The 83,300-nt window shown below is 72.3% G+C and carries 65 protein-coding genes, 10 tRNA genes, 1 other RNA gene, 1 pseudogene and 1 riboswitch; of the genes and pseudogenes, 38 read left to right on the forward strand and 39 right to left on the reverse strand.

Going from position 1 to position 83,300, the window contains the following annotated elements; genetic code table 11:
* Positions 1 to 67: 67 nt before the first annotated feature.
* Positions 68 to 364: a type II toxin-antitoxin system VapB family antitoxin gene (locus ACH4LD_RS21955; protein WP_004943146.1), complete on the reverse strand. Its 297-nt coding sequence runs from the start codon at positions 362 to 364 to the stop codon at positions 68 to 70.
* Between the two features lie 113 nt (positions 365 to 477).
* Between ACH4LD_RS21955 and ACH4LD_RS21960 the strand changes: the two genes are divergently transcribed.
* Positions 478 to 2,040: a helicase HerA-like domain-containing protein gene (locus tag ACH4LD_RS21960; RefSeq protein WP_132784966.1), complete on the forward strand. Its 1,563-nt coding sequence runs from the start codon at positions 478 to 480 to the stop codon at positions 2,038 to 2,040.
* A 21-nt stretch (positions 2,041 to 2,061) separates the two neighbouring features.
* Here the strand turns inward: ACH4LD_RS21960 and ACH4LD_RS21965 are convergent, their stop codons facing one another.
* The 4 genes from ACH4LD_RS21965 to ACH4LD_RS21980 all read right to left on the reverse strand — a co-directional run bounded on the left by ACH4LD_RS21965 (position 2,062) and on the right by ACH4LD_RS21980 (position 4,345).
* Positions 2,062 to 2,187 carry a hypothetical protein gene (locus tag ACH4LD_RS21965; protein ID WP_014673632.1) on the reverse strand — a complete coding sequence of 42 codons (126 nt, stop codon included), beginning with the start codon at positions 2,185 to 2,187 and terminating at the stop codon, positions 2,062 to 2,064.
* A 53-nt stretch (positions 2,188 to 2,240) separates the two neighbouring features.
* Entirely contained in the window at positions 2,241 to 2,561 is a 321-nt protein-coding gene (locus ACH4LD_RS21970; protein WP_132784967.1) for a hypothetical protein, read from the reverse strand.
* 216 nt (positions 2,562 to 2,777) lie between these two features.
* The gene (locus ACH4LD_RS21975) at positions 2,778 to 3,473 is read right to left on the reverse strand and encodes an HdeD family acid-resistance protein (RefSeq protein ID WP_132784968.1); all 696 of its coding nucleotides are present in this window, start codon (positions 3,471 to 3,473) and stop codon (positions 2,778 to 2,780) included.
* A 278-nt stretch (positions 3,474 to 3,751) separates the two neighbouring features.
* Positions 3,752 to 4,345: an HhH-GPD-type base excision DNA repair protein gene (locus ACH4LD_RS21980; RefSeq protein ID WP_132784969.1), complete on the reverse strand. Its 594-nt coding sequence runs from the start codon at positions 4,343 to 4,345 to the stop codon at positions 3,752 to 3,754.
* 262 nt (positions 4,346 to 4,607) lie between these two features.
* Here ACH4LD_RS21980 and ACH4LD_RS21985 point away from each other — a divergent pair, with 262 nt between their 5' ends.
* A complete protein-coding gene (locus tag ACH4LD_RS21985; protein WP_398054923.1) occupies positions 4,608 to 6,365 on the forward strand; it encodes a copper resistance protein CopC in 1,758 nt (585 codons plus the stop codon).
* A 19-nt stretch (positions 6,366 to 6,384) separates the two neighbouring features.
* Here ACH4LD_RS21985 and ACH4LD_RS21990 read toward each other — a convergent pair whose 3' ends face one another.
* The 4 genes from ACH4LD_RS21990 to ACH4LD_RS22005 all read right to left on the reverse strand — a co-directional run bounded on the left by ACH4LD_RS21990 (position 6,385) and on the right by ACH4LD_RS22005 (position 8,179).
* On the reverse strand, positions 6,385 to 6,852 hold the full coding sequence (locus ACH4LD_RS21990) for a hypothetical protein (RefSeq protein WP_398054924.1): 468 nt from the start codon (positions 6,850 to 6,852) through the stop codon (positions 6,385 to 6,387).
* 344 nt (positions 6,853 to 7,196) lie between these two features.
* Positions 7,197 to 7,622, reverse strand: coding sequence for a PIN domain-containing protein (locus tag ACH4LD_RS21995; RefSeq protein ID WP_398054925.1), 426 nt, complete (start codon positions 7,620 to 7,622; stop codon positions 7,197 to 7,199).
* Complete coding sequence (locus tag ACH4LD_RS22000; RefSeq protein WP_398054926.1) at positions 7,619 to 7,897, reverse strand: CopG family transcriptional regulator; 279 nt, start codon at positions 7,895 to 7,897, stop codon at positions 7,619 to 7,621. Before ACH4LD_RS22000 ends, ACH4LD_RS21995 begins: the two co-directional genes overlap by 4 nt.
* 126 nt (positions 7,898 to 8,023) lie before the next feature.
* Complete coding sequence (locus ACH4LD_RS22005; RefSeq protein WP_398054927.1) at positions 8,024 to 8,179, reverse strand: hypothetical protein; 156 nt, start codon at positions 8,177 to 8,179, stop codon at positions 8,024 to 8,026.
* A gap of 297 nt (positions 8,180 to 8,476) precedes the next feature.
* Between ACH4LD_RS22005 and ACH4LD_RS22010 the strand changes: the two genes are divergently transcribed.
* Together ACH4LD_RS22010 and ACH4LD_RS22015 are read left to right on the forward strand one after the other, a co-directional pair.
* Positions 8,477 to 8,851 (forward strand): hypothetical protein, encoded by a 375-nt coding sequence (locus ACH4LD_RS22010; protein WP_398054928.1) that lies wholly within the window; start codon positions 8,477 to 8,479, stop codon positions 8,849 to 8,851.
* A gap of 56 nt (positions 8,852 to 8,907) precedes the next feature.
* The gene (locus ACH4LD_RS22015) at positions 8,908 to 9,108 is read left to right on the forward strand and encodes a hypothetical protein (RefSeq protein ID WP_398054929.1); all 201 of its coding nucleotides are present in this window, start codon (positions 8,908 to 8,910) and stop codon (positions 9,106 to 9,108) included.
* A gap of 664 nt (positions 9,109 to 9,772) precedes the next feature.
* Here the strand turns inward: ACH4LD_RS22015 and ACH4LD_RS22020 are convergent.
* Positions 9,773 to 9,857: transfer RNA gene (locus tag ACH4LD_RS22020), tRNA-Ser, on the reverse strand.
* A 119-nt stretch (positions 9,858 to 9,976) separates the two neighbouring features.
* Between ACH4LD_RS22020 and ffs the strand changes: the two genes are divergently transcribed.
* The 6 genes from ffs (at position 9,977) to ACH4LD_RS22050 (ending at position 19,180) form a co-directional block, all read left to right on the forward strand.
* Positions 9,977 to 10,073: signal recognition particle sRNA small type (gene ffs, locus ACH4LD_RS22025), an RNA gene on the forward strand.
* Between the two features lie 68 nt (positions 10,074 to 10,141).
* Complete coding sequence (locus tag ACH4LD_RS22030) at positions 10,142 to 12,538, forward strand: DNA polymerase III subunit gamma and tau (RefSeq protein WP_398054930.1); 2,397 nt, start codon at positions 10,142 to 10,144, stop codon at positions 12,536 to 12,538.
* A gap of 113 nt (positions 12,539 to 12,651) precedes the next feature.
* Positions 12,652 to 13,917, forward strand: a complete 1,266-nt coding sequence (purD, locus tag ACH4LD_RS22035) for a phosphoribosylamine--glycine ligase (RefSeq protein ID WP_398054931.1) — start codon at positions 12,652 to 12,654, stop codon at positions 13,915 to 13,917.
* Between the two features lie 287 nt (positions 13,918 to 14,204).
* A complete protein-coding gene (locus ACH4LD_RS22040; RefSeq protein WP_398054932.1) occupies positions 14,205 to 16,433 on the forward strand; it encodes a hypothetical protein in 2,229 nt (742 codons plus the stop codon).
* Positions 16,434 to 16,666: 233 nt separating this feature from the next.
* Entirely contained in the window at positions 16,667 to 18,166 is a 1,500-nt protein-coding gene (locus tag ACH4LD_RS22045; protein WP_398054933.1) for a N,N-dimethylformamidase beta subunit family domain-containing protein, read from the forward strand.
* 114 nt (positions 18,167 to 18,280) lie between these two features.
* A complete protein-coding gene (locus ACH4LD_RS22050; RefSeq protein WP_132784979.1) occupies positions 18,281 to 19,180 on the forward strand; it encodes a phosphoribosylaminoimidazolesuccinocarboxamide synthase in 900 nt (299 codons plus the stop codon).
* A gap of 63 nt (positions 19,181 to 19,243) precedes the next feature.
* Here the strand turns inward: ACH4LD_RS22050 and ACH4LD_RS22055 are convergent.
* From ACH4LD_RS22055 to ACH4LD_RS22090, 8 genes and pseudogenes are all read right to left on the reverse strand, one after another.
* A tRNA-Gly gene (locus ACH4LD_RS22055) sits at positions 19,244 to 19,316 on the reverse strand.
* A 23-nt stretch (positions 19,317 to 19,339) separates the two neighbouring features.
* The gene (locus tag ACH4LD_RS22060) at positions 19,340 to 19,954 is read right to left on the reverse strand and encodes a response regulator (RefSeq protein ID WP_398054934.1); all 615 of its coding nucleotides are present in this window, start codon (positions 19,952 to 19,954) and stop codon (positions 19,340 to 19,342) included.
* A complete protein-coding gene (locus ACH4LD_RS22065) occupies positions 19,951 to 21,213 on the reverse strand; it encodes a sensor histidine kinase (protein ID WP_398054935.1) in 1,263 nt (420 codons plus the stop codon). Before ACH4LD_RS22065 ends, ACH4LD_RS22060 begins: the two co-directional genes overlap by 4 nt.
* A 15-nt stretch (positions 21,214 to 21,228) precedes the next feature.
* Positions 21,229 to 22,017 (reverse strand): ABC transporter permease, encoded by a 789-nt coding sequence (locus tag ACH4LD_RS22070; RefSeq protein ID WP_398054936.1) that lies wholly within the window; start codon positions 22,015 to 22,017, stop codon positions 21,229 to 21,231.
* Positions 22,014 to 22,954: pseudogene (locus tag ACH4LD_RS22075) on the reverse strand (ABC transporter ATP-binding protein). The gene ACH4LD_RS22070 and the pseudogene ACH4LD_RS22075 overlap by 4 nt, the downstream one beginning before the upstream one ends.
* A gap of 130 nt (positions 22,955 to 23,084) precedes the next feature.
* Positions 23,085 to 23,157: transfer RNA gene (locus ACH4LD_RS22080), tRNA-Gly, on the reverse strand.
* Between the two features lie 80 nt (positions 23,158 to 23,237).
* Positions 23,238 to 23,309, reverse strand: a tRNA-Gly gene (locus ACH4LD_RS22085).
* A 167-nt stretch (positions 23,310 to 23,476) separates the two neighbouring features.
* Positions 23,477 to 23,794 carry an Lsr2 family protein gene (locus ACH4LD_RS22090; RefSeq protein ID WP_014673610.1) on the reverse strand — a complete coding sequence of 106 codons (318 nt, stop codon included), beginning with the start codon at positions 23,792 to 23,794 and terminating at the stop codon, positions 23,477 to 23,479.
* Between the two features lie 311 nt (positions 23,795 to 24,105).
* On the opposite strand from ACH4LD_RS22090, the gene purS reads away from it, so the two are divergent.
* From purS to purM, 9 genes are all read left to right on the forward strand, one after another.
* Positions 24,106 to 24,369 (forward strand): phosphoribosylformylglycinamidine synthase subunit PurS, encoded by a 264-nt coding sequence (gene purS / locus ACH4LD_RS22095; RefSeq protein ID WP_014673609.1) that lies wholly within the window; start codon positions 24,106 to 24,108, stop codon positions 24,367 to 24,369.
* On the forward strand, positions 24,366 to 25,046 hold the full coding sequence (gene purQ / locus ACH4LD_RS22100) for a phosphoribosylformylglycinamidine synthase subunit PurQ (protein WP_132784984.1): 681 nt from the start codon (positions 24,366 to 24,368) through the stop codon (positions 25,044 to 25,046). Before purS ends, purQ begins: the two co-directional genes overlap by 4 nt.
* Positions 25,043 to 27,301, forward strand: a complete 2,259-nt coding sequence (gene purL / locus ACH4LD_RS22105) for a phosphoribosylformylglycinamidine synthase subunit PurL (RefSeq protein WP_398054937.1) — start codon at positions 25,043 to 25,045, stop codon at positions 27,299 to 27,301. Before purQ ends, purL begins: the two co-directional genes overlap by 4 nt.
* Before the next feature lie 401 nt (positions 27,302 to 27,702).
* Positions 27,703 to 28,053, forward strand: coding sequence for a hypothetical protein (locus tag ACH4LD_RS22110; RefSeq protein WP_398054938.1), 351 nt, complete (start codon positions 27,703 to 27,705; stop codon positions 28,051 to 28,053).
* A complete protein-coding gene (locus ACH4LD_RS22115; protein ID WP_398054939.1) occupies positions 28,050 to 30,092 on the forward strand; it encodes an esterase-like activity of phytase family protein in 2,043 nt (680 codons plus the stop codon). Before ACH4LD_RS22110 ends, ACH4LD_RS22115 begins: the two co-directional genes overlap by 4 nt.
* Positions 30,093 to 30,119: 27 nt before the next feature.
* Positions 30,120 to 30,917 carry a sterol carrier family protein gene (locus ACH4LD_RS22120; RefSeq protein ID WP_398054941.1) on the forward strand — a complete coding sequence of 266 codons (798 nt, stop codon included), beginning with the start codon at positions 30,120 to 30,122 and terminating at the stop codon, positions 30,915 to 30,917.
* Positions 30,918 to 30,974: 57 nt separating this feature from the next.
* Positions 30,975 to 31,409 carry an META domain-containing protein gene (locus ACH4LD_RS22125; RefSeq protein ID WP_398054942.1) on the forward strand — a complete coding sequence of 145 codons (435 nt, stop codon included), beginning with the start codon at positions 30,975 to 30,977 and terminating at the stop codon, positions 31,407 to 31,409.
* 201 nt (positions 31,410 to 31,610) lie between these two features.
* Positions 31,611 to 33,140 (forward strand): amidophosphoribosyltransferase, encoded by a 1,530-nt coding sequence (gene purF, locus ACH4LD_RS22130; protein ID WP_103817224.1) that lies wholly within the window; start codon positions 31,611 to 31,613, stop codon positions 33,138 to 33,140.
* A gap of 32 nt (positions 33,141 to 33,172) precedes the next feature.
* Positions 33,173 to 34,240 carry a phosphoribosylformylglycinamidine cyclo-ligase gene (gene purM / locus ACH4LD_RS22135; RefSeq protein WP_398054943.1) on the forward strand — a complete coding sequence of 356 codons (1,068 nt, stop codon included), beginning with the start codon at positions 33,173 to 33,175 and terminating at the stop codon, positions 34,238 to 34,240.
* A gap of 66 nt (positions 34,241 to 34,306) precedes the next feature.
* On the opposite strand, the gene ACH4LD_RS22140 is transcribed toward purM, so the two are convergent.
* Together ACH4LD_RS22140 and ACH4LD_RS22145 are read right to left on the reverse strand one after the other, a co-directional pair.
* Positions 34,307 to 34,558, reverse strand: coding sequence for a DUF3073 domain-containing protein (locus tag ACH4LD_RS22140; protein WP_030656912.1), 252 nt, complete (start codon positions 34,556 to 34,558; stop codon positions 34,307 to 34,309).
* 290 nt (positions 34,559 to 34,848) lie between these two features.
* Positions 34,849 to 35,955 carry a Glu/Leu/Phe/Val dehydrogenase dimerization domain-containing protein gene (locus tag ACH4LD_RS22145; protein ID WP_132784998.1) on the reverse strand — a complete coding sequence of 369 codons (1,107 nt, stop codon included), beginning with the start codon at positions 35,953 to 35,955 and terminating at the stop codon, positions 34,849 to 34,851.
* A 200-nt stretch (positions 35,956 to 36,155) separates the two neighbouring features.
* Between ACH4LD_RS22145 and ACH4LD_RS22150 the strand changes: the two genes are divergently transcribed.
* Together ACH4LD_RS22150 and bldC are read left to right on the forward strand one after the other, a co-directional pair.
* Positions 36,156 to 36,998, forward strand: a complete 843-nt coding sequence (locus tag ACH4LD_RS22150) for a hypothetical protein (protein WP_398054945.1) — start codon at positions 36,156 to 36,158, stop codon at positions 36,996 to 36,998.
* A gap of 519 nt (positions 36,999 to 37,517) precedes the next feature.
* Positions 37,518 to 37,724: a developmental transcriptional regulator BldC gene (gene bldC, locus ACH4LD_RS22155; protein ID WP_003949541.1), complete on the forward strand. Its 207-nt coding sequence runs from the start codon at positions 37,518 to 37,520 to the stop codon at positions 37,722 to 37,724.
* 476 nt (positions 37,725 to 38,200) lie between these two features.
* Here the strand turns inward: bldC and ACH4LD_RS22160 are convergent, their stop codons facing one another.
* The 3 genes from ACH4LD_RS22160 to hrpA form a co-directional block, all read right to left on the reverse strand.
* Positions 38,201 to 38,395 carry a DUF6274 family protein gene (locus ACH4LD_RS22160; protein WP_103817229.1) on the reverse strand — a complete coding sequence of 65 codons (195 nt, stop codon included), beginning with the start codon at positions 38,393 to 38,395 and terminating at the stop codon, positions 38,201 to 38,203.
* A gap of 438 nt (positions 38,396 to 38,833) precedes the next feature.
* Positions 38,834 to 38,908, reverse strand: a tRNA-Asp gene (locus tag ACH4LD_RS22165).
* Positions 38,909 to 39,003: 95 nt separating this feature from the next.
* Complete coding sequence (hrpA, locus tag ACH4LD_RS22170; protein ID WP_398054946.1) at positions 39,004 to 42,948, reverse strand: ATP-dependent RNA helicase HrpA; 3,945 nt, start codon at positions 42,946 to 42,948, stop codon at positions 39,004 to 39,006.
* Positions 42,949 to 43,035: 87 nt separating this feature from the next.
* On the opposite strand from hrpA, the gene ACH4LD_RS22175 reads away from it, so the two are divergent.
* A complete protein-coding gene (locus ACH4LD_RS22175; protein WP_398054947.1) occupies positions 43,036 to 44,094 on the forward strand; it encodes an ABC transporter permease in 1,059 nt (352 codons plus the stop codon).
* Here ACH4LD_RS22175 and ACH4LD_RS22180 read toward each other — a convergent pair.
* From ACH4LD_RS22180 to ACH4LD_RS22200, 5 genes are all read right to left on the reverse strand, one after another.
* The gene (locus ACH4LD_RS22180) at positions 44,091 to 44,411 is read right to left on the reverse strand and encodes a hypothetical protein (RefSeq protein ID WP_398054948.1); all 321 of its coding nucleotides are present in this window, start codon (positions 44,409 to 44,411) and stop codon (positions 44,091 to 44,093) included. The two genes, ACH4LD_RS22175 and ACH4LD_RS22180, sit on opposite strands and share 4 nt — an antisense overlap.
* Positions 44,412 to 44,560: 149 nt before the next feature.
* Positions 44,561 to 44,634 (reverse strand) — tRNA-Phe (locus ACH4LD_RS22185).
* Positions 44,635 to 44,658: 24 nt separating this feature from the next.
* Positions 44,659 to 44,733 (reverse strand) — tRNA-Asp (locus tag ACH4LD_RS22190).
* Between the two features lie 36 nt (positions 44,734 to 44,769).
* Positions 44,770 to 44,842 (reverse strand) — tRNA-Glu (locus ACH4LD_RS22195).
* Between the two features lie 80 nt (positions 44,843 to 44,922).
* Positions 44,923 to 46,485, reverse strand: coding sequence for a metallophosphoesterase (locus tag ACH4LD_RS22200; protein WP_398054950.1), 1,563 nt, complete (start codon positions 46,483 to 46,485; stop codon positions 44,923 to 44,925).
* Between the two features lie 60 nt (positions 46,486 to 46,545).
* Here ACH4LD_RS22200 and ACH4LD_RS22205 point away from each other — a divergent pair, with 60 nt between their 5' ends.
* The 5 genes from ACH4LD_RS22205 to ACH4LD_RS22225 all read left to right on the forward strand — a co-directional run bounded on the left by ACH4LD_RS22205 (position 46,546) and on the right by ACH4LD_RS22225 (position 52,107).
* On the forward strand, positions 46,546 to 46,896 hold the full coding sequence (locus tag ACH4LD_RS22205) for a metallopeptidase family protein (protein ID WP_030657012.1): 351 nt from the start codon (positions 46,546 to 46,548) through the stop codon (positions 46,894 to 46,896).
* Between the two features lie 352 nt (positions 46,897 to 47,248).
* Entirely contained in the window at positions 47,249 to 47,764 is a 516-nt protein-coding gene (locus ACH4LD_RS22210; protein ID WP_398054951.1) for a hypothetical protein, read from the forward strand.
* Positions 47,765 to 48,052: 288 nt separating this feature from the next.
* Complete coding sequence (locus ACH4LD_RS22215; RefSeq protein ID WP_398054952.1) at positions 48,053 to 50,257, forward strand: DEAD/DEAH box helicase; 2,205 nt, start codon at positions 48,053 to 48,055, stop codon at positions 50,255 to 50,257.
* Between the two features lie 172 nt (positions 50,258 to 50,429).
* Positions 50,430 to 51,935, forward strand: a complete 1,506-nt coding sequence (locus ACH4LD_RS22220; protein ID WP_398054953.1) for an amino acid permease — start codon at positions 50,430 to 50,432, stop codon at positions 51,933 to 51,935.
* Between the two features lie 99 nt (positions 51,936 to 52,034).
* Positions 52,035 to 52,107, forward strand: a tRNA-Lys gene (locus ACH4LD_RS22225).
* A gap of 130 nt (positions 52,108 to 52,237) precedes the next feature.
* On the opposite strand, the gene ACH4LD_RS22230 is transcribed toward ACH4LD_RS22225, so the two are convergent.
* Positions 52,238 to 52,894, reverse strand: coding sequence for an FxLYD domain-containing protein (locus ACH4LD_RS22230; protein ID WP_398054954.1), 657 nt, complete (start codon positions 52,892 to 52,894; stop codon positions 52,238 to 52,240).
* A 140-nt stretch (positions 52,895 to 53,034) separates the two neighbouring features.
* Between ACH4LD_RS22230 and ACH4LD_RS22235 the strand changes: the two genes are divergently transcribed.
* Positions 53,035 to 54,489, forward strand: a complete 1,455-nt coding sequence (locus ACH4LD_RS22235; RefSeq protein ID WP_398054955.1) for a basic amino acid/polyamine antiporter — start codon at positions 53,035 to 53,037, stop codon at positions 54,487 to 54,489.
* A gap of 52 nt (positions 54,490 to 54,541) precedes the next feature.
* Positions 54,542 to 55,804, forward strand: coding sequence for an arginine deiminase (locus ACH4LD_RS22240; protein ID WP_398054956.1), 1,263 nt, complete (start codon positions 54,542 to 54,544; stop codon positions 55,802 to 55,804).
* Between the two features lie 65 nt (positions 55,805 to 55,869).
* Here ACH4LD_RS22240 and ribA read toward each other — a convergent pair whose 3' ends face one another.
* Positions 55,870 to 56,514: a GTP cyclohydrolase II gene (ribA, locus tag ACH4LD_RS22245; RefSeq protein ID WP_398054957.1), complete on the reverse strand. Its 645-nt coding sequence runs from the start codon at positions 56,512 to 56,514 to the stop codon at positions 55,870 to 55,872.
* A 105-nt stretch (positions 56,515 to 56,619) separates the two neighbouring features.
* Positions 56,620 to 57,147 carry a MarR family winged helix-turn-helix transcriptional regulator gene (locus tag ACH4LD_RS22250; RefSeq protein WP_398054958.1) on the reverse strand — a complete coding sequence of 176 codons (528 nt, stop codon included), beginning with the start codon at positions 57,145 to 57,147 and terminating at the stop codon, positions 56,620 to 56,622.
* An 82-nt stretch (positions 57,148 to 57,229) separates the two neighbouring features.
* Between ACH4LD_RS22250 and ACH4LD_RS22255 the strand changes: the two genes are divergently transcribed.
* Positions 57,230 to 58,360: a dihydrofolate reductase family protein gene (locus ACH4LD_RS22255; protein ID WP_398054959.1), complete on the forward strand. Its 1,131-nt coding sequence runs from the start codon at positions 57,230 to 57,232 to the stop codon at positions 58,358 to 58,360.
* Positions 58,361 to 58,511: 151 nt separating this feature from the next.
* Here the strand turns inward: ACH4LD_RS22255 and ACH4LD_RS22260 are convergent.
* A tRNA-Met gene (locus ACH4LD_RS22260) sits at positions 58,512 to 58,585 on the reverse strand.
* A gap of 124 nt (positions 58,586 to 58,709) precedes the next feature.
* On the opposite strand from ACH4LD_RS22260, the gene ACH4LD_RS22265 reads away from it, so the two are divergent.
* The 3 genes from ACH4LD_RS22265 to ACH4LD_RS22275 all read left to right on the forward strand — a co-directional run bounded on the left by ACH4LD_RS22265 (position 58,710) and on the right by ACH4LD_RS22275 (position 62,389).
* Positions 58,710 to 59,891 (forward strand): PP2C family protein-serine/threonine phosphatase, encoded by a 1,182-nt coding sequence (locus tag ACH4LD_RS22265; protein WP_398054960.1) that lies wholly within the window; start codon positions 58,710 to 58,712, stop codon positions 59,889 to 59,891.
* A 242-nt stretch (positions 59,892 to 60,133) separates the two neighbouring features.
* A riboswitch (cyclic di-AMP (ydaO/yuaA leader) is annotated at positions 60,134 to 60,299 on the forward strand.
* A gap of 11 nt (positions 60,300 to 60,310) precedes the next feature.
* Complete coding sequence (locus ACH4LD_RS22270; protein WP_398054961.1) at positions 60,311 to 61,348, forward strand: M23 family metallopeptidase; 1,038 nt, start codon at positions 60,311 to 60,313, stop codon at positions 61,346 to 61,348.
* Between the two features lie 96 nt (positions 61,349 to 61,444).
* Positions 61,445 to 62,389, forward strand: a complete 945-nt coding sequence (locus ACH4LD_RS22275; RefSeq protein WP_398054962.1) for an aldo/keto reductase — start codon at positions 61,445 to 61,447, stop codon at positions 62,387 to 62,389.
* 60 nt (positions 62,390 to 62,449) lie between these two features.
* Here ACH4LD_RS22275 and ACH4LD_RS22280 read toward each other — a convergent pair whose 3' ends face one another.
* The 4 genes from ACH4LD_RS22280 to ACH4LD_RS22295 form a co-directional block, all read right to left on the reverse strand.
* Positions 62,450 to 63,745: a PrsW family intramembrane metalloprotease gene (locus ACH4LD_RS22280; protein WP_398054963.1), complete on the reverse strand. Its 1,296-nt coding sequence runs from the start codon at positions 63,743 to 63,745 to the stop codon at positions 62,450 to 62,452.
* A 42-nt stretch (positions 63,746 to 63,787) separates the two neighbouring features.
* Positions 63,788 to 64,621, reverse strand: coding sequence for a tRNA (guanosine(46)-N7)-methyltransferase TrmB (trmB, locus tag ACH4LD_RS22285; protein WP_132785032.1), 834 nt, complete (start codon positions 64,619 to 64,621; stop codon positions 63,788 to 63,790).
* Between the two features lie 33 nt (positions 64,622 to 64,654).
* The gene (gene lhgO / locus ACH4LD_RS22290; RefSeq protein WP_398054964.1) at positions 64,655 to 65,872 is read right to left on the reverse strand and encodes an L-2-hydroxyglutarate oxidase; all 1,218 of its coding nucleotides are present in this window, start codon (positions 65,870 to 65,872) and stop codon (positions 64,655 to 64,657) included.
* A gap of 155 nt (positions 65,873 to 66,027) precedes the next feature.
* Positions 66,028 to 67,452 carry an MFS transporter gene (locus ACH4LD_RS22295; RefSeq protein WP_132785036.1) on the reverse strand — a complete coding sequence of 475 codons (1,425 nt, stop codon included), beginning with the start codon at positions 67,450 to 67,452 and terminating at the stop codon, positions 66,028 to 66,030.
* Between the two features lie 747 nt (positions 67,453 to 68,199).
* Here ACH4LD_RS22295 and ACH4LD_RS22300 point away from each other — a divergent pair.
* Together ACH4LD_RS22300 and ACH4LD_RS22305 are read left to right on the forward strand one after the other, a co-directional pair.
* On the forward strand, positions 68,200 to 70,275 hold the full coding sequence (locus ACH4LD_RS22300) for an asparagine synthase-related protein (protein WP_398054965.1): 2,076 nt from the start codon (positions 68,200 to 68,202) through the stop codon (positions 70,273 to 70,275).
* A 244-nt stretch (positions 70,276 to 70,519) separates the two neighbouring features.
* Positions 70,520 to 73,861: an ATP-binding protein gene (locus ACH4LD_RS22305; protein WP_398054967.1), complete on the forward strand. Its 3,342-nt coding sequence runs from the start codon at positions 70,520 to 70,522 to the stop codon at positions 73,859 to 73,861.
* Here the strand turns inward: ACH4LD_RS22305 and ACH4LD_RS22310 are convergent.
* Positions 73,848 to 75,806 carry a sigma-70 family RNA polymerase sigma factor gene (locus tag ACH4LD_RS22310; protein WP_398054968.1) on the reverse strand — a complete coding sequence of 653 codons (1,959 nt, stop codon included), beginning with the start codon at positions 75,804 to 75,806 and terminating at the stop codon, positions 73,848 to 73,850. The genes ACH4LD_RS22305 and ACH4LD_RS22310 overlap by 14 nt on opposite strands.
* 419 nt (positions 75,807 to 76,225) lie before the next feature.
* A complete protein-coding gene (locus ACH4LD_RS22315; protein ID WP_398054969.1) occupies positions 76,226 to 77,002 on the reverse strand; it encodes a TetR/AcrR family transcriptional regulator in 777 nt (258 codons plus the stop codon).
* 376 nt (positions 77,003 to 77,378) lie between these two features.
* On the opposite strand from ACH4LD_RS22315, the gene ACH4LD_RS22320 reads away from it, so the two are divergent.
* Both ACH4LD_RS22320 and ACH4LD_RS22325 read left to right on the forward strand, forming a co-directional pair.
* On the forward strand, positions 77,379 to 78,758 hold the full coding sequence (locus tag ACH4LD_RS22320) for an NAD(P)/FAD-dependent oxidoreductase (protein WP_398054970.1): 1,380 nt from the start codon (positions 77,379 to 77,381) through the stop codon (positions 78,756 to 78,758).
* A 132-nt stretch (positions 78,759 to 78,890) separates the two neighbouring features.
* Positions 78,891 to 80,543: a SpoIIE family protein phosphatase gene (locus ACH4LD_RS22325; RefSeq protein ID WP_398054971.1), complete on the forward strand. Its 1,653-nt coding sequence runs from the start codon at positions 78,891 to 78,893 to the stop codon at positions 80,541 to 80,543.
* 351 nt (positions 80,544 to 80,894) lie between these two features.
* On the opposite strand, the gene ACH4LD_RS22330 is transcribed toward ACH4LD_RS22325, so the two are convergent.
* Positions 80,895 to 82,172: an MFS transporter gene (locus ACH4LD_RS22330; protein WP_398054988.1), complete on the reverse strand. Its 1,278-nt coding sequence runs from the start codon at positions 82,170 to 82,172 to the stop codon at positions 80,895 to 80,897.
* 122 nt (positions 82,173 to 82,294) lie between these two features.
* Between ACH4LD_RS22330 and ACH4LD_RS22335 the strand changes: the two genes are divergently transcribed.
* The gene (locus tag ACH4LD_RS22335; protein WP_103817250.1) at positions 82,295 to 82,843 is read left to right on the forward strand and encodes a MarR family winged helix-turn-helix transcriptional regulator; all 549 of its coding nucleotides are present in this window, start codon (positions 82,295 to 82,297) and stop codon (positions 82,841 to 82,843) included.
* Positions 82,844 to 83,300: the final 457 nt, after the last annotated feature.

Here is an 83,300-nt window from a genome sequence, read left to right on the forward strand (position 1 = left end):
GATCAGTCGATGCCGCTCGATGCCGCTCAGCGGAACCCGAAAGGGCCAACGGCCGTGTCGCGCCGGGTCAGTCGAGTTCGAGCACGCGCGCGTGCAGCACCTGGCGCTGCTGGAGGGCGGCGCGGACCGCGCGGTGCAGACCGTCCTCCAGGTAGAGGTCGCCCTGCCACTTCACGACGTGCGCGAAGAGGTCGCCGTAGAACGTCGAGTCCTCCGCCAGCAGGGTCTCCAGATCGAGCTGCTGCTTGGTGGTGACGAGCTGATCGAGGCGGACCGGGCGCGGCGCGACGTCCGCCCACTGCCGGGTGCTCTCCCGGCCGTGGTCGGGGTACGGCCGGCCGTTTCCGATGCGCTTGAAGATCACACGGAAAGCCTACCGGCCAAGACGTTCCGGGCGCAGCCATGGCGACGGAGTGCGAGGCTTGAAAAGATGGATCAAATCGGGCATATAGGTAACTACGGGGACAGGGGTCGGAGATGAGTGACAGCGAGACCGTGCCGCCCGCCGGCCCGCAGGGGACGCCCGCACTGCCCGCGGAGGCCCGGAAGATCACCTCCGGTTACGCCTTCACCGGCCCCGCGCTCGATCTCGGCGCCCTCCTGTGGGACGGGGCGTGTCGCGCCGACGCGCCGGTCCGCATCCCGCTGCCCGTGCTCAACCGGCACGGGCTGGTCGCGGGCGCCACCGGCACCGGCAAGACCAAGACCCTCCAGCTGATCGCGGAGCAGCTGTCGGCGCAGGGCGTGCCCGTGTTCCTCGCGGACATCAAGGGCGACCTGTCCGGCATCGCGCGGCCGGGGCAGCCGAACGAGCGGGTGCGCAAGCGGTCCGCCGACGTGGGCCAGGAGTGGACCCCGGCCGGCTTCCCGGCGGAGTTCTTCGCGCTCGGCGGCCTCGGCCACGGCATCCCCGTACGGGCCACCGTCACCAGCTTCGGCCCCGTGCTGCTGGCGAAGGTGCTCCGGCTGAACCAGACCCAGGAACAGTCCCTCGGCCTGATCTTCCACTACGCCGACACCAAGGGCCTGGAGCTGATCGACCTCAAGGACCTGCGCGCGGTCGTCGCCTTCCTCACCTCCGACGAGGGCAAGGCCGAACTCAGGGACATCGGCGGCCTGTCCAGCGCCACGGCCGGGGTGATCCTGCGCTCCCTCACGGCCTTCGAGGCGCAGGGCATGACGGACTTCTTCGGCGAGCCGGAGTTCGGCACGGCGGACTTCCTGCGCACGGCGGAGGACGGGCGGGGCGTCGTCTCGGTCCTGGAACTCGCGGCGGTGCAGGACAAACCGCTGCTCTTCTCGACGTTCCTGATGTGGCTGCTCGCCGACCTCTTCCACGACCTGCCCGAGATCGGCGACGCCGACAAGCCCAAGCTGGTCTTCTTCTTCGACGAGGCGCACCTGCTGTTCGACGACGCGTCCAGGGCGTTCCTGGAGTCGATCACCCAGACGGTCCGCCTGATCCGCTCCAAGGGCGTCGGCGTCTTCTTCGTCACCCAGACTCCCAAGGACGTCCCCGGCGACGTCCTCGGCCAGCTCGGCAACCGGGTGCAGCACGCCCTGCGCGCCTTCACCCCCGACGACCACAAGGCCCTGCGGGCGACCGTGCAGACCTTCCCGAGATCGGCGTACGACCTGGAGGAACTGCTCACCGGGCTGGGCACCGGGGAGGCCGTGGTGACCGTGCTCGGCGAGACCGGCGCGCCGACCCCGGTCGCGGCCACCCGGCTGCGTGCCCCGCGGTCCCTGATGGGTCCGCTGGACCCCGCCGAACTGGACCGGGCGGTCCGTGACTCCCCGCTCCACGACCGTTATGCACAGGCTGTGGACCGCGAGTCGGCGTACGAGAGGCTGAGCGCCGCCCGGCCGGCGGAACAGCCGCCGAAGCCTGCTGCCGGGCACGCTCCCCGGGAGGAGCCGTCGCTGGTCGAACAGGTCGTCAGCAGCGGGGTGTTCAAGTCGCTGGCCCGTTCGGTCGGCACCCAGCTCGGCCGCGAGATCACCCGTTCCCTCTTCGGCACCGCCCGGCGGAGGCGGTAGCCCGCCCCCGCCGGCGCCGGGTCAACGGTCCCGTTCCTCGGGCGACCGCTGGGGTTCCGGTGTCCGCTGGTCCGGCCGGGGGGCCGTACCGCGCCGGGCCTCCGCGCGCAGCAGGGCGCGCAGGACGGCGTAGGGATCCTTGGGCATGGCTGTGCTGCTCCTTGCGTCGAGCCGACTGACCTCGCGGTGACGCGGGTCCGTCAGCAGCGCAGGACCACCGTGCGCAGCAGGGGTGCGGTGTACGGCGCCCGGGGCGCGGCGGCACCCGGACGGGCCGCCACGACGGCGGGCGCCGGAGCGGGGAGCGGCGCGGGGCGCTCGGGCGTGTCGGCCCGGTGGAGCGCGCGGGCGGGAGGCCGCAGCGGGGTGTCGAGCACATCGTGCTCGGCCGTCTCGGCGGCCACGGCGAGATCCGGCACCGCCTGCGCGGGCACATGCGCGCCGGGCACCCACAGGGCGAGGAGCAGCACGAGGACGCGTAGCCAGGTACGGCCCCGGGGCGTGCTCCTGCTCCTGCTCACACCGGCTCTTTTCCCGCGGCACGCGGGAAGGGCAGCATGCCGGGGGCGAGATCCACCCGTCCGGAGTACATGGGGTGTGCGTGGTTCAGCGGCCATGGGGGCGGTCGCGGTTGTGCCGGGGTGGTGGTCCCGGTGCTGGAAGCGGGGCGGTGGCGGCGCGGGGAGTGGTCGCGGGGACGGCAGCGGTGGGGAGTACGGCGTGGGTCGCGGCGGTGGTCAGAGCGTCTGCGGTACACGGCGCGCCCGGCCGCGGATGCCGAACGCGGTCACGATCTCCACGATCCCCACCGCGACCAGCCAGATCCCGCCGACGAGGGTCAGCACCGCCACCGACTCGAACGGCGAGTCGATGAGCACGATCCCGGCGATGAAGGTCAGGATCCCGAGGAAGATCTGCCAGCCCCGGGCGGGCATCCGGGAGTCGTGCACGGCGGCCAGGGTCTGCGTGATGCCGCGGAACAGCCAGCCGATGCCGATCCACAGGGCGAGCAGCAGGATCGACTGCATGGGCCCGCGGAAGCAGAACAGGCCGAGCAGGATGGACAGCGCGCCGCTGATGAAGGCGAGGACGCGCAGGGAGGTCGCCCGGTGCGTGCCGAACGCGGACACCAGCTGGAGGACCCCGCTGTACAGCAGGTAGAGGCCGAACAGCACACCGGCGGCCAGCAGGGAGGCGCCCGGCCAGACCAGCACCAGGACGCCGAGCACCAGGGAACCGATGCCGGTGAGCAGGACGATCTGCCAGGCGGCCCGGGACAGGGCGTGCAGCGGGCCCTCGAACGGCGGCTCCGGTTCATGGTGGGTGCCGGGCGGCGCCGCGGCGGGGTGGCCGCCCGGTGATGCCCCCGCGTGAACGTGCCGGTCGTCGTACGCCCGGTCCCGCTCGGGACCGCTGCTCGGTACCTCGCTCATGCCCCATGCTGAGACCGGCCGGGCGGCGGGGGCGAGCGGGGTGGGCCGAGTGGGTGATGGGGCGGCGGGTCGGTGGTGAGGCGGGCGGCCGTCCCGTTCGGAGGGCAGCGTCCGGAGTCCTTCTCCAGCGTGTCGTGAGACCCGAGCGTCGTACCGGGCCCGGTGGCCACGGCCGCTCTCCGTCTCGTGGCGGAACTCGGCCGTCCAGAGCCGGGACCCCTCCCATGGCCGTCTCCGCCGGGCCCCTGCCAGCCACCGGCGGCAGCCCGCCGGCGGGCTTACCTCTTCGTCGCCTTGGCCGCCTTCGCCGCCGCCTTCATCTCCTGCTTGTGGGCGCGGACCTTGGCCAGGGACTCGGGGCCGGTGATGTCGGCGACGGACCGGAAGGACTCCGGTTCGCCGTAGGCACCCGCGGCCTCCCGCCAGCCGTCGGGCGCGACGCCGAGCCGCTTGCCGAGCAGGGCCAGGAAGATCTGGGCCTTCTGCTTGCCGAACCCCGGCAGGTCCTCCAGCCGTCGCAGCAGCTCGGCCCCGCTGTCCACGCTCCGCCAGACCGCCTCCGCGTCCCCGTCGTAGTGCTCGACGAGGTACTGGCACAGCTGCTGGATCCGCTTCGCCATCGAGCCCGGGTAGCGGTGCACCGCCGGCTTCTCGGAGAGCAGCGCGGCGAAGGCCTCGGGATCCATCGCCGCGATCTCGTGCGCGTCGAGGTCGTCCGCGCCGAGCCGGTCGGCGATGGTGCGGGGTCCCTTGAACGCCCACTCCATGGGGATCTGCTGGTCCAGCAGCATCCCGGTCAGCGCGGCGAGCGCGGAGCGCCCGAGCAGCGCGTCGGCCGCGGGGTCCTGGGCGAGGTGCAGGGTGACGTCCATGCGTCGATGATCCCGCGCGCGGGGTGGCTCCGCCCGCTGGGGCGGTGGAGTGACGACCCGTCCGGTCCGGTGAGCACGCGGCCGGTTCCCCCCGTACCTAGGGGGAGGCACGGGAGCACGGCGGGAACGGAGGCTGACGGTGCTGCGCGACGCGGACCACGACGGAGCCCACGGCGAAGACCGTGAGCGAGCCCGGGACGGCGACCGGCGACCGCGAGGACGACGAGGTCCGTCACGGCGTTCGGCAGGCACGTTCCTGCTCGTGCTCCTCCTCCCCGCCCTCCTCCCCGCTCTCCTCCTCGGCACGGCGACGCCCGCCTCGGCCCACGCCGTGCTGCGCGCGACGGACCCCGCCGACGGAACCGTCCTGCGCACCGCCCCCCGCCACGTCACCCTCACCTTCACCGAGTCGGTCGGCCTGCTGACCGACTCCTTCCGGGTCTACGACCCCGGGAACCGCCGCCTCCGCACCGGTCCCGCCGGGCACGCCGCCGGCCGCTCCGACACCGCGCGGGTCGCCCTCCCGGCCCGGCTCGCCACCGGGACGTACACGGTCGCCTGGCGGGTGGTGTCGGCCGACAGCCACCCGGTGTCCGGCGCGCTCACCTTCTCGGTGGGGAAACGCACGGCCGCCCCGGCGGCCCTGCCCCGGGACCGCGCGGAGAACGGGGCCACCACGGCCCTGCACACCATCGCGCGCTACCTCGCCTACCTCTCCCTGGCCCTCCTCCTGGGCACGGCCGCGTTCGTGGCGTACTGCCGCCCGCCGACGACGGCCCACCTGCGGGCCCCCGCCCTCGCCGCCGCGGTGACGCTGGTGGCCTCCACCCTCGCCGTGTACGTCCTGCGCGCCCCCTACGAGGAGGCCGCCTCCCCGACGACCGCCTTCTCCCCCTCCGCCCTCACCCACACGGCGACGACCCGCCCGGGCCGGCTCCTGCTCCTCCGCCTGGCGCTGCTGCTCCTGGCCGCGACCGCCGTCACCCTCCTCAGAACCCGCCGCGTCAGGCTTCCGCGCCGCGCCACCCTCGCGGCCGCCGCGGTCCTCGCCGTCGCCCTGGCCCTGACCTGGTCGGCGTCCGACCACGCCTCGGCGGGCATCCAGGTGCCGGCGGCGGTCGTCTCGTCCACCCTGCACCTGCTGGCGATGGCGGCCTGGCTGGGCGGCCTGGCCGCGCTCGTGTGGACACTGCGGCGCGCCCCGGACACGCCGGCCACCCTGCCGGCCTCGGTCCCGGCCCGCTTCTCCCGCCTGGCGTTCACCTCGGTGGTGGTCCTGGTCGTCACCGGCGTCTACCAGTCGTGGCGCGGCCTGGGCTCCTGGCAGGCGCTGACCGACACGACGTACGGCCGCACGCTCCTGGCGAAGCTGGCGGCGGTCACCGCGCTGCTCCTCGCTGCGGCCTGCTCCCGCACCTGGACGGCCCGCCTGGCCCGTCCGGCGGGGGCCGCCGTCCGCGCGCGTGTCCCCGAACCGGCCACCGGCCCCGCACTCCCCGAACTCCCCCCGGAACCACCCCCGGCCCCGCCCCTGCGCCTCCTGCGCCGCTCGGTCCTGCTGGAGGCGGTGGCCGCCGCGCTGGTCCTGGCCCTGACCACCCTCCTGACCAGCACGGTCCCCGGCCGCGCGGCGACGGAGTCCGCCTCGTCCACGCCCTCCGCGGCGACGGGCGTCCAGACGGCCTCGGTCACCACGATCCCCTTCGACACCGGCGCCCCCGGCGGCCACGGCAAGGTCCAGCTCACCCTGGACCCGGGCCGTGTCGGCACCAACTCGCTCCAGGCGGTGATCTACGGCCCCGACGGCGGCCTCTCCACGGTCCCCGAGCTCCGCGTCACCCTCTCGCTCCCGTCCCAGCGCCTCGGCCCCCTGGACACCAGGCTCACCGACCGCGGCGGCTACTGGTCCGCCCCCGCCTTCACCGTGCCCCTTCCCGGCACCTGGACGATGAAGGCGACGGTCCGCGTGTCGGACCTGGACCAGGTGACGGTGTCGGCACCGGTGCGGGTGACGCGGTAGGGGCGAGGGGCCGGCGGGATCAGACGGCGTGCAGGAAGAGCTGCGGCGACCAGCCGGTGCAGCTTCCGGGCCCCGCCTCGTCGACGGCGCCGGCGCATGCCCTGACCTTGACGTTCCAGTCGCCGCGCGCGGGCGCGTCGACCGTGGCGACCCGGTACTCGCCCATGCGGAGCTGCCAGCTGTACCAGCCGAGCCGTGACGGATACGTGTACCGGACCTCGTAGTAGGTGTAGCGGGGGCTGGAATAGCCGCCGTAGTACACCCTCAGCGTGTTGGCGCACCCGTCGAAGCGGGCACCGGCGTACGGGGTGTCCGCGTACCTGAACCGGTGGGGCGTCCCGCCCAGGTCGGTGCCGCCCCCCGGCGGATACGCGTCCTGGGACGCGCACCGGCCCGCCGGAACGGAGGCCGACCCCCGTGCCTGCGCCGCGGTCGCCGTACCGCCCACGGAGACGACGGGGACCAGCAGAGCCGCGGCAGCGGCCACAACAGGCAACGAACGCCCCAAGGCCCTCACCTCCAGCGAAAGACCCTTGGTCACCACAGTGCACTTCCGCCCCGGAAGTCGCATCCGCTGACCCGGACGCGGCTACGGAACCGGATACGCCAGAGGGCCGGACCAGTTGACGTGGTCCGGCCCTCCGGGCTGGCGGAGGATACGAGATTCGAACTCGTGAGGGGTTGCCCCCAACACGCTTTCCAACTGTTCGTCTAGGGGTTCGGGGAGAGACGGGAGCGTTCTGACCTGTGGTGGGGCGGGTGATGGCGGAGGCTTCGGACGACGCTGGACGGGGGTGAATGAGACCAGAACTGAGACCAGCGGGGGTCGGGTCAGACCTTCCTGACGACGATCGAGTTCGGGACCAGCTTCTCCAGGTCTTCCACGTCCGAGGTGAAGACGGTGACCTGCCCTTTCTGCTGCCGGGCGATGACGGCGAGCACCGCGTCGATCGCGTACTTGTGGCCGTGGAGCTTGGCGTCGGACAGGAGCCGACGGGCCTGGCGGGCCTCGTCCTTCCCGATGTCGGCGACTTTGAGTCGCGACAGCACCCAGTCCCAGCGCTGCTCGGTGGTTCTGCCGTCGTACGCCTCGACCAGCGTCATGGGGGACGTGACTACCTCGGCTTCACCCCGGGCCGCGAGGTCGAGCCAGGCGATCATCTTCCGGTCGCCGCGCACAGCGAGAGACAGAGCCTCACAGTCGAGTACGAAGACGCGCAGTGGCCGCTGCCCGTAATCACCGGCCCGCTTCTTCACGCAGCCTCTCCGGCGTTGTGTCCTCCGGCAGTACTGCGGCGCTCGTGCTCGGCGTCGAGATCGTCCAGTTCCGCGAGTGCTGCCGCGCGCTCATCCTCGGTGACTGGGCCGTGCTCTTCCTGCAACCAGTCGACCAGCTCCAGCAGACGGTCCCGGTCGCGCTTGAAGCGCAGTGCTTCGGCGACATACGCCGAAAGTCCCCGTTCAGCCGCCTCGGCGCGGATCTCGTCCAGGAGATCTTCGGGGATCGTCACCGTTACTTTCCTCGTTGCCATACAAGAGACCATACTCTTGGTGTAAGCGCCCTTACCAGTGGTAGCTGAATCAGTCAGGCGCAGGAGGCCAATGGTCAATCCACGAGTCTTCCCCGCGCATGACTGCTGGCATACCGCTTCACTCGGTCACCTCGTGCCGTTCACTTCCACCAGCGCATGCAGCGGTGGGCGCGGATAGTTGCCCTTCGCGGCGGTGAGCCTCCAGCCGTTGGCGGAACTATCAGGAGGAGAGTCCGTGTCCTTGGTGCCTTCGGCAGACGTCTTCAGGTCGATCGAGCTCAAGATTTCGCAGTTGCTCAGCGGACAGTTGGTCTGTCCACATGCGCCCGGGGAGAGATGTTCGGTGGGTGAGCACCTCACGCTCTCGGAGGCGAAGGAAGCGGCGGCGCGAGGTGCCGCTGACATTGCTCTGCGGGATGCACTGTGGCGGTGCGTGGACGAGATGCCCGTAGCGATGCGCCGAACTTGGCTCAGCGCAGCCAGTTGCTCGCGTTGTACTTCGTCATCCCCTACCTCCGGAAGTCCGCCGCGAGAGTGTCGAGGAGGCTCTGCGTCGACGTTGCCGAGGTGAGGTCAGCCATGGTGTTCGGCGCGTTGTACGGGCTGGCTCTGACCGTCGAAGGTGACGACGTCCGTGACGAGGTCGTCCGAGCCGCCAATGCCGCTGGCTGGGCGGTGGAGCGGGCTGATCCGGCCGAGCGCACGACGGATCCGCACAGCCTTGTCGACCGCGTGAGCCGACTTGATGACGGCTACTCGCCTGTCCGCAACGAGTCGGACATCCAGGCGGTCGGCGAAGTGGACCCATTGCTGTGGGAGCGCATCAGCTGCGAACGCATGGGTGCTACCTTGCATCGCCTCGGGGTCTTGGGCGCGTTCCTCGCCTCGGGTTCGGGACAGGTACCCGAGGGCGAGTCCGACGAACTCGACGGACCGCAGAAGGAAGCCGAGTGAGCCCAAGCGCAAGGCGACTGTCGCAGTGGCTGGTTGAGCCAATGCCCCTCCGCAAGGTGGCAGATCTCCTCGGGATCGGCGCATCGAAGGCGTGTGGACTGGTGAGGGCGGGCCGCTTCCCCTGCCGTGTCACGAAGGTGAAGGGAAGGTACGTAGCCTTTGTCGCCGATGTGATGGTGGCCATGGAGATCGATGATCCGATCGTGCGGACCGGCGATCTGCTGGCCGGAGCCGAGTTCGCGAGGCGATGGGACTGAGGACCGGTCGCCGACGGCCGAGTGCAACGTCGGAGGGGTGGGCCGCGCGAGCCCGGCACTCTGAGTTGGCGTGCGGCATGGAACGGGCTGGTAGGCCGGACGTAGATGGTCAGTGCGCTGCTGATTCGTCGAGTGACTCCTCGCCGGCGGCTGCGGTCGCACGGAAGCAGAAAGCCTCCGGCGGCACAGCGGGCGGCGTCCGACAGGACGTCTTGCCCGGGCGGTGGTGTCGGCGACCGTCCGAGGGCCCCACCCGACCGTGGATCTCGCAGCTGCTCCTGGGGGGCGTCCGGCGATGCGGTTGAGCGCCACCTGATGCTGATCTTGGCTGCCGGCTTCCAGCCCCGTCGCCTTCGCTCTTCGGGGTGCAGCAACACCGGATGAGGCGAGGCCACCCCCTGCTCCGACGCGGAACATGAGCCAGCGGTCGCCCGTGAAAGCGGTGGGAAGCGGCATGAAGAGCGTGGATGATCTCGATGGTGTGTGCAGGTCGGCGAACGAATGCTTGGATGGCGCCGCCACTGCCGCCGGAGGCGCTTCGTCGCGCCGGACAGAATGCCGCAGATGTCGGAAGTAAATGAGATCAAAACCGAGACCAGGGTACGCCGAGGACCCCGGCCGCTGAAGCGGTCCGGGGTCCTCGTTTCGCCTGGTCAGGCGGCTGCGGAGGATACGAGATTCGAACTCGTGAGGGGTTGCCCCCAACACGCTTTCCAAGCGTGCGCCCTAGGCCTCTAGGCGAATCCTCCGCCGGAAACATTACATGACCGAGGGGAGTGCTCGCGAACTCGTTCCCGCAGGCCGTCCCCGGGTGGGGTCGCGGGCCCGACCGGGTTCGGACCGCCGCCCGCCATCGGGTACTGTGGGGCACAGCCCCTCACGCGGCGCTATCTGACTGAACTCCCCCAGGGCCGGAAGGCAGCAAGGGTAGGTCGGCTCTGGCGGGTGCGTGGGGGGCCCTTGCGTTCCGGGGCCCGGGGGTGCGGATCCGGGGCGGGGCCGGTTGTCAGTGGGCGCCATTAACCTCGTATGCGTGTCGTCTCTCGCGCTGTACCGCCGCTATCGCCCGGAGACCTTTGCCGAGGTCATCGGGCAGGAGCATGTCACCGACCCGCTGCAGCAGGCGCTGCGGAACAACCGGGTCAATCACGCGTACCTGTTCAGCGGTCCGCGCGGATGCGGCAAGACGACCAGCGCGCGCATCCTGGCCCGCTGCCTGAACTGTGAGCAAGGTCCCACCCCGACGCCGTGCGGAGAGTGCCAGTCCTGCCGCGACCTGGCCCGGAACGGCCCGGGATCGATCGACGTCATCGAGATCGACGCGGCCTCCCACGGTGGTGTGGACGACGCCCGTGAGCTGCGCGAGAAGGCCTTCTTCGGACCCGCGAGCAGCCGGTACAAGATCTACATCATCGACGAGGCCCACATGGTCACGTCGGCCGGCTTCAACGCGCTGCTGAAGGTCGTCGAGGAGCCGCCCGAGCACCTGAAGTTCATCTTCGCGACCACCGAGCCCGAGAAGGTCATCGGGACCATCCGGTCGCGGACCCACCACTACCCGTTCCGGCTGGTGCCGCCCGGCACCCTGCGGGACTACCTGGCCGAGGTGTGCCAGAAGGAGGACATCCCGGTCGAGGACGGCGTACTGCCGCTCGTCGTGCGCGCGGGCGCCGGCTCCGTGCGTGACTCCATGTCCGTCATGGACCAGCTCCTCGCCGGCGCCGGGGCGGACGGTGTGACGTACGCCATGGCCACCTCCCTCCTCGGCTACACCGACGGCTCCCTGCTCGACTCCGTCGTGGAGGCCTTCGCCACCGGTGACGGGGCCGCCGCCTTCGAGGTGGTCGACCGGGTCATCGAGGGGGGCAACGACCCGCGCCGGTTCGTCGCCGACCTGCTGGAGCGGCTGCGGGACCTGGTGATCCTCGCGGCCGTGCCCGACGCCGTGGAGAAGGGGCTCCTCGACGCCCCGGCCGACGTCCTGGAGCGGATGCAGGCCCAGGCCGAGACCTTCGGCGCCGCCGAGCTGAGCCGCGCCGCCGATCTGGTCAACGAGGGCCTGACCGAGATGCGCGGCGCCACCTCGCCCCGCCTCCAGCTGGAACTGATCTGCGCCCGCGTCCTGCTCCCCGCCGCCTACGGCGACCAGCGGTCCGTGATGGCCCGGCTCGACCGCCTGGAGCGCGGCATCGGCTTCTCCGCCGGCGCCGGCGCGCCGGCCATGGGATACGTCCCGGGTCCCGAGGCCCACGGCGGCGCCCTCGCACCGGGTGCGGGCGCGGGTGCCGGCGCCGGTACCGGTCCGGGGGCCGGTGGCCCGTCCGTGCCGCCCGGTGGGGGGCCCGCGGCGGCTCGCGCGGCGGTCCGGGCCGCGGGGGGCCCGGCCGGACCCGGTACGCCGGCCGCGGTTCCGGTGGGTCCCGGAGGCCCCTCCGGTCCGGCGGGTCCGGGTGAGCCGGCTCCGGCCGCTCCCGTCGCCCCGGCCGCTGCGGTGCCCACGCCCCCTGCCCCCGCCCCTGCGACCACGCCCGCTCCCGCTCCCGCCGCCCAGGCTCCGGCCGCCCCCGCCGCCCCCGCTCCGGGTGCCTGGCCCACCGCCGCCCCCGCCGGCGGTGGCCGACGCCCCGGTGGCTGGCCCACGGCCACCACTCCGGGCGGCCGGCAGGGGGAGAGCCAGGGCGCGGGGGAGGGGCAGGGTCCCGGCCGCGCGGCCCCGGCCCAGCCCCAGCCGTCGTACCAGCCGGCCCGGTCCACGCCCCCGGCCGCCCCGGCCCCGGCGCCCCAGGCTTCCGTCCCGGCCGCCCCCGCCGGCGGCCTCGACCCCCGAGCGCTCTGGCCGAACATCCTGGAGGCCGTCAAGAACCGCCGCCGCTTCACCTGGATCCTGCTCAGCCAGAACGCCCAGGTGACCGGCTTCGACGGCACGACGCTCCAGCTCGGCTTCGTGAACGCCGGCGCGCGGGACAACTTCGCCGGCAGCGGCAGCGAGGACGTGCTGCGGCAGGCGCTGGCCGAGCAGTTCAACGTGCAGTGGAAGATCGAGGCGGTCGTCGACCCGTCGGGCGGCGGCTCCGCCCCACCGGCCGCAGGCGGCTACGGCGGAGGCGGCGGCTACGGCGGCTCTTCCGCCGGTGGCCCGGGCGGCGCCCCCGGCGGCGGTGGCTACGGCGCCCCGGCCGCACCCCGCCCCGGAGCCTCCCAGCCGTCCCCGCAGCCACCCGCCGCCCCGCAGAGCGGCACCCCAACCGCACCCGCCGCACCCGCCCCGGCCCCCCGGCCGGCCGCCGCGCCCGAGCCACCACCCGTCTCGCCCGAGGACGACATCCCGGAGGACGACGACCCGGACCTCGACGAGTCGGCGCTGTCCGGCCACGAACTGATCGTGCGGGAGCTGGGGGCGACGGTGGTGGAGGAGTTCTCCAACGAGTGAGGGGCCCCTGCGCGGGAAACCGGCCCCTGTGCGCGCGAAACGGGCCCTCTTTGGAGGAAAGTCCAACAAACCCGGCGCCCAGGCTTCGGCGACCTTGCCATTAGGCTGACCCCGTGAAGGTCCTCGTCATCGGCAGCGGCGCCCGCGAACACGCCCTGTGCCGCTCCCTGTCCCTCGACCCCGACGTCACCGCGCTGCACTGCGCCCCCGGCAACGCCGGCATCGCCGAGGTCGCCGAGCTGCACCAGGTCGACGCGCTCGACGGTGCCGCGGTGGCCGCGCTGGCCACCGGGCTCGGTGCCGACCTGGTCGTCGTCGGCCCGGAGGCCCCGCTGGTCGCCGGTGTCGCCGACGCCGTCCGCGCGGCGGGCATCCCGGTCTTCGGCCCCTCGGGGGAGGCCGCGCGGATCGAGGGGTCCAAGGCCTTCGCCAAGGACGTCATGGCGGCGGCCGGCGTGCCGACCGCCCGCTCCTACGTCTGCACCACCGCCGAGGAGGTCGCCGAGGCCCTCGACGCGTTCGGCGCCCCCTACGTCGTCAAGGACGACGGTCTCGCCGCCGGCAAGGGCGTCGTCGTCACCTCCGACGCCGAGGCCGCTCGTGCGCACGCCGCCGGGTGCGAGCGCGTGGTGATCGAGGAGTTCCTCGACGGTCCCGAGGTGTCCCTGTTCGCCATCACCGACGGCGAGACGGTCGTCCCGCTCCAGCCCGCCCAGGACTTCAAGCGCGCCCTGGACGGGGACGAGGGCCCGAACACGGGCGGCATGGGCGCGTACTCGCCGCTGCCGTGGGCCGACCCGAAGCTGGTCGACGAGGTGCTGGAGACGGTGCTCCAGCCGACCGTGGACGAGATGCGCCGCCGGGGCACGCCCTTCTCCGGGCTGCTCTACGCGGGTCTGGCGATCACCTCGCGCGGGGTCCGGGTCATCGAGTTCAACGCCCGCTTCGGCGACCCGGAGACCCAGGTCGTGCTGGCCCGGCTCCAGACCCCGCTGGCCGGTGTCCTGATGGCCGCCGCCACCGGCAACCTCGCCGACCTCGCGCCGCTGCGCTGGAGCGAGGACGCGGCCGTCACCGTCGTCGTCGCCTCGCACAACTACCCGGGCACCCCGCGCACCGGCGACCCGATCACCGGCCTGGACGAGGTGGCCGCCGAGGACGCCCCGCACGCGTACGTGCTGCACGCCGGCACCAAGCGGGACGGCGACGCCGTCGTCAGCGCGGGCGGACGTGTCCTGTCCGTGACGGCCACCGGCCGGGACCTGGCCGAGGCGCGCCAGCGGGCCTACCGGGCGGTGGGCCGGATCCGGCTCGACGGCTCGCAGCACCGCACCGACATCGCGGCGCGGGCGGCACAGGCGGCGCAGACGCAGGCGTGACCACGGCCGGTACGGCCCTCCCGCGCCGCGCCTCGCACCCCATCAGGCCCCGGAGACGATCCGGGGCCTGATCTTTGCTGTCCGTCACCCAGCTCTGACCAAAGCCATTCCATCGAGTGAGCAATCGCCCATATGGCTGACGGGGGCCGGGGCCCCAACTAGGGTGCCGCGCAAGCGTTCCGGCACTTGGCCCACCGGCATTGCGATGTCAGTGGCGGGTGCCACAGTGGGGGAGTGAGCAAGACCAGGGCAGCACGCGATCGCCAGGGAGGGGGCGAGATCGGCACGTGACCGGAATCGGTGTGGAGGCGGGCGCGCAGGCCGCGCGTTCCCGGGCCCTCGCCGTGCTGCGGGTGCGGGGCCGGGCGCTGGCCGTGGCGCTGCTGCCCGCGGGCACCGAGGTGATCCTGCTGACCGGCGCCTCCACCGGCCGTCTCGTCGGCCCGGGCTGGGACGCCGCCCGGTGGGTCGTCGGCGTGCTCGCGGTGCTGGTCCTGCTGGCCGCGGCCGGTATCGCGGTGGTCGTGGCCCGGGCCCGCCCCGCCATGAGTCCCACCGTGCCGGTCCCGGAGGGGGCCGCCCCCGACCTGTACCGGATGGTGCGCGACCTCGCCGACCGGCTGGACGTGCCGGCGCCCTCGGCCATAGCGCTCACCCCGGACTGCGACAGCTGGCTGGAGGACCGGGCCCATTCTGCCCACGGGCCGCCCCCGCGTCCGGCACCCGACGAGATAGCGGGCCCCGGCCGCCGCCGGACCCCCCTCGCACCGGTCCTCGTCATCGGCTCCCCGTTCCTGTGGTGGATGCGCGTCGGCGAGCTGCGCGCCGTCCTCGCCCCGGTCATCGCCGGTACGGGCCCCTCGGCGCACCCGGACATAGCCGCCGCCCGCCGCTTCGTGCGCGGGCTGGACGCGGCCGTGGCCGTCGCCTCGACCAGGGGCCGCTGTCCGCTGACCCGCGGGGTGTGCGCCGTCCTCGGCTGGGTGGCCCGGCTGCTGCTGCGCGGCTGCCGGGAGCACGCGACCCAGATGGAGCGCGGGGTCGCGGCGGCGGCCGCCGAGCGCGCCCAGGCGGTGGACTACGGCCTGCGGATCGTCGCCCAGGAGCAGGTCGGTCTCGCGTACGCCGGCTGGGACCGGCTGCTGACGAGAGTGGCGCTGCCCGCCTGGCGCATGGGGCGGTGGCCGTCCCGGCTCGACGCGGGGGTGGTGGCGGCGCTCACCGAGCTCTCCCGCCGGGACCGGCTCGCCGAGGGCTTCGCCTCCCGGCTCGGCGAGCGGCCCGCGTGTGACCTCCTGGAGGAGCCCGGCGTGGTCGACGAGGCCGCCTCCCTGCTCGCCGCCCGGCTCTTCCACGGCGGTCCCGCGGAGCCGGGCCCCGACTGGGCGCCGGTGGACTGGCAGGCGTATCCGGAGGAGGTCGTGGACCGCACCTGGCGTGCCGACGCGGCCCGCCTGCACCGCGTCCTGGACATCCTCGGCGTCCGCCCCTCCCTGGACCCCCGGGCCCCCGACCCCGGCGGCCCCACCCTGGCCCGAGTCCTGGACCACCTCACGGCCACCGCCGAGGACGGGGCCTGGGGGGCGATGGCCACCGACGCGGGCGCCGGTGCGGGTGTGATGGGCGACGACGCCGACGCCGGTGCGGACGCGATGGGCGCCGGTGCCGCCAGGGCTGCCGCTTCCGGAACCGACGACACCGCCCCGCGTACGACCGACGCCCCGGCCCACGGCCCTTCTGCCTTCCCGACAGACGGCACCACTCCCGGCGCGACAGGCACCATGGGCCCCGGGCCTTCTCACGTGGGAGCCGGTGAGGCCGCCGGCGGTACGGCAGGCACCAGGAGCCCCGGCCCTTCTGGCACCGAAGCCGGTGGCGCCGCTGCGGAGATGGCAGGCGCCTCGGTCACCGGTCCCTCCGACTTCCGGGCCGACGGCACCGATAGCAGCACCGAGGGCATCGACAGCGCCCGCACCAACGGCACCGCCCGCACCGATGAAGCCGACGAACCACCTCTCGTCGACACCCCCACCGACGTCCCCGACGCCGACAGCGCCCTCGACGCCCTGGAGCCCGGGTCCCAGCTCCCCTTCGGCGAGGAGGACCCCACCACCGAGCGCAGTGCCGCCCTCGCCGCCGGGCTGAGTGCCGAGCTCGCCCGGGAGGAGGCCGCGGGGGCGGACGGAGGCGCAGCGGGACGGCGGAGTGCCGAGAGCGCCCTGTGGGACGAGTTCGTCTGCGGGCTGCCCCCCTTCCCGCTGCAACCCCAGCGCACCGCCCGCGAGCTGCTCGCCGACCACGTCACCGCGATGGTGTGCTGTGCGGCCGTGGACACCGCCGGTGCCGTCCCCGCCCTGGACTGGCTGGACGGCCCCTCCCTGCTGCTCGGCGGTGAGCGGGCCGCCGACCTGGCTCCCAAGGTCCTCACTCTCATCGAGGAGGGAGACCCGGGTCCGCTGCGCGACTGGCTGGCCGCGTCCGGCATACGCCCCGAGAAGCCTGTCCGCCTCGTCTGACCGGACCGTGAGCCTGCCCGCCCGGGGCACACCCGTACCGGAAAAGCGACTTCCAGTTCAGGTCAATTCGCAACGACTAGTGACCGTCCCCGTGCGTTATGTGATGTGCTGGGACCGACCACGCCTTTGGCAAAGGCACGCGACATACGACAGTACGGCCGAGCACACCGAGCACAGCGAGAACAGCGAGCACCACCGAGACAGGCACGGGGGCCTGAGGGAGGGGAGCGACCATGGCCTCGGACCACATCCGCCGCTGGGAGTCCGGAGCACTCGCGCACGCCGTCACGGACCCCTTCGGACAGGGCCCGGTGCCCTGGCTGCGCGGCAGTGAGACGTACTTCGACGACACCGGCCACGTCGTGCCGTGGTACGTCGACCCCAGCCCGCAGCAGCTCACCGGCGGCGACCGCGCACGCGTCCCGGCGCCCCGCGCGTCCGGGCCCGGCCCCCGCTCGGCCGACGACGTGCACCGTCAGATCAAGGGCTTCACGTCCACCGGCGCGGTCGCGCCCGGCGAGGCGATCGACTTCCACGTCACGGTCGACCCGCCGCAGCAGTTCAGCGTGGACATCTACCGCATCGGCCACTACGGCGGCGACGGCGCGTCAAAGATCACCACCAGCCCCCGCCTGTCCGGCATCGTCCAGCCCCCGCCGCTGACCGCCGACCGCACGGTCTCCTGCCACCACTGGTGGCTCTCCTGGCGCCTCCAGGTGCCCTCCTACTGGAGCATCGGCGCCTATGTGGCCGTCCTGACCACCGCCGACGGCTACCGCTCCCACGTGCCGTTCACGGTCCGCGACGACCACCCCGCCGACCTCCTGCTGCTGCTGCCGGACATCACCTGGCAGGCGTACAACCTCTACCCGGAGGACGGCCACACCGGCGCCAGCCTCTACCACGCCTGGGACGAGAAGGGCCGGCTGCTGGGGGAGGCCGACGCCGCGACCACCGTCTCCTTCGACCGGCCGTACGCCGGCGCCGGCCTGCCCCTGCACGTCGGCCACGCCTACGACTTCATCCGCTGGGCCGAGCGCTACGGCTACGACCTCGCCTATGCGGAGGCCCGTGACCTGCACGCCGGCCGGATCGACCCCACCCGCTACCGGGGCCTGGTCTTCCCGGGCCACGACGAGTACTGGTCGGTGCCGATGCGCCGGGCCGTCGAGGACGCCCGTGACCGTGGCACCTCGCTGGTCTTCCTCTCCGCCAACACCATGTACTGGCAGGTGGAGCTGGGCCCGTCCCCGTCCGGCGTCCCGGACCGGCTGCTGACCTGCCGCAAACGCAAAGGCCCCGGTCGACCGGTGCTGTGGCGGGAGATCGACCGGCCCGAGCAGCAACTGGTCGGCATCCAGTACGCGGGCCGGGTGCCCGAGCCGCACCCGCTGATCGTCCGCAACGCCGGCCACTGGCTGTGGGAGTCGACCGGCGCCCATGAGGGCGACGAGATCGCGGGCCTGGTCGCCGGTGAGGCGGACCGTTACTTCCCGCGCACCCCACTGCCCGAGCACGACGAGCGCATCCTGCTCGCCCACTCCCCCTACACCGACAACGACGGCGTCCTGCGCCACCAGGAGACGTCGCTGTACCGCGCTCCCTCCGGAGCCTGGGTGTTCGCCTCCGGCACCTTCGCCTGGTCCCCGGCCCTGGACCGTCCGGGCCACGTGGACGCCCGTGTCCAGCGCGCCACGGCGAACCTGCTGGACCGCATCTGCAAACGCGACTGACACCCCGCGACCCACACCCGGCACCGGTCCCAGGTGTCGACCCAACCCCCGGGCGCGCCCTATCACCCCCATACGGGAGAATCGAGGCATTGGACAGAACCACGGGGAGGAACCGTGTCCGGATTCGTAGAAAAGCCTGAGCCGATCGAGGTTCCGGGCCTGGTGCACCTGCACACCGGAAAGGTGCGCGAGCTGTACCAGAACGAGGCGGGCGACCTCGTGATGGTCGCCAGCGACCGCATCTCCGCCTACGACTGGGTGCTGCCCACGGAGATCCCCGACAAGGGCCGCGTCCTCACCCAGCTCTCCCTGTGGTGGTTCGACCAGCTCCGCGACCTCGCGAAGAACCACGTCATCAGCACCGAGCTGCCCGAGGGCGCCCCGGCCGACTGGGCGGGCCGCACGCTGGTCTGCAAGTCCCTGAAGATGGTCCCGGTGGAGTGCGTGGCCCGTGGCTACCTCACCGGCTCCGGCCTCGCCGAGTACCAGGAGTCCCGTACGGTCTGCGGCCTCGCCCTCCCCGAGGGCCTCGTCGACGGCTCCGAGCTCCCCGCCCCGATCTTCACCCCGGCCACCAAGGCCGAGGTCGGCGAGCACGACGAGAACGTCTCCTACGAGGAGGTGGCCCGTCAGGTCGGCGCCGAGACCGCCGCCCAGCTGCGCCAGGCCACGCTCGCGGTGTACTCGCGCGCCCGGGACATCGCCCGGGACCGGGGGATCATCCTGGCCGACACCAAGTTCGAGTTCGGCTTCGACGGCGACACGCTCGTCCTCGCCGACGAGGTCCTCACCCCGGACTCCTCCCGCTTCTGGCCGGCCGACGAGTGGCAGCCGGGCCGCGCCCAGCCGTCGTACGACAAGCAGTTCGTGCGGGACTGGCTGACCTCGCCGGCGTCCGGCTGGGACCGCAAGAGCGAGCAGCCCCCGCCGGCGCTGCCGGAGGAGGTCGTGACGGCGACCCGGCAGAAGTACGTGGAGGCGTACGAGCGGCTGACGGGCACCCGCTGGTCCTAGGGCGTGAACCGGTCCTAGGGCACGAAAAAGACCCCGGTCCAGTGGACCGGGGTCTCATTCCCGAGCGGACGACGAGGCTCGAACTCGCGACCTCAACCTTGGCAAGGTTGCGCTCTACCAACTGAGCTACGTCCGCGTTGCGCCGTGGCGCGAGAGCAACTATACCCAACCTCGCTCGCGTGCGAGACGTACTGCCGCATGACGGTTCTCGGCACCGAGCTTGGTGACCGCCGAGGAGAGGTAGTTCCGCACGGTTCCCGGTGACAGTGCGGCCCGCTCGGCGATCTCCGTGACCGGCGCTCCGTCGGCGGCCAGCTCCAGCACCTCGGCCTCCCGCGCGGTCAGCGGGGAGTCCCCGGCGGAGATCGCGTCGGCGGCCAACTCGGGGTCCACGTAGCGGTTTCCGGCATGCACGGTGCGGATGATCTCGGCGAGCCGCTGGGCGCTGAGGGTCTTCGGGACGAACCCGCGCACACCGGCCGCGAGCGCCCGTTTCAGATGCCCGGGCCGTCCGTGCCCGGTGACGATCAGCACCTGGCAACCGGGCAGTTCGGCGCGCAGGGATGTGGCGACCTTCACACCGTCGGCACCCGGCATCTGGAGGTCCAGGACGGCCACGTCGGGCCGGTGTGCCCGGGCCATCGCCAGTGCCTCGGGCCCGCTCGCCGCCTCAGCGACGACCAGCAGGTCGTCCTCCAGGGACAGCAGGGCGGCCAGCGCACCCCGGATCAGGTGCTCGTCGTCGGCGAGCAGCAGCCGTACCGGTGCGCTCACGAGGTGACTCCTCTCACATCGGTCACGGATTCCGCCGTGCTCAGCGGCACTTCCGCCACCAGCCGGAACCGGTCCCGTTCGGCGCCGGCGAATCCGGCCTCCAGCGTCCCGCCCACGGCGGCCAGCCGTTCCCGCAGCCCGGTCAGCCCCGACCCGCCGTCACCGTTCGCGGCCACGGCGCCGTCGTTCTCCACCGTCAGCACCGCCAGCCCCTCGCGCACCGAGAGTCCCACCGCGCACCGGCCCGCGTCCCCGTGCCGCAGCACGTTGGTGGTGGCCTCGCGCACCACCCAGCCGAGCGCGGACTGCACCTCGGCGGGCAGTCCGCCGGTGTCCGCCCGGACCTCGCAGTCGATCCCGGCCGCCGTCAGCACACCCTGGGCACCGGCGAGTTCGACGCCGAGGTCGGCCTCGCGGTAGCCGCGTACGACGGCCCGCACCTCCCGCTGGGACTCCTGCGCGATGCGCTGCACCTCGATCATCTGCTCCACGGCCTCCGGCCGTCCCCGCCGGGCCAGTTGCACGGCCAGCTCGCTCTTGAGGGAGATCACGGACAGGTTCCGCCCCAGCACGTCGTGCAGGTCCCGTCCGAAGCGCAGCCGTTCCTCGGCGACGGCGAGCCGGGCCTCCGCCTCCCGGGCCCGTTCCGCCTCCCACAGCACGGCCAGGGTCCAGGCGCCGCAGCGGCAGGCGAGCAGCGAGAACACCGTCTGGAAGGCCACCATCAGGAAGGTCGCGAGCAGGCCCACCGTGTCGTGGTCGGCGAGCCACACGCCACCCGTCAGCACGGCCGTGAGCACGGCGGACCGGCGCAGGAACACCCGTACCGGGACCGTGAGTCCGTACAGGAGCCCGAACGGCAGCAGGGAGGCGCCGAGCGCCAGCCGGACCGTCATCGGGTCGGCCGCGTCCAGCGCCGAGAGGGACACGGTCAGCGCCAGGGCCAGGGCCAGCAGGACGGCCGGGGCGCGGTGGGCGTCGGCCGGCAGCCGGGCGCGCCCCAGGTAAGCGTCGAGCGCGGGCCGGGTGAGCCGGTTGGAGGCCACGCACTGCAAGGCCGCGACGAGCACGAGCAGGGCGCCCAGGACGACCGCCACGGGCCGGTGCCGTAGCCCGCCCACCAGGGGCAGCAGCAGCCAGCCGAGCGAGAAGAACCAGGTCGTGACGTACCAGGTGACGACCGTGTACAGCTCGACCCGTTCCGCCTTGCTGCGCTCCCGCCAGTGCCGCTGCTGCCACCGCCGTATCCGCCCCACCACGAGCGCCCCCGTTCCTCAGCGCCGGGGCTCCCACCGGAACCACCGCCCTACAGCAAACACCGCCGGCACGGTCCAGGCCAGCGCGGTCGCGAGCGCGCCGAGCACCTCGTACGCGCTCGACCCACCGGTCCAGCCCGCCCGGACGAGCCGGATCGCGGGGGACAGCGGGAGCAGCTCGCAGACGGAGGCGAGTCTCTCCGGCATGACCTCGGTGGGGAACATGATCCCGGAGCCGATCATCGACACGAACACCAGCGGCAGCGCGGTGACCTGGCCGCTCTCCACGGTCCGGGTGAAGGACGCGGTGAGGGCGGCGAGTGCTGCGCTCAGCACCAGTCCGGTCGCCAGTCCCAGCAGGGTCAGGTACGGCGCCCTGGGCACCCCGGCGTCCAGCAGGACCGCGCATCCGGCGCACAGCAGCAGCGCCTGTGCGAGGCCGAGGCCCAGGGCGGGCAGGGCGGTGCCGGTGAGGATCTCGGGGTCGGTGAGTTCGCCGGTCCGCAGCCGTTTGAGGACCAGTTCCTCGCGGCGGGCGACATAGGCGTTGACGAGCGAGGTGTAGACGGCGAAGAGGAGGGAGAAGCCGATCGCGGCCGTGAGCATGGCCGCGCCGATGCTGATGCCGTGCTGCCGGAGGTCCAGCTGGTCGAGGGCCGGGCGCACGCTGAACGGCAGCGCGAGCGGCACCACGAGCGCGGTGAAGACGACCCCGCGGTTGCGGCCGAGGAGGGCCAGCTCGGCCCGCGCCAGCGCCCGCAGCCGCCGTAGGGAGGGCGTGAGGGCGCGCGGAGCGAGGGTGCTCATGCCGCGGCCTCCTCTTCCCGGGCGATCCCGAGGAACGCCTCTTCCAGCGAGGCCGAGCGCACGTCGAGGCCGCGCAGTTCGACACCGGCTCGCTCGGCCCAGACGAGGACGGCGGTGGCGGTCCGCTGGAGTTCGCGGGTGCGCAGCCGGACGACCCGGCCGTCGCTCTCGTGGCCGCAGACGCCGAGGTCGGCCAGGGGCGGCAGGTCGCCGAGGAAGTAGCCGTCGGGCAGTTCGAAGGACATCCGGGAGGGGCGCCCGGCGGTGACCTCGGCCGGGGTGCCGGAGGCGGCAATGCGGCCCTCGTGCAGGATGGCGAGCCGGTCGGCGAGGCCCTCGGCCTCCTCCAGGTAGTGCGTGGTGAGCAGCACGGTGGTGCCGGCGTCCCGCAGCCGGCGCACCAGGGCCCAGGTGTCCCGGCGGCCCTCGGCGTCGAGCCCGGTCGTCGGCTCGTCGAGGAACAGCACCTCGGGGTCGCCGAGCAGGGCCAGTGCCAGGTCGAGGCGCCGCCGTTCGCCGCCGGACAGCTGCTTGACCCGTACGGCCCGCTTGCCCGCGAGTCCGACCAGCTCCAGCACCTCCGTCTCCGGCCGGGCGCCGGTCGTGCAGCCCGCCCACATCCGGGCGGTCTCCGCGACGGTCAACTCGGCGGGGAAGCCGCCCTCCTGGAGCATGACGCCGGTGCGGGGCCGAACGGCGGCCCGCTCGCGGTGGGGGTCGTGGCCGAGCACCCGGACCCGGCCGCGCCGGCCGGTGGGGCGAGTCCTTCCAGCAGTTCGACCGTGGAGGTCTTTCCGGCGCCGTTGGTGCCCAGCAGGGCGAAGATCTCCCCGCGTGCGACGGAGAAGGTGATTCCGCGTACGGCCTCGAACCCGCCCCCGTAGACACGCCTGAGGTCGGTGACCTCGATCACGTGCTCGTGTCCGTCGATGTCCATGACACCAGCGTCCCGGCGGGGTGCCCCGGCCGGCAGTGCGCGGTGTCATGGTTCGGCATGACAAATGTCAGAGGTGCCTTGCCGGGTGAACGAAAAGACCCCGGTCCAGTGGACCGGGGTCTCATTCCCGAGCGGACGACGAGGCTCGAACTCGCGACCTCAACCTTGGCAAGGTTGCGCTCTACCAACTGAGCTACGTCCGCACTGCTCCCGATCGGCTCCCACCGATCGGTGCGAACACCAGCCTACCTGATCCACAAGCGTGGTCGTGTCGGCGGTGCGGAGCGGGTGACAGGAATCGCACACTGCGCCTTCCCCCTGGAAGGGGGATGTTCTACTACTGAACTACACCCGCACGGTCCTCGGGATCCGGCCTGTCGGCCTCGCCCCTCGGCGTGTCCCAGACATTAGCTGATCAGCAGGGGGGTAGCGCAAGTCGGGTTCCCCCGAGGCCCCGTATGCCCCAAGTGCACGGCCCCCAGGGCCCTCTGACGGACCCTGGGGACTCGCCCCTTCGCGGGCTCACTGCGCGGCGCTGAACGCCTCGTAGACCTTCTTCGGGATGCGTCCCCGGGCGGGGACGTCCATCTTGTTGGCCTGGGCCCAGGCGCGGACGGCCGCCGGGTCGGGGGCGACCTCCGTCTGCTTGTACGCCTTGCCGGACCGCGACCGCTTGCGGCCGGCCTCGACGTAGGGCGCGAGCGCCTTGCGCAGTTTCTCGGCATTGCTTTCGTTCAGGTCGATCTCGTACGACTTGCCGTCGAGTCCGAAGGCGATCGTCTCCGCCGCTTCCGAGCCGTCGATGTCGTCAAAGAGAGTGACCACGACCTTTTGCGCCACGAATATCGGTCCCTCCGTGCAGCACGTCGTTACAGCTCAACGCCGACGACGTGCCGAGTATCGGCTATTGCCAATTCATTTGTACAGTGCCCGGCAATGCAAAGTGAAGCCCGACTAAATCCGTCCGCGTGTCCGGGCGCAATAGGTGTGGCGGAGCGGACTGTGGAACTTTCCCAGAACTTTTCACGGGCGCGCGGCTTCGACACCCGATCGTGATGCGGCTCACGTACTTTCCTCCAACTCTACTCGCGTAGAAATTTTGTGCGGGTAGTCTGAAGGGACCTGCTCAGCACCACACACCGGGAGTGCCAGTGGCACGCGTCGTAGTCGACGTCATGCTCAAGCCGGAGATCCTCGACCCCCAGGGCCAGGCGGTCCAGCGTGCGCTGCCGCGCCTGGGTTTCGAAGGGATCTCGGACGTACGTCAGGGAAAGCGTTTCGAACTGGAAGTTGACGGGCCGGTCGACGAGGCCGCGCTCGCCCGCATCCGCGATCTTGCGGAATCCTTCCTCGCCAACACCGTGATCGAGGACTTCACGGTCCGGGTCGATGAAGTCGCGGAGGCGGCCAAGTGACCGCTCGTATTGGCGTCGTCACTTTCCCGGGGAGCCTGGACGACCGGGACACCCAGCGCGCGATCCGTATCGCCGGGGCGGAACCGGTCGCCCTCTGGCACAAGGACAAGGACCTCAAGCAGGTCGACGCCGTCGTCCTGTGCGGCGGTTTCTCCTACGGCGACTACCTCCGGGCCGGCGCCATCGCCCGCTTCTCGCCGGTGATGGAGCCGCTCGTCGAGCAGGCGAAGTCCGGGCTGCCGGTCCTCGGTATCTGCAACGGCTTCCAGATCCTCACCGAGGCCCACCTGCTCCCGGGCGCGATGCTCGGCAACGACCACCTCCACTTCATCTGCCGCGACCAGAAGCTGCGGGTGGAGAACGCGGAGACCTCCTGGACCGCCGACTACCGCGCCGGCCAGGAGATCCACATCCCGCTGAAGAACATGGACGGCCGGTACGTCGCCGACGAGTACACGCTCGACAAGCTGGAGGCGGAGGGCCGCGTCGCCTTCCGCTACCTGGACTTCAACCCGAACGGCTCGCTGCGGGACATCGCCGGCATCACCAACGAGGCCGGGAACGTCGTCGGCCTCATGCCGCACCCCGAGCACGCCGTCGAGCCGCTGATCGGTACCGGCCGTACCGACGGGCTCCCGTTCTTCACCTCGATCCTCAAGAAGCTGGTCAACGCATGAGCCGGACGCCTCTGGACACGGTCGAGCACGCGGCCGCGACCCCCGACGTCGAGCTGCCCTGGGCCGAACTCGGTCTGAAGAAGGACGAGTACGAGCGGGTGGTGGAGATCCTCGGCCGCCGCCCCACCGGCGCCGAGCTCGCCATGTACTCGGTCATGTGGTCCGAGCACTGCTCGTACAAGTCCTCCAAGGTCCACCTGCGCCAGTTCGGCGAGAAGGCGCCGCAGAGCGACGCGCTGCTCGTCGGCATCGGCGAGAACGCCGGTGTGGTGGACGTCGGCCAGGGCTACGCCGTCACCTTCAAGGTCGAGTCGCACAACCACCCGTCGTACGTCGAGCCCTACCAGGGCGCGGCCACGGGCGTCGGCGGCATCGTCCGCGACATCATCGCGATGGGCGCCCGCCCGGTCGCGGTCGTGGACCCGCTCCGCTTCGGCGCGGCCGACCACCCCGACACCAAGCGCGTCCTGCCCGGCGTGGTCGCGGGCATCGGCGGCTACGGCAACTGCCTGGGCCTGCCCAACATCGGCGGCGAGGTCGTCTTCGACGCCTGCTACCAGGGCAACCCGCTGGTCAACGCCGGTGCCATCGGTGTGATGCGGCACGAGGACATCCACCTCGCGAAGGCCTCCGGCACGGGCAACAGGGTCATCCTGTACGGCGCTCGGACCGGCGGCGACGGCATCGGCGGCGCCTCCATCCTGGCCTCCGAGACCTTCGACGACGCCAAGCCCTCGAAGCGGCCCGCCGTGCAGGTCGGCGACCCCTTCCAGGAGAAGCTGCTCATCGAGTGCACCCTGGAGGCGTTCCGGGAGAAGCTGGTCGTCGGCATCCAGGACCTCGGCGCGGCCGGTCTGTCCTGCGCCACGTCCGAGCTGGCCTCCAACGGCTCCGGCGGCATGCGCGTCACCCTCGACGACGTCCCGCTGCGCGACTCCACGCTCTCGCCCGAGGAGATCCTCATGAGCGAGTCGCAGGAGCGCATGTGCGCGGTCGTGGAGCCGGACAAGGTCGACCGCTTCCTGGAGATCTGCGAGAAGTGGGACGTCATCGCCACCGTCATCGGTGAGGTCACCGACGGCGACCGGCTGGAGATCTTCTGGCACGGCGAGAAGATCGTCGACGTCGACCCGCGCACGGTCGCGCACGAGGGCCCGGTCTACGAGCGCCCCTACGCGCGCCCCGAGTGGCAGGACGCCCTCCAGGCCGACGACGCGAACAAGCTGCCCCGCCCCGAGACGGGCGAGGAGCTGAAGGCCCAGGTCCTGAAGCTGGTCGGTTCGCCGAACCAGGCCTCCAAGAAGTGGATCACCTCCCAGTACGACCACTTCGTGCAGGGCAACACCGTCCTCGCCCAGCCGGAGGACTCCGGCATGATCCGCGTGGACGAGGAGACCGGCCTCGGCGTCGCCATCGCGACGGACGGCAACGGCCGCTACGCCAAGCTGGACCCGTACACGGGCGCCCAGCTGGCGCTGGCGGAGGCCTACCGGAACGTGGCGACCACCGGTGCCAAGCCGCTCGCGGTCTCGGACTGCCTGAACTTCGGCTCGCCCGAGGACCCGGCGGTCATGTGGCAGTTCGCGGAGGCCGTGCGCGGTCTCGCCGACGGCTGTCAGCAGCTCGGCACCCCGGTGACCGGCGGCAACGTCTCGCTCTACAACCAGACCGGCGAGGCCGCCATCCACCCGACCCCGGTGGTGGCCGTGCTCGGCGTGATCGACGACGTCGCCCGCCGCACCCCGGTCGCCTTCCAGGAGGAGGGCCAGCTGATCTACCTCCTCGGCGACACCCGGGAGGAGTTCGGCGGCTCGGCCTGGTCCCAGGTGATCCACGACCACCTGGGCGGTCTGCCCCCGCAGGTGGACCTGGAGCGCGAGCGCCTGCTTGCCGAGATCCTGATCTCCGCCTCCCGCGACGGCATGATCGACTCCGCGCACGACCTGTCCGACGGCGGTCTGGTCCAGGCCGTGGTCGAGTCCGCGCTGCTCGGCGGCAAGGGTGCGCGTCTGGTGGTACCCGACGGCCTGGACGCCTTCACCTTCCTGTTCTCCGAGTCGGCCGGCCGGGCGATCGTCGCCGTGCCGCGCTCGGAGGAGGTTCGCTTCAACGACATGTGCGGTGCGCGCGGCCTGCCGGCCACCCGTATCGGTGTCGTCGACGGCGACGCGGTGGAGGTGCAGGGCGAGTTCACCCTCCCCCTCGCCGAGCTGCGCGAGGCCCACGAGGGCACGATCCCGGCGCTGCTGGCGTAGCGCGTCCAGGGACCACGGCGCGTACGGCACGCCGGAGCCCCCGCCCGGACCCAGGGTCCGGACGGGGGCTTCCCTGCTCACGGGAGGCGGTTCCCGGGGAGCCGCCGTCGGAGATCGGGTGGATGGCGCTGCCGGAGTTCCAGGGCCGTGGCCTCGGCAAGCTCGCCACCCGCGCCCTCCTCCGGCGGGCCCGTGACGAGAAGCCACTGCATGATCAGCCCGGCCGCCGACCTCGCCCCGTGACCGAGGCCCCGCAGGCGCGGTGAAGGTTCGGGAAGCCTCTTGGGCCGCAGGCGTGACCGCGTGCGGCGGGGGGAAGGAGGGGATTGCCAACTCACCTGTGCGCGTGGGGTGGTCGGGCAGTCGGCGACATCCGTGAGTGAGCCCGGGGGAGCGGCCGGATGGAGATCAGGTTCGAGGCGGCCGGAGCCGCACGCGAGGAAGAACTGCTGTCCCTGTACGACTGGCTGGCGGCCGACCGCGCCCTGCGCGGCCAGGTCCGGGTGACCCGGGTCGTCGAAGCCGGCTCGGGCACCGGGCGGATGGGCCCGGGGGTCGACCTGGTCCTCGCGGTGCTGTCCGCGGTCAGCGGCCTGGGGCAGCTCCAACTGTCCTACCTGGCCTGGCGGCAGAGTTTCCGGCCACAGGCCCGTGTCACCATCGACATCACCGGAGCCGACCCCGACCAGGTGGCCGAGCTGCTGCGCGGCTTCGGACAGGACGGCGACGACGCGGACGGGGAGCCGCGGTGACCGACGCCAAGGACCCCGGGACGGTCGAGAGTTTCGGCCGGATCGACCCGGAGCGCTCCGCCTGTGTCCTGATCGGCGTGGACGACTACGCGCACCTGGACCCGCTGCGCAGCGTCAGGCTCAACCTCACGGAACTCCAGGCCGTGCTCACGGACCCGGACATCTGGGGCATCCCCGACGACGGCCGGCGGATCCGTACGGTTTCCAACCCGACCTCACCGGCCGAGCTGGTCCGCCCGATCCGGGAGGCCGCCGCGCTCGCCGAGGACACCCTGATCGTCTACTACGCCGGTCATGGCCTGAAGGACCGCCACGAACAGCAACAACTGCTGCTCACCCTGCCCGACTCGGTCGAGGACCAACCGGACACCTGTGTCCGGTCCGGCGACGTCCGCCGCGCCATCCGCGACACCGGCTCCGCGCTGCGCCGGGTGCTGATCCTGGACTGCTGCTACAGCGGTCAGGTGCTGACCGAGATGACGGACGGCCACCGGCACGTCGTGGAGATGGCCGTGTCGACGCTGAAGGACGTCGAGGGCTCCTACGTCATGACGTCCGGGCCGCGCGACCGGCCCTCGCACGCCCCCGACCCCAAGCGCTGCACCCTGTTCACCGGCGCCCTGGTCGACGTCATGCGCGAGGGCCTTCCGGACGGCCCGGAGATGCTGGGTCTGCACGACCTCTTCGTGGAGGTCAAGAAGCGCATCCTCGCCCTCAAGCCCGAGGTGCCGCAGGAACCACAGGACCAGGACAGCAACGGCGTCGGCGCCCTCGGCTTCGTCCGCAACGCCGCCGTGCGGTCCCGCTGGCCCCGGCCTGTGCAGCAGCCCCCGCCCACTCGCTGGCAGCGCGTCCGCACCCCGGTCCTGTCGCTGACGGCGGGCGTCGTGGGCCTCGCCCTCGGCCTGGGCGTCCCGCCCCTCGTCGACTGGTGGCACGACATCCACCCGGCCCCCGCCGCCGGTCCCTGCGCGGTCCCCTCGCCGTCCGACCCGGCGGCCCCCCGCGCGGTGCTCCTCGACCACTCCGACGCCCTGAACAAGGAGAACGTCTACTACGAGAAGATAACGGGCCTGTCCGCCCTGGCCCTGGTCTCGCAGGGCAAGGACGTCAGGGCGCTGGCCCTCGCCGACAACTCCCCGGGCCGGGTCTGGCCGCTCGCCCTCGGATCGCCCTCGAAGCTGGACCCCGTCCCCGACAAGTCGGTGCCGCTCCGCCGCGCCGACGGCACCAAGTTCCCGATCGACGGCGACTGGTACGACGGCGAGGGCATGGTCATCGAGAAGGGCGGCAGAACCATGCTGATCGCCTCCGAGACCGGCCCGGCCATCCGCCGCTTCGACATCGCCTCCGGCCGGCAGATCGGCAAGGACTTACCCGTCCCGAAGGAACTGCGCTTCTGGCCCCAGGGCTCCGCGCAGACCGGCCGCAGCATCGAGTCACTGGCCGTCTCCCCGGACGGCCGCCATCTGTACGCCGGCTGGGAGGCACCCCTGGCGAAGGACGGCGACCAGCGCGGCCGGGGCATCATCCGCATCCAGCGCTACACGGGAAGGGCCGGCGGCGCCTACGCCCCGGACGGGCAGTACGCGTTCATGGCCGATGACGGCATGTACCTGTCCGAGCTGAACGCCATCGACGACGACGGCAACCTGCTCGCACTGGAACGCCAGTACACCGCCGGACTGGGCTCCGCGATACGGATCGTCCAGCTCTCCCTCGCCGAGGCCCAGAACGTCAGCGAACTGACCTCCCTGTGGCACCAGCCGCCGAAGATCTTCGCCGCCGACGAACTGGTCGTCGACCTGGCCACCTGCCCCGTGGGCGGCCGCGGTCAGGTCGCCGTCCCGGCCTCGTCCGCCCAGTACCCGCTCCTCGACAACGTCGAGGGCATGGCCCTGGGCGCCCCCTGGACATCCGGCCGCTACAAAGGCTGGCACCCGCTGTACCTGGTCTCCGACGACAACGACAGCGACGACCAGATCACCCGTCTGTACTCGCTCGCGGTGAAGTTGCGACCCCGAATCCCGCACCCTTGAACAGGGTCACCGAATAGGGTCACCGCCATGCCCACGGCCAAGAAGCGCACCAGGACCTACGACCCCGCCAAGACCCGTAGGGCGGTCCTCGCCCAGTTCACGAACGTGCGGGACGCCGTCCGCACCCTCGGCCCCGAGCAGCTGGAACTCCCCACCCGGCTCGGCGCCTGGACCGTGCGGGACCTGATCGCGCACATCGGCATGGCGATCACCGCCGTCGACCGGGCCCTGGAGCGGCCCGCCCCGCCCCGGCAGACGGTCACCGTGGTCGAGTGGCCGTTCTCCACCGGGTCACGCGCCGGCGCCATCGCCGAGTTCACCCGGGGCCTCACCGCCGCCCACCCGGACCTCGGCGCCTACCTCGCCGACGTCGACGAGAGCCTGCGCGCCCTGCTGGCCGAGCACCCCGGCGGCCGGCTGCTGGACACCAGCGCGGGCGCCCTGCCGCTGGACGACTACCTCGTCACCCGGGCCGTCGAACTCGTCGTCCACACCGACGACCTGAACGCGGCCGTCCCCGGCCTGGAGGTGCCGTACGACCGGCAGGCCCTGGCCGCCACCACCCGGCTGCTCGCCGACGCCCTCGCCGTGAAGGCGCCCGGCGGCTCCACCGAGGTGAGGGTGCCGCCGTACGCGGTCGTGCAGTGCGTCGAGGGCCCCCGGCACACCCGGGGCACCCCGCCCAACGTCGTGGAGACCGACCCGCTGACCTGGATCCGGCTCGCCACCGGCCGTACGGCCTGGGCGGACGCGCTGGCCGCCGCCAAGGTCAGCGCAAGCGGGGAGCGGGCGGACATCGGGGGGCTGCTGCCGGTCATGGCGTAGCCGGAACCCGCGCCCACCCGCGTACGTCGAATCAGCATGAACCGGTACAAGCAACGCGTGACCCTGGCAGTGGCCGCCGTGCTTCTCCCGTTCACGGTGGCCTGTGGCGGCGAGAAGGCGGACAGTGGAGCGGTGAGCGTCCAGCAACCGGTGACCGGCATCGACTGGCGGGTCGACGGCGTCACCGTCGGCTCCACCACCCGGCAGGCGCCCGCCACCGCCCGCCTCCGCATCGACGAGGACGGCAAGGCGGGCGGCAACCTGGGCTGCAACCACTTCAGCGCCCGCGCCACCGTGCGCGGGGACCGCATCACCATCGGTGACCTGCGCACGACCAGGATGGCCTGCGGCGAGGAGCGCATGGACTTCGAGCGCGCCCTCGCACGCGTCCTCACCACCGGCACGCTCACCGCCAGGGCCGACGCGGGCAAGGCGACGCTCACCGACGGCGACGGCGACCGCGTCCACCTCAGCCGGAGCACCCCCGGATGATGTGCGACACCTCACTCACGAATAAGGCGAAGACGCCCGTGACCGGCCCGTACGGCCCGTCCTGAGCCCCCGGCGGCCGATGAAGGATCGCCCTGACCAGCGGAAACGCCGAATCCCCCAAGGTGATCCAGACCGTCCGGCCCGTTACGGGCGCGTATCCCCAATTCGGACCAGTGGTCGACCTCGCCTACACTCGGTTGCGTGCCACGTGGTGACGGTCGACTCAATCACGATCTGCTTCCCGGCGAGAAGGGCCCCCAGGACGCTTGCGGCGTCTTCGGCGTCTGGGCTCCGGGTGAAGAGGTCGCAAAGCTCACGTACTTCGGGCTCTACGCCCTCCAGCACCGGGGTCAGGAATCCGCGGGAATCGCGGTCAGCAACGGCTCCCAGATCCTCGTCTTCAAGGACATGGGCCTGGTCTCCCAGGTCTTCGACGAGACCTCGCTCGGTTCGCTCCAGGGTCACATCGCGGTCGGACACGCCCGCTACTCGACCACCGGCGCCTCCGTGTGGGAGAACGCCCAGCCGACGTTCCGCGCCACCGCGCACGGTTCGATCGCGCTCGGCCACAACGGCAACCTGGTCAACACGGCGCAGCTCGCCGAGATGGTCGCCGACCTGCCGAACGACAACAACAGCCGCTCCACCCGGGTCGCGGCCACCAACGACACCGACCTGCTGACGGCCCTGCTGGCCGCCCAGGTCGACGAGAACGGCAAGCCGCTGACCATCGAGGAGGCCGCGCACGCGGTGCTCCCGAAGGTCAAGGGCGCCTTCTCCCTCGTCTTCATGGACGAGCACACCCTCTACGCCGCCCGAGACCCGCAGGGCATCCGCCCGCTGGTCCTCGGCCGGCTGGAGCGCGGCTGGGTGGTCGCCTCCGAGACCGCCGCGCTGGACATCACCGGCGCGAGCTTCGTCCGCGAGATCGAGCCGGGCGAGTTCGTCGCCATCGACGAGAACGGCCTGCGCAGCTCCCGATTCGCGGAAGCGAAGCCCAAGGGCTGTGTCTTCGAGTACGTGTACCTGGCCCGCCCGGACACCGACATCGCCGGCCGGAACGTCTACCTCTCCCGCGTGGAGATGGGCCGCCGACTGGCCAAGGAAGCCCCCGTAGAGGCCGATCTGGTCATAGCGACCCCGGAGTCCGGCACCCCGGCCGCCATCGGCTACGCGGAGGCCTCCGGCATCCCCTTCGGCGCGGGTCTCGTGAAGAACGCCTACGTCGGGCGTACGTTCATCCAGCCCTCGCAGACCATCCGCCAGCTGGGCATCCGGCTGAAGCTGAACCCGCTGAAGGAAGTCATCAAGGGCAAGCGCCTGGTCGTCGTCGACGACTCGATCGTGCGCGGCAACACCCAGCGGGCCCTGGTCCGCATGCTCCGCGAGGCCGGCGCCGCCGAGGTCCACATCCGGATCTCCTCGCCCCCCGTGAAGTGGCCCTGCTTCTTCGGCATCGACTTCGCCACCCGCGCGGAGCTGATCGCCAACGGCATGACCATCGAGGAGATCGGCACCAGCCTCGGCGCCGACTCGCTCGCCTACATCTCCATCGACGGCATGATCGAGGCGACCACGATCGCCAAGCCGAACCTGTGCCGCGCCTGCTTCGACGGCGAGTACCCGATGGAGCTGCCGGACCCGGAGCTGCTCGGCAAGCAGCTGCTGGAGACCGAGCTGGCGGCCGGTCCGGCCGCGACCGCGGCGACCGACGCGATCCGCCGCCCGTAAGTTCTGCCGTACGACACGAAAGTTCTCACCCCATGTCTGAGACGACTGGTGCCAGCTACGCAGCCGCGGGCGTCGACATCGAAGCGGGAGACCGCGCCGTTGAACTGATGAAGGAGTGGGTGAAGAAGACCCAGCGCCCCGAGGTCCTGGGCGGCCTCGGCGGCTTCGCCGGGCTCTTCGACGCCTCCGCCCTCAAGCGCTACGAGCGCCCGCTGCTCGCCTCCGCCACGGACGGCGTCGGCACGAAGGTCGACATCGCGCGCCGGATGGGCGTCTACGACACCATCGGCCACGACCTGGTCGCCATGGTCATGGACGACATCGTGGTGTGCGGTGCCGAGCCGCTGTTCATGACCGACTACATCTGCGTCGGCAAGGTGCACCCCGAGCGTGTCGCGGCCATCGTCAAGGGCATCGCGGAGGGCTGTGTGCTGGCCGGATGCGCCCTGGTGGGCGGTGAGACGGCCGAACACCCCGGCCTGCTGGGCGAGGACGACTTCGACGTCGCGGGCGCCGGTACGGGCGTTGTGGAGGCCGACCGGCTGCTCGGCGCGGATCGCATCCGCACGGGTGACACCGTGATCGCCATGGCATCCTCCGGGCTTCACTCGAACGGGTACTCCCTGGTCCGCCACGTCCTGCTGAACACGGCGGGCCTGGCCCTGGAGTCGGAGGTGGCCGAGCTGGGCCGCACCCTCGGCGAGGAGCTGCTGGAGCCCACGAAGATCTACTCGCTGGACTGCCTGGCCCTGACCCGCACGGCCGAGGTGCACGCCTTCAGCCACATCACCGGTGGCGGGCTCGCCGCGAACCTGGCCCGGGTGATCCCGGACGGGCTGCACGCCGTGGTCGACCGTTCCACCTGGACCCCGGGAGCGATCTTCGACCTGGTCGGGAAGACCGGGAACGTCGAGCGCCTGGAGCTGGAGAAGACCCTGAACATGGGTGTCGGCATGATCGCGATCGTCCCGGAGGAGTCCGCGGAGGTCGCCCTCGCCACGCTGGCCGACCGGGGTGTCGACGCCTGGGTCGCCGGTGAGATCACCGAGCGGGGCGACAGGACCACCGGCGCGGAGCTGGTGGGTGACTACGCGGTCTGACCTCGCGCACAGCACAGAAGCCGGTCGGTGGCTGTGCCACCGACCGGACTGGTGCTCAGTGCAAGGTCAAGCGCCTCGACGGTGCTGTGCGGGACCTTCGTCCTCATCCTCGTCGTCGTCCTCATAGAGGTCGGCGTAGCGAGAGTACAGGTCGTCGTCGTCATGCTCATCGTCCGTGAAGCGGTCGCCGTTCGGCGACTGGTTCGACGTCGATGCGCCCAGCTCCTCGGCCAGGCGTGACAGGTCCGTCCCGCCGCTGTTGTACTTCAGCTGGCGGGCGACCTTCGTCTGCTTGGCCTTGGCCCGGCCGCGCCCCATGGCTCGACCCCCTCAACGACGGGGCTCGACGGCCCCAGAGTCTGACACGCGTTCATGATCTGGAACGGACTCTCCATGGAGAGGCCGGTCCGTAGGGCTTCCACGGTACCTGAGCCCGCGCCCATACGGTACGTCGCCCGCAGCACGCGCGTGTGCCCAGGACCTTCGAGGCGCCCTGTCCTCGCTGGTCAGTGGCGATTTTAACCACTTATCGGGGAACGACCCGCCGGTGGAAGTGAGAGTTCTCTCCAAGTTCCCGCCGACGGGTACCGCTCATGTGTGCGATCGGCTCAGTGCGCGGCGCGGGTCGCGCGGGCGTCGGCCATCCGCTGCTCGGCGATCCGGTCGGCCGCCGCGGCCGGCGGAATGCCGTCGTCCTTCGCACGTGCGAATATGGCCAGCGTGGTGTCGAAGATCTTCGCCGCCTTGGCCTTGCACCGGTCGAAGTCGAACCCGTGCAGCTCGTCGGCCACCTGGATCACCCCGCCGGCGTTCACCACGTAGTCCGGCGCGTAGAGGATCCCGCGGTCGGCGAGGTCCTTCTCCACACCCGGGTGGGCCAGCTGGTTGTTGGCCGCGCCGCAGACCACCCTGGCGGTGAGCACCGGGACGCTGTCGTCGTTCAGGGCGCCGCCGAGGGCGCAGGGGGCGTAGATGTCGAGTCCGTCGACCCGGATCAGCTCCTCGGTGGTGGCGACGGCCGTCACCCCCGCGGGGTACTGCTCCAGGATCCGCTGGACGGCGTCCACGCGCACGTCCGTGATCACGACCTCCGCGCCCTCGTCCCGCAGGTGCTTCACCAGGTGGCGGCCGACCTTGCCGACGCCGGCGATGCCGACCTTGCGTCCGCGCAGCGAGGGGTCGCCCCACAGGTGCTGGGCGGAGGCGCGCATGCCCTGGTAGACGCCGAAGGCGGTGAGCACGGAGGAGTCGCCGGCGCCGCCGTTCTCGGGGGAGCGGCCGGTGGTCCAGCGGCACTCGCGGGCCACCACGTCCATGTCGGCGACGTACGTGCCGACGTCGCACGCGGTGACGTAGCGGCCGCCGAGGGAGGCGACCATGCGGCCGTAGGCGAGGAGCAGTTCCTCGGTCTTGTCGCGCTCCGGGTCGCCGATGATCACGGCCTTGCCGCCGCCGTGGTCCAGCCCGGCCATGGCGTTCTTGTACGACATGCCGCGCGCGAGGTTGAGGGCGTCGGCGACGGCCTCCGCCTCGGTCGCGTACGGGTAGAAGCGCGTGCCGCCGAGGGCGGGGCCCAGGGCGGTGGAGTGGATGGCGATCACGGCCTTGAGACCGCTGGCGCGGTCCTGGCAGAGCACGACCTGCTCATGGCCGCCCTGGTCCGAGTGGAACAGGGCGTGCAGGACATCAGCAGGCGCGCCGGTTACGTCGGTCACTGTGGTGACTCCTGTGTACTAGCGGCGAGTGGGGTTCGGTCCCCGTACGGGTGGCGGGGAACCGTGGCATGAGCGTAGAGCCTCGGTTCCCGCACCATCCGCGCAGTGTTCAGGATCACTCTCCGGAGCCCGCTGTGCACGTATGAGCGTGGCACGATTTGCAGTGGTTTCGAGCCGGGTCCGATGGGGAGGGAGCAGGCGTGCCGAAGGTGTCCTCCGTGGTCGTCCCCTATGCCGCGTACCTGCGTGTGTACGAGCCGCTGGGCGCCTTCCCGGAGCCGGAGCGCGGTCACTGGGCGCGCTACGCCCGCCGCCCCGACCGCCCCTCTTACCAGGACGAGCTGCGTCGCTCCCTGGCCGACCTGCTGCCCATCCCGCCGATCGCGGTGCCGGTGCACGAGAGCGGCGACGCCTTCGTGCTGGAGGTCGACGGGGTGGTCTGCGTGTGCCCCTGGCGGACCCGGCTGCGCGGCTGGCAGGCCCTGGAGGAGCTGGCCGAGGAGCTGCCGCCGCCGGTGCTGGACGCGGTGCTGCCGCCGGTGGTGCGCCGGCAGGCCGCCCAGGACTACGAGCGCTGGCTCGCCCGCAACCCCGACGCTCGCCCGTGGATCCGCACGGCGACCTGGCAGGTGCCGCTGAACTGGTTCGTGCTGGTCTCGGACGAGGAGCGGCGGTACGACAAGGGGACCGCGGACGTGCCGCCGGTGCTGCGCTACCGCACGCCGATGGTGCAGGCCCGGCGCCGGGTGGCGAGGGCGCTGCGCACGCTGAAGGACACCGTCGAGGAGGGCCCGCTGATCGACGGTCTCGTGGACGTCGGCCGCTGGCTGGAGGAGTTCCACCCGCGCTCGCTGGTGGAGCTGGACTACGGCGGCCTGGTGCATGTGCTGCCGGCCGGCGAGCTGGAGGGCGACCACTCGGCGGCGGACGTCGCGGCCGGGATCGAGGCGCTGCGCCGGGGCGACGGGGCGGCCGCCGGGGAGGCGTACGGGCGGCTGGTCGAGCGGTGGCGGGCGGTACGGGACCGGCGCTCCGCGAGCTGAGTGATGTACGTCACGGTCAAATGGGTGACACAGGACGTACGTTCTACTCGCTTGCATCACCTGACGGGGCGTTGGCCCCGATCCGGACGTATGTCTCAAGGGTGATGGACGGCACTAACCCGGCTCTTGCGCCTCTTGGCACCCCTCGTGCCAAAATAGGACAAGGAGTCCGGGGAGGGCTCCATCCGTCCAACTATGCTCCATGATGGGCGGATTCTCAGCATTGCACGCTTTGGGGGGTCTGGTGACTCCTGCACGCCACTGTGACTGATCGTCACAGTGGCGTGACTGTCCGCTATGGCATGGTCCATCGGCTTCCGTCGCTGATGAACACCTGGGAGGGCAATTCCATCGGTTTGGCCGACGCGGCTGGACAGATGGTGTAGTTGTAGTGCCGAGGACAAGCCGTTCGTCCTATAACCGACTCGACTCGCGTCCGCCATTTCGGGCAACGCGGGTCAAGGTGCAGAATTTAGAGGAAAGAACCGAGAAGGTTCGGTTCTCCCGAGGAGGCCGCTCATGACCGCTCGCACCCCTGATGCCGAGCCGCTGCTGACCCCGGCTGAGGTCGCCACCATGTTCCGTGTCGACCCCAAGACGGTCACGCGGTGGGCGAAGGCCGGCAAGCTCACGTCCATCCGTACGCTCGGCGGGCACCGCCGCTACCGCGAGGCCGAGGTCCGCGCGTTGCTCGCGGGCATCCCGCAGCAGCGCAGCGAGGCCTGAACAACTCGATAACCGGGCAAGACGGTCGGTTCCCCCAACTGGCCGAGGCGCCCGAAACCCTAGCTCCAAGCGACGCGGGACCTGCCCCAACAGGCCCCTCGCCCAAGCCGAAGAGAACGTTGTAGGCAAGCGACACAGGGTGCGTCGTCGATCGCGCTGGACTCCGCCGGGTCCAGCGCGATCTTTTTTGTGCGCAGGTCGAGGGTGTCTCGCGGCGCTTGTGAGCGTCCTTGTCGGAGTCTGGGGAGGGGTGTGGGAACGGCTGCGGGCGGCCCCTGGGGGCGGTGCAATTGCACATATTAAATTGACCCGTTGTATGAAGGGGGTAAATACCGCCGTTTCCAAAACTCATGCGGTGACTCCCGTCACATGCCCGGACGCTTGTTGCCTGCGGCTCCGGTGGGTTAGAGGAGCGTCCGGGTGGGGTACGGCGCCTCAGACTCCCACGCCTGCACGGCGGTTGGGGCCGGCGGAGGTCAGGCGCGACGCGTGGCCTCGCCGTCCTCGGGGGTCTCCTGCTCGGCCTCCTGGGCCTGCGGGGCCGCGTCCATCGCCAGCCGCAGCAGGTGGTGGCAGATGGGACAGTGGCGGGTGAGATGCCGGTAGGAGGAGGCGGCCGACAGATGCGCCCTCAGAAGCGCCCGCGTCTCGTGCCTGACCGACGCCGCCATACGCCACCTCCGGGGGCCGCACAGAGGGAACGAGCCCTGCTCCCTGAGTACCGAGGGAATGTGACGCCGTCAAGACGACGGGCGCTCCGCCGGTTTGGCCGGGGTGCGGGTGCCCGTGGCGGTGCGGGTGCCCGTGGCGGCGCCGGTGCGCGTGGCGGCGCCGGGGTGCCGCGTGGGGGCCTCGCCCCCGGACCCCGTCGGCCCTGCCGGGCTTCGTCCTCAAACGCCGGAAGGGCTGATTCCCCCGGACGGGAGACATGCCAGAGGCCCGCTCTCCCTTGCGGGATGCGGGCCTCAGATGTCTGTGCGGTCCTGACGGGATTTGCTGTGCTGGATTGCGGCTCCGCCGCGGGCGCGCGGCCTCTGTGGGGGTCCGGCCGGAGGGGGTATGACTGAGGCCCGCTCTCCCTTGCGGGATGCGGGCCTCAGATGTCTGTGCGGTCCTGACGGGATTTGAACCCGCGGCCTCCACCTTGACAGGGTGGCGAGCACTCCAAACTGCTCCACAGGACCAGGTTTCGCGGCGCTTCTTCTTGCGTTGCGCTGCGAGAAGAGACTGTACAGGAGGGTGAGGGCCCTGGTCGAACTCACCCTCCGTACAGGAGCGGTTACGGGACGGCCGCGTCGATCGCCTTGATGATCCGCTTGTCGGAGACGGGGTACGCGGTGCCCAGCGCGTGGGCGAAGTAGCTGACCCGCAGCTCCTCCAGCATCCAGCGGATGTCCAGGACGGCGGACGGCACCGGGCGGCCCTTGGGGAGCTGCTCCAGGAGCCAGGCGTACTCGTCCTGCATCTCGTGGACCTTCTCCATGCGGGTCGTGTCCCGCTGGACGTTCGTCGGCATCTGCTGCAGGCGCCGGTCCGCGGCCACCAGGTAGCGCATCAGGTCCGGCAGGCGCCGTATGCCGGCCCAGGTGACGAAACCGGGCTTCACGAGGGCGTCCAGCTGCTTGCGGACGTCCGTCAGGTTTGCGAGCAGCGTGGGGCTGCCGACGGCCTTCAGACGGCGCTCACAGGCCTGCCAGGCGGCGAGGACCTGCTGCACCTGGGCGACCGCACGGACCGTGGTGTCCACGATCTCCGCGCGCACCTTGTCGTACAGCTTCCGGTACGACTCCTCGTCCCACGCCGGCCCGCCGAAGTCCCCGATCAGCTTGTCGGCCGCGGCCATCGCGCAGTCGTCGAACAGGGCCTGGATCGAGCCGTGGGGGTTGGCCGACAGGGCGAGCTTCTGGGCGTTCGTCAGCTTCTCGGACGCGAACTTCGCGGGATTGACCGGGATGTTGCGCAGGATGAGGCGGCGGGTGCCCTTCCACATGGCCTCCGCCTGCTCCTCCTCCGTGTCGAAGAGGCGGACGGAGACCGTGTCGCCGTCGTCCACCAGCGCCGGGTACGCCTTGACCGGCTGGCCGGCCCGGCGTGTCTCGAAGACGCGGGTGAGGGTGCCGATCGTCCAGTCCGTCAGGCCCTTGCGCTCCAGGGACTCCCCGCCCTCGCGGGACGCGGTCGCCGCCGCGGCCTGCGACAGCGCCTTGCGCGCCTTCGGCTTCAGCCGGAGCTTCAGCGCCTGGAGGTCCTTGTCCTCGGCCAGCTTCCGCCGCCGCTCGTCGACGATCCGGAAGGTGATCTTGAGGTGGTCGGGGACCTTGGCCCAGTCGAAGTCGTCCGCCTCGAACGGAACGCCGACCATCCGCTTCAGCTCGCGCGCCATCGTGACGGTCAGCGGCTCCTGGAGGGGCACCGCCTTCTCCAGGAACGCCTTCGCGTAGTTCGGCGCCGGTACGTAGTTACGGCGGACCGGCTTCGGCAGGGAGCGGATCAGCTCCGTCACCACCTCCTCGCGCAGGCCCGGGATCTGCCAGTCGAAGCCCTCGTCCGTGACCTGGTTGAGGACCTGGAGCGGGATGTGGACCGTCACACCGTCGGCGTCCGCGCCCGGCTCGAACTGGTACGTCACCCGGAACTTGAGCTGCCCCTGCCGCCAGGTGTCGGGATAGTCGGCCTTGGTGACCGCCTCCGCCGACTCCCGGATGAGCATCTCCCGCTCGAAGTCCAGGAAGTCCGGCTGCTCCTGGCGCTTGCGCTTCCACCAGGAGTCGAAGTGGGCGCCGGAGACGACGTGTTCGGGCACCCGCTGGTCGTAGAAGTCGAAGAGCGTGTCGTCGTCGACCACGATGTCCCGGCGCCGGGCGCGGTGCTCCAGCTCCTCGACCTCGCTGAGCAGCTTGCGGTTGTCGGCGAAGAACTTGTGGTGGGTGCGCCAGTCGCCCTCCACGAGCGCGTTGCGGATGAACAGCTCGCGGGAGACCTCCGGGTCGATCCGGCCGTAGTTCACCTTCCGCTGGGCGACGATCGGGACGCCGTACAGCGTCACCTTCTCGTACGCCATCACGGCCGCCTGGTCCTTCTCCCAGTGCGGTTCGCTGTACGTCCGCTTGAGCAGGTGCCCGGCCAGCGGCTCGACCCACTCCGGCTCGATCTTGGCGTTGACCCGCGCCCAGAGGCGGCTCGTCTCCACCAGCTCGGCCGACATCACGAACTTCGGCTGCTTCCTGAACAGGGCCGAGCCCGGGAAGATCGCGAACTTGGCGTTGCGGGCGCCCAGGTACTCGTTCTTGTTGCCGTCCTTCACGTCCTTCATCCCGATGTGGGAGAGGAGGCCGGCGAGGAGGGAGACATGGACGCGGTCGGCCGGGGCGTCGTCGTCGTTGAGGTGGATGCCCATCTGCTTGGCGACCGTGCGCAGCTGGGTGTAGATGTCCTGCCATTCGCGAATGCGCAGGAAGTTCAGGTACTCCTGCTTGCACATCCGGCGGAAGGACGACGAGCCGCGCTCGCGCTGCTGCTCGCGGACGTACCGCCACAGGTTCAGATAGGCGAGGAAGTCGCTGGTCTCGTCCTTGAAGCGGGCGTGCTGCTGGTCGGCCTGGGTCTGCTTCTCGGCCGGGCGCTCGCGCGGGTCCTGGATGGACAGCGCGGCGGCGATGACCATGACCTCGCGGACGCAGCCGTTCTTGTCGGCCTCCAGGACCATCCGGGCCAGACGGGGGTCGACGGGGAGCTGGGCCAGCTTGCGGCCGGTGTCCGTGAGCCGCTTGCGGGGGTCCTTCTGCGCCGGGTCCAGCGCGCCCAGCTCCTGGAGGAGCTGCACGCCGTCGCGGATGTTGCGGTGGTCCGGCGGGTCGATGAAGGGGAACTTCTCGATGTCGCCGAGACCGGCCGCGGTCATCTGGAGGATGACGGAGGCCAGGTTCGTCCGCAGGATCTCGGCGTCCGTGAACTCCGGGCGGGCGACGAAGTCGTCCTCGGAGTACAGGCGGATGCAGATGCCGTCGGACGTACGGCCGCAGCGGCCCTTGCGCTGGTTGGCACTGGCCTGGCTGATCGGCTCGATGGGCAGCCGCTGGACCTTGGTGCGGTGGCTGTAGCGGCTGATCCGGGCGAAGCCGGGGTCGATGACGTACTTGATGCCCGGCACGGTCAGGGAGGTCTCGGCGACGTTGGTCGCCAGAACGATCCTGCGCCCGGTGTGCGGCTGGAAGACCCGGTGCTGCTCGGCGTGCGAGAGCCGGGCGTACAGGGGGAGCACCTCGGTGAAGCGGTACTTCTTCTTCTCCAGCGCGTCCGCGGTGTCGCGGATCTCCCGCTCGCCGGAGAGGAAGACGAGGATGTCGCCCGGGCCCTCGGCCTGGAGTTCCTCGACGGCGTCGCAGATGGCGGTGATCTGGTCCCGGTCGGCGTCGTCCGAGTCCTCTTCGAGGAGCGGCCGGTAGCGCACCTCCACGGGGTACGTCCGCCCGCTGACCTCGATGATGGGCGCGTCGCCGAAGTGCCGGGAGAAGCGCTCCGGGTCGATGGTCGCCGAGGTGATGACGACCTTCAGATCGGGCCGCTTCGGCAGCAGCTGGGCGAGGTAGCCCAGCAGGAAGTCGATGTTGAGCGACCGCTCGTGGGCCTCGTCGATGATGATCGTGTCGTAGGCGCGCAGCTCGCGGTCGGTCTGGATCTCGGCGAGCAGGATGCCGTCCGTCATCAGCTTGATGAAGGTGGCGTCCGGGTTCACCTGGTCGGTGAACCGCACCTTCCAGCCGACGGCCTCGCCGAGGGGCGTCCTCAGCTCCTCCGCGACCCGCTCGGCGACGGTCCGGGCGGCGATCCTGCGGGGCTGGGTGTGCCCGACCATGCCGCGCACGCCCCGGCCCAGCTCCAGACAGATCTTCGGGATCTGGGTGGTCTTCCCGGAACCGGTCTCACCGGCCACGATGACGACCTGGTGATCGCGGATGGCGGCCGCGATCTCGTCCTTCTTCTGGCTGACCGGCAGCTGTTCGGGGTAGGTGACGGCCGGCACGCGCGAGCGCCGCTCGGCCATCCGGGCCTCGGCCTTGCCGATCTCGCCGTCGATCTCGGCGAGGACGGCGGCGCGGGCCTCCGGCTTACGGATCTTGCGTGCGCCCTCCAGTCGCCGCCCGAGCCGATGCGCGTCGCGCAGCGACAGCTCGGTCAGACGGGGTGCGAGGGTGCCGAGGGCGGGGGCGGGATGCGTAGACATACGGGATCCAGGATCTCACCTGGGGCGAAAAACAAGCGAACGATTTGACCCGGGCGCGATGTCACGGCATGACCTAGCGTGGTCGATATGCCTGATTCCCCTCATGGAGACCACGGCCGTCCCCCGACCCGCGCGGAGCGCTGGGCGGCGTTCAAGGCATCCCCTTTCCTCCCCGCCACCGTCCTCCTGTTGATCATCGCCGTCGCGGCCGGCTTCTTCGCCGGGTCCTACACGTACGCCATGGCGAACCCGACCCCGCGCAGCATCCCCGCGGCGGTGACCGGCGCCTACGACCAGCCCGCGGCCCGGCGGTTCGTCACCGGCATGGAGAAGGCGCTCGGCGCCTCCATGAAGCTGCGGCCGTACGGCAACCGGGAGGACGCGGTACGGGCGGTGGACCAGCAGAAGGTCTTCGCGGTGGTCGACGCGCCCGCCGGTGGCCGGACGATCACCCTCGACGTGTCGGGGGCGTCCGGGGCGACAGTGGCGCAGGTGCTGGGGGAGGCCGCGCTGAAGGTCGGCAAGGCCACCGGCATCACCGTGGTGCTCCACGACCTGAAGCCTTTGCAGAAGGGCGACCCGAGGGGCCTGGCCATCTTCTACATCTCCCTGGCCGCCGTGATCATCGGTTTCGTCGGCGCCATCCAGCTCAGCGTGCACGCGTCGGCGCTGAACCCGCTGGAGCGGATCTGCTTCACCGTCGCCTATGCCCTGCTCGGCGGGTTCTCGATCGCGGCGGTGGTGGACTGGCTGCTGGGGGCGCTCCGGCTGCCGTTCGTGGAGTCTTGGGCGATCCTCGCCTTCACCATGTTCACCTCGGGCATGGTGTTCACGATGTTCAACACCCTGGTCGGGCGCTGGGCCATGCTGCCGACGTGGGGGCTGATGGTGCTGCTGGGCAACCCGTCGTCCGGCGGTGCCGTCTCCTGGCCCCTGCTGCCGTCCGTGCTGGGGACGATCGGCCGCTGGCTGCCGCCCGGCGCCTCGGTGAACGCCCAGCACACGGCGGTGTACTTCCGCGGCAACCAGCACCTGTTCCCGTTCCTGGTGCTGGCGGGCTGGGCGGTCGTCTCCTGCGCGGTCTTCCTGACCTGGCGGCACCGCCATCCGGGCGGCAGACCGCGCCGGCCGGCCCACGCGGCCTAGGGAGTGCGCTGGGCGGGCGGGGCCGGCGGGGTGGCCTCGGTGTGCCGGCGGGCCTGCCCCTCTCCGAGGGCGATCGACTTCGCGGTGTTGGAGACGGCCTTGATGCCCAGGTAGGCGGTGGTCGTGCTGCTGACGGCCGTGAACGCGGCGGTGAGGATGCCGACGATCACCGCTTTGTCCCCGTCGAGCTGCCACACGCCGAAGACGGCGACCGCGGCGATCGCCAGGTTGCTGACGACGACTGCGAGCAGCCCGTACCGGGCCCGGTCCTTCTCCAGCTCGGTGTCCTGCATGGCTCTGCCCTGGTCCCGGCCCATGTCTCCCCCGCCCCCTGCGCACCACACGCGATCAGCGCTGAACGTAGCGCCGACCGGGACCGGTGCCAAGCGACCTGGATCCTCCATGCAAGAAGCCCCTCTCCGCTAGCGACAGAGAGGGGCTTCTTGCGCCCTGGTGGGGGCGGTTGTGGCTGGGGCCGGGGTCGAACCGGCGACCTTCCGCTTTTCAGGCGGACGCTCGTACCAACTGAGCTACCCAGCCACGGTGTTTCACGTGAAACACCAGCGGTCCTGACGGGATTTGAACCCGCGGCCTCCACCTTGACAGGGTGGCGAGCACTCCAAACTGCTCCACAGGACCAAGCTTGTGTGCAACAGTGTCGCACACGGTATTGCGTGCCCCCAACGGGATTCGAACCCGTGCTACCGCCTTGAAAGGGCGGCGTCCTAGGCCGCTAGACGATGAGGGCTATCGGCCCGCCTGGGCGCTTCTCAGCGCGTCGGGGACGTGAGAAGCATATGGGATGGCGAGGGGTATCGCCAAAACGGTTTACGGCGAGGTGCTGGGAGCGGTCGGTGAAGGGGAGTGCGAGGTACCGGTGGCGCCGGGTTGGTTCTCGTCCGCCAGATGGCGGCTGACCTCGGCAGTCGTGAGTCCCAGGCCGCCCAGTTCGATCGCGTCCCAGGCCTGGAGCCTGCGGCTGTCCCGGTCGAAGTAGAGGATCGAGGCCTCGATAGGGGCCGGGTACGTGCGTTCCACGGCCCGCAGCCCGCTGCCGCCGGTCGAGCCCTCCATGCGCAGCCGGGTGCCGTACCGCAGCAGCTCCGTCCCCTCGTGGTGCAGATGCCCGCAGAGCACCAGCGGCACCGTGCCGTCCGTCTCCCGGGCGGCGGACGGCTCGTGCGCGACCGCCACGTCGACGGGGGTGCCGGCCGTCCGCTGATCGCGCAGGGCACTGGCCAGCCGGTCGCCCGCCAGCTGCTCGGACGCGGCGCTGCCTGGCGCCGTCGAGCGGTCGGGGGTGAACTGCGGATCACCGATGCCCGCGAACCGCAGGCCCGCCACCGTCTCCGCCCGCCCGTCGTCCAGGACGTGCACGTTCTTCATGCGCTCCAGGTAGCGCTGGGTCGTCCGCGAGTCATGGTTGCCGCGCACCCAGACGTACGGCGCGCCCAGGTCCCGGATCGGGTCGAGGAAGCCGTTCTCCGCCGCCGTGCCGTGGTCCATCGTGTCGCCGGAGTCGACGATCACGTCCACCTTGTACTGCTCCACCAGTGAGCCGATGATCTTCCAGCTCGCCGGGTTGAGATGGATGTCCGACACGTGCAGGACGCGGATGGTGGAGGGGTCCGGCCGGTAGGCGGGGAGGGTGGACGTGACGTCGTAGAGCTTCGTCACGTTCGTCACCAGGCGTGCCAGCTCCTTCTGGTAGACGTCGAACTCCGTGACGATGCTGCGGGCGTTGCCGACCACGGACGGCGCCGAGCTGAGCAGTCCGGAGAACCGCGGCTCCAGGACGGACTTCGGGTTCCAGGTGGCGTACGCCGACGCGCCCGAGGCGGCCAGCAGGGCCAGGGCCAGTCCGCCGGCGGCCACGGCCCGGCGCGGGCGCCGGTACACGGCGAGGCCGAGGGCCGTGGCCCCGGAGACCACGGCGACGCAGGAGCGCACGGCCAGGTCCAGCGTGCCGTGCTCGACGTCCCGGGTGACCTCGTCCTGGAGACCGGAGAGCCGCTCGGGGTGGTCGACCAGCGCCTGCGAGCGGAGCGGGTCCAGCTGGTCGACGTTCACGTCCAGGCGGACCGGCGCCACGTGGCTGTCCAGGCTGAGCGAGCCCAGCGGGGACACGTTGATCTTCGTGCCGCCGCTGAGGGAGGGGCGCAGCGCCATCGTCGTGTCCATCGGGCCGACCGGGGCCCGGACGTTGCCGACGATCAGCAGGCCCAGCCAGGCGCCGACGAGGACGACCGTGCTGAGCCCGAGGGCGCGCAGCCAGGGGTTGGGGCGGTCGGCGAGTTCCAGGGCGGGGAGGGAGCGGGGGCGGGCGGGGCGTGGGCGGTTCGGGGTCCGGTTCAGCATGGTGCTCAGGGCTGCGACGGGGACGCGGGCCATTGGTGCCGTATGCCCACGTCCCCTGGTGGATATGCGGCGGTGATCCCGGACAATGACCCTGTGCTGGAGATGACGCGCGAGGAGTTCGAGGAACTGGTCGCCGAGGCGCTCGACCGGATTCCGCCGGAGCTGACGCGGCTCATGGACAACGTGGCCGTGTTCGTGGAGGACGAGCCGCCCGCCGACGACCCCGAGCTGCTCGGGCTGTACGAGGGCACCCCGCTCACCGAGCGGGGCGAGTGGTACGCCGGTGTCCTGCCGGACCGGATCACCATCTACCGCGGGCCCACGCTCAGGATGTGCGACAGCCGCGAGGACGTCGTCGCGGAGACCGAGGTCACCGTGGTCCACGAGATCGCCCACCACTTCGGAATCGACGACGCCCGACTCCACGCCCTCGGCTACGGCTGAGCACGGTGCGCGCCCCCCGGGGGGCCGGTTCGCGCGTGCTGGACGCCGATGAGGGCGGGGCCGGGCGTGGGTCCGTGGGTGGGGGCGGATGACCGTACGGGTGGCGTGGGTTCGTGGGCTGGGCGTCCCTGACTGTGCGGGTGGGCGGGTTCCCGTGGGCTGGGCGCCGGTGACCGTGCGGGTGGGCGGGTTCCCGTGGGCTGGTGGGGATCGAGTCGTGCGGGCGGGTGCGGGGCTGTGTGCCGGGGGACCGCGTGGGCGCTGGGGGCGATGCGGGCGGGGCGCGTGTCCTCTTGTGGGCGGCGGGAGTTGGGGAGGTTGACTTCTTTCCTTGCCCCCGGAGGTGGCCGCCGTGCGCCCCTTGTACGTACCCGTCCGTCTCGCCGCCGCGGTACTGGCCGTCACCGCCGCCGCCGGCTGTGTGAGCGTGGGCGACGACGCCGGCCGGGCCCGGCCCTCCCACTCGGCGGGGCAGCGCGGCGGCGAGGTGCCCGACGGCGGTCCGGTGGCCGGCGGGGGCGGCTTCGCCGCGGAAGGCGGTGGGGCCGCCGGTGACGGCAAGCACGGGCACGGCGGCAGGGCGAAGCGGGGGAAGAAGGGCTCGGCGTCGGCCACCCCGTCCGCCGCGCGCAGCGCCTCCCACGCACCGGCCGAACCGGGCGGGACCGCCGAGCCCGGCGAGCCGGGGCCGACGGACGCGCCGCCGACGCCGCCCGTGACCTCCGCCCCGCCCGAGCCGCCGGCCTCCACTCCGCCGCCGCCCGTCACCGAGCCTCCGTCGGCCGAGCCGTCCTCGTCGGCCCACGAGGAGACGGGCCCGCAACTGGTCCAGCGGGAGCCGGCCCCGGCGGCGGGCGTGCCGGCGTAGAGGCGTGCGCGCGGTCGGGCCGGGGCCACTGCCTTCCGTCACCGTGGCCGGCGGCTGGTGCGGTGGGAAGCCGAGTGTGAGCTGTGCCTCTGCGGCTCGGTTTGCCTTCGGGGGTGGTAGGTGCGTATGGTGGTAGATCGTTTGATCCCATTTGCCCGGCGCCACCACAGAGCGCGCCGTGTGGCGCGTACTCTCCTTTGCCGTGGCGGACCGCATTGAGGCGGTCGTGAGCGATTCACGGAGTTGACGGGCGCGTGCCGAAGAGACTCCGGAAGGTTTCGCATTCGCATGTCCGTGTCCAGCACTGACCAGATCGTCGTGTCCGAGAACGAGATCGAGATCGAGAACACCACCGAGATCGAGAACGCCCTCGTCGACGAGACGACCGAGGTCACCGAGGCCCCCGAGGCCGCTGACACCCCCCAGACCACCTTCGCCGACCTCGGCCTCCCCGAGGGCATCGTGCGCAAGCTCGCACAGAACGGCGTGACGACCCCCTTCCCGATCCAGGCCGCGACCATCCCGGACGCCCTGGCCGGCAAGGACATCCTCGGCCGTGGCCGCACCGGCTCCGGCAAGACCCTCTCCTTCGGTCTGCCGACCCTGGCCCAGCTGGCCGGCGGCCGTACCCAGAAGCACAAGCCCCGCGCGGTCATCCTCACCCCGACCCGTGAGCTGGCCATGCAGGTCGCCGACGCCCTCCAGCCGTACGGCGACGTCCTCGGCCTGAAGATGAAGGTCGTCTGCGGCGGCACCTCCATGGGCAACCAGATCTACGCCCTGGAGCGCGGAGTCGACATCCTCGTCGCCACCCCGGGCCGGCTGCGCGACATCATCAACCGGGGCGCCTGCTCCCTGGAGGACGTGCGGATCGCCGTCCTGGACGAGGCCGACCAGATGTCCGACCTTGGCTTCCTGCCCGAGGTCACCGAGCTGCTCGACCAGGTCCCGGCCGGCGGCCAGCGCATGCTCTTCTCCGCCACGATGGAGAACGAGATCAAGACCCTCGTCGACCGCTATCTGAACGAGCCGGTCCTGCACGAGGTGGACGCGGCCCAGGGCGCGGTGACGACCATGTCGCACCACATCCTCATCGTGAAGCCCAAGGACAAGGCGCCGGTCACCGCCGCGATCGCCTCCCGCAAGGGCCGCACGATCATCTTCGTCCGCACCCAGCTGGGCGCCGACCGCGTCGCCGAGCAGCTCCGCGAGGCCGGCGTGAAGGCCGACGCGCTGCACGGCGGCATGACCCAGGGCGCCCGTACCCGCACCCTGGCCGACTTCAAGGACGGCTACGTCAACGTCCTGGTCGCCACCGACGTCGCCGCCCGCGGCATCCACGTCGACGGCATCGACCTGGTCCTCAACGTGGACCCGGCCGGCGACCACAAGGACTACCTGCACCGCGCGGGCCGTACCGCCCGTGCCGGCCGCACCGGCACGGTCGTGTCGCTCTCCCTCCCGCACCAGCGGCGCCAGATCTTCCGCCTGATGGAGGACGCCGGCGTCGACGCGGCCCGCCACATCATCCAGGGCGGTGCCGCCTTCGACCCGGAGGTCGCCGAGATCACCGGCGCCCGCTCCATGACCGAGGTCCAGGCCGAGTCCGCCGCCAACGCCGCGCAGCAGGCCGAGCGCGAGGTCGCCCAGCTCACCAAGCAGCTGGAGCGCGCCCAGCGCCGTGCGGCCGAGCTGCGCGAGGAGGCCGACCGGCTGGTCGCCCGGGTCGCCCGCGAGCGCGGCGACGACCCGGAGGCGGCGGTGGCGGAGGCCCAGGCGACGGCGGCGGAGCAGCTCGCCGTGGCCGAGGAGCCCGCGGAGCGCGAGACCGAGCGCGAGGAGCGGCCGGCGGCTTCGGCGCCGTACGAGCGCCGGGAGCGGCGCGGCTTCGACCGTGACCGTGGCTTCGAGCGCCGTGACGAGCGCCGGGACGACCGGGGTGGCCGTTCCTTCGAGCGCCGCGACGACCGGGGCGAGCGCCGTCCGTTCGACCGCGACCGTGACCGGGAGCGTGGTTTCGAGCGTCGTGACGACCGTCGGGACGACCGGGGTGGCCGTTCCTTCGAGCGCCGCGACGACCGGGGCGAGCGCCGTCCGTTCGACCGCGACCGTGACCGGGACCGTGGTTTCGAGCGTCGTGACGACCGTCGGGACGACCGCGGTGGCCGTGGCTTCGAGCGCCGTGACGACCGCCGGGACGACCGTGGTGGCCGTTCCTTCGAGCGTCGCGACGACCGGGGCGAGCGCCGTCCGTTCGACCGCGACCGGGGTGGCCGTTCCTTCGACCGCCGTGACGACCGGGGCGGCTTCCGCCGGGACGAGCGCGGTGGCCACCGGGGCAGCGACCGTCCGTTCAACCGTGACCGCCGTGACGACCGCCCGGGCTTCCGCTCCGCCGGCCACGACCGCCCCTACGGCCGTCGTGACGACCACCGCGGCACTGGCTCCTTCGGCCGCCGCGAGGACAAGCCGCGCTGGAAGCGCAACGGCTGACACGCCATCGGCCGACACTTCGTCGGCCGGCACACCGGTGACTGACGCCGAGTGAGACAGGGCGAGGGCCCGTACGACACCGTTCGTACGGGCCCTCGCGCGTACCCGGGCCATCGATTTCCGGTCACCGAGTGACGCATGTCACGCTCCCAGGGAGGGAATTGCTGGGGGCATGACAGATGACGTGAGCGCCGGTGGCCTGTCGGACGAGGAACGGCTGGCCCAGCTCGGCTACACCCAGGTCCTCGCCCGCCGCATGTCGGCGTTCTCGAACTACGCCGTCTCCTTCACGATCATCTCGGTGCTGTCCGGCTGCCTGACCCTGTACCTCTTCGGCATGACCACCGGCGGTCCCGCGGTGATCACCTGGGGCTGGGTGGCGGTGGGTCTGATGACGCTGTTCGTGGGCCTGTCGATGGCCGAGATCTGCTCGGCCTACCCGACCTCGGCGGGCCTGTACTTCTGGGCGCACCGCCTGGCGCCCCCGCGTTCGGCCGCGGCCTGGGCGTGGTTCACGGGCTGGTTCAACGTGCTGGGCCAGGTGGCGGTGACCGCCGGCATCGACTTCGGCGCGGCCTCCTTCCTCGGCGCCTGGCTGAACCTCCAGTTCGGCTTCCGGGTGACCCCCGGCCGCACGGTGCTGCTGTTCGCGGCGATCCTCCTTCTGCACGGTCTGCTGAACACCTTCGGCGTCCGGATCGTCGCGTTCCTGAACAGCGTGAGCGTGTGGTGGCACGTCCTCGGCGTCGCGGTGATCGTCGGCGCGCTGGCGCTCGTCCCGGACCACCACCAGTCGGCGTCCTTCGTCTTCACGCACTTCGTCAACGAGACGGGCTGGGGAAGCACACCGTACGTGGTGCTCCTGGGTCTCCTGATGGCGCAGTACACCTTCACCGGCTACGACGCCTCCGCCCACATGACCGAGGAGACCCACGACGCGGCCACCGCGGGCCCGAAGGGCATCGTCCGTTCCATCTGGACGTCGTGGATCGCGGGCTTCGTCCTCCTGCTGGGCTTCACGTTCGCGATCCAGTCGTACGACGGGGCCCTCACGTCCCCCACCGGCGCGCCGCCCGCCCAGATCCTCCTGGACGCCCTCGGCGCCACGGCCGGCAAGCTCCTGCTGCTGGTGGTGATCGGCGCCCAGCTCTTCTGCGGCATGGCCTCGGTCACCGCCAACAGCCGCATGATCTACGCCTTTTCGCGGGACGGCGCGCTGCCCTTCTCCCACGTCTGGCACACGGTCAGCCCGCGCACCCGGACCCCGGTGGCGGCGGTGTGGCTGGCCGCGCTCGGCGCTCTCGCCCTGGGCCTGCCGTACCTGATCAACACGACGGCCTACGCGGCGGTGACGTCCATCGCGGTGATCGGCCTGTACATCGCGTACGTCATCCCGACCTTCCTCCGCGTCCGCAAGGGCACCGCGTTCGGCCCCGGCCCCTGGCACCTGGGCCGCTGGTCCCGTCCCATCGGGGTGATCTCGGTGACCTGGGTGCTGGCGATCACCGTCCTGTTCATGCTGCCGCAGGTCTCCCCGGTCACCTGGAAGACGTTCAACTACGCCCCGGTCGCCGTCCTGGTCGTCCTCGGCTTCGCGGCGACCTGGTGGCTGGCCTCGGCCCGCCACTGGTTCCTCACCCGCCGCCCCGCCCCGGCTCCCATCCCGGCCGAAAAGTAACCATCCCCCCGCACCGGCGTCATCCGACGTGGCCGTGTCCCCGATACCCGATCGGCGACGCGGCCTCGTCCGGCTATGCTCGGACAGGCAACATCGCACGGGCCGTTAGCTCAATTGGCAGAGCAGGGGACTTTTAATCCCTTGGTTGTGGGTTCGAGTCCCACACGGCCTACCGCCCGCGGGCCCCGGGGGTCACCCCTCCGGCCCGCGGCACAGCGCCCGGGACGGCTTCGGCCGGCTCGGGCGCTGTCGCGTTCCCGGGGGCCGCTGTCGCCGCCGCGCCTGCGCCGGCCCCTCCGCTGTCAGTACCGCTGCGCCTTGGCCAGTTCGGCGGTCAGATGCGGCTCGGGGGGCTTGTGACTGATGGCGTAGCGCTCCGCCTTCTGCCCCGGCTTCACGTCCTGCGACCCCACGACGACGGTCTCCACGACCTTGCCGTGGGAGTCGCTGAAGTTCACCTGGACCGCGAACGACGCGGGTTTGTCGGTGCGGTTGGTCATCGTGACGAGGAGAGCGCGCACGTTGTGGGTCTGGGACAGCGGGACGCCCGTCATGGAGACGTCCTTCGTCGCGTTGCCCCGCCCCTTCACCTTGGCGAGCTGCTTCTGGGCCTCCGCGCGGGCGCGTTCGGCGTCCGCGGCCACGGATGCCTCGAACTCGTCCGCGCGGGCGGAGGCCGACGAGGCCGCGGCGGAGGCGGAGGCGCTGGCCTGCGCCTTCTGCGACTCCGCCCAGGACGACATGCCGGACGGCACGGTGCCGGAGAAGTTCGACGTGGCGGGCGCGGTCGGGGTGGAGGTGCCGGCCCCGCCGCTGCCGTTGCCGTTGCCGTTGCCGCACGAGGCGACGGCGAGCACACCGGTGAGCGCCGCGCCCACGCCGTACACGACCGGTCTCAGGCGTGGGCGTGCGGTGCGGGACGACGCGGCGTCCTGGCCGGGCACGTTGGGTTCCGACACGGCGACCTCCACGGTGATGCGGGCACGGGGCCAGTCCTGGTACAGACCAGAACCATGGTGATACGAGGTGAGGTAATCCGCGATCCGGAGCAAAGTGGTGATGTTCTTCCCATATCGGTCATACGAGCCAGAAGGACGCCATGTCGCAGGTAGCCACCACCGAAGCCGACCGGCAGGACCTCCCGGCCGCCAAGCTGTCGCTGCTCACGTTGGCGGCCATGGTCGTGGGGTCCATGGTGGGGGCCGGGGTCTTCTCCCTGCCGCGCCGCTTCGCCGAGGAGACGGGCGTCGCGGGCGCGCTCATCGCCTGGGCCGTCGCCGGTGCGGGCATGCTGATGCTGGCCTTAACCTTCCAGCTCCTGGCGGTGCGCCGGCCGGACCTCGACGCCGGTGTGTACGCCTACGCCAAGGCGGGCTTCGGCGAGTACATGGGCTTCTTCTCGGCGTTCGGCTACTGGGCCAGCGCCTGCGTCGGCAACGTGACGTACTGGGTGCTGATCATGTCGACGATCGGCGCGGTCTGGCCCGGCCTCGGCGAGGGGAACACCGCCCTGGCCGTCGTCCTGTCCTCGGCCGGGCTGTGGGCGTTCTTCTGGATCATCCGGCGCGGGGTGAAGGAGGCCACCGCGATCAACAAGATCGTCACCGTGGCGAAGCTCGTGCCCATCCTGTTCTTCGTCGTCCTCGCCCTGGTGTACTTCAGGCCCGGTGTCTTCGCGGCCAACTTCCACGGCGCGGACTACGCCGGTTCCCTCTTCAGCCAGGTCCGCGGCACCATGCTGGCCACGGTCTTCGTCTTCCTCGGCGTCGAGGGGGCGAGCGTCTACTCGCGGCACGCCAGGCGCCGCTCCGACGTGGGCAAGGCCACCGTCCTCGGCTTCCTCAGCGTCTTCGCGATCTTCGCCTCGGTGACGATCGTGTCCTACGGCATCCTTCCGATGGGTGACATCGCCGGCCTGCGGCAGCCGTCCATGGCCGGGGTCCTGGAAGCGGCCGTCGGGACCTGGGGCAAGGCCTTCATCAGCGTCGGGCTGATCGTCTCCGTGCTCGGTGCCTACCTCGCCTGGACGCTGATGGCGGCGGAGGTCCTGCTCGTCGCGGCCAAGGACGACGACATGCCCCGCTTCCTGCGGCGCCTGAACCCCGTCGACGTGCCGGTGCCCGCCCTGTTCATGACCTCGCTGCTCACCCAGGTGGTGCTGGTGGTCACCGCCTTCTCGGACGACGCCTTCGACTTCGCCCTCGACCTGACCAGCGCGCTGTCCCTGATCCCCTACCTCCTGGCGGCGGCCTTCGCCGTCAAGACCGGCGTCCGAGCCGACACGCTCACCGTCGGTGGCCGGACGTCCGGGCGCGAACTCGCCGTCGCCGCCCTCGCCACGCTCTACACCGCGTTCCTGCTGTTCGCGGCCGGCCTGAAGTTCGTCCTGGTCTCGTTCATCGTCTACGCGCCCGCGACCGTCCTGTTCGTGATGGCCCGCCGTGAACAGGGCCGGCGGCTCTTCACCGGACGCGAACTCGTCGTCCTCGCCGTCTCCGTCGCCGGGGCCGTGCTCGGCCTCGTCGCCCTCGCGGTCGGCTGGATCAGCCTCTGACCGGCCTCCACCGCTTCGTCCCGCGCACCCGCATGCTCCCAGGGAGGTCACCATGACCGGCAACGCCACCGCTCCCCAGCCCGCCCTGGGCGTCCACTCCGAGGTCGGCCGGCTGCGCCGGGTACTGGTGTGCGCACCCGGCCTGGCGCACCGGCGTCTGACCCCCAGCAACGCCGACGACCTGCTGTTCGATGACGTGATGTGGGTGGAGAACGCCCAGCGGGACCACGCCGACTTCGTCGCCCGGCTGCGGGAGCGCGGGGTGGAGGTCATCGAGCTGCACGACCTGCTGGCGGCGACCATGGCGCTGCCCGAAGCGCGGGCCTGGCTGCTGGACCGGAAGATCACCGCCAACCAGGTCGGCATCGGCCTCATCGAGGGCACCCGCGCCTACCTGGACTCCCTGGAGCCGCGCCGCCTCGCCGAGTACCTCATCGGCGGGCTCGCCACCAGCGACCTGCCCGCGGACTTCCGCTCCGGTCACCTGGCGCTCGTCCGCGAGTCCACCGGCGCGCGCGAGTACCTTATGCCGCCGCTGCCCAACACCCTCTACACCCGGGACACCACCTGCTGGCTGTACGGCGGCCTCACCCTGAACCCCCTGTACTGGCCGGCCCGGCACGACGAGACCCTGCTGATGAAGGCGGTCTATTCGTTCCACCCCGACTTCAAGGGCTCCACCGTGTGGTGGGGCGACCCCGAACTCGACTGGGGCGAGGCGACCTTCGAGGGCGGCGACATCATGCCGGTGGGCAACGGGGTCGTCCTCATGGGGATGAGTGAACGCACCTCCCGCCAGGCCATCACCCAGGTCGCCGCCGCCCTGTTCCAGCGGGGCGCCGCCCGGCACGTCGTCGTCGCCGGCATGCCCAGACTGCGCGCGGCGATGCACCTGGACACGGTCTTCACCTTCGCCGACCGGGACCTGGTCACGCTCTATCCCAGGATCATGGACTCGGTGCACACCTTCTCCCTGCGCCCCGGTGACCAGCCGTCCGGCGTCGACGTCATCGACGAAGGGACCACTCCGTTCGTCGACGTCGTCGCCAAGGCGCTCGGTCTGCCGGAACTCCGTGTCGTGGAGACGGGCGGCGACGTGTACGCCTCCGAGCGCCAGCAGTGGGACAGCGGCAACAACGCCGTGGCGGTCGAACCCGGCGTGGTCTTCACCTACGACCGCAACACGCAGACCAACGCCCTGCTGCGCCGGGCCGGGATCGAGGTCGTCACGATCGTCGGCGCGGAGCTGGGCCGTGGCCGCGGCGGCGGCCACTGCATGACGTGCCCGCTGCTGCGGGACCCCGTGGAGTTCTGAACCCGCCGGCTCCCTGTCCGGGTGCGCCGGGCGTACTCATGGCACCGGTCGCGAAGAGGGGGGTACTAGCCCGCCGTCAGCTCGGTCAGCCCGGTCAGCTCGGACAGCGGCAGGGTGTGCTGGGTCTGGAGCACCTTCGCGCGCAGGTAGCGGACGTTGTGGGCGGTGGTGAAGACACCGGTCGGCACCCGGTCCCGTACCGCGATCCCCAGCGAGCGGAGCTGTTCGGCCTTGTCGGGGTTGTTGGAGAGCAGGTCCAGCTCGGTGATGCCGAGGGCGCCGAGCATCTGGGCGGCGGCCGTGTAGTCGCGGGCGTCCTCCGGCAGACCGAGGGCGGCGTTCGCCGCGTAGGTGTCGAGCCCCTCGTCCTGGAGGGCGTACGCGTCGAGCTTGTTGTAGAGGCCGATGCCCCGGCCCTCCTGGCGGAGGTAGAGCAGGACACCGCCGCGCCCGGCGATGCGCTCGACCGCCTCGCGCAGCTGCGGTCCGCAGTCACAGCGGGCCGAGCCGAAGACGTCCCCGGTCAGGCACTCCGAGTGCAGGCGCACCAGCGGGACCGGGCCGGGCTCGCCGAGGACGACGGCGAGGTGTTCCCGGCCGTCGGTGAGGCCGTGGAAGGTGACGAGTTCGGCGTCGGCGCCGTAGCCGTCGGCGAAGCGCAGTGGTACCCGGACGCGGGCGCGCGGGGTGGCGGCGGGGATGTCGGGCATGCGGGTCCTCCCGGACAGTTGCTTCAGATTTGAAGCAGCGGTTCGCTTGGACCCTACTCCTGCTTAAAAGTTAAAGCAATCATCGGCCCCGGCGGCCCGGCCCGCTCAGGAGGACGCCGGGGGCGACGAGCAGGACGAACGGCGCCGCCACGGGACGTCCTCGGCGCCGGACTCGTCGCCCTCGCCCTGCAGCCCGCGCGCGATCCCCGTGCAGATCTCCTCCAGCTGCCCCACCTGCTCCGGGGTGAGCCGGTCGAACAGGGTGCTGCGGACCGTCTCGACATGCCCGGGTGCCGTACGCTCCAGGACGGCCGTCCCCTCGTCCGTCAGCACGGCGAGCGAGCTGCGCTTGTCCCAGCGGCAGTTCTCCCGGCGCACCAGGCCGTCCCGCTCCAGCCGGGTCACCACGTAGGTGAGCCGGCTGCGGGTGATCTTCAGCGTCTCGGCGAGATCGGTCATGCGCAGCCGCCGGTCGGGGGCCTCGGAGAGGTTGGCCAGCACCGAGTAGAACAGGTGGGGCATGCCGCCCTCCTGCTGGAGCTGCCGGTCGATGGCGTCCTCCAGGAGCCGGGAGGCGGCCATGTAGGCGCGCCAGGCGCGCTGCTCCTCGGGGGTGAGCCAGCGGGTCGTCATGCCGCCAGTGTAAGTTGTTTAAAACTTGAACCAAGCCCGTCCGCCCGGACGAGTCCGTCCGCCTCCGGAAGAGAGGGCGCCGATGCCCCTGCCGTACGTGCTGCTGTCCGCCGCCGTCTCCCTCGACGGCTACCTGGACGACACCGGCCCCGAGCGCCTGCTGCTGTCCAGCCCGGCCGACTTCGACCGGGTCGACGCGGTACGGGCCTCGGTCGACGCGATCCTCGTCGGCGCCGGCACGATCCGCGCCGACAACCCCCGCCTGCTGGTCAACTCCGCCGAGCGGCGCGCGGCCCGGGTGGCGCAGGGCAAGCCGGAGTACCCGCTGAAGGTCACGGTCACCGCCACCGGCGACCTCGACCCGGACGCCAACTTCTGGCACACCGGCGGCGACAAGATCGTCTACACCACCGACCAGGGCGCCGAGCGGGCCGCCCGCCGCCTCGGACGCACCGCAGACGTCGTCCCGCTCGGCCCCGACCTGGACTGGCGGGCCCTGCTGGAGCACCTGCACGACGTGCGCGGCGTCGGCCGTCTGATGGTCGAGGGCGGCGGCACGGTCCACACCCAGCTCCTGCACCAGGGCCTCGCCGACGAACTCCAGCTGGTCCTCGCCCCGCTCTTCGTCGGCGATCCGGTGGCACCCCGCCTGTTCGGGCCGGGGGCCTACCAGCCCGGACGGCTGCGCCTGCTCGACACCCGCCGGATCGAGGACGTCGTGCTCATGCGGTACGTGCCCACGGCGCCCGGCGCCGGGGCGGTCGCCACCGCCGCCGACCGCCACTGGCTGCGGACCGCCTGTGAACTCGCGGCGCTGTGTCCGCCGTCGGAGACGGCGTTCAGCGTCGGCGCGGTGGTGGTGGCCGCCGACGGCACGGAGCTGGCGCGGGGATACTCCCGTGAGGGTGCCGATCCGGTGGTGCACGCGGAGGAGGCGGCGCTCGCGAAGATCGATCCCGCCGACGCGCGGCTCGCCGGCGCCACGGTGTACAGCAGCCTGGAGCCCTGTGCCCGGCGTGCGTCCCGGCCGGCTCCCTGCGCCGAGCTGATTCTCCGGGCCGGGGTGCGGAGGGTGGTCACCGCGTGGCGTGAGCCGGACACGTTCGTGGCGGGGGCCGACGGAAGCGGGGTTCTGGTCGTCGGGGGCGCGCAGGTCGTCGTGCTTCCCGAGCTGGAGGAGCTCGCCAAGGCGCCGAACGCCCACTTGCTGTGAGCGCCCGCCCGTCCGCCGGCGGAGCCTGGTGGGCGGGCGCGGGTGCGTTGTGGCTGGTCGCGCGGTTCCCCGCGCCCTGACGGGGCACGGCGGCGGGCCGGAAACGACTCAGGGCCCGGAATCCGCTGGATTCCGGGCCCTGAGTCTTCAGTAGCGGGGACAGGATTTGAACCTGCGACCTCTGGGTTATGAGCCCAGCGAGCTACCGAGCTGCTCCACCCCGCGTCGTTGTGACTCCAGTGTACGCCATGCGCGGGACCGCTCGCACACCCCTTTCGGCCCACACCGGTCGCCGCCCGCCCCGGGGCCGGGAAACCTGGAGGTACGTCGGACAACCGGGAGACACGCGGTGCGCCCTGGAAAGGTGGAGGAGAGCCCGTACGCCAGGGCGGGCGGCCGGCTCCCCGGCGACCCCGTGCCCGACCCGGGCCTCGGCGACGAACCGGTGCCGGTGCGTGCCCGCCGCCGTCCGAGCCCCCGTGCCCTGGCCCGCGCCCTGCCCGCCCTCCTCCTCGTCTGCGGTGTCCTGTACGGCCTGCTCGCCCCGGACGACTTCACGGCCGTCCCGTTCTTCACCGCGGCCCCGCTGGCCGCCGCACCCTTGTCGGCGCTGCGCACCACCGTCCTGACCGGCCTCGCCTCCCTCGCCGCCGCCTACGCCGTGCACACCGACGCCGGGGTCCACCCGGCCGTGGGCACCCTCACCGACGTGGTCACCGTCGCGACGGTCGCCCTGCTGGCCGTCGCCATCAACCGGGTGGTCCGCCGGGGCGACCGGCGGCTCGCCTCCGCCCGGGAGATCGCCGAGGCCGCCCAGCGGGCCGTCCTGCCGGAGCCGGACGAGCGGATCGGCGGCTACGAGATCGCCGCGTGCTACGAGGCCGCACGGCAGGACGCGTTCATCGGCGGCGACCTGTACGCGGTGCAGGACAGCCCGCACGGCGTCCGGCTGGTCGTCGGGGACGTGCGCGGCAAGGGCATGGGCGCGGTCGCCGCGGTGGCCGTGGTGATCGGCGCGTTCCGGGAGGCGGCCGAGCAGGAGGCCACGCTGGAGGCGGTCGCCGAGCGGCTGGAGCGGGCGCTGGCCCGCGAGGGCACCCGGCGCGACGGGATCGACGCCTTCGAGGGGTTCACCACCGCGGTCCTCGCCGAACTCCCGCACGGCGACGGCGTCGTACGGATCGTCAACCGCGGTCATCCGCCACCGCTGCTGCTGCACGCCGACGGCACCCTGCGCGCGCTGGTCCCCGCGGAGCCCGCGCTGCCGCTCGGCATGGGCGATCTCGGCCTGTGGCCGGACCGGGCCACCGAGACCGCCTTCCCGAGCGGCGCGACCCTGCTCTTCCACACCGACGGCCTGTCCGAGGCCCGGGACGCCCACGGCCGGTTCTACGACCCCGAACGGCGGCTCGCGGGGCGCACCTTCCCCGGCCCGGCCGCGCTGGTCGGCCGGCTCGCCGAGGAGGCGCGCCGGCACTCCGGGGGCGGCATGACCGACGACATGGCGCTGCTCGCCGTACGCCGGTCCTGAGCGTCACCGAAGGTGACCGGGCGAGCGCCGTGCGCATAACATCTGAGTCACCATCAAAACCAAAAGTGACTGCTGAACGGAGCCGATGCCCGGTCAACTCGCCCGTTTTGCCGGTGTAGTGGCCGATAACTCCGCCGGTAAAGACGTGACTGATCAAGCCGAACGGCTTGGAAAGTGACTGGCAGGTCTATTAACGTTCGATAACGCAGCGCGGTCGTCACAGCCGTCACAAGAGGCGGCTCCGTGCGCACGCGCCGAATCCCGCGAGGGAGCCGGGGAACCACCACCCTGGGGTGAATCACGCGGATGCCGCCGTGAACTCACGGAGTCCACGACCGGTATACGCGCGTAGGAGACCTTCCTGCTCCGAACCCGTCAGCTAACCCGGTAGGCGAAAGGAAGGAAAGGAGTACGCCCGCGTGGCGTCCAACCGGTCTGTCCCAGAAGCCCCGTTCATACCGGCACAGCGCGAGCCCGAGACCTTCGGGTACGGCGCCTACCACGCCGAGGAGGGCCCCTGGGAGGAGTGGAACCCCACCGAGGAGTCCGTCGCCCCGGTGCGCGGCCGGCATCGCGTCGCCAAGCAGCGCGGCGGCTTCGCGCGCAGCTCCACCGTCCTGGGCGTCGGCGTCATGGCCGCGGTCGGCGCGGGCGGCATGGCCAGCGCCAACACCGGCAAGCCGCCGGTCTCCATCTCCCTGCCGGACCTGCCCTCGGTCGGCTCCCTCTTCCACGACGACTCCGCCGACCCGCAGCCGGCCGAGGCCGCCACGGCCACGCTGAGCACCGTCGGCGTGACCACGGCCGCCGGCGAGGACAGCGCCGACGCGGGCGAGGCGCTGCGCAACCGGATCATGGCCCAGGCCGAGCAGCAGCAGGGCCAGGCCGAGAGCAAGGCCACCGCCGCCGCGGTCGCCGCCGCCGAGAAGCAGAGCGCCGACGCCGCCGCCCAGGCCGAGAAGGAGGCCGCCGCCAAGGCCGCCGAGGCCAAGGAGAAGGCGGAGGCCGCCGCCGCGAAGAAGGCCGAGGAGGAGCGACTGGCGAAGCTGGCCGCGCAGTACACGCTGCCCACCTCCTCGTACACGATCACCTCGACCTTCGGCCAGGCCGGCGGGATGTGGTCCTCCGGCTACCACACCGGCCTCGACTTCGCCGCCCCCACCGGCACCCTGATCAAGGCGGTGCACAGCGGCACGATCACCGAGGCGGGCTGGGCCGGCTCCTACGGCTACCGCACGATCCTCACCCTGGACGACGGCACCGAGCTGTGGTTCTGCCACCAGTCCTCGATCAGCGTCTCCGTCGGCCAGAAGGTCACCACCGGCGAGGTCATCGGCCGCGTCGGCGCCACCGGCAACGTCACCGGGCCGCACGTCCACATGGAGGTCCACCCCCACGGGCAGGCCACCGGCATCGACCCGATGGCGTGGCTGCGCGACAAGGGCCTCAACCCCTGACGGTCCCGTCCCGCGCGGGAACCTCTGCGGGAACTTGGCGAGAACTCCGCCCCGGCGGTGGGATGCGATCACCCACCGCCGGTGTTGACATGACGTATGACGTCACTTCGTAAACTCGGTTCCTCCGACCTTGAGGTCTTCCCGCTCTCCCTGGGCGGCAACGTCTTCGGCTGGACCGCCGACGAACAGACCTCCTTCGCCGTCCTCGACGCCTACACCGCCGCGGGCGGCAATTTCATCGACACCGCCGACTCCTACTCCGCCTGGATCGAGGGCAACCAGGGCGGCGAGTCGGAGACGATCATCGGCAAGTGGGTCAAGGCCCGCGGCAACCGCTCCGAGGTCGTGATCGCCACCAAGGTCAGCCAGCACCCGGAGTACCAGGGCCTGTCCGCCGCCAACATCAAGGCCGCCGCCGACGCCTCCCTGCGCCGCCTGGGCACCGACCACATCGACCTCTACTACACCCACTTCGACAAGCCCGAGGTGCCGGTCGAGGAGATCATCGGCGCGCTGGACGAGCTGGTGAAGGCCGGGAAGGTGCGACACATCGCCGCCTCCAACATCAGCCCCGAGCGGCTGCGGGCCTCGCTCGACTTCTCCGACCGCGAGGGCCTCGCCCGCTACGTCGCCCTCCAGCCGCACTACAACCTGGTCTCCCGGGACACCTACGAGGGCCCGCTGCAGGACCTCGTCGCCCGCGAGGGCCTGTCCGCCGTCCCGTACTTCTCCCTCGCCTCGGGCTTCCTCACCGGCAAGTACCGGCCCGGCAGGAGCGTCGACAGCGCCCGCGCCGAAGGCGCCCGGAAGCACGCGGAATCCGAGCGCGGCCAGAAGGTCCTCGCGGCCCTGGACGAGATCGCCGCGGCCCACGAGGCCCCGGTCGCCACGGTCGCCCTGGCCTGGCTCGCCGCCCAGCCCACGGTCACGGCCCCGATCGCCTCGGCGAGGACCGTGGAACAGCTTCCGGCGCTGCTGGGGGTCGCGGAGCTGAAGCTGACGGACGCCGAGGTGGCCCGGCTGACGGAGGCGTCGGCCTAGCCCGTCCCACCCCGCGACGGCGCGGCCCGGCGGTGCCGAAGCACCCCGCCGGCCCCCTGACTACGTCCGGTACGGGTTGTACGCGGGATACGGCACCGCCGCGTACCCGTACGGCGCCGCCCCCCAGTACACCGGGGCGGGAACGGACGCCCGGCTCGCGTACTCCAGCGCGGGCCGGGCGACCGCCCTGCGCTTCCACAGCTCGTCCAGCAGCTCCCGCTCCCGGACGACGAAGTCGGGGCCGGCCTTACCCTTCCGCCCCCGGTGCCGCAGGAACGCCAGCGAGGTCGCGTACGCCTCGTACCGGGCCACCTCGCGTGCCGCCTGGCGCCCGTGGTGGTGCCGGGCGTAGTCCCGGGCCATCCGGCGCGCCCGCATCGACCCGAGCGCGAACGGCTCGGCCGGCCCCAGCCACCCGGCCAGCACGTACGTGGGCAGCTCCGCCCGCACGGTCCGCAGCTCCCGCTGCCGGGTCCAGATCGCGAGCCACGTCACCACCGCGAACGCGGGCACCATGAAGGCGCCGTAGACGGCGAAGAAGCCGTACTCGCCGAAGGTGGAGGAGCCGTTCCAGAAGGCGTGCATGCCCATCGCGAGCAGCAGCCCGCAGAACGGCAGCAGCACCCGCCGCGCGTGCTGCCGCTCGGCGGACAGCGCGGCGACGCCGAAGCCGATGCCGGTGAGGACGGTGAACAGGGGGTGCGCGAACGGGGACATCACGATGCGCACGAAGAAGGTGGCGGCGGTGACGGAGGCGATGCCGCGGTCGCCGGTGAGCTGGTCGGTCCCGAAGGCCGTACCGAGGTAGAGGATGTTCTCGGTGAACGCGAACCCGGTGGCGGTGACGCCCGCGATCACCACCCCGTCCACGATCCCGGTGAAGTCACGTCGGCGGAAGAGGAACACCAGCAGGACGGCCGCGGCCTTCGCGGACTCCTCCACGATGGGGGCTATCACGGTCGCGCCGAGCGTGTCGGCACTGGCCGGATCCGCGGTCGAGGTGGCTATCCACTTGGTCGCGAAACTGTTGGCCACGATGGCGATCAGCGCCGCCGCACAGGCCCCCCAGGCGAAGGAGAAGACCAGGTTCCGCCAGGGGCCCGGCTCCACCCGGTCCAGCCACCGGAAGGCGGCCATCAGCCAGGGCACGGGCAGCACGGCCAGCCCCAGACCGACGAGGAAGCCCTCCGTGCCGGTCTGCCGCCGTACGAGCGCGAGGATGACCAGGCCGGACAGGGCCAGCAGGGAACTCAGTGCTCCGTACCGCACCCACCTGCGCTGCCACCAGTGCGGGTGGCGGAGCACACCGTCGCCGGGGCTCGGGGGACACGTCGGAAACGGAGGACTGGTGGCCACGGCATCGACCCTAACGGTGGCGGGACGAGGGGCTGGAACGGATTACCGGTCCTGCTCAGCGGTGCTGTGCGGGACGCGCCGGAACAGCAGGTCGTTCACCACATGTCCCTTGTCCAGTCCCTGTCCCTCGAAACGGGTCAGTGGCCGGAACTCAGGGCGTGGCGCGAAACCGCCGTCCGCCTGGGTGTTCTCGAAGTCGGGGTGGGCGCTGAGCACATCCAGCATCTGCTCGGCGTACGGCTCCCAGTCGGTCGCGCAGTGCAGGAGCGCGCCGGGCCTCATCCGGGACGCGGCGAGCGTCAGGAACTCGGGCTGGATGAGCCGCCGCTTGTGGTGCCGCTTCTTGGGCCAGGGGTCGGGGAAGTAGACGCGCAGCCCGTCCAGCGCGTCCGGGCGGAGCATCTCCCGGAGCAGGATGATCGCGTCGCCGTTGCCCACCCGGACGTTGGACAGACCGCTGCGGTCCGCGAGACCCAGCAGGTTCCCCTGGCCGGGGGTGTGCACGTCGACGGCCAGGATGTTGGTGTCCGGGTCGCCCGCGGCCATCCGCGCGGTGGCCTCGCCCATCCCGAACCCGATCTCCAGGACCACGGGCCGGTCGTTGCCGAACAGCTCGCCGAGGTCGATCACCCGCTGCCCGTCGATGTCCAGCCCCCACTTGGGCCACAGCCGCTGCAACGCGTCGGCCTGCCCGGCCGTCACCCGGCTCCGCCGCGGCTGGAAGCTGCGGATCCGCCGCTCGAAGTGCGACCCGGCCGGATCGGCCTTGGGCCCGTCGGGAAAGCGCGGCTCGCCCTTGGCCCGGGTGTGCCGGACGGGGCCACCGGGGCTGTGGGGGGCCGGGGACGGGGCGGGGGCGTTCAGGGAGTCAGACACAGTACGACCGATTTTACGGGTGCCGACGGGCCGCTACAGCGAGCCGAGCATCGCCAGCGCCCGGCGCCCGATCTCCCGCCCGATCGGCAGCGACGCCGTGGCCGCGGGCGAGGGCGCGTTCAGCACGTGCACCGCCCGCGCCCCCTCCCGGATCAGGAAGTCGTCCACCAGCGTCCCGTCCCGCAGCACCGCCTGCGCCCGCACCCCGGCCGGGGCCCGCACCAGATCCCCGGCCTCCGCCCCGGGCAGCAGTCTTCGCACGGCCTCCAGGAACGCGGCCTTGGACACCGACCGGCGCAGCTCACCGGCGCCGTACCGCCAGTGCCGCCGGGCGATCGCCCAGGACCCCGGCCACGCGACCGTCCCGGCCAGCTCCCGGGGCCGTACGACCCCCCAGTCGTACCCCTCCCGGGCGAGCGCCGGCACCGCGTTGGGCCCGATGTGCACGCCCCCGTCGATCCCGCGGGTCAGGTGCACCCCGAGGAACGGGAACGCCGGGTCCGGCACCGGATACACCAGCCCTCGCACCAGTTCGGGCCGCGCCAGCTCGTAGTACTCCCCGCGGAACGGCACGATCCGCACCTCGGGGTCGTCGCCGGTCAGCCGCGCCACCTCGTCGCAGTACAGCCCGGCGCAGTTCACCAGCACGCGCGCGCGGACGACGTCCCCGGTGGCGGTGAGCACGGCCACGCCCCGCTCCGGCCGCCGGTCCACGCGGACGACCCGGGCGCCGTACCGGATCTCCGCCCCCGAGGCCCGCGCCAGCTCGCCCGCGACGCCCACGAAGTCGCACACCCCGGTCGTACCGACATGTATGGCGGCGAGGCCGCGCACCTCGGGTTCGTACTCGGTGATCTGCGCCGGTCCCAGCTCCCGCACCGGGATGCCGTTCTCCCGGCCGCGCTGCACCAGCGCGTGCAGCCGTGGCAGCTCGTCCCGCTCGGTGGCGACGATCAGCTTGCCGGTGACGGCGTGCGCGATGCCGTACTCGGCGCAGAACTTCACCATCTCGGCGGCGCCCCGCACCGCGTACCGCGCCTTGAGCGAATCCGGCCGGTAGTAGATCCCGCTGTGGATGACCCCGCTGTTGCGCCCCGTCTGGTGCCGGGCTGGCCCCGGCTCCTTCTCCAGCACGATCACGCGCGTACCGGGCGCGGCACGGGTGATCGCATACGCGGTCGACAGCCCGACGATCCCCCCACCGATGACGAGCACATCACAGTCGTACGCCCCGGCCCGCACCTGCACCACCTCCGCCTCCGATAGTGCACTGCGCCACTGACAACGGCTTCAAACGCCGGGGTGCGGCAGCGTGCCCCCAAAGGGCGCGCGGAACTGCGCGAACAACCACAGACCACCCGCGGCCGCACGAGGAAAGGAACGCGGCACCCCCGTGGCCTCCCTCTCTACGCCCCGGCCATCAGCAGGGGCCGGGCCCGCTCCCGCAGCTCCACCACCCGCGGTTCGTCCCCGTACGGCTCCAGCCGGTGCAGGAGGTCCTTCACGTACTCCGTCGTCCGTGCCGACGAGATCCGCCCGGCCACCTCCACGGCCCGCACCCCCTGCTCGCACGCCGCGTCGAGGTTGCCGGACTCCAGCTCGGCGACCGCGGAGACGACCAGCCGCAGCCCGTGCGACCGCACGAACTCCTCCGTCGGCTTCGACAGCGCCTGCTCGGTGAACCTCCGCACCTGACGCGGCGCCTTCAGGTCCCGGTAGCACTCGGCGGCGTCCGCGGCGAACCGGTCGTATCCGTAGAAACCGAGCCAGGACGGGTCGTTGTCACCGGGACGGGACCGTTCCAGCCAGCTCTCCGCCGCCTTCAGTGCCGCGCCGGCCGCCTGCGCGTCTCCCGCGCGCGCGTGTGCCCGTGCCTCGACCAGCCGGAAGAAGCTCATCGTCCGCGCGGTGGCCAGCCCCCGGTTCCGTTCCAGCGCGGCCTGCGCCAGATCGACGCCCTCGTCGCCGAAGCCCCGGTAGGTGGCCTGGAGCGACATGGAGGCGAGGACGTAACCCCCGAGCGGGACGTCCGCCGCCGCGCGCGCGAGCCGCAGCGCCTGGATGTAGTACCGCTGCGCGGCCTCCTGCTGCCCGGTGTCGAAGGCCATCCACCCGGCGAGCCGGGTGAGTTCGGCCGAGGCGCCGAACAGGGCGCGGCCGACCTCGTCGGAGTAGGAGCCGAGCAGCAGCGGGGCCGCCTCCACCCGCAGGCACTCCGGCACCATCGAGGAACGCCAGTCCCCGCCGCCGTACTTGGAGTCCCACCGTCTGGCGTCCTCGGCGGCCTCGCGGAGCTTCTGCACATCGCTGTGGCCGACTTTGATCGGTGCGCCGGACCCCTCGGCGGAGCCCGCCTCCCGCGCGACCGAGCTGTCGGCGGGGGTTATCAGCCAGCGCGAGGCGGGCGTTGCGTATGCGCTGACTGCGAACGACCCGGCGAGCGACTGCCAGATGCCGCCGGAGCCGGCGCGGCGGCCGGCGAGGTCGAGGCGGTACAGCTCCGTCGCGGACCTCACCGCCTGGCCCACGTCCCGCGGGAAGGCGAGGCCCACTTCGGGCGCGGGATCGGCGTCCGCCAGGCCGATCTCGTGGAGCGGCACCGGCCGGCCGAGCTTCTGGCCGATGGCGGCGGCGATGAGGTGCGGCGCCGCACCCTGCGGCACCATGCCCTTCGACACCCAGCGCGCCACGGACGTCTTGTCGTAGCGAAGCGTCAACCCGCGTTGGGCGCCAAGGTCGTTGACGCGGCGGGCGAGTCCCGCGTTGCTGATTCCCGCGAGGGCGAGAACGGCGCCGAGTTTTTCGTTCGGCCCGCGTTGCTCCCTGGACATGCGCCACCCCTCGACACAGACGGCTGCCGCGCTGGCATAACCACGCGGCATTCGTAAACCCAGCGTAGTTCGCCGCATCCCAAGCGTTAAGGGGCATTGTTCCGGTTGGCGGGATTGTGGTCCGTACGGAAGTCCGGGCCCTGTACGCACCGTGCACGGGCTGTCGCCGCGTGCCCCCGCACGTGTGGCCGTGCGCCCGTCCGTGCGCTCTCCTCCGGCCACCCGGGGAGCGGTTCCATGGCTCTTGCGTGGGTCGGCCCGCTGTACTGGATCCAGTGGGCTGGGGGACACCGCCACCTTCATCCCCGCGGGTGGCGGACCGGTCCGGGAGGCGATGCCCGCCTCCCGGACCGTGCGCGCGTGTGGACCGCCGCGCGCTCCGCAGGTCTGTACGGAGCGTGCTCATCTCCGGAGCCCCTCCATTTAATTGGCCGAAAATCGCCCCATGCCCCGTGCGCTCAATTGCCGTTCCGACCATGCAACTTGAGGGCGTGAAGGGCGGTTTGGGGGAGCGCACAGGGGGCGCATTCGCGCCGGACCCGTGCGGTGCCGTTCGGTCGGCACCCGTCCCGCAGACGTCGGCCGGCCGCCAACTCCCCAAGCCCGCCCCGCGTGTTTCCCCCGGCTTCCCTTCGACTTTCCCTCGATCGAAGGCGGTGCCGCCGTCCCGCTCCCGCGCGCCCTTCATGGCAGCATGGGGTCCGGTTCGTACGGTGCACTGTTCGTCCACAGCCGGTGGAGGCGTCGATGCGGTGGTTGGTGGGTTGGAGCAGCACCGCCGCGGGCGCCGCCGGGATCGGAACCGCCGGTGCCGTCGGATACGACGGCGAGACCCTGCACCCGGTCGGCTCCCAGCTCCTGTGGGGCGACCTGGACCCGCTGTGGGCCGTCGGCGACTGGCGCCCGGACGAGGTGCGCGTGGTGCACGCCGACGCACAGAACCGGATCGCCGTCCTCGGCATCTGCGGTGCCACCGACGAGGAGCTCAGGCGCGGCCTGTTCACCGCGCGCGGGGGCGCGGTGCGCCATTTGACCACCTGGCCCGGCAGTTACACGGCCGTCGTCCAGGCCGGCCGCCGCATCACCGTCTGCGGCGATCTCGCGGGCGCCCGGCCGGTGTTCTACACCCCCTGGGCCGGCGGCACCGCCTACGCCACCGCCGCGCTGCCCCTCGCCGACCTCGTCGAGGCCAACCTCGACTTCACCCACCTCGCCGCCCTGCTCGCCGCCCCGGACGTCCCGGCCGCGCTGCGCGACAGCACCCCCTACGACGGCGTACGGCGCATTCCGCCGGGGCACGCGCTGGTGCTGCGCGCCGGGGCGAGGGAGGTCGCCGGGTACGAGCCGGTCGCCTCCCTCGCCGTGGCCGCGCCCCCGGCCGACCCCGGCCGCGCCGTGGACGCCGTCCGGGACGCGCTCGTGGAGGCCGTCCGCACCCGGCTGTCGGCACCCCGGCACGTGCCCGACCTCGATCCCGGGCCGGTGCCCGGCATGGGACCGGCCGAGCGCCGGGCCGCGCGCGGGATGCCGGTCCCCGGCATCGGCGCCGACCTGTCCGGCGGCCCCGCCTCCGGCACGCTCGCGCTGCTGGCCGCCGGGCTGCCCGGCAGACCCGGCACGCTCCTCGGCCACGGCACGGGCGCGGGCGAACGGCTCCTGGCCGTCACGTTCAACGATCTGGCCGTCACCGGCCGCGAGGCCGAACTGGAACGCGCCGGTGCCCTCGCGGCCAATCCCCGGTTGCACCACGTCGTGGTCACCGGCGACGAGGAGACCCTGCCGTACGCCGACCTCGACGGCCCGCTGACCGACGAACCCGGCCCCTCCCTGGTCCAGGCGGCCCGGCACCGCGCGCGGCTCGCCGCCGGCAGCGCCGACCACTTCACCGGCCACGGCGCCCGCCAGGTCCTGGACGCCCACCCCGCCCGCCTCGCCGACCTGCTGGTGGACCGCAAACGGCGCCACCTGGTCCGGCCGGTGGCCGCGCTCGCCCGCGCGGACGGCTCCGTGATGGTCCCCGCGCGCGTGTACGGCGCGGCCCGGCGCCTCGCCCGCACCCCCTACCGGGCGGGCCTGGAGGTGCTGGCCGAGCGGCTGATGCGGCGCCGCTTCGACGAGCCCAAGGGGGCGGTGGGCGCCTCCCTCGCCGCTCTGGCCTGGGCGAGACCCGGGCCCGCCGCCCGGTGGCTGACGGGAGAGGCGCTGGCTGAAGTATCGGTTCTGCTCCAGGCGGAGGCGGACCGCTCCGCGACCGGCGCACAGCGCCCCGGCGACTACCGCGCGCGTGCGGCACTCGCCCGGCACGCCGCCGACCTCCGCGTCCTGGAGCAGGCCGCGGAGATCCGCTCCCAGCGGCTGCACGCGCCGTTCCTCGACAACCAGGTCGTGCGCGCCTGCCGTGACCTGCCCGAGGCCCTGCGCGTCCAGCCCGGCGCCCGCGCCGCCATCCTGCGTACGGTCCTGGAGGGCGCCGGCGTCACCGACCTCCCGCCCGGCTGGGGCGCGCCCTCCCACGCCTCCTCGGCGGCGGCCGCGCGCGCGGGGCTGCGCGCGGCCACCGACCCCCTCCTGGACCTCTTCTCCACGCCACTGCTCGCCGACGCGGGCCTGGTCGAGGCCCGAGTCGTCCGCAAGGCGCTGCGCTCGGCCGCGGCGGGCGAGGCCCTTCCCCTGGACGGCCTGGCCGACCTCGTCTCCCTCGAACTCTGGCTCCGCCGCCTCCTCTCCCGCCGCGGCACCTGCTGGACGGGCACCCCGACCCGCTCCCGCGCGGTCCCTTCGGGGATCCAGCCGAGGCGCAGCGCGCTTACGCCGGGGGCGTGAGCGGTCGGGGCGCGAGCGGTGGGGTGACTCGGCTCGGCGTGCGTCTGCGGGTCCGTGGGGGCTGATCGCGCAGTTCCCCGCGCCCCTGGGGAGTTGTCCTGCCCTAGGCTGCACAGTGCCGGCGGGTGAGCCGGCCCCGGCCGGCCGCAGTGCCGGGCATTGTGCCAAGCACCGGTCCCGAAACCCCCGTGCCCCCATCCCGCACCCCCGCCACAATGACCAGGTGCGGTACAGAATCCTGGGCGTGACCCAAGCGACGGACGACCAGGGCACCCCCGTACCCATCGGCGGCCGGCGCCTCCGCACCCTTCTCGCCGCCCTCGCCCTGCGCCCCGGCCGGACCACGGCCCCCGGCACCCTCGTCGAGGAGATCTGGGCGGACGACCCGCCCCAGGACGCCCCCGCCGCCCTCCAGGCCCTCGTCGGCCGTCTGCGCCGTGCCCTCGGCCGGCACGCCATCGCCTCCACCCCGGGCGGCTACCGTCTCGAAGCGGCCGAGGACGACGTGGACCTGCACGTCTTCGAACGCCTCGCCCACACCGGCACCCAGGCCCTCACCGCCGGCGACCCGGCCACCGCCCACCGCACCCTCACCCGGGGCCTGGCCCTCTGGTACGGCCCGGCCCTCGCCGACCTCCCCGACCGCACCGCCGCCGCCCGCCCCGAGGCCCTGCGCCTGGAGGCGACCCGCGCCCGCGCCGCCGCTGCCCTGGCCCTCGGCCGCGCCCGGGAGGCCGTACCGGAGCTGCGGGAACTGACCACTGCCCACCCGTACGACGAGTCCCTGCACGCCCTCCTCATCCGCGCCCTGCGGGACACGGGCCGCCCGGCCGACGCCCTCGCCGCCTACGAGTCCGCCCGCCGCACCCTCGCCGACTCCCTCGGCACCGACCCGGGCCCGGAACTCCGGTCCCTGCACACCTCGTTGCTGAGACAGCAGTCACCAGACGGCCCGGAACCTCCGGCGCACCCCGCACACCCCGCACACCCCGCGCCCCCGCAGCCCCCCGAGCGCACCGGCAATCTCCGTCCCCGCCTGACCTCCTTCGTCGGGCGGGAACCAGAGCTCAAGGCCATTCGTTCCGACGTGCACAGGGCCCGCCTGGTCACGCTCACCGGACCGGGCGGCTCGGGAAAGACCCGTCTCGCCGAGGAGGCCGCCGCACCGCACCCCTCGGCCTGGCTGGTCGAGCTCGCCCCGCTCGACCGGCCGGAGGCGGTGCCCGGCGCGGTGGTCAGCGCGCTCGGTCTGCGCGAGACCGTGCTGCTGACCAACGAGCTGGCGACCCCGCAGGCCGACCCCACGGCCCTGCTGATCGAGTACTGCGCACCGCGCAGCCACCTCCTGATCCTCGACAACTGCGAACACGTCATCGGCGCGGCAGCCGCCCTCGCCGAGACCCTCCTCACCCACTGCCCGGGGCTCACCATCCTCGCGACCAGCCGTGAACCCCTGGGCGTCCCCGGTGAGTCGGTGCGCCCGGTCGAGCCCCTCGTCCCGGAGCAGGCGCACCGCCTCTTCGCCGAGCGCGCGAAGGCCGTCCGTCCCGACGCCGACGCGGTGCTCGGTGACACCGAGGCCGTGGCGGAGATCTGCCGCCGTCTGGACGGGCTGCCGCTGGCCATCGAGCTGGCGGCGGCCCGGCTCCGGCTGCTGACCCCGCGCCAGATCGCCGACCGCCTGGACGACCGCTTCCGCCTGCTCACCTCCGGAAGCCGCACGGTCCTGCCCCGCCAGCAGACCCTGCGCGCGGTCGTCGACTGGTCCTGGGAGCTGCTGGACGAGCGGGAGCGGACGGTCCTGTGCGAGGTGTCGGTGTTCGCCGGCGGCTGGGACCTCGCTGCGGCCGAGGCCGTGTGCACCGGCCCGGCAGCGGACCTGATCGGCGCGCTGGTCGACAAGTCCCTGGTGGTCGCCGCCCCGCACGACCCGGAGGGCACCGGTTCCGGGACGGGCGCCGGCATGCGGTACCGCATGCTGGAGACCATCCACGAGTACGCCACCGAGCGCGCCGCCGAGGTCCCCGGGCTGCGCGCGGCGGCCGAGCGACGCCACCGCGCGTGGGTGCGGGCCCTGGTGGAGGAGGCGGAGCCGCGGCTGCGGTCGGCGGCCCAGCTGCCCTGGATAGCCCGTCTGGAGACCGAGCTGGACAACATCCGCGCGGCCCTGGACCGCGCGGTCCGCGCGGGAGACGAGGCGGAGGCGGGCGCGATCGTCCTGGCCACCGGCTGGTTCTGGTGGCTGCGCAACCACCGCCAGGAGGCGGTGGCCTGGGTGCGACAGGTGCTCCGCCTGGGCATCGCCCTGGACACCCTGCCCGCCGGCACGCCGGCCGAGGAGGTGAGGGCACGGACAGAGACCGCCGACCCGGTGGGCGCCCTCCTCGCCGCCCCCGACGGCGAGGCCGGGCATCCGCTGCGCGAGCTGCGGATGGACCTGCGCATGCTGGACCTGTTCCTGACCGCCGAGACGGGCACGGAGAACCTCGTGGCCGACGAACGGGCCCGGGAGTACCTCGCGCGCGTGCGGGCGGCCTACGAACGCGGCGGACCGCAGGCCGCCCGGCTCCCGGGCATCATCTGGCCGCTGACCTCCTACTACCTGGGCGGTCCCACGGACATCCGCCCGCAGATGACGGAGTGCGTCGCCAACTGCCGCCGCTACGGCGGCGAGTGGGAACTCGGGGTCGCCCTGATGTACCGCGCTCATGTGACCGTCGACTCCCCGGGCAATCTGCGGGGCGTAGACGAGGACCTGGCCGAGCTGCGGACGCTCAGCCGGCGCGTCGGTGACCGCTGGATGCGGGCGCAGGTGTGCAGCGCGGCCGGCGAGGCGGCCATGGCCCGGGGCAGGTACGACGAGGCGCGCGGCGAGTACGAGGAAGCGCTGCGACTCGCCTACGAGGTGGGCGCCCACGCCGAGGCCCCCTTCCTGATCGCCCGGCTCGCCGAGATCGCCTACCGCTCCGGCGACCGGGAGGCCGCGCTGGCCGCGCTGGACGAGGCGGGAACGGCCGCCGACCGGTACGCGGTACCCGAGTCCCGTGCCTTCGTGCTGCTCCTGCGCGCCCACATCGCCCTGCACGACCACCAGCACGCGCGCGCCCGCGAGCTGTACGAGGCGACCCGCGCGGTGATCCGGGACGGCACCCCGCCCCCGCAGTTCGTGGCGGCCCAGCGGATGGTCGAGGCGCTGCTCGCGGCCGACGAGTCGGGACCCGCGCACGGGCTGCCGATCATGTCGGAGGCCCTGCGGGAGGCCGTGGACCACCAGTGCGCCGAGTCGATCACGGCCGGTCTGGTGGACGTGGCGGCCGGTCTGCTGGCCCGGCTCGGCGATCTGCCGGGCGCGCTGCGGCTGTTCGCGGCGGCGGACCACTGGCGTGACGGACTCGACCGGCCCGAGCCGGAGCGCGGCGAGGCCGCCCGGGTGCGCGCCGAGGCCCGCGCGGCCCTCCCGGCCGACCGCTGTGCCGCCGAGTGCGCCCGGGGTGCCTCCATGGGCGTGGCGGACGTCCTGCGCGAACTGGACGCCGCGGCGGCGGCCGGCGCGCGACCCCGGGGCGGCCCGGCTACCGGCAGGTGAGCCGGGACTCCGCCCAGTCCGCGAGCGCCGCCCGGTCGAAGGCGTTGCTGTGCGGTTCCACCACGAGCCGTACGGTCCTGTGCCCGGTGAGGTCGACATGGACGGGGACGGCCGGGTCGCGGCCCTTGACCATGCCGGACCGCCACAGCCGGACCCCGTCGGCGTAGACGGAGAAGGAGACCTTGCCGAGGCCGAGCGTCATGTCGTCCACGCCGGCCAGCGCGTCGTACGCGGTGCACTGCCGGTTGAGGGCGATGGTGACGGAGGAGTCACCACGGACGGTGACCCCGCGCGCGTACCGCTCACCGCCGACGTACAGGCCGTACCGCTGCCACACCCAGCTGCTCTCGCCGAGCGCGATCTCGGGCCGGGTGCCGTCGCCGACGACGTCGAAACGCAGCTCGCTCAGCTGGTAGACGGTGGGCGCCGGCGGTGGAGCGGGCGTCGGGGTCGGCTTGGGTTCCGGCTTCGGCGCGGGGCTCGGTGTCGGCGTGGAGGGGGGTGTCGGCGTCGGGGTGGGCTCGGGGGCCGGCGTCACCGGCGTCACCGGGGGTGCCGGGGTGGGCGTGTGGGCGCCGGCGCTGGTGGGCGTCGGCGCCGGTCCGGGAGCGAGGACGACGGGCTTCGGCGGTGGCTTGCGCGCGGGCGGTGCGGGCGCGGGCGGTGCGGGTGCGGGCGTCCCGGGCCGTACGACCGGCGCGGACACGGACGGGGAGGGGGCCGGCGCCGGCCGGGCGACCTCCTTCGCCGGACTGCTGTCGTGTACCAGGGCCAGCGCGACCGCGGCGGCGGCCACCGCGACCACACCGGCCGCGATGCCGGCCTTCACCGGCGCCCCGAATCCCTCGGAGGCCGCGGCCCCGCCCGCGCCGCCGGACGAGCCACCGGCCACGGCGGCGGCCGCCCCGGCCCCCGCGCCGCCGGCCACGATCCCGAGGGCCTTGGCGTACCCGGCGGCCCCGAACCAGCCGATCACCGCGACCGGGACGACGGCGGGGATACCGCTGGCGACCTCTTCGATCTGCGCGGCCGCCAGCCGGCACTTGGCGCACTCCTCCAGGTGCTTGCGCAGGCCCCGCTCGGCGCGGACGCGCAGCTTGCGGCGGGCGTAGCCGCCGAGCTGGTCGGCGTAGCGGGCGCACTCCTCGTCGTGGGCGAGGGCGGCGCTGACGTGGGCCTGGAGGTACGCCTGCTTCAGCCCCTCGCGCGCGCGGCTCGCGAGCACCCGGGTGCCGTTGGCGTCCAGCCCGAACAGGACGGCCACCTCGCTCGGGGACTCGTCCTCCACCTCGGTGTGCCACAGCACGGCCTGCCAGCGCTCGGGCAGCGAACGGAAGGCCCGCATGGCCATGGACTGCTCGGCCTCGTGCAGGGCGCGGACGTCGGCCCCGAGACCGAGGCCCGCTCCGGAGGAGCCGATGAACGCGGTGTCCTCGGAGGCCTCCGGGATCCGGGCGGCCTGCTGGGCGAAGACGGCGAAGTCGTCGACGAGTTGCTCCCGCCGGGCGGACCTGGTCCAGTGGGCGGCGACACGGCGGACGGAGGTCAGCAGATAGGCCCGTACGGCGTGTTCCGGCCCGGAACCGCCCCGCACCGCTTGCAGCATCCGCGCGAACACCTCGGCGGTGAGGTCGTCGGCGGTGTGCCCGTCCCGGCAGCAGGTGCGGGCATAGCGCCGTACCGCGTCGGCGTGCCGTCGGTACAGCTCCTCGTAGGCGGAGTCGTCACCACCGCGCATCCGCCCGATCAGCTCGGAGTCGGCGGGCGGCATCCCCCGGGGCGGCGGCAGCGCGCTTCCCTCACGCTGGGCCGGCACGCTCCCGTCCGGGGCCCCGCCGGAGGAAGCCGGCCGCCCGCCCTGGTGCGGCACCTGGGGTGAGGTCAGCCCCCGAGTCTCCGCGTCCCCGTCGTCACCGCGCGCCCCGTCCCACCCGTCAACGCCCATCGCGGACAGCCCCCGACCCCGGCTCAGCCCAACCCGTCGGCCTCAGCCTGCCACACCGGAACTCCCCGGGAGCCCCCGCGCACACCCCATCCACTCATCCGAGCGCACTTGCCCCCAGATCCCCCGAACACCCGTCGAACGCCCGGCCCTTGACGCCGACGCGAGGGGCACCCGACGGAGAAAGGAGAAGGGGGCGCGGTGCGGAGGGAGGGAAGAGGCGCGGGCTCCCGTGGGTGCGCCCAACCGCCGCCCCACGCCCCACCGCAGTCACCGACGGCTCATCGGCCGTACGGCGGCGACTCACAGCCGTCGACGGCGCATCCGCCCCAGAGGGGCCCCCGGCACCACCCGACCGCGACAGTCGTACGGGTGGCACCGGGGGAAAACGGAACGCCCCGGCGGGCGAAACCGAGGTCCGCCTACGGCCGGGACCGCAGCCCCTCCAGCAGGATGTCCAGCAGCCGGGCCGACGCCGCCGCCTGCTGCGCCGCATCCGGCAACGACGGCGCCGCCGTGGCGATCACCAACAGCACGTCACCCACGGACACGTCCGTCCGCAGCTCACCCGCCGACCGGGCCCGGTCCACCAACTGCCCGACCACATCCAGCAGTGCCCCGGCCCCGGCGTCATCGGCCACCGCGGCCTCCTGCGCCACGAGCCGCAGCTCGGCACTCCCCGGCTGCACCCGCTGCTGCGGCACCCGAGCCTCTGCGGCGAGGCCGGCGGGCCCACCGGCCTCGCCGGAATCACCGGAACCGGCGGAGCCGACCCGCAGCACCTGCGGCGGCAGCAACCGCCCGGCCCCGGACGCCACGGAGGTCCGCAGGAACCGCGACAGCGCCGACCACGGCTCGTCCTCCTGCCCGAGGGCCGCCCGGGCCTGCTCGGTCAGCCGCGCCGTCTCCTCCTCGGCGATCCGCCGGACCAGCACGTCCTTGCTGGGAAAGCGCCGGTACACGGTGCCGACCCCGACCCGGGCCCGCCGCGCCACATCTTCCATCGGCGCGCCGTACCCCAGCTCGCCGAACACCTCACGTGCCGCACGCAGCACGTGCTCCAGGTTGCGCTGTGCGTCCACCCGCAGCGGGGTCGTCCGCGCCGTGTCCGCGCGTCCGCTGCCCACCGCCGCGCTCATCGCCTTGCCGCCGGGCGCGACGGCTGCTGCCGATGCCCAGTGAGTGTCCTGAACATGCATGTGTTTCCCCCGGTAATGACGTCTCCCCCCGGAGACTCCCCGCCACTGAACGCGAGGCGCGCGGAACTGGCTTCGGTCCCGACCGGATCCGCCCGTTGCGGAACCGTTCGACCACATTCCCTACACCCCGTCGACACACGAACATAGTTGAGAGGAAGTCAATTCAGAAGGGGCAGGTTCCGTACAGTGCGCCCCTCGATCGGAGTACGGGGTGTATACATCCCGATTCCGGCCCTTCGCACCCTGTCACCCGCCCCCGCTGACCTGCCCCCTTTCGTCCCGCGCGGACGCCATGGCCGGCCGTGCGCACACCCGGCCGCCGGTCACACAAATTGTCGGGGCTGTGGACAAACACCAGCGCCGGGTGCGTCATGGGATGGTGAAGGAACGTGCGCGCATTCTGGTTGTCGGCGGCGGCTACGTCGGGATGTACACGGCCCTGCGCCTCCAGCGGAAGCTGAAGGCCGAGCTGAGGAGGGGTGAGGTCGACATCACCGTCGTCACCCCCGATCCCTACATGACCTACCAGCCGTTCCTCCCCGAGGCCGCCGCGGGCTCGATCTCCCCGCGCCACGTCGTCGTACCTCTGCGCCGCGTCCTGGACCACTGCCACGTCGTCATCGGCGAGGTCACCTCGATCGACCACGCCGTACGCACCGCCGCCGTCACCACCCTCGCCACCGCCGAGGAGGGCAGGACCGCCGAACTCCTCGGCTACGACGAACTCGTGCTCGCCCCCGGCTCGGTCTCCCGCGCCCTGCCCATCCCCGGCCTCGCCGAGTACGGCATCGGCTTCAAGACCGTCGAGGAGGCCATCGGTCTGCGCAACCACGTCATCGAGCAGATGGACATCGCCTCCTCCACGCGCGACCCGGCCGTCCGCGACGCCGCCCTCACCTTCGTGTTCGTCGGCGGCGGCTACGCGGGCGTCGAGGCCCTCGGCGAGCTGGAGGACATGGCCCGCTACACCGCGCGCTACTACCACAACCTCCGCCCCGAGGACATGAAGTGGATCCTCGTGGAGGCCACCGACCGCATCCTCCCGGAGGTCGGCCCGGAGATGGGCCGCTACACCGTCACCCAGCTGCGCCGCCGCAACATCCAGGTGCTGCTGGACACCCGCCTGGAGTCCTGCGCCGACCGCGTCGCCGTCCTCAGCGACGGCCAGCGCTTCCCGACCCGTACGGTCGTGTGGACGGCCGGCGTCAAACCGCACCCGCTGATCGCCGCCACCGACCTGCCGCGCACCGACCGCGGCCGGCTCCGCTGCACCGCCCAGCTCACCGTCGAGGGCACCGATCACGCCTGGGCCGCCGGCGACGCCGCCGCCGTACCCGACGTCACGGCCGCCGAACCCGGCACCGAGACCGCCCCCAACGCGCAGCACGCGGTCCGCCAGGCCAAGGTCCTCGGCGACAACATCGTCCACTCCCTGCGCGGCGAGCCCCTGGAGACGTACGCGCACACGTACGTCGGCTCGGTCGCCTCCCTCGGCCTGCACAAGGGCGTCGCGCAGGTCTACGGACGCAAGCTGAAGGGCTACCCTGCGTGGTTCATGCACCGCGTGTACCACCTCAGCAGGGTGCCCACCGTCAACCGCAAGGCCCGGGTGCTCGCCGAATGGACCCTCGCGGGACTCTTCAAACGGGAGATCGTCTCGCTCGGTTCGCTCGAACATCCGCGAGCGGAGTTCGAACTCGCGGCCGGTGGAAATCCTCCTCACAGCCCCTCCGACGACCCGAAGGGGTCGTCCTGACCGGACCCGGGAACTCCACGGCCCGCCCCGGCGTCTGACGGTTGTCGCCCGCCGCGGCCCGCTCCCTGCCAGACTGCCCTACGACGTCGGACGGGCACCCGCCCGCCCTAGCACCCACGAGGCTTTCCCCAAGTGAACTTCACGCGCTGGAGCGCCCGGCTCCCCGGAACGCAGCGCCGCGCCGCCGCGCGGACCGAGACGGCGGTCTCCCCGGACCGGCGGGGGGAAGGCTCCGTGCCCGCGGCCCGCGCCGAACGGCCCGCCGACGGCACAGCCCCGGTACCCGCCGTCGACGAACTGCCCGCGCGTGAGGTCCTGGACCGCGTCCCGGCCCTCGTCGCCCTCGTCCACGGCCCCGACCACCGCCTCGCCTACGTCAACGACGCCTACACGACGGCCTTCGGCGCCCGCGCCACCGGCGCCGCCGCCCGCGAGGCCCTGCCCGAACTCGCCGAACTGGGCCTGCTCCCGCTGCTCGACCAGGTGCTGCGCAGCGGCAAGCCCCGCACGCTGAAGTCCCGCAAGGCCGTCGACGGCCGCTCGTACACCTTCACCTGCACCCCCGTCACCGAGGACGGCGACCGCGACGCCGGCGTGCTCGTCTTCGCCACGGACGTCACCGACCACGCCGAGGCCGCCGAACGGCTGCGCGCCAGCGAGCGCCGCCAGCGCGAGACGGCCGTCACCCTCCAGCGCTCCCTGCTCCCGCAGGAACTGGAACAGCCCGACGACCTGCGCATCGCCGCCACCTACCAGCCCGGCGGCACCGAGGCCGCGGTCGGCGGCGACTGGTACGACGTGATCACCCTCGGCGGCGGCCGGACCGCCCTCGTCATCGGCGACGTCATGGGCCGCGGGGTGCGGGCCGCCGCCGTCATGGGTCAGCTCCGCACGGCCGTCCGCGCCTACGCCCGCCTCGACCTGCCGCCGCACGAGGTCCTGCAACTCCTCGACGGCCTTGCCGCCGAGATCGACGCCAACCAGATCGCCACCTGTGTCTACGCCGTCCACGACCCGAACGAGGGGCGCCTGGTGTACGCGTCCGCCGGCCACCTGCCGATCCTGGTCCGCGACGAGAACGGCACGGTCTCCCGCACCGACGAACCCACCGGCCCGCCGCTCGGCACCGGCGGCTGGATGCACTCCTCCGGCTCCATCGCCCTCGGCCCCGGCTCCACGGCCGTCCTCTACACAGACGGCCTGGTCGAGCGCCGGGACGCCGACCTGGACGAGGGCATCGCCGCGCTCGAAGGCGCCCTCGCCGGCGCGACCGGCAGCCCCCAGGTCGTCTGCGACCGCCTGGTCCGCTCGGCAGGCGTCACCGCCGACCACGACGACGACGTCGCCGTCCTCGTCCTCCAGCACCCCGCGCGGACCGGCCCTGACGGCGACCTCTTCCGCAACGCGGCCCTCGAACTCCTCGGCGGCGTCGAAGCGGCCCCGCGCGCGCGTGCCTTCGCCTCCGGCGTCCTCACCAGCTGGCGCTTCCCCGCCGAACTGCACGACCTCGGCGTCCTCGCCACCAGCGAGCTGGTCGCCAACAGCCTCCAGCACGGCACCCCGCCCATGCGGCTGCGCCTGCGCCGCACCGACCGCCGCCTCATCGTGGAGGTCACCGACGGCGACGACCACCTGCCGAGGCGCCGCCGCGCCGAGCCCGGCGACGAGTCGGGCCGGGGCATCGCCATCGTCGCGACGATCGCCTCCAACTGGGGCTGCCGCCGCACCCCCGGCGGCGGTAAGGCGGTGTGGTGCGAGTTCGCCCTGCCGAAGGCAAAGCACTGACCGGCCGCCGGACCCGTCGGCGCGGCACGGCAGACGAGTCCGGCGCACCGAGCGACGCGCCCGAGGCGTCCCCGACGAGGTCGGCTGCCGTCAGGGCACCCGGCCCTTCCCGACCCCGACGTCCCTCGCCCCCGGCTCCCCTCGCACGCCAGTCCTGTTTCCGGTGGCGAGCCGGCCGTCACCCGGGCGGCCGGACCGGGTCCGCGACCCGCTCGCCGGGCGGGGCACGCCGACGGAACGGTGACGGCTCCCTTCACGGCCGTCCCGCTCGCGGCCACCCGCCGACCGACACGCCCGGCGCACACGACGACGGCCGCCACCCGGAGGTGACGGCCGTGACACACCGCGGGCTCACGCCTCCGCGGGCACCGGTCCCGTGGACGCCCCGCCCCGGGTGACCACCCGGGTCCCGCGCGCCAGCCAGGGCCGGTCCTGTACGGCGGAGAGCCGCCGCCCAAGCCGCAGCGCCAGGACGGTGATCCCCAGCGAGAACAGCAGGAAGGTCACGATGTACGGCCCGTGCAGCGAGGCCCCGAGCGGACCGCCCACCGCCGGACCGACGGCCAGCGCCAGCTGCTTGACCAGCGCGAACGCCGAGTTGTACTGCCCGGCCATGCCCTCCGGTGCCAGATCGGCGACCAGCGGCGCGACCGTCGGCGACAGCATCGCCTCGCCCAGTCCGAACAACGCGTACGTCGACACGAACGCGGCCGTGGCCATCTCCTGGCTGCCGTGCCCCAGCCCCGCGTACCCGGCGGCCAGCCAGGCCACGGCCCAGATCAGCCCCACCGCGGCGATGACCCGGGACCGCCGGCGCCGCTCCACGAACCTCAGCACGGCGAACTGGGCGACCACGATCATCAGTGTGTTCGCGGCCAGCGCCGTACCCAGAGCGGACGTGGATATCCCGGCCGCCTCCACGCCGTACGCGCTCAACCCCGACTCGAACTGCCCGTAGCAGGCGAAGAAGATCACGAAGCCCAGCACGGACAACTGCACCATCGCCCGGTTCCCGAGCAGCTGCTTCCAGCTCCCCTTCGCCGACCCCGCCGGAGCGCCCGCCAGACGCGGCGAACGCGGCATCCGCACGGTCGCCAGCACACCGACCAGCAGCAGGAACATCGCCGCCTCGATCGCGAACAGCAGCGTGAACGACGACACGCGCGTCGTGTCGACCAGGTGACCGCCGATGAGGCCGCCGACGCCCAGCCCCAGGTTCTGCAGGAAGAACTGCATCGCGAACGCACGCGAGCGCGTGTCCGCCGAGGAGCAGTCCACGATCATCGTCGCCAGCGCCGGCTGCATGACGGCCTGCCCGGCCCCGAGCGCCGCGGCGGACAGCAGCACACTCGCGGCACTGCCCGCCAGACCGAGGCTCAGCGCGCCCACAGCGGCGGTCACCAGGGCGGCGAGCAGGACCGGCAGCGGGCCGCGCCGCACGATCGCCCGGCCGGCGAACGGCAGCACGATCAGCGCGGCCACGGCGAAGACGGCGAGCACGAGGCCCGCCGTCATGGCTCCCAGGCCCCGCACCTGCGCCACATAGACGTACAGGTAGGGGACGGTGAAGCCCAGTCCGAACGCGCTGAGTGCGTTGCCCGCGTGGATCCGGCGCATCGCTGCGCCCATCGCCCTGGTCACGTTCACCTCTCTCACTAGTTAGACCTGAAGACTTCGAAGCTAAACTTCGAAGCTAAAGAGTACATGGTCAAGGACTTCAAAGCAAAGGACTCCCGTGGGATACTGCGTCCATGGCCGACACCCCCGGCGTCACAGAGCCGACGCTCGAAGAACAGATCGCCGCCTACCAGCGCGAGTTCCAGGACCTGGACCCCCAGGTCGAGAAGATCGTGTCGGCGCTGTCCCGGCTGAACCGCCGGATGAACGTCGCCTACGGCCGCCAGACCTCGGCCCTCGGCATCAGCAACGCCGAGTGGGAGGTCCTCAAGGCACTGGTCCTCTCCGGCGCCCCCTACCGCATGGGCCCCAGCGAGCTGGCCAAGCGGCTCGGCCTCACCCCGGCCGCCATGACCCACCGGATCGACCGCATGGTCACCGAGGGACTGGTCACCCGGGAGCGCGACGAGTCCAACCGCGTCCGCGTCATCGTGGAGCTGACCCCCGAGGGCCGCGAGAAGTGGCTGGAGGCGATGCGCCTGGCGACGGTCTTCGAGGAGGACCTGCTCCAGGACCTCACTCCCGCGGAGCGCGCGGTGCTCGGCGAGGTCCTGACCCGACTGCTGCGCCGGGTCGAGCACGCGCAGCCGGACGCCGGCGGCCGGCTCAGCGACCTGGACTGAAGCCCTCGGAAAAGATCTTGACAGAGGGTGTTGACACGCCCCTGCGCGATCCGTAAAGTTCTTCGGGTTGCCGCGGAGCCGTAACGGTTCTTCGGTAGCACCTCAGCCGCCCCGAGCGGCACCCCTCACACCTTCAGCACGATCCCTCCTCCGGGTTGATTTCGGCGCGCCCGAATTCAATTCGAATAGGGACTCGGCGGCCCGATTGGGAATCGCCGGGCGGATCCGCTAAGGTTTGAGACGTCGGAACGGCCCAACGGCCGGGAGGACAGCCCCCGCTGACTGGGGATCAGACACCGAAAGGATCTGATAGAGTCGGAACCGCCGGAAAGGGAAACGCGAGAGCGGGAACCTGGAAAGCGCCGAGGAAATCGGATCGCGAAACGGTCTGATAGAGTCGGAAACGCAAGACCGAAGGGAAGCGCCCGGAGGAAAGCCCGAGAGGGTGAGTACAAAG

Origin of the sequence: Streptomyces sp. NPDC017676, from assembly GCF_044329325.1 — a bacterium.
GTDB lineage: Bacteria > Actinomycetota > Actinomycetes > Streptomycetales > Streptomycetaceae > Streptomyces.

Bases quoted from the DNA above. Each gene is read 5' to 3' on its own strand.
- ACH4LD_RS21965 (WP_014673632.1), bottom strand. From the start codon at position 2,187: ATGCCCAAGGATCCCTACGCCGTCCTGCGCGCCCTGCTGCGCGCGGAG.
- ACH4LD_RS21980 (WP_132784969.1), bottom strand. From the start codon at position 4,345: ATGGACGTCACCCTGCACCTCGCCCAGGACCCCGCGGCCGACGCGCTG.
- ACH4LD_RS22250 (WP_398054958.1), bottom strand. From the start codon at position 57,147: ATGACGACCCGCTGGCTCACCCCCGAGGAGCAGCGCGCCTGGCGCGCC.
- ACH4LD_RS22180 (WP_398054948.1), bottom strand. From the start codon at position 44,411: ATGGGCCGGGACCAGGGCAGAGCCATGCAGGACACCGAGCTGGAGAAG.
- ACH4LD_RS22110 (WP_398054938.1), top strand. From the start codon at position 27,703: ATGGAGATCAGGTTCGAGGCGGCCGGAGCCGCACGCGAGGAAGAACTG.
- ACH4LD_RS22045 (WP_398054933.1), top strand. From the start codon at position 16,667: ATGGCCTCGGACCACATCCGCCGCTGGGAGTCCGGAGCACTCGCGCAC.
- ACH4LD_RS22140 (WP_030656912.1), bottom strand. From the start codon at position 34,558: ATGGGGCGCGGCCGGGCCAAGGCCAAGCAGACGAAGGTCGCCCGCCAG.
- ribA (WP_398054957.1), bottom strand. From the start codon at position 56,514: ATGCCCGACATCCCCGCCGCCACCCCGCGCGCCCGCGTCCGGGTACCA.
- ACH4LD_RS21960 (WP_132784966.1), top strand. From the start codon at position 478: ATGAGTGACAGCGAGACCGTGCCGCCCGCCGGCCCGCAGGGGACGCCC.
- ACH4LD_RS22120 (WP_398054941.1), top strand. From the start codon at position 30,120: ATGCCCACGGCCAAGAAGCGCACCAGGACCTACGACCCCGCCAAGACC.
- ACH4LD_RS22160 (WP_103817229.1), bottom strand. From the start codon at position 38,395: ATGGCGGCGTCGGTCAGGCACGAGACGCGGGCGCTTCTGAGGGCGCAT.
- ACH4LD_RS21975 (WP_132784968.1), bottom strand. From the start codon at position 3,473: ATGAGCGAGGTACCGAGCAGCGGTCCCGAGCGGGACCGGGCGTACGAC.
- ACH4LD_RS22315 (WP_398054969.1), bottom strand. From the start codon at position 77,002: ATGCATGTTCAGGACACTCACTGGGCATCGGCAGCAGCCGTCGCGCCC.
- ACH4LD_RS22295 (WP_132785036.1), bottom strand. From the start codon at position 67,452: ATGTCCAGGGAGCAACGCGGGCCGAACGAAAAACTCGGCGCCGTTCTC.
- hrpA (WP_398054946.1), bottom strand. From the start codon at position 42,948: ATGTCTACGCATCCCGCCCCCGCCCTCGGCACCCTCGCACCCCGTCTG.
- ACH4LD_RS22335 (WP_103817250.1), top strand. From the start codon at position 82,295: ATGGCCGACACCCCCGGCGTCACAGAGCCGACGCTCGAAGAACAGATC.
- ACH4LD_RS22010 (WP_398054928.1), top strand. From the start codon at position 8,477: ATGGTGTTCGGCGCGTTGTACGGGCTGGCTCTGACCGTCGAAGGTGAC.
- ACH4LD_RS22310 (WP_398054968.1), bottom strand. From the start codon at position 75,806: ATGGGCGTTGACGGGTGGGACGGGGCGCGCGGTGACGACGGGGACGCG.
- ACH4LD_RS22070 (WP_398054936.1), bottom strand. From the start codon at position 22,017: ATGAGCACCCTCGCTCCGCGCGCCCTCACGCCCTCCCTACGGCGGCTG.
- ACH4LD_RS22320 (WP_398054970.1), top strand. From the start codon at position 77,379: ATGGTGAAGGAACGTGCGCGCATTCTGGTTGTCGGCGGCGGCTACGTC.
- ACH4LD_RS22300 (WP_398054965.1), top strand. From the start codon at position 68,200: ATGCGGTGGTTGGTGGGTTGGAGCAGCACCGCCGCGGGCGCCGCCGGG.
- purM (WP_398054943.1), top strand. From the start codon at position 33,173: ATGTCTGAGACGACTGGTGCCAGCTACGCAGCCGCGGGCGTCGACATC.
- ACH4LD_RS22235 (WP_398054955.1), top strand. From the start codon at position 53,035: ATGTCGCAGGTAGCCACCACCGAAGCCGACCGGCAGGACCTCCCGGCC.
- ACH4LD_RS22240 (WP_398054956.1), top strand. From the start codon at position 54,542: ATGACCGGCAACGCCACCGCTCCCCAGCCCGCCCTGGGCGTCCACTCC.
- ACH4LD_RS22255 (WP_398054959.1), top strand. From the start codon at position 57,230: ATGCCCCTGCCGTACGTGCTGCTGTCCGCCGCCGTCTCCCTCGACGGC.
- ACH4LD_RS22000 (WP_398054926.1), bottom strand. From the start codon at position 7,897: ATGGCAACGAGGAAAGTAACGGTGACGATCCCCGAAGATCTCCTGGAC.
- ACH4LD_RS22275 (WP_398054962.1), top strand. From the start codon at position 61,445: ATGACGTCACTTCGTAAACTCGGTTCCTCCGACCTTGAGGTCTTCCCG.
- ACH4LD_RS22220 (WP_398054953.1), top strand. From the start codon at position 50,430: ATGACAGATGACGTGAGCGCCGGTGGCCTGTCGGACGAGGAACGGCTG.
- ACH4LD_RS22215 (WP_398054952.1), top strand. From the start codon at position 48,053: ATGTCCGTGTCCAGCACTGACCAGATCGTCGTGTCCGAGAACGAGATC.
- ACH4LD_RS22330 (WP_398054988.1), bottom strand. From the start codon at position 82,172: ATGGGCGCAGCGATGCGCCGGATCCACGCGGGCAACGCACTCAGCGCG.
- bldC (WP_003949541.1), top strand. From the start codon at position 37,518: ATGACCGCTCGCACCCCTGATGCCGAGCCGCTGCTGACCCCGGCTGAG.
- purL (WP_398054937.1), top strand. From the start codon at position 25,043: ATGAGCCGGACGCCTCTGGACACGGTCGAGCACGCGGCCGCGACCCCC.
- ACH4LD_RS22175 (WP_398054947.1), top strand. From the start codon at position 43,036: ATGCCTGATTCCCCTCATGGAGACCACGGCCGTCCCCCGACCCGCGCG.
- ACH4LD_RS22200 (WP_398054950.1), bottom strand. From the start codon at position 46,485: ATGGCCCGCGTCCCCGTCGCAGCCCTGAGCACCATGCTGAACCGGACC.